At 70.7% G+C, this 92,537-nt stretch carries 99 protein-coding genes and 1 tRNA gene (1 of these 100 running past the window's edge); 59 read left to right on the forward strand and 41 right to left on the reverse strand.

Annotated elements, in window-relative coordinates; genetic code table 11:
* Window positions 1-828: the 3' portion of a VanW family protein gene (locus tag ACLJQM_RS35815; RefSeq protein WP_410634753.1), read on the forward strand. 1,200 nt of this gene lie to the left of the window's left edge; the window shows 828 of its 2,028 coding nt (coding positions 1,201-2,028); its start codon lies beyond the left edge, outside the window; the stop codon is at window positions 826-828.
* Window positions 829-832: 4 nt separating this feature from the next.
* Here ACLJQM_RS35815 and ACLJQM_RS35820 read toward each other — a convergent pair whose 3' ends face one another.
* Both ACLJQM_RS35820 and ACLJQM_RS35825 read right to left on the reverse strand, forming a co-directional pair.
* Window positions 833-1,540, reverse strand: coding sequence for a leucine-rich repeat domain-containing protein (locus tag ACLJQM_RS35820; protein WP_410634754.1), 708 nt, complete (start codon window positions 1,538-1,540; stop codon window positions 833-835).
* Window positions 1,537-2,376 (reverse strand): helix-turn-helix transcriptional regulator, encoded by an 840-nt coding sequence (locus ACLJQM_RS35825; protein ID WP_410634755.1) that lies wholly within the window; start codon window positions 2,374-2,376, stop codon window positions 1,537-1,539. Before ACLJQM_RS35825 ends, ACLJQM_RS35820 begins: the two co-directional genes overlap by 4 nt.
* Window positions 2,377-2,497: 121 nt before the next feature.
* On the opposite strand from ACLJQM_RS35825, the gene ACLJQM_RS35830 reads away from it, so the two are divergent.
* The gene (locus ACLJQM_RS35830; RefSeq protein WP_410634757.1) at window positions 2,498-3,877 is read left to right on the forward strand and encodes an MFS transporter; all 1,380 of its coding nucleotides are present in this window, start codon (window positions 2,498-2,500) and stop codon (window positions 3,875-3,877) included.
* Here the strand turns inward: ACLJQM_RS35830 and ACLJQM_RS35835 are convergent.
* The 5 genes from ACLJQM_RS35835 to mug form a co-directional block, all read right to left on the reverse strand.
* Window positions 3,867-4,160 carry a GlsB/YeaQ/YmgE family stress response membrane protein gene (locus ACLJQM_RS35835; RefSeq protein ID WP_410634758.1) on the reverse strand — a complete coding sequence of 98 codons (294 nt, stop codon included), beginning with the start codon at window positions 4,158-4,160 and terminating at the stop codon, window positions 3,867-3,869. The two genes, ACLJQM_RS35830 and ACLJQM_RS35835, sit on opposite strands and share 11 nt — an antisense overlap.
* Before the next feature lie 147 nt (window positions 4,161-4,307).
* On the reverse strand, window positions 4,308-4,583 hold the full coding sequence (locus ACLJQM_RS35840; protein WP_410634760.1) for a GlsB/YeaQ/YmgE family stress response membrane protein: 276 nt from the start codon (window positions 4,581-4,583) through the stop codon (window positions 4,308-4,310).
* Between the two features lie 134 nt (window positions 4,584-4,717).
* A complete protein-coding gene (locus ACLJQM_RS35845) occupies window positions 4,718-6,553 on the reverse strand; it encodes an acyl-CoA dehydrogenase (RefSeq protein ID WP_410634761.1) in 1,836 nt (611 codons plus the stop codon).
* A 158-nt stretch (window positions 6,554-6,711) separates the two neighbouring features.
* The gene (locus ACLJQM_RS35850) at window positions 6,712-7,497 is read right to left on the reverse strand and encodes a response regulator transcription factor (RefSeq protein WP_410634763.1); all 786 of its coding nucleotides are present in this window, start codon (window positions 7,495-7,497) and stop codon (window positions 6,712-6,714) included.
* A 264-nt stretch (window positions 7,498-7,761) separates the two neighbouring features.
* Window positions 7,762-8,322, reverse strand: coding sequence for a G/U mismatch-specific DNA glycosylase (gene mug / locus ACLJQM_RS35855; RefSeq protein ID WP_410634765.1), 561 nt, complete (start codon window positions 8,320-8,322; stop codon window positions 7,762-7,764).
* A 27-nt stretch (window positions 8,323-8,349) separates the two neighbouring features.
* Here mug and ACLJQM_RS35860 point away from each other — a divergent pair, with 27 nt between their 5' ends.
* The gene (locus ACLJQM_RS35860; protein ID WP_410634767.1) at window positions 8,350-8,994 is read left to right on the forward strand and encodes a class I SAM-dependent methyltransferase; all 645 of its coding nucleotides are present in this window, start codon (window positions 8,350-8,352) and stop codon (window positions 8,992-8,994) included.
* A gap of 183 nt (window positions 8,995-9,177) precedes the next feature.
* Here ACLJQM_RS35860 and ACLJQM_RS35865 read toward each other — a convergent pair whose 3' ends face one another.
* Window positions 9,178-9,822: a VanZ family protein gene (locus tag ACLJQM_RS35865; RefSeq protein WP_410634768.1), complete on the reverse strand. Its 645-nt coding sequence runs from the start codon at window positions 9,820-9,822 to the stop codon at window positions 9,178-9,180.
* 223 nt (window positions 9,823-10,045) lie between these two features.
* Between ACLJQM_RS35865 and ACLJQM_RS35870 the strand changes: the two genes are divergently transcribed.
* From ACLJQM_RS35870 to ACLJQM_RS35885, 4 genes are all read left to right on the forward strand, one after another.
* A complete protein-coding gene (locus ACLJQM_RS35870; RefSeq protein ID WP_410634770.1) occupies window positions 10,046-11,125 on the forward strand; it encodes a Gfo/Idh/MocA family protein in 1,080 nt (359 codons plus the stop codon).
* Between the two features lie 51 nt (window positions 11,126-11,176).
* Entirely contained in the window at window positions 11,177-11,956 is a 780-nt protein-coding gene (locus ACLJQM_RS35875) for an alpha/beta fold hydrolase (RefSeq protein ID WP_360777890.1), read from the forward strand.
* A gap of 116 nt (window positions 11,957-12,072) precedes the next feature.
* Window positions 12,073-13,764, forward strand: a complete 1,692-nt coding sequence (locus tag ACLJQM_RS35880; protein WP_410634772.1) for a bifunctional metallophosphatase/5'-nucleotidase — start codon at window positions 12,073-12,075, stop codon at window positions 13,762-13,764.
* Between the two features lie 37 nt (window positions 13,765-13,801).
* A complete protein-coding gene (locus ACLJQM_RS35885) occupies window positions 13,802-14,128 on the forward strand; it encodes an MmcQ/YjbR family DNA-binding protein (RefSeq protein ID WP_360777886.1) in 327 nt (108 codons plus the stop codon).
* Here the strand turns inward: ACLJQM_RS35885 and ACLJQM_RS35890 are convergent.
* The gene (locus ACLJQM_RS35890) at window positions 14,121-14,642 is read right to left on the reverse strand and encodes a GNAT family N-acetyltransferase (protein WP_410634774.1); all 522 of its coding nucleotides are present in this window, start codon (window positions 14,640-14,642) and stop codon (window positions 14,121-14,123) included. The genes ACLJQM_RS35885 and ACLJQM_RS35890 overlap by 8 nt on opposite strands.
* A gap of 95 nt (window positions 14,643-14,737) precedes the next feature.
* On the opposite strand from ACLJQM_RS35890, the gene ACLJQM_RS35895 reads away from it, so the two are divergent.
* The 3 genes from ACLJQM_RS35895 to ACLJQM_RS35905 all read left to right on the forward strand — a co-directional run bounded on the left by ACLJQM_RS35895 (window position 14,738) and on the right by ACLJQM_RS35905 (window position 17,061).
* The gene (locus tag ACLJQM_RS35895; protein ID WP_410634775.1) at window positions 14,738-15,388 is read left to right on the forward strand and encodes a hypothetical protein; all 651 of its coding nucleotides are present in this window, start codon (window positions 14,738-14,740) and stop codon (window positions 15,386-15,388) included.
* Between the two features lie 99 nt (window positions 15,389-15,487).
* Window positions 15,488-15,838, forward strand: a complete 351-nt coding sequence (locus tag ACLJQM_RS35900; RefSeq protein ID WP_360777881.1) for a YciI family protein — start codon at window positions 15,488-15,490, stop codon at window positions 15,836-15,838.
* Window positions 15,835-17,061: an RNA polymerase sigma factor gene (locus ACLJQM_RS35905; RefSeq protein WP_410634777.1), complete on the forward strand. Its 1,227-nt coding sequence runs from the start codon at window positions 15,835-15,837 to the stop codon at window positions 17,059-17,061. The genes ACLJQM_RS35900 and ACLJQM_RS35905 overlap by 4 nt, the downstream gene beginning before the upstream one ends.
* Here the strand turns inward: ACLJQM_RS35905 and ACLJQM_RS35910 are convergent.
* Window positions 17,053-17,123 (reverse strand) — tRNA-Gly (locus ACLJQM_RS35910). The two genes, ACLJQM_RS35905 and ACLJQM_RS35910, sit on opposite strands and share 9 nt — an antisense overlap.
* A gap of 109 nt (window positions 17,124-17,232) precedes the next feature.
* Here ACLJQM_RS35910 and ACLJQM_RS35915 point away from each other — a divergent pair.
* Both ACLJQM_RS35915 and dcd read left to right on the forward strand, forming a co-directional pair.
* Window positions 17,233-18,426: an oxygenase MpaB family protein gene (locus ACLJQM_RS35915; protein ID WP_410634778.1), complete on the forward strand. Its 1,194-nt coding sequence runs from the start codon at window positions 17,233-17,235 to the stop codon at window positions 18,424-18,426.
* A gap of 23 nt (window positions 18,427-18,449) precedes the next feature.
* Entirely contained in the window at window positions 18,450-19,031 is a 582-nt protein-coding gene (dcd, locus tag ACLJQM_RS35920; RefSeq protein WP_086865668.1) for a dCTP deaminase, read from the forward strand.
* Here the strand turns inward: dcd and ACLJQM_RS35925 are convergent.
* Window positions 19,028-20,221 carry an FAD-dependent oxidoreductase gene (locus ACLJQM_RS35925; RefSeq protein ID WP_410634780.1) on the reverse strand — a complete coding sequence of 398 codons (1,194 nt, stop codon included), beginning with the start codon at window positions 20,219-20,221 and terminating at the stop codon, window positions 19,028-19,030. The two genes, dcd and ACLJQM_RS35925, sit on opposite strands and share 4 nt — an antisense overlap.
* A 73-nt stretch (window positions 20,222-20,294) precedes the next feature.
* On the opposite strand from ACLJQM_RS35925, the gene ACLJQM_RS35930 reads away from it, so the two are divergent.
* From ACLJQM_RS35930 to ACLJQM_RS35940, 3 genes are all read left to right on the forward strand, one after another.
* Window positions 20,295-20,765, forward strand: coding sequence for a MarR family transcriptional regulator (locus ACLJQM_RS35930; RefSeq protein ID WP_410634782.1), 471 nt, complete (start codon window positions 20,295-20,297; stop codon window positions 20,763-20,765).
* Between the two features lie 69 nt (window positions 20,766-20,834).
* Window positions 20,835-25,265 carry a hypothetical protein gene (locus ACLJQM_RS35935; protein ID WP_410634783.1) on the forward strand — a complete coding sequence of 1,477 codons (4,431 nt, stop codon included), beginning with the start codon at window positions 20,835-20,837 and terminating at the stop codon, window positions 25,263-25,265.
* Between the two features lie 155 nt (window positions 25,266-25,420).
* Complete coding sequence (locus ACLJQM_RS35940) at window positions 25,421-26,113, forward strand: CAP domain-containing protein (RefSeq protein ID WP_410634784.1); 693 nt, start codon at window positions 25,421-25,423, stop codon at window positions 26,111-26,113.
* A gap of 1 nt (window position 26,114) precedes the next feature.
* Here the strand turns inward: ACLJQM_RS35940 and ACLJQM_RS35945 are convergent, their stop codons facing one another.
* Both ACLJQM_RS35945 and ACLJQM_RS35950 read right to left on the reverse strand, forming a co-directional pair.
* The gene (locus ACLJQM_RS35945) at window positions 26,115-27,122 is read right to left on the reverse strand and encodes a cation diffusion facilitator family transporter (protein WP_410634786.1); all 1,008 of its coding nucleotides are present in this window, start codon (window positions 27,120-27,122) and stop codon (window positions 26,115-26,117) included.
* 16 nt (window positions 27,123-27,138) lie between these two features.
* A complete protein-coding gene (locus tag ACLJQM_RS35950; protein WP_160697346.1) occupies window positions 27,139-27,585 on the reverse strand; it encodes a DUF742 domain-containing protein in 447 nt (148 codons plus the stop codon).
* A gap of 21 nt (window positions 27,586-27,606) precedes the next feature.
* Here ACLJQM_RS35950 and ACLJQM_RS35955 point away from each other — a divergent pair, with 21 nt between their 5' ends.
* Window positions 27,607-27,789 (forward strand): hypothetical protein, encoded by a 183-nt coding sequence (locus ACLJQM_RS35955; RefSeq protein ID WP_360777838.1) that lies wholly within the window; start codon window positions 27,607-27,609, stop codon window positions 27,787-27,789.
* 96 nt (window positions 27,790-27,885) lie between these two features.
* Here ACLJQM_RS35955 and ACLJQM_RS35960 read toward each other — a convergent pair whose 3' ends face one another.
* The gene (locus ACLJQM_RS35960) at window positions 27,886-30,099 is read right to left on the reverse strand and encodes a (Fe-S)-binding protein (protein WP_360777836.1); all 2,214 of its coding nucleotides are present in this window, start codon (window positions 30,097-30,099) and stop codon (window positions 27,886-27,888) included.
* A gap of 154 nt (window positions 30,100-30,253) precedes the next feature.
* On the opposite strand from ACLJQM_RS35960, the gene ACLJQM_RS35965 reads away from it, so the two are divergent.
* The 3 genes from ACLJQM_RS35965 to ACLJQM_RS35975 are packed head-to-tail and all read left to right on the forward strand — an operon-like array spanning window position 30,254 to window position 31,596.
* Window positions 30,254-30,583 (forward strand): DMT family transporter, encoded by a 330-nt coding sequence (locus tag ACLJQM_RS35965; RefSeq protein WP_247016633.1) that lies wholly within the window; start codon window positions 30,254-30,256, stop codon window positions 30,581-30,583.
* Window positions 30,580-31,140, forward strand: coding sequence for a TetR/AcrR family transcriptional regulator (locus tag ACLJQM_RS35970; protein WP_360777834.1), 561 nt, complete (start codon window positions 30,580-30,582; stop codon window positions 31,138-31,140). Before ACLJQM_RS35965 ends, ACLJQM_RS35970 begins: the two co-directional genes overlap by 4 nt.
* A gap of 21 nt (window positions 31,141-31,161) precedes the next feature.
* On the forward strand, window positions 31,162-31,596 hold the full coding sequence (locus ACLJQM_RS35975; RefSeq protein WP_247016637.1) for a GNAT family N-acetyltransferase: 435 nt from the start codon (window positions 31,162-31,164) through the stop codon (window positions 31,594-31,596).
* 48 nt (window positions 31,597-31,644) lie between these two features.
* On the opposite strand, the gene ACLJQM_RS35980 is transcribed toward ACLJQM_RS35975, so the two are convergent.
* Window positions 31,645-32,178, reverse strand: coding sequence for a YbhB/YbcL family Raf kinase inhibitor-like protein (locus ACLJQM_RS35980; RefSeq protein WP_247016639.1), 534 nt, complete (start codon window positions 32,176-32,178; stop codon window positions 31,645-31,647).
* Between the two features lie 173 nt (window positions 32,179-32,351).
* On the opposite strand from ACLJQM_RS35980, the gene ACLJQM_RS35985 reads away from it, so the two are divergent.
* From ACLJQM_RS35985 to ACLJQM_RS36015, 7 genes are all read left to right on the forward strand, one after another.
* Window positions 32,352-33,122, forward strand: a complete 771-nt coding sequence (locus ACLJQM_RS35985) for a DUF4097 family beta strand repeat-containing protein (RefSeq protein ID WP_360777831.1) — start codon at window positions 32,352-32,354, stop codon at window positions 33,120-33,122.
* Window positions 33,123-33,152: 30 nt separating this feature from the next.
* Window positions 33,153-33,386 (forward strand): hypothetical protein, encoded by a 234-nt coding sequence (locus ACLJQM_RS35990; RefSeq protein WP_360777829.1) that lies wholly within the window; start codon window positions 33,153-33,155, stop codon window positions 33,384-33,386.
* Window positions 33,387-33,453: 67 nt separating this feature from the next.
* Window positions 33,454-34,926, forward strand: coding sequence for an alpha/beta hydrolase (locus ACLJQM_RS35995; protein ID WP_410634787.1), 1,473 nt, complete (start codon window positions 33,454-33,456; stop codon window positions 34,924-34,926).
* A gap of 146 nt (window positions 34,927-35,072) precedes the next feature.
* Window positions 35,073-36,941, forward strand: a complete 1,869-nt coding sequence (gene dnaK, locus ACLJQM_RS36000) for a molecular chaperone DnaK (protein WP_247016647.1) — start codon at window positions 35,073-35,075, stop codon at window positions 36,939-36,941.
* Window positions 36,938-37,645: a nucleotide exchange factor GrpE gene (gene grpE, locus ACLJQM_RS36005; RefSeq protein ID WP_410634789.1), complete on the forward strand. Its 708-nt coding sequence runs from the start codon at window positions 36,938-36,940 to the stop codon at window positions 37,643-37,645. Before dnaK ends, grpE begins: the two co-directional genes overlap by 4 nt.
* Before the next feature lie 36 nt (window positions 37,646-37,681).
* Window positions 37,682-38,854, forward strand: coding sequence for a molecular chaperone DnaJ (gene dnaJ / locus ACLJQM_RS36010; RefSeq protein ID WP_410634790.1), 1,173 nt, complete (start codon window positions 37,682-37,684; stop codon window positions 38,852-38,854).
* Window positions 38,855-38,859: 5 nt separating this feature from the next.
* Window positions 38,860-39,285: a heat shock protein transcriptional repressor HspR gene (locus ACLJQM_RS36015; RefSeq protein WP_125308982.1), complete on the forward strand. Its 426-nt coding sequence runs from the start codon at window positions 38,860-38,862 to the stop codon at window positions 39,283-39,285.
* A gap of 50 nt (window positions 39,286-39,335) precedes the next feature.
* Here the strand turns inward: ACLJQM_RS36015 and ACLJQM_RS36020 are convergent, their stop codons facing one another.
* The 6 genes from ACLJQM_RS36020 to ACLJQM_RS36045 all read right to left on the reverse strand — a co-directional run bounded on the left by ACLJQM_RS36020 (window position 39,336) and on the right by ACLJQM_RS36045 (window position 45,965).
* Entirely contained in the window at window positions 39,336-40,907 is a 1,572-nt protein-coding gene (locus ACLJQM_RS36020; protein WP_410634791.1) for an ABC-F family ATP-binding cassette domain-containing protein, read from the reverse strand.
* Window positions 40,908-41,187: 280 nt separating this feature from the next.
* A complete protein-coding gene (locus ACLJQM_RS36025; protein WP_360777821.1) occupies window positions 41,188-41,727 on the reverse strand; it encodes a DUF305 domain-containing protein in 540 nt (179 codons plus the stop codon).
* Window positions 41,724-42,482, reverse strand: coding sequence for a lytic polysaccharide monooxygenase (locus ACLJQM_RS36030; protein ID WP_247016657.1), 759 nt, complete (start codon window positions 42,480-42,482; stop codon window positions 41,724-41,726). The genes ACLJQM_RS36025 and ACLJQM_RS36030 overlap by 4 nt, the downstream gene beginning before the upstream one ends.
* Before the next feature lie 145 nt (window positions 42,483-42,627).
* Window positions 42,628-43,344, reverse strand: a complete 717-nt coding sequence (locus ACLJQM_RS36035) for a dienelactone hydrolase family protein (protein ID WP_410634793.1) — start codon at window positions 43,342-43,344, stop codon at window positions 42,628-42,630.
* Window positions 43,345-43,363: 19 nt separating this feature from the next.
* Window positions 43,364-44,467, reverse strand: a complete 1,104-nt coding sequence (locus ACLJQM_RS36040) for a globin domain-containing protein (RefSeq protein ID WP_410634835.1) — start codon at window positions 44,465-44,467, stop codon at window positions 43,364-43,366.
* Between the two features lie 322 nt (window positions 44,468-44,789).
* Window positions 44,790-45,965, reverse strand: a complete 1,176-nt coding sequence (locus ACLJQM_RS36045; protein ID WP_247016663.1) for a globin domain-containing protein — start codon at window positions 45,963-45,965, stop codon at window positions 44,790-44,792.
* A gap of 245 nt (window positions 45,966-46,210) precedes the next feature.
* Here ACLJQM_RS36045 and ACLJQM_RS36050 point away from each other — a divergent pair, with 245 nt between their 5' ends.
* The 4 genes from ACLJQM_RS36050 (at window position 46,211) to ACLJQM_RS36065 (ending at window position 51,602) form a co-directional block, all read left to right on the forward strand.
* Complete coding sequence (locus tag ACLJQM_RS36050; protein ID WP_360777816.1) at window positions 46,211-46,696, forward strand: MarR family winged helix-turn-helix transcriptional regulator; 486 nt, start codon at window positions 46,211-46,213, stop codon at window positions 46,694-46,696.
* Between the two features lie 100 nt (window positions 46,697-46,796).
* Window positions 46,797-47,984 (forward strand): MFS transporter, encoded by a 1,188-nt coding sequence (locus ACLJQM_RS36055; protein ID WP_360777814.1) that lies wholly within the window; start codon window positions 46,797-46,799, stop codon window positions 47,982-47,984.
* Between the two features lie 96 nt (window positions 47,985-48,080).
* The gene (gene clpB, locus ACLJQM_RS36060) at window positions 48,081-50,675 is read left to right on the forward strand and encodes an ATP-dependent chaperone ClpB (RefSeq protein ID WP_247016668.1); all 2,595 of its coding nucleotides are present in this window, start codon (window positions 48,081-48,083) and stop codon (window positions 50,673-50,675) included.
* Between the two features lie 165 nt (window positions 50,676-50,840).
* Complete coding sequence (locus ACLJQM_RS36065; protein ID WP_360777812.1) at window positions 50,841-51,602, forward strand: hypothetical protein; 762 nt, start codon at window positions 50,841-50,843, stop codon at window positions 51,600-51,602.
* Here the strand turns inward: ACLJQM_RS36065 and ACLJQM_RS36070 are convergent.
* On the reverse strand, window positions 51,599-52,426 hold the full coding sequence (locus ACLJQM_RS36070; protein WP_410634795.1) for a hypothetical protein: 828 nt from the start codon (window positions 52,424-52,426) through the stop codon (window positions 51,599-51,601). The two genes, ACLJQM_RS36065 and ACLJQM_RS36070, sit on opposite strands and share 4 nt — an antisense overlap.
* Before the next feature lie 69 nt (window positions 52,427-52,495).
* On the opposite strand from ACLJQM_RS36070, the gene ACLJQM_RS36075 reads away from it, so the two are divergent.
* The 4 genes from ACLJQM_RS36075 to pyrE all read left to right on the forward strand — a co-directional run bounded on the left by ACLJQM_RS36075 (window position 52,496) and on the right by pyrE (window position 57,163).
* Window positions 52,496-53,254, forward strand: coding sequence for an SDR family NAD(P)-dependent oxidoreductase (locus ACLJQM_RS36075; protein WP_247016673.1), 759 nt, complete (start codon window positions 52,496-52,498; stop codon window positions 53,252-53,254).
* Between the two features lie 130 nt (window positions 53,255-53,384).
* Window positions 53,385-54,125, forward strand: coding sequence for an ABC transporter ATP-binding protein (locus ACLJQM_RS36080; protein ID WP_410634797.1), 741 nt, complete (start codon window positions 53,385-53,387; stop codon window positions 54,123-54,125).
* Window positions 54,125-56,572: an ABC transporter permease gene (locus tag ACLJQM_RS36085; protein WP_410634798.1), complete on the forward strand. Its 2,448-nt coding sequence runs from the start codon at window positions 54,125-54,127 to the stop codon at window positions 56,570-56,572. The genes ACLJQM_RS36080 and ACLJQM_RS36085 overlap by 1 nt, the downstream gene beginning before the upstream one ends.
* A 27-nt stretch (window positions 56,573-56,599) precedes the next feature.
* Complete coding sequence (gene pyrE / locus ACLJQM_RS36090) at window positions 56,600-57,163, forward strand: orotate phosphoribosyltransferase (protein WP_247016679.1); 564 nt, start codon at window positions 56,600-56,602, stop codon at window positions 57,161-57,163.
* A gap of 35 nt (window positions 57,164-57,198) precedes the next feature.
* Here pyrE and ACLJQM_RS36095 read toward each other — a convergent pair whose 3' ends face one another.
* Complete coding sequence (locus ACLJQM_RS36095) at window positions 57,199-57,384, reverse strand: CsbD family protein (protein WP_247016681.1); 186 nt, start codon at window positions 57,382-57,384, stop codon at window positions 57,199-57,201.
* A 161-nt stretch (window positions 57,385-57,545) separates the two neighbouring features.
* Between ACLJQM_RS36095 and ACLJQM_RS36100 the strand changes: the two genes are divergently transcribed.
* From ACLJQM_RS36100 to ACLJQM_RS36155, 12 genes are all read left to right on the forward strand, one after another.
* The gene (locus ACLJQM_RS36100; RefSeq protein ID WP_247016683.1) at window positions 57,546-58,100 is read left to right on the forward strand and encodes an RNA polymerase sigma factor; all 555 of its coding nucleotides are present in this window, start codon (window positions 57,546-57,548) and stop codon (window positions 58,098-58,100) included.
* Complete coding sequence (locus ACLJQM_RS36105) at window positions 58,091-58,678, forward strand: Asp23/Gls24 family envelope stress response protein (RefSeq protein WP_410634800.1); 588 nt, start codon at window positions 58,091-58,093, stop codon at window positions 58,676-58,678. The genes ACLJQM_RS36100 and ACLJQM_RS36105 overlap by 10 nt, the downstream gene beginning before the upstream one ends.
* Window positions 58,675-59,037, forward strand: coding sequence for an Asp23/Gls24 family envelope stress response protein (locus ACLJQM_RS36110; protein ID WP_410634801.1), 363 nt, complete (start codon window positions 58,675-58,677; stop codon window positions 59,035-59,037). Before ACLJQM_RS36105 ends, ACLJQM_RS36110 begins: the two co-directional genes overlap by 4 nt.
* Complete coding sequence (locus ACLJQM_RS36115; RefSeq protein ID WP_360777800.1) at window positions 59,034-59,354, forward strand: hypothetical protein; 321 nt, start codon at window positions 59,034-59,036, stop codon at window positions 59,352-59,354. Before ACLJQM_RS36110 ends, ACLJQM_RS36115 begins: the two co-directional genes overlap by 4 nt.
* 81 nt (window positions 59,355-59,435) lie before the next feature.
* A complete protein-coding gene (locus ACLJQM_RS36120) occupies window positions 59,436-59,885 on the forward strand; it encodes an Asp23/Gls24 family envelope stress response protein (protein ID WP_247016691.1) in 450 nt (149 codons plus the stop codon).
* A gap of 2 nt (window positions 59,886-59,887) precedes the next feature.
* On the forward strand, window positions 59,888-60,070 hold the full coding sequence (locus ACLJQM_RS36125; protein ID WP_086856482.1) for a hypothetical protein: 183 nt from the start codon (window positions 59,888-59,890) through the stop codon (window positions 60,068-60,070).
* A 15-nt stretch (window positions 60,071-60,085) separates the two neighbouring features.
* The gene (locus ACLJQM_RS36130) at window positions 60,086-60,373 is read left to right on the forward strand and encodes an Asp23/Gls24 family envelope stress response protein (protein ID WP_360777798.1); all 288 of its coding nucleotides are present in this window, start codon (window positions 60,086-60,088) and stop codon (window positions 60,371-60,373) included.
* A gap of 26 nt (window positions 60,374-60,399) precedes the next feature.
* Complete coding sequence (locus tag ACLJQM_RS36135; RefSeq protein ID WP_410634804.1) at window positions 60,400-60,894, forward strand: DUF6286 domain-containing protein; 495 nt, start codon at window positions 60,400-60,402, stop codon at window positions 60,892-60,894.
* A 37-nt stretch (window positions 60,895-60,931) separates the two neighbouring features.
* Entirely contained in the window at window positions 60,932-61,489 is a 558-nt protein-coding gene (gene amaP / locus ACLJQM_RS36140; RefSeq protein ID WP_410634805.1) for an alkaline shock response membrane anchor protein AmaP, read from the forward strand.
* Between the two features lie 21 nt (window positions 61,490-61,510).
* Window positions 61,511-61,663, forward strand: a complete 153-nt coding sequence (locus ACLJQM_RS36145; RefSeq protein ID WP_360777792.1) for a hypothetical protein — start codon at window positions 61,511-61,513, stop codon at window positions 61,661-61,663.
* A 111-nt stretch (window positions 61,664-61,774) separates the two neighbouring features.
* A complete protein-coding gene (locus tag ACLJQM_RS36150; RefSeq protein ID WP_247016699.1) occupies window positions 61,775-62,167 on the forward strand; it encodes a DUF2784 domain-containing protein in 393 nt (130 codons plus the stop codon).
* A gap of 14 nt (window positions 62,168-62,181) precedes the next feature.
* Window positions 62,182-62,838, forward strand: coding sequence for a TrmH family RNA methyltransferase (locus tag ACLJQM_RS36155; RefSeq protein ID WP_410634806.1), 657 nt, complete (start codon window positions 62,182-62,184; stop codon window positions 62,836-62,838).
* Here ACLJQM_RS36155 and ACLJQM_RS36160 read toward each other — a convergent pair whose 3' ends face one another.
* On the reverse strand, window positions 62,839-63,567 hold the full coding sequence (locus ACLJQM_RS36160; protein WP_410634807.1) for a cellulase family glycosylhydrolase: 729 nt from the start codon (window positions 63,565-63,567) through the stop codon (window positions 62,839-62,841).
* Window positions 63,568-63,802: 235 nt separating this feature from the next.
* Window positions 63,803-65,941: a molybdopterin-dependent oxidoreductase gene (locus ACLJQM_RS36165; protein ID WP_410634809.1), complete on the reverse strand. Its 2,139-nt coding sequence runs from the start codon at window positions 65,939-65,941 to the stop codon at window positions 63,803-63,805.
* A gap of 51 nt (window positions 65,942-65,992) precedes the next feature.
* Between ACLJQM_RS36165 and ACLJQM_RS36170 the strand changes: the two genes are divergently transcribed.
* Window positions 65,993-66,988, forward strand: a complete 996-nt coding sequence (locus ACLJQM_RS36170) for a glycoside hydrolase family 76 protein (RefSeq protein WP_410634810.1) — start codon at window positions 65,993-65,995, stop codon at window positions 66,986-66,988.
* Window positions 66,989-67,208: 220 nt separating this feature from the next.
* On the opposite strand, the gene ACLJQM_RS36175 is transcribed toward ACLJQM_RS36170, so the two are convergent.
* Window positions 67,209-68,075, reverse strand: a complete 867-nt coding sequence (locus ACLJQM_RS36175; protein WP_410634811.1) for a LacI family DNA-binding transcriptional regulator — start codon at window positions 68,073-68,075, stop codon at window positions 67,209-67,211.
* Between the two features lie 171 nt (window positions 68,076-68,246).
* The gene (locus tag ACLJQM_RS36180; protein WP_247016712.1) at window positions 68,247-69,284 is read right to left on the reverse strand and encodes a LacI family DNA-binding transcriptional regulator; all 1,038 of its coding nucleotides are present in this window, start codon (window positions 69,282-69,284) and stop codon (window positions 68,247-68,249) included.
* 108 nt (window positions 69,285-69,392) lie between these two features.
* Here ACLJQM_RS36180 and ACLJQM_RS36185 point away from each other — a divergent pair, with 108 nt between their 5' ends.
* The 7 genes from ACLJQM_RS36185 to ACLJQM_RS36215 all read left to right on the forward strand — a co-directional run bounded on the left by ACLJQM_RS36185 (window position 69,393) and on the right by ACLJQM_RS36215 (window position 75,016).
* A complete protein-coding gene (locus tag ACLJQM_RS36185; RefSeq protein WP_247016714.1) occupies window positions 69,393-70,409 on the forward strand; it encodes a substrate-binding domain-containing protein in 1,017 nt (338 codons plus the stop codon).
* A complete protein-coding gene (locus ACLJQM_RS36190; RefSeq protein WP_192782696.1) occupies window positions 70,406-71,401 on the forward strand; it encodes an ABC transporter permease in 996 nt (331 codons plus the stop codon). The genes ACLJQM_RS36185 and ACLJQM_RS36190 overlap by 4 nt, the downstream gene beginning before the upstream one ends.
* Window positions 71,398-72,207 (forward strand): ATP-binding cassette domain-containing protein, encoded by an 810-nt coding sequence (locus ACLJQM_RS36195; RefSeq protein ID WP_247016718.1) that lies wholly within the window; start codon window positions 71,398-71,400, stop codon window positions 72,205-72,207. The genes ACLJQM_RS36190 and ACLJQM_RS36195 overlap by 4 nt, the downstream gene beginning before the upstream one ends.
* 2 nt (window positions 72,208-72,209) lie before the next feature.
* Window positions 72,210-73,055, forward strand: a complete 846-nt coding sequence (locus ACLJQM_RS36200) for a PfkB family carbohydrate kinase (RefSeq protein ID WP_360778120.1) — start codon at window positions 72,210-72,212, stop codon at window positions 73,053-73,055.
* Entirely contained in the window at window positions 73,052-73,687 is a 636-nt protein-coding gene (locus tag ACLJQM_RS36205; protein WP_125308919.1) for a nucleoside/nucleotide kinase family protein, read from the forward strand. Before ACLJQM_RS36200 ends, ACLJQM_RS36205 begins: the two co-directional genes overlap by 4 nt.
* Window positions 73,684-74,427 (forward strand): SDR family oxidoreductase, encoded by a 744-nt coding sequence (locus ACLJQM_RS36210; RefSeq protein ID WP_410634813.1) that lies wholly within the window; start codon window positions 73,684-73,686, stop codon window positions 74,425-74,427. The genes ACLJQM_RS36205 and ACLJQM_RS36210 overlap by 4 nt, the downstream gene beginning before the upstream one ends.
* Window positions 74,428-74,602: 175 nt before the next feature.
* Window positions 74,603-75,016 carry a VOC family protein gene (locus ACLJQM_RS36215; RefSeq protein ID WP_247016722.1) on the forward strand — a complete coding sequence of 138 codons (414 nt, stop codon included), beginning with the start codon at window positions 74,603-74,605 and terminating at the stop codon, window positions 75,014-75,016.
* 168 nt (window positions 75,017-75,184) lie between these two features.
* On the opposite strand, the gene ACLJQM_RS36220 is transcribed toward ACLJQM_RS36215, so the two are convergent.
* The 4 genes from ACLJQM_RS36220 to ACLJQM_RS36235 all read right to left on the reverse strand — a co-directional run bounded on the left by ACLJQM_RS36220 (window position 75,185) and on the right by ACLJQM_RS36235 (window position 79,922).
* The gene (locus ACLJQM_RS36220; protein ID WP_360777771.1) at window positions 75,185-75,853 is read right to left on the reverse strand and encodes a DedA family protein; all 669 of its coding nucleotides are present in this window, start codon (window positions 75,851-75,853) and stop codon (window positions 75,185-75,187) included.
* A gap of 132 nt (window positions 75,854-75,985) precedes the next feature.
* Entirely contained in the window at window positions 75,986-76,807 is an 822-nt protein-coding gene (locus tag ACLJQM_RS36225; protein ID WP_247016726.1) for a YceI family protein, read from the reverse strand.
* On the reverse strand, window positions 76,804-79,395 hold the full coding sequence (locus ACLJQM_RS36230) for an MFS transporter (RefSeq protein ID WP_360777768.1): 2,592 nt from the start codon (window positions 79,393-79,395) through the stop codon (window positions 76,804-76,806). The genes ACLJQM_RS36225 and ACLJQM_RS36230 overlap by 4 nt, the downstream gene beginning before the upstream one ends.
* Window positions 79,392-79,922 carry a MarR family winged helix-turn-helix transcriptional regulator gene (locus ACLJQM_RS36235; RefSeq protein WP_247016730.1) on the reverse strand — a complete coding sequence of 177 codons (531 nt, stop codon included), beginning with the start codon at window positions 79,920-79,922 and terminating at the stop codon, window positions 79,392-79,394. Before ACLJQM_RS36235 ends, ACLJQM_RS36230 begins: the two co-directional genes overlap by 4 nt.
* Window positions 79,923-80,110: 188 nt before the next feature.
* Between ACLJQM_RS36235 and ACLJQM_RS36240 the strand changes: the two genes are divergently transcribed.
* The gene (locus ACLJQM_RS36240; protein ID WP_247016732.1) at window positions 80,111-80,536 is read left to right on the forward strand and encodes a PPOX class F420-dependent oxidoreductase; all 426 of its coding nucleotides are present in this window, start codon (window positions 80,111-80,113) and stop codon (window positions 80,534-80,536) included.
* Between the two features lie 71 nt (window positions 80,537-80,607).
* Window positions 80,608-81,999, forward strand: a complete 1,392-nt coding sequence (locus ACLJQM_RS36245; protein WP_410634815.1) for an FAD-binding oxidoreductase — start codon at window positions 80,608-80,610, stop codon at window positions 81,997-81,999.
* Window positions 82,000-82,047: 48 nt separating this feature from the next.
* On the opposite strand, the gene ACLJQM_RS36250 is transcribed toward ACLJQM_RS36245, so the two are convergent.
* The 4 genes from ACLJQM_RS36250 to ACLJQM_RS36265 all read right to left on the reverse strand — a co-directional run bounded on the left by ACLJQM_RS36250 (window position 82,048) and on the right by ACLJQM_RS36265 (window position 85,003).
* The gene (locus ACLJQM_RS36250; protein WP_247016736.1) at window positions 82,048-82,752 is read right to left on the reverse strand and encodes a DedA family protein; all 705 of its coding nucleotides are present in this window, start codon (window positions 82,750-82,752) and stop codon (window positions 82,048-82,050) included.
* 44 nt (window positions 82,753-82,796) lie between these two features.
* Window positions 82,797-83,159: a hypothetical protein gene (locus ACLJQM_RS36255; protein WP_360777761.1), complete on the reverse strand. Its 363-nt coding sequence runs from the start codon at window positions 83,157-83,159 to the stop codon at window positions 82,797-82,799.
* Window positions 83,160-83,187: 28 nt separating this feature from the next.
* Entirely contained in the window at window positions 83,188-84,339 is a 1,152-nt protein-coding gene (gene nagA, locus ACLJQM_RS36260; protein ID WP_247025447.1) for an N-acetylglucosamine-6-phosphate deacetylase, read from the reverse strand.
* A 91-nt stretch (window positions 84,340-84,430) separates the two neighbouring features.
* On the reverse strand, window positions 84,431-85,003 hold the full coding sequence (locus ACLJQM_RS36265) for a SigE family RNA polymerase sigma factor (RefSeq protein ID WP_247025448.1): 573 nt from the start codon (window positions 85,001-85,003) through the stop codon (window positions 84,431-84,433).
* Window positions 85,004-85,204: 201 nt separating this feature from the next.
* Here ACLJQM_RS36265 and ACLJQM_RS36270 point away from each other — a divergent pair, with 201 nt between their 5' ends.
* Window positions 85,205-85,489, forward strand: coding sequence for a YciI family protein (locus ACLJQM_RS36270; protein WP_247016740.1), 285 nt, complete (start codon window positions 85,205-85,207; stop codon window positions 85,487-85,489).
* Here the strand turns inward: ACLJQM_RS36270 and ACLJQM_RS36275 are convergent.
* The 6 genes from ACLJQM_RS36275 to ACLJQM_RS36300 all read right to left on the reverse strand — a co-directional run bounded on the left by ACLJQM_RS36275 (window position 85,484) and on the right by ACLJQM_RS36300 (window position 91,327).
* A complete protein-coding gene (locus tag ACLJQM_RS36275) occupies window positions 85,484-86,542 on the reverse strand; it encodes a PDR/VanB family oxidoreductase (protein ID WP_410634817.1) in 1,059 nt (352 codons plus the stop codon). The two genes, ACLJQM_RS36270 and ACLJQM_RS36275, sit on opposite strands and share 6 nt — an antisense overlap.
* A gap of 5 nt (window positions 86,543-86,547) precedes the next feature.
* Window positions 86,548-87,405, reverse strand: a complete 858-nt coding sequence (locus tag ACLJQM_RS36280; RefSeq protein WP_360777759.1) for a metal-dependent hydrolase — start codon at window positions 87,403-87,405, stop codon at window positions 86,548-86,550.
* Window positions 87,402-88,874 (reverse strand): flavin-containing monooxygenase, encoded by a 1,473-nt coding sequence (locus tag ACLJQM_RS36285; RefSeq protein ID WP_410634819.1) that lies wholly within the window; start codon window positions 88,872-88,874, stop codon window positions 87,402-87,404. The genes ACLJQM_RS36280 and ACLJQM_RS36285 overlap by 4 nt, the downstream gene beginning before the upstream one ends.
* An 81-nt stretch (window positions 88,875-88,955) precedes the next feature.
* On the reverse strand, window positions 88,956-89,429 hold the full coding sequence (locus tag ACLJQM_RS36290; protein ID WP_247016745.1) for a pyridoxamine 5'-phosphate oxidase family protein: 474 nt from the start codon (window positions 89,427-89,429) through the stop codon (window positions 88,956-88,958).
* Between the two features lie 2 nt (window positions 89,430-89,431).
* Window positions 89,432-90,343 carry an SDR family oxidoreductase gene (locus ACLJQM_RS36295; RefSeq protein WP_360778115.1) on the reverse strand — a complete coding sequence of 304 codons (912 nt, stop codon included), beginning with the start codon at window positions 90,341-90,343 and terminating at the stop codon, window positions 89,432-89,434.
* Window positions 90,344-90,424: 81 nt separating this feature from the next.
* Window positions 90,425-91,327: an aldo/keto reductase gene (locus tag ACLJQM_RS36300; RefSeq protein ID WP_410634821.1), complete on the reverse strand. Its 903-nt coding sequence runs from the start codon at window positions 91,325-91,327 to the stop codon at window positions 90,425-90,427.
* A gap of 62 nt (window positions 91,328-91,389) precedes the next feature.
* Here ACLJQM_RS36300 and ACLJQM_RS36305 point away from each other — a divergent pair, with 62 nt between their 5' ends.
* A complete protein-coding gene (locus ACLJQM_RS36305; protein ID WP_247016747.1) occupies window positions 91,390-92,214 on the forward strand; it encodes an LLM class F420-dependent oxidoreductase in 825 nt (274 codons plus the stop codon).
* A gap of 152 nt (window positions 92,215-92,366) precedes the next feature.
* The coding region (locus ACLJQM_RS36310; protein ID WP_410634836.1) for a class II fructose-bisphosphate aldolase at window positions 92,367-92,537 on the forward strand (171 nt) is incomplete at its 3' end.

The raw sequence follows: 92,537 nt of genomic DNA on the forward strand, positions 1-92,537 counted from the left end.
GCCGTCGAACCCTCCGAGGACGCCCGGAAGATCAACTGGGAGAAGACCTTCCTGCCGCTCATCGACGTGCTCAAGAAGACCGGCGGGCGGGACCTCCCGGTCGTCTACAGCGGGTCGAAGCCCGGCGTGACCACCGACGCCGCCAGTGCGCTCGGCATCAAGGAGGTCATCGGCGAGTTCACCACCGGCGGCCTCGCCGGTCCGGCCGCGACGAACAACCGGACGCTCGCCGATCGCGTCTCCGGCACCATCGTCAAGCCCGGTGAGACGTTCAGCCTCGGCGGCCGCTCCGGTCCGCGCACCGCGGACGCCGGCTACGTGCCCGCGCCGGTCAACGAGGACGGCACCGGCGCCACCGTCGTCGGCGGTGGTGTCTCGCAGCTGGCGTCCACTTTGTACAACGCGGGCTACCTCGCCGGCCTGACCGACGCCGGGCACCTCGAGCACGACCAGTACCTCGACCGCTACCCCGCCGGCCGCGACGCCAAGGCCGTCAACGCCGACGGCAGCGCCGTCGAGCTCAAGCTGACCAACGACGCGCCCACCGGCATCGCCATCCAGGCCGTCGTTTCCGGCGACTCGGTGACCGTCCGGATCTGGGGCACCCGGCACTACCGCGTCGAAGGCCAAACTGGCGCCCAGACGCCCGGCGCGCCGCCGCCCGTCCAGTTCGGCGCCGGCGGGACGGCGCCGTGCCAGCCGTCGATCGGCACGCCCGGCTTCAGCGTCACCGACACGCGCGTGCTCTACGACGCCGCCAGCGGAGCCGAAGTCCGCCGGACGTCGCACACGGCGACCTACGGTCCGCGCCCGACCATCCTCTGTTGAGTTGTCAGCGAAGGACCATGCACCCCGCCTCCTCGAGGTCGCGCAGCCAGGCCGGCTCCCGGAAGTGCTTGTTCCACCGCAGATCCAGCTTGTCCAATTTGGACAGCTGAGTCATCGACGCGGGCAACGTCGTCAGCGCGTTCTCCCGCAGGTCGAGCTGGCGCAGCTCGCCCAGCGAGCCGATCGACGACGGCAGCGACGTCAACCGGTTGCCCCGCAGGTGCAGCTCCCGCAACGCGCCGAGCGCGCCGATCGACTCCGGCAACGCCGTCAACTCGTTGCGGTAGAGCCGGAGTTCGCGCAGGGACGTGAACCCCGAGAGGTCGGCGGGCAGCGACGTGAGCCGGTTGTCCGTGCACCCCAGGTACCGCAAGCGGCCCAGGCGGCACCACGCCGCGGGGAACGCCGTGAGCCGGTTGTCGCTGACGTACAGGTATTCGGTGAGCCCGGCCAGCTCACCCAGTTCGTCCGGCAACGCGTCGAACCGGTTGTGCGCCAGATCGAGCGTGTGCACCGACTTCAACGCCGAAATCCCCGGTGGCAGCGAGGAAATCCGGTTCGCCGCCAGGTTGAGCACCGTCAGCCCGGTCTGCGACCACAGCGACGCGGGCACCTCCGTGAGCGCGTTCCGGTACAGGTCGAGCCGGGTCAACCCCGGCGGCAGCGAAGGCACCGACGTCAGCTCCTGGCCGCTCAGATCGAGTGCCGTCACGACGACCGCCTGGTCGACGGCAACAGCGCCCACGTCGCCGCGTCGTCCGGAGTGGACACCTGGATCCGCAGCCCCGGCGCCTCGGACACCGCCAGCTCGGTCAGCCGCAGGTTCAGCCGCCCGGCCCGCGGGTGGTCCATCCGCCGCAGCCGCGCCCGCGGCTCGGCCACCTCGTGGCGCGCCCACAGCTCGACGAACTCCGGGCTCAGCGCCGAAAGCCGGCGGATGTCCTCCTCCCAGGACGGATCGCCGACGTGCCTGCCGTACTCGGCGCGCATCCGCGCGACCATGTGCGGCACCTCCTCGTCGTAGTTCAGCAGGAACCGCCGCGCGTTGGGCTCGGTCACGCAGCACCACAGCAGGTTCTTGTGCAGGCACGGCATGCTGTGCCACTCCCAGAACATCTCCTCCTGCGCGGCGTTCGACTCCAGGACGTCGAACCGGCCGTTGACCACCGTGGCGGGCAACGGATCCAGCGCGCGCAGCACCTCGCGCACCGCCTCCGGCACCACCTCGGCCGGCGTCGGGAGCCGCGACGGGGTCAGCTCCGCCAGCCGGTACAGGTGCTCCCGCTCGGGGTGGTCCATCCGCAGGGTGCGCGCCACCGCGTCGAGCACCTGCGAGCTCGCGTTGATCGGCCGCCCCTGTTCGAGCCACGTGTACCAGGTGACGCCGACGCCGGCGAGCAGCGCCACCTCCTCGCGGCGCAACCCGCTGAGCCGGCGGCGCGGGCCGGGCGCGAGGCCGACCTCCGCCGGGCCGATCCGCGCCCGGCACGCCTTGAGGAACTGACCGAGTTCCTCTCGGCGGTTCGCGTGGACCTGGGTCTGGGTCATGCGGACATGGTGCCGGAGGGGTACGACAGTTTTGGCCGGCTCAGCCGCGAAGCAGGTACTCCCAGCACCAGCACCAGCAGGCTCTCTCCGGGGTCAGCCGCCGAAAAGCAGGCTCGGAGCCATGACTCTGACCACCCCTGCCCCGGCCGTGGACCGGGAAGCCCGGCCCGACCGGCGGCCGTGGTTCATGCTGGCCGTCCTGCTGCTCGGCCAGTTCATGGCGCTGCTCGACGTCACCGTCGTGAACGTCGCGATGACCGACATCCGCACCGACCTCGGCGCGTCCGGCGCCGCCCTGCAGCTCGTCGTTTCCGGCTACACCGTGGGCTACGCGATGCTGCTGATCACCGGCGCCCGGCTCGGCGAGCTGTTCGGCAGGCGCCGCCTCTTCGTCACCGGCACGATCGCCTTCACGGTTTGCTCCGCGCTCTGCGGCCTGGCGCCGGGCGAAGCGGTCCTCATCGTCGCGCGGATCGCGCAGGGCGCCGGCGCCGCGCTGATGATGCCGCAGGTCATCAGCCTCATCCAGGCGCGGTTCACCGGCGCCGACCGGGCCAAGGCGCTCAGCGCGTACACGGCGGTCATCTCGGTCGCCTTCGTGGCCGGTCAGGTGCTCGGCGGCGTCCTCGTCGGCGCGGACCTGTTCGGTGCGGGCTGGCGGCCGATCTTCCTGGTGAACGTCCCGATCGGCGTGGTCGTGGCCGTGTTCGCGGTCAAGCTGGTGCCCGGCGGCGGTGCGAAGACGGGACGGCGGCTCGACCTCGCCGGCCTCGCGATCGCCGTACCCGCCGTGGTGCTCGTCGTGCTGCCGCTGGTGCTCGGGCACGAAACCGGCTGGCCCGCCTGGACGTACGCCTCGATCGCCGCGGGTCTCCTGCTGGCCGTGCTGTTCGTGGTCGTGGAACGCCGGGTGCGCGACCCGCTCGTCGACCTCGCCGTGCTCAAGATCCGCGGCGTCGCGCCGGGTCTGGCCACGCTCGCGGCGGGCGTCGCCTCCTACGGCGGGTTCCTCTTCTGCGTATCGCTGCACCTGCAGTCGGGCCTCGGCAAGACGGCGATGGCCGCCGGCCTGGCGATGGCGCCCGGCGGGATCGTCTTCGGCCTCTGCGGGTTCTTCTGGAACCGGCTGCCCCAGCGCGTGCACGCCTGGCTGACCCCGTGCGGTTACGTGGGATCCGCCATCGCGTACGCGCTGCTCGCGGTGGGCCGGGACGGCGGGACGCTGTTCTTCGCGGCCCTGCTGCTGTTCGGCCTGTCGATGGGGCCCGCGTTCGGCTCCCTGATGGTGAACGCGCTGACGCACGTCCCGCTCGAGCGCGCGGCGGACGTCAGCGGCCTGCTGACCACCACGCTGCAGCTGGGCCAGGTCGTCGGCGTGGCGACGTTCGGCAGCGTGTTCCTGACGCTGGCGGCGACGTCGTCCGCGACCGCCCTCACCACGGCGATGACCTGCGCCGCCGTGCTGCTGCTCGGCGGCGCAGGCTTGGCGCTCAGGCGGTAGTGCGGCTGCCGCCCTTGACCTTGGCGTAGATCGCCGAAGCCGCGATGACGCCGACGACGGCGGCCACGATCTGGAAGATGTGCCGGATCCAGTCGATGCCGTTGGTGTCGCGCACGCCGAACACCCCGGCGAGCCAGTTGCCGATGAACGCGGCGACGATGCCGACGACGATCGTCAGCCAGATCGGGATCTTCTGGTCGCCCGGCGCGAACAAGCGGCCGAGCACGCCCAGGATCAGGCCCACGATGATCGTCGAGATGATGCCCCAAAGTCCGCCGAGCACAGGTTCCTCCTCGGGTAGCGCAATAAGCGCCACCGTCGCACCGATCCGGGCGGGTCGCCCGCGCAGACCCCCGATGGGGTGAGCGGAAAAAGATCCGGCCCGGCTCGCCCCCGACGGCGAACCGGGCCGGATCGGCCTGGGAAGGGGTTACCTGGTCACGCCACGGCGTCCGTAGAGGCCGGCGGCGATGCTCACCCCGATGGCGGCGAGGACGACCTGGGTCAGGATCTCCAACCAGTCGATGCCGTTGGTGTCGGCGTACCCGAGACCGCGCGCGATGGCGGTGCCGATGAAGGCGGCGATGATGCCGATCAGGATGGTCAGCCAGATCGGGATGCCCTGCTTGCCGGGCGCGACCAACCGGCCGAGAACACCGATGATCAGCCCGACGATGAGTGCGCTGACGATGCCGGCAACAGTCATCACTTGCTCCTCTCAAGGATCCGCGAACCCGGCCACTCGGGTCCGTCGGACTCGGTGAGCGGAATGCCCGCCCCGCCCGGCCCTGAAACGCGAACAGGGCTCCCCTCACGCGAGGAGAGCCCTATTCGTGACCATCAGAAGGCGGCTTCGTCCAGCTCCATCAGCGCGTTGTCGGCCGCCTCGACGATCGCGCGGCGCGCGGTCAGCTCGGGGAGCACCTGCTTCGCGAAGAACGACGCCACGGCGATCTTGCCCTCGTAGAACGGGACGTCCTTGGCGGACGCGCCCGCGTCGAGCTTGCCGATCGCGACCTCGGCGTGCTTCAGCAGCTGCCAGCCGATGAGCAGGTCGCCGACCGACATCAGCAGGCGGACCGTGTGCTGGCCGACCTTGTTGATGTTCTGCGGGTCTTCCTGCGACGACGTCAGGTAGCCGATCAGCGAGCCCAGCATGCCCTGGGTGTCCTCGAGGGCCTGCTTGAGCAGCCCGCGCTCGTTCTTGAGCCGGCCGTTACCCGCCTCGGACTCGATGAACTTGGTGATCTCGCCGGCGACGAAGGCCAGCGACTGGCCCTTGTCGCGGACGATCTTGCGGAAGAAGAAGTCCAGCGACTGGATCGCCGTGGTGCCCTCGTAGAGCGAGTCGATCTTGGCGTCGCGGATGTACTGCTCGATCGGGTAGTCCTGCAGGAAGCCGGACCCGCCCAGGGTCTGCAGCGACTGCACGAGCTGCTCGGTGGCGCGCTCGGAGCCGACGCCCTTGACGATCGGCAGCAGCAGGTCGTTCACGCCGTGCGCGACCTTCTGGTCACCCTCGCCGGTCCACAGCTGGTCCTGGAACGACGCCGTGTACAGGTACACCGCGCGCAGGCCCTCGGCGTACGCCTTCTGGAGCATCAGCGAGCGGCGGACGTCCGGGTGGTGCGTGATGGTGACGCGCGGCGCGGCCTTGTTCAGCATGTTCGGCAGGTCGGCGCCCTGGACGCGCTCCTTGGCGTACTCGAGCGCGTTGAGGTAACCGGTCGAGAGCGTCGCGATGGCCTTCGTGCCGACCATCATGCGGGCGTACTCGATGACCTGGAACATCTGCGCGATGCCGTCGTGGACCTCGCCGAGCAGCCAGCCCTTGGCCGGGGTGCCGTGCTGGCCGAAGGTCAGCTCGCAGGTCGTCGAGGCCTTGATGCCCATCTTGTGCTCGACTCCTGTGACGTAGGCGCCGTTGCGCTCGCCCAGCTCACCGGTCTTGGAGTCGAAGTGGAACTTCGGCACGAGGAACAGCGACAGGCCCTTGGTGCCCGGCTTGGTCTCGATGCCGGGACCCTCGGGGCGCGCCAGCACGAGGTGCATGATGTTTTCGCTCATGTCGTGCTCGGCGGAGGTGATGAACCGCTTCACGCCGTCGATGTGCCAGGAGCCGTCCTCCTGCTGGGTGGCCTTGGTGCGGCCCGCGCCGACGTCGGAGCCGGCGTCCGGCTCGGTCAGCACCATCGTCGCGCCCCAGGCGCGGTCGATCATCAGCTGCGCCCAGTGCTTCTGCTCTTCGGTGCCGTTCTTGTCGACGATCATCGCGAAGTTCGGGCCCGCCATGTACATGAACAGCGGGGCGTTCGCGCCGAGGATCAGCTCGGAGGCGGCCCACTGCACCGTCGGGGGCAGACCGAAGCCGCCGAGGTCGTTGGTCAGGCCGAGGCGCCACCACTCGCCCTCGATCAGCTGCTGGTAGCTCTTCTTGAACGACTCCGGGATCTTCACGCTGAAGGTCTTCGGGTCGTACACCGGCGGGTTGCGGTCCGCGTCGGCGAACGACTCGGCGAGCGGGCCGGTGGCGAGTTTGTTCAGCTCGGCCAGCACACCGCGCGCGGTCTCTTCGTCGGACTCGGCGAGCACGCCCTTGCCCAGGCGCTCCTGCACGCCGAGTACCTCGAAGAGGTTGAACTCCAGGTCTCGGACGTTGCTCTTGTAGTGGCCCATGTCGTCACTCCAATGTGTTCGGCTCCCCGGCCGGGCACATACTCGCCTTACTCGCCGGTAACTTCAGGATATTACCTGCGGGTAACTGGAGCAAGCAGATCCGCACTACCGAGTACCGGAAATCCCCACAAAAGTGGCGTTGTCCCTGGGGAACGGCGTCAGCGGTGCCCCGGGATCGCCGTTGTGTCGGCCGTCACCGGGACGTGGCCGTCCTCGGTCCGGGCGATGAGGATCCCGCCGCGGAAGGCGATGGTCACCGCGTGTGTCCGGTCCCGTGCGGACAGCTTGCGCAGGATGCTCTTCACGTGCGTCCGCACGGTCTCCACGGAGAGGAACAGCAGCTTCGCGATCGCCGAGTTCTCGAGACCTTCGGCGACCAGCTGGAGCACCTGGTATTCGCGCCTGGACAGCGGCATCGCGCCGCGCCCGGCCGCCGGGCTGTCGTGGGCGAGGTCGCCCTTCGGCACGGTCGCCCGCTTCGGCCGGGCGGTCAGCGCGGCCAGCGTCGGGTCGATGTACCGGCGTTCGGTGTGGGCCCTCCGGATCGCTTCGGCGAGCCGCCGTGAATCGATCGACCGGGGCACGATCGCATGCGCCCCCGCGGCGATCGCGGCCGCCAGGTACTGCTGGGTGCGATTCGCGTCACGGATGAGCGTGACGAGGATCAGCGCCGGGTCGCCGGCGTTGAGCAGCTTGGTCAGGTGGCAGTTCGGGTCGAGCGCCGAATCGAGCACGACGACGTCCGGTTTGACCTGTTCGCACAGTTGCAACGCGGCGTGGTGGCTGGCCGCCTGCCCGGCCCAGTGCAGCCCCTGGCTGCGGTGGACGAGGGCGGCGAGACCGTCCCGGTAGATCGGCACGGGATCGACGACCGCCACGCCGAGACTGCGCCCGCCGGGTCCGATCGGCCCCGTGGGCCTGCGGGTGGGCTCGATGCTGTGCATCGCGGGCCTCCGTCTCCTGCGCTGTCGCTCCTGGGACGCCTCCCGGCATCGTCCGGTCCCCCCTGCCGGGACCGGGCCAAAAGTGACTCCTCCTGCTTGGTACGAGTCGCGATTGCGCAGCTCATGACGCCAATTCCCCCTCATGGCCCAACCGGCAGGTCACAGCAAACTCTCGGTAGAAAACGGTGCGACCGAGCTCGTGCGGTGGTTCTCCGGAGGACCTGATGGGGGTGTCGTTGCTACTGAGGGTGGCCCGCACGTCGTTCAACGATTTCGACGATCCCGGGATGCGGTCCGCAGCCGCCCGAACTCCTCCCCGAGCCCGGTAGGCGTCCAGTGCGCGTTGAGCCCGCTCGGGTTGGGCAGCACCCATACGTGGGTATCGTCGATCCGGTGTTCCTGCGGTCCCACGCGAGCCTTCGGGAAGCCGAACGCGGTCCGGTAGGCGGTGATCCCGACGACGGCGAGCCACTCCGGCCGGTACTTCAGCACCTTGGCTGCGAGGAGCTCGCCGCCTTCGCGCAGCTCGTCGTTGGTGAGTTCATCGGCGCGGGCGGTGGTCCTCGCGACGACGTTGGTGATGCCGAGGCGGAGGTCGAGGAGCTGCTCCTGTTCGGCGGGTTTGTAGAGGCGCGGGGTGAAGCCTCCGGCGTGGAGGGCGGGCCAGAAGCGGTTGCCGGGGCGGGCGAAGTGCTGCTTGAGCACGCCGGAGTAGAGGCCGGGGTTGATGCCGCAGAAGAGGACGTCGAGGCCGGGGGCGATGACGTCGGGGATGGTGGTGTCCTGGGCGGCGGCGAGTTGGTCCTTGGTGGGTCGGGTGCTCACGTAGCCAGTTTCGGGCACGGTTGGGTTGTGGGGCTCACCGCGGACGGGTGTTCCGTCGATCTCTACCTGGTGCTGCCGCCTCAGGGCGAAGCGGAGATCGTGCACGCGGCGATCCCGCCCGGCGCCTCGATCCTCGAGCTGGGGAGCGGACCGGGCCGGGTCACGCACCCGCTGCTGGAACTCGGCCATCCCGTGGTCGCCGTGGACGACTCGCCGGCGATGCTCCGGCACGTCCGCACCAAGACGGTGTGCGCGCGGATCGGCGACCTGGACCTCGGGCGGTCGTTCGATGCGGTGGTGCTGGGCAGTCATTTGATCAACGCTCCGCGCGAGGCGGACAGGCGCGCGATGCTCGTCGCGGCCCGGCGGCACCTCGCTCCCGCCGGGCGGCTGATCGTCGAATGGCATCCGCCGGGGTGGTTCGACACCGTCGCGTCCGGTCAGGGCGGGGTGATCGGCGAGGTGACGGTCGAGTTGGCCGACGTGGTCCGCGATGGCGATGTTCTGTCGGCGACGGTCCGGTATTCGGCGCGGGGACAACGGTGGGAGCAAGAGTTCACCTGCTGCCGGTTTTCGCTCGACGCGGCCTTGACCTCGGCCGATCTCGTCTTCGATAGCTGGCTCACTGCTGACCGGACTTGGTTCGCCGCCCGGGCTCGCCACCGGGGGTAGCGGATCACGCACAGACCTGCGTACCCTGTGTGATCTCCCGCACAGCGTCGTACCGAGGAGGATTTCGTGCAGCTTCCGCTCATCCTCGGACTGGTCGCGCTCGTCCTGGCCGTGGCCGCGCTCGTCGTCGTCCTCGAGGATCGCCGAGCCGCCAAACGAGCCGCGCTCCAGCGGAAAGCCCGGTTAACGCGTCTGGGCGAGGTGGATCCGCTCGCGCCGAGCCGGCTGCACGCCGATCGTTGAACGCCTGCCGCGCAGCAGCGTGAGCAAGAGCGCTCCGAAGACCCAGCCGATGCCGGCGCCGAACGCGTTGTTCATGAGGTCGTCGACGTCGAAGATGCGGTAGACGTGCGGCGCGGTGCCGAAGTTCGCCGTGAGCTGCGTGATCTCGATGAGCAGTGACGCGGCGAAGCCGATCAGGGTCGTGCCGACCAGGCCGCGGCGCCACAGGATCCGGGCGAACACCCCCAGCGGGACGAACAGCAGCACGTTCAGGCACGCCTGCTGGAACGTCTGCGTCGCGAACCACAGCGACAGCGGCTCGCCGTGCTTGAGCAGTTCGGAGTGGATGTCGGTGAGCCACTGGAACGGGTGCAGCTGCACCGTCTGCGTCAGCCGGCGGGTGCCGGGGCCGGGCAGGGGGAGGAAGACGACCGCCAGGGTCATGCACGCGTAGAACAGCACCGCCGCGGTGGTGGCGATGCCGCGCGGGCGCAGGCCGCCGTACCGGGCGAGCTGGGTGAGCAGCTGCGGCACCAGGACGACGGTCCACAGCGCGAGAAAGCCGATGAAGCCGTACTGCAGGGCCGTGACCTGTGCGTTCGTCATGCCATCGACGTTATGGATCTTGGCCCGGCCCTCGCTTCGGTCGAAGAGCCGGACGGCCCGGACCGCCATCGGCCACTTGGCCGACCCCGCTACGGGCCGATCGGCCGGGTGCCGGACGTGGCCGAAGTCATTCAGGGATAACCGGATGCGTCTTGCGCCGACCCGGGAATGCCAACGACGCTTCGCACGTCGGAGTGTTGTGCGGGCAACGAAAGGAACGCTCATGGCACCGATCCGGGTCGGCATCGTCGGGCTCAGCGCGAACGGCGGCTGGGCCGCGACCGCGCACGTGCCCGCGCTGGCCGCGGTGGAGGGCTACGAGCTGCGCGCGCTCAGCGGGAGCAGCGCCGAGTCGGCGCGGGTGGCCGGGGAGAAGTACGGCGTGCCGCTGACCTTCGGCGACGCCGGGGAACTCGCCCGGCACCCGGAGGTCGACCTGGTCGTCGTCGCGGTGAAGGTGTCCGAGCACCGGGCGCTCATCGAGCCCGCGCTGGCCGCGGGCAAGCAGGTGCTGAGCGAGTGGCCGCTGGGCGTCGGCCTGGCCGAAACGCGGGCGCTCGCCGAAGCCGCGAAGACCGGGCAGACCGCCGTCGGCCTGCAGGGGCGGTCCGCGCCGGCGTTGCGCTACCTGCGTGACCTCATCAAGGACGGCTACGTCGGTCGCGTGCTCTCGACGTCGCTGATCGGCTCGGGTGGCAACTGGGGGCCGAGCGTCCGCGCCGGGCGGGACTACCAGCTGCACCCCGAGGGCGGCGCCACCATGCTGACCATCCCGTTCGCGCACACCGTCGACGCGCTCGACATGGTGCTCGGCGGGTTCACCGAGCTGTCGGCGACGATGGCGACCGTCCGGTCGCGGGTGCGCGACGAGGTCACCGGCGATTCGGTCCCGATGACCGCGCCGGACCAGATCGCCGTCTCCGGGGTGCTGGCCGGCGGTGCGGTCGCGTCGGTGCACCTGCGCGGCGGGTCGTCGCCCGCGACGGACTTCCACTGGGAGGTCAACGGCACCGAGGGCACGCTGGTCGTCGAGGCCGCCGACCCGCTGTTCTGGATCGCGAAGCTGACGCTGCGGGGCAGCCGGACCGGCACGCTGGAGAAGCTGACCGTGCCGGCGCGCTACGAGCTCCCGCAGCTGGCCGGGCGCAGCGCCGAGCCGTCGTACAACGTCGCGCACGCCTACGCGCGCCACCTCAAGGGCGACCTGCCGGACTTCGCGCACGCCGTGCGCGTGCACCGGGTGCTCGACGCCGTCCAGCGGTCGGCCGACACCGGGACGCGGGTTCACCCGGACGCAGAGTAACTGTTACCGGCGGTTGTAGCTTTTCCGCCGGGCTCAACTTACTCTCGGGTAATGGACGACGTTGTCTACGACCGCGAGGGCCGGGGCGAGCCGCTGGTCCTGATCCACGGCATCGGCCACCGCCGTCAGGCCTGGGCGCCGGTGGTCCCGCTGCTCACGCCGCACCGTGACGTCATCGCCGTCGACCTGCCCGGCTTCGGCGAATCGCCCGAGCCGTCCGGCGGTTACGGCGTCGAGCCCGCGCTGGTCATGTTCAAGGAGCTCTTCACCGAGCTGGGTCTCGACCGGCCGCACGTCGCCGGCAACTCGCTCGGCGGGTTGCTGTCGCTGGCGCTCGGCCAGGCCGGGCTCGTCCGCAGCGTCACGGCGTTGTCGCCGGCCGGGCTGTGGAACCGGCGTCAGAAGGTGTACGCGATCGCCACGCTCAAGGCGCACCGCGCGCTCGCCCAGCGCACCCCGCCGCACGTCGTGCGCCGCATCGCCGCGACGGCCGCCGGGCGCAAGGCGCTGACCGGGATGATCGTCGGGAAGCCGGCGCGGCTGACCCCGGACGCCGTCGTCGAGGACGCCCACGCGCTCGCGTCCGCGCCCGGCTTCGAGCCCACCGCCGCCGAGTCCCGCGGGGACTTCCGCTTCACCGGCCCGGTCACCGGCGTCCCGGTGACGATCGCGTGGGCCGCGCACGACCGGATCCTCGCCCGCCCCCGGGTCGCCGACCTGCGGAAGGTCGCTCCGAACGGGACGTTCCGGTTGCTGCCCGGCTGCGGGCACGTGCCGATGAACGACGACCCGGCGCTCGTCGCGAGGGTGCTGCTCGACGGAAGCCGTTAGGTGACATTCGCTTTACGTCCGTCTTTTGACCCTGGTAGCTGACTCCTCCGCGAGGCAGAATCCTCCGCCGTGCGCCCGTTCGGGGACCCTGGGCGCGAATCGGAGGAAGAACACTCATGAGGCTTTCAACCCGGCTCGCGGTGTTCGCCGCGGCCGCGCTGGCGACGACGGCGGTGACCACCGCACCCGCGTCCGCGGGCCAGCGCCCGGACCCCACCACCGACGTCCGGATCATCGGGTTCAACGACCTGCACGGCAACCTCGAGCCGCCGTCCGGCTCCAGCGGCCGGGTCGTGCAGTCGGACGGGACCACAGTGGACGCCGGTGGCGCCGCTTACCTGGCCACGCACGTGAAGCAGCTCCGCGCGCAGGTGCGCAACTCGTTCGTCGTGTCCGCCGGGGACAACATCGGCGCGTCGCCGGTGGTCTCGGCGCTGTTCCACGACGAGCCGACCGTCGACTTCCTGAACATGCTGGGCGTCGACGCGTCCGTCGTCGGCAACCACGAGTTCGACGAAGGCTACAAGGAACTGCAGCGCATGCAGTTCGGCGGCTGCCACCCGACCGATGGGTGCCAGTTCGAGAAGACCTTCAAGGGTGCGAAGTTCCCGTTCCTCGGGTCCAATGTGTACTTCACCAACGGCCTGCCCGCGCTGTTGCCGTTCACCGTCAAGTTCGAGGGCGGCGTGCCGGTCGGCGTCATCGGGGCCACGCTGAAGGACCTGCCGTCCGTCGTCACGCCGGAGGCGATCAAGGGCCTGAAGTTCGGCGACGAGGTCGAGGCGATCAACCGCACCTCGAACCTGCTCGACTTCTTCGGCGTCAAGGCCCAGGTCGTGCTCATGCACCAGGGTGACGGCACCGAGGTCGAGGGCCCGAACGACTGCAAGCTGCGCCCCGGCCCGGCCGCCGCGATCGCGGCCGCGGTGACGCCGAAGGTCGACGCGTTCTTCACCGGGCACAGCCACCAGCAGTACAACTGCGTGATCAACGACCCGGCGGGCCAGCCGCGGCCGGTCATCCAGGGCTCGTCCTTCGGCCGCCTGCTTTCGGTGGTGGACCTGAAGATCAGCACCAAGACCCGCGACGTCGTGCGGTCGCAGACCAAGGCGTTCAACGAGATCGTCACCCGCACGGTCACCCCGGACCCGGCCGTCGCGGCGCTGGTCGCCGACGCCAAGACGAAGTCGGGCCCGATCGCGAACAAGCAGGTCGGCACCATCACCGCGGACCTGCCGGCGGCGGGCAACGCGGCCGGTGAGTCCCCGCTCGGCGACGTCATCGCCGACGCGCAGCTCGCGGGCACGCAGTCGAACAACGCCGTCATCGCGATCACCAACCCGGGCGGCATCCGCGCCGACCTGACCTACAAGTCGTCCCCGAACAACGAGGGCGACGGCGTGGTGACCTACGGCGAGGCGTTCACCGTCCAGCCGTTCGCGAACATCATGCAGACGATCACGCTGACCGGCGCGAACCTGAAGAACGTGCTGGAACAGCAGTGGCAGGGCACGACCACGCGCATCCTGCAGATTTCGAGCTCGCTGCACTACAGCTACTCGGCGTCCGCGCCGCAGGGCTCGCGGGTTTCGAACATCACCGTGAACGGCACGCCGGTCGACCCGGCGGCGACGTTCCGCGTGTCGGTGAACAACTTCCTCGCCGCCGGCGGGGACGGGTTCGCCGAGTTCACCAAGGGCACGAACCTGGCCGGCGGACCGGTGGACCTGGACGCGCTGATCGCGTACCTGGGCGCCCACCCGAACCTGGCCCCGCCCGCGGCGGACCGGATCACCCAGCTGCCGTAGTCCGGTTCTTCCAAGACGCCGGGTCGACAATGGACCCATGACGACTTGGGAAGACGTCGTCCGCCTGGCCTCGGCACTGCCCGAGGTCGAGGCGGCGACCTGGTACCGCACGCCCGCGCTGAAGGTGGCGGGCAAGGGGTTCGCGCGGCTGCGCACCGAGGCCGAGGGCGGCCTGGTCGTGCTGTGCGGACTCGACGAGAAGGCCGCGTTGCTGGATTCCGGCGACGCGGCCTTCTTCACGACCCCGCACTACGACGGCTCCGGTTCGATCATCGTCGACCTCGAGCGGGTCGACGTCGATCAGCTGCGTGAGCTGCTCGAAGAAGCGTGGCGGCGGAAGGCACCGCGCCGGCTGCTCACTTGAGTTCGCCGCGCAGCATGCTCATCAGGATCATGTCGTGCCGGGTGCCGTCGGCGGCGACGAACGCTTCGCGGTGGCGGCCGTCTTCGCTGAAGCCGACCTTGCGGTAGACGTGGCGCGCGCGTTCGTTCTCCGCGACCACCCAGAGCGTGATCATGTGCAGCCGCATGTGGTTGAAGCCGTAGCGGCACATCAGGCGCAGCGCCTCGGTGCCGTAGCCGCCGTTGCGGTACTCGGCGTCACCGATGTAGATGTCCAGCTCGGCGTTGCCGACCTCGGGCACGGCGTCCCGGAGGTCGACGATGCCGATCAGCTTGCCGTCGGCCTCGATGCCGAGGACGACGAGTTCGTAGTTGTTGACCGGGCGTTCTTCGGCGTGCTTGCGGAGCTGCGCGAGCGACCGCGGGTAGCCGGTGTTCATCCACCGGCCGACCTCGGGGTCGCTGCCCCACGGGTGGATCCGGTCGGCGTCTTCCGGCTCGAGCGCGCGCAGCCGGACCAGGTCACCTTCGAGCATGTCGTTCATGGTGCCGGAACCGGCGGCGGGGTTCGCGCGATTTTCGGGTGACCCCGGATCTGCGCGCCGGGTACCCCGATGGTGGGATATGGCGCATGTCGACCGCATGGCCGTTGCGCCAGGACCCGGAAGCGCCGGTGATCATCGCACTGGCACTGGTCAACGACCCGGACGCGCTGGGGTTCGTCGTCCTGGACGACGAGGACGACTTCTTCATCAGCGACGGCACCGAGCTGTCGGATGACGTCGTCGTCAACCGCGAGAGCTTCGGCAAGATGTCGCTGCGCGAAGCCGTCGAACTGCTGCCGCAGCTGGGCGCGCTCGCGGAGGTGCCGATGGGCATGGCCGCCGACTGGGACCCCGAGCGCCGCACGTGGCTGCTGTCGTCGGTGACCGGTTCCGACGACGAGGACGAGGACATCCGGTTGCTGGCCGAGCGCCGCGCGGCCTGGAAGTTCGAAGGCTCGCCGGACGACGAAGCCCAGATCAGCAGCGGCCTGACCGAGATCCCGACCGGTCCGCAGCAGCCGGTGCGCGCGGTCCGCCAGGTCGTCCGCGAGCAGGACGGCACGTGGCTGTTCGTCGGCTTCGAGGTCCCGGAGGCGGAAGACTTCGAGGTCGAAGGCCTGGAGCTGGAGCACGTCGCGAACCTGTACCCGGACGTCCGGACGGTGCTGAAGGCCGCGCCCGGCCAAGTCTACGACCGCGCTACGCCGGACAGCGAGTGGGAGCTCGTCGAAGGCTGAGAAAAAGTCCGGCGCGGTTGTCCAGGCGACGTCCGCGCCGTTCGTCCTTACAGTGAGAGCCGGCGATCGGCGCCGGTCAGGACTCTGTGAGGAGCAGTCATGCCCCAGTACGCCGCGATCATCTACGCCTCCGACGTCGACCCGACCAAGCCCGAGGCCGCGGACATGATGAAGGACTACAACGAGTTCCACGAGGGCGCCCAAGCCGTCATCCGCGGCGGCGCGGCGCTGTACCCGACGGCCACCGCGACGACGGTCCGCGTCACCGGCGGCAAGGGCGGCGACATCGTCACGAGCGACGGCCCGTACGCGGAGACGAAGGAAGCCCTGACCGGCTTCTACCTGCTCGAATGCGCCGACCTCGACGAGGCCGTGAAGCGCGCGGCGCAGATCCCGGGCGCCTGGGACGGCGCCATCGAAGTCCGGCCGGTCGTCGACTTCGGCCAGTGACCGGCGCCGGGGACGCGGTCGCGCGGCTGGTCCGGGACGAGGGCACCCGGGTACTGGCCACGCTGGTCCGCGTCACCGGCAGCGTCGACCTGGCCGAAGACGCGGTGCAGGACGCCGTCGTGCGCGCCCTCGAGACGTGGCCGCGCGACGGCGTCCCGGCCAACCCCCGCGGCTGGCTCCTGGTGGCGGCCCGCCGCCGCGCGGTCGACGTCGTCCGCCGCGAAGCGAAGCGCCTCGGGAAGGAGGCGGACGCGATGCCCGCTTTCGACCCGTACCCCGATCCGCTCTCGGTCCGCGACGACCTGCTGCGGCTGGTGTTCACGTGCTGCCACCCGGCGTTGTCGCTGGACGCCCAGGTGGCGCTGGCGCTGCGGACCCTCGGCGGGCTGTCGACCGCGGAGGTGGCGCGCGGGCTGCTGGTCCCCGAAGCGACGATGGCGAAGCGCCTGACGCGCGCGAAGCAGAAGATCGCCACCGCCCGGATCCCGTACCGGGTGCCGTCGCCCGCGGAGTTGCCCCTGCGCCTTTCCGGCGTCGCGGCGACGGTGTACTTGATCTTCAACGAGGGCTACACGGGCCGCGTTTCACTGCTCGACGAAGCCGTCCGGCTGGCGCGCCTGCTGGCTTCGCTGATGCCGGACGAGCCGACGGCGCTGGGGTTGCTGGCCCTGGTGCTGCTGCAGGACGCCCGCCGCCCGGCCCGGTTTTCGTCGGGGACGCCGGTGCTGCTAGCCGACCAGGACCGTTCGACGTGGAACTTCGAGCTGATCAAGGAGGGCGTCGAGCTGGTGGGCACCGGCCTCCGCCGGACGCCGTCGGCGCCCAACCCGTACGTGGTCCAGGCAGCGATCGCGGCCTGCCACGACCTGTCCCGCTCGTACGCGGAGACGAACTGGACCGCGGTGATTTCCTGGTACGACGTCCTGTTGTCGATCCAGGACACCCCGGTGGTGAGGTTGAACCGCGCGGCGGCGGTGGCGGAACGGGACGGACCGTCGGTGGCGCTGGCTTTGGTGGACGGGTTGCCGGATTTGGCGGACTACCCGTGGTGGCACGCTTCGCGCGCGGAGTTGTTGCACCGCATGGGTTCGCCGTCGGCTGGTGCGGCTTTGGAGCGTGCGGTGGAAACGGGATTGCCGGAGGCGCACGCGGCTCAATTGCGAAGCCGGATAGAAAGCGAAAACCCCGGACAAAACGTCCGGGGTTTCGGTGAGAGCGGATGACGGGAATCGAACCCGCGTATTCAGCTTGGGAAGCTGATGTTCTACCATTGAACTACATCCGCAGTACGTCGCCAGCATACACGGCGGCGTGATCCCCTTGTCCAGACCCCTCCTCCTTGACGTCGGCGCCGCAAGTGACAACACTTGTTGTCGACCTCGGAGGTGAGCGGCGTGGAGGATCCCGAACTGTTCCGCCAGGGTGGGTTCCGGCTCGCGTCGCGGCTGTTCGTCGGTGGCGATATCCGCGGGGACGAGCGGCAGGTGGCGCGGCTGCGGGAGTTCGCGCAGGTGCAGGACCGGCTCGCGGACGACGTCGTCGCCTGGATGGCTCGGCAGCCGAAGGGGCAGGGGCGGCGGCTCTTCGAGGACGCGCTCCGCGACGGGGTCGAGGCGCCCGGGCCGCTGAAGGACTTCTTCGACCAGGTGAACGCCAAGCCGTACTGGGTCGATGACGAGCGGGTCGAGCGGGGGGCGCGGGCCATCACGCGGGCCGGGTTGCTGGGGCTCTTCCCGCTCGGGGACATGTCGCTGATGGGCGGTTACCTCGCCTCTCGCGCGACGAAAGCGCTGGTCGGGACCGGGGAAATCGAGTACCGGGCCACGCGGCGGCTCGTCGAGACCGCGGCCTGGTGGATCGACGTCACCACGCCCGGGGCGCTCAAGCACGGCGAGCCGGGGTACGCCGCCGCGCTGCGGATCCGCGTTGTGCACGCCCACGTGCGCGCCGCCATGAACGGGCGGGACGACTGGGACTACGCCGCCTGGGATCGGCCCGTCAACCAGGTGCAGACCGCCGGGACGCTGCTGCTCTTCTCGCTCGTCTACGTCTTCGGCACGCAGCTGCTCGGTCTTCGCTACTCCGCTCGCGAGCGCGGTGACATCCTGCACCTCTGGCGGTACATCGGGTGGCTCATGGGCGTCGACGACGAGCTGCTGCCGACCTCCGAAGAGGACGCCTGGCGCCTGTTGTGGCTGCTCGCCGCCACCGAGTTCATCCCGGACGACGACTCCAAGCGGCTCGCCAAGGCGCTCGTCGAGGCCAACGCCGCCGTCGGTGAGGGGCGCGGGGCCGTCGGGAAGGTCCTGTCGCACGTCTCCGTCGCCGTGCACTCCTCGATCAGCCGGCTCGTGCTGGGGAAGACGAACGCGGACTTCCTCGAGCTGCCGAACGATCCCGTCGCGCAGGCCGCGATCGTCGCCGTGGCCGGGGTCAACTTCGCCGCCGAGACCGTGCGGCGGTTCATCCCGGGTGCCACCGCGTTGCAGGAGCGGATCGGGCGCGCCGGGCGCCGCGGGTACGTTAAGCGGCTCGAGAAGATCTTCGCGCCCGATACGTCCTACGCGCAGCACATGCGGGTCGCCTGAACCCACCGGATAGGCTGCCGGGCGTGCTGCTCAGTGACCGTGACCTCCGCAAAGAGCTCGACGCCGGCCGGCTCGGCATCGACCCCTTCGACGCCGGCATGGTCCAGCCGTCGAGCATCGACGTCCGGCTCGACCGGTTCTTCCGCGTCTTCGACAACAGCAAGTACACCCACATCGACCCGCAGCTGCAGCAGGACGAGCTGACGTCGCTGGTGGAGAAGGAGGGCGACGAGCCCTTCGTGCTGCACCCGGGCGAGTTCGTCCTCGGCTCGACCTACGAGCTCGTCACGCTGGCCGACGACCTGGCCGGCCGCCTCGAGGGCAAGTCCTCGCTCGGCCGGCTCGGGCTGCTCACGCACTCGACCGCGGGGTTCATCGACCCCGGCTTCTCCGGGCACATCACGCTCGAGCTGTCGAACGTGGCGAACCTGCCGATCACGCTCTGGCCGGGCATGAAGATCGGCCAGCTCTGCATCTTCCGCCTGTCCAGCGCGGCCGAGCACCCGTACGGCTCCACCGAAGCCGGGTCCCGCTACCAGGGGCAGCGCGGCCCGACCCCGAGCCGGGCGTACAAGAACTTCCACCGCGTCGACACCTGGCGCTAAACCGCGATCTTCTCGGCCCAGTCGATGCGGTGGTCCCACATGAAGGCGTTGGGGTCCTCGTCGAACGGCTTCGAGAACGCCCGCTTGATGAAGAAGTCGCGCACCACGCGGCCGACCGGGCCGATCACCTTCTCGTCGCCGTTGCGCTTGCCGGCCGCGACGACCGCTTCGACGCGCTCGCGCCGCAGGCCCTCGTAGGTGGCGAGGGCCTGCGAGACGTCCGGCACGTCCCGGAGGCACTTGCCCAGCGTGACGGCGTCTTCGATGGCCATCGACGCGCCCTGGCCCGCCGCCGGTGAGGTCGCGTGCGCCGCGTCGCCGATGATCACCATGCGGCCGCGGTGCCAGACCGGGACCGACGGGAAGTCGTACGTCGGCCACGCCGGGTAGATCTCCCGCGTGGCGCGGATGATCCCGGTGGCCGGCGTCCGGTCGCGGGACACCAGGTGCAGGAGCTCGGCGCGCAGCTTCTCGCCGGCGAGCGCGGCCAGCTCGGAGGCGGTCGGCTCGGTCTTGCGGGCCGGGTTGGCGAACCACCAGACGCGGCCGTCCGGGCTGACGACGTGGCAGAAGAACACGCGCTTGCCGAACACCATGTTCAGCACCCCGGGCTCGTCCGGCAGGGACAGGCCTTCGGTGAACCCGCCGGTGTTGAGCAGCGGGACGTACCGCGGCGACGGCGCGTCCGGGTCGATGATCGTGCGGACCCGCGAGCGGAGGCCGTCGGCGCCGATCAGGAGGTCGCCGTCCGCGTGCGATCCGTCGGAGAAGTCGGCTCTGACGTGCGATTCCGCCTGGCTCGCGCCGATCAGCCGCTTGCCGTACTCGGCGTGGATGCCGCGCCGCGCGGCCTCGTCGCGCAGGGCGACGTAGAGCTCGGAACGCAGGACGGTCTGGCTCACCGTGCCGTCCGAAAGCGTGCCGCCGAGCGGGAATTCGGCGAGCCGGGTGCCGTCGCCGAGCCCGATCGACATCCGCGGCGAGTCGAAGCCGGTGCGCCGGACGACGTCCTTCAAGCCGAGCGGGAGCAGCGCGTCCAGGCCGTTCACCGCCAGGGTCAGGAACGCGCCGACGCCCTCCGCGCCCCGGTCGTACGCCTCGAACAGCAGCGGCTCGTGCCCGGCTTCGTGCAGCGCGATGGCCGTGATCGTGCCCGCGATGCCGCCCCCGATGATCAGTGCCCTTGTCATCTCGTTCGCCCCCTCGAATCTCTTAGAAACTAATTCGTTCTGTCGAACTAAAGAGTGCGCTAGGCTGACGGCCGTGTCAAGCGAGCGTGCGCACCTGGTCGAGAAAGTCCTGCTCAGGTCGCGGGAGCTGTCGACCGAGACGGTCATGTTCCACACGGCGATCTCCGAGACCCGTGGGCTGTCGGCGGTGGAGAGCAAGGTCCTCGACTACCTCGCGCGGTTCGGGCCGCAGACGCCGAAGGAGCTCGCGCGCCTGTCCGGGCTCGCGCCCGCGTCCGTGACGGCGATGGTCGACCGGCTGGAGCGCAAGGGCATCGTCGACCGCCGCCCGCACCCCGACGACCGCCGCCGGGTGCTGATCGCGCTGGACGAGCAGGCCATCGCGAGCGGCGTGCACCTGTGGGACCACCTGGTCAAGGGCATGTACGAGCTCTGCGACCGCTACACCGACGACGAACTTCGGACCGTCATCGGCTTCGTCGAGGCGGCGACGACCCTCACCCACGAGTCGACGACGAAGCTGACGGAATCCACGAAAGAGTGAGTTTGAAGGCGTAAACCCGGCGTCCGTGCCAGGCTCCCAAGGTCGTCTCGACCCCGGAGGTGGCGAGGAGTGCCGTTGCCCGAACGACCGCTTCGCCTGGTTGTGGTGCTGGCACTGGTCTTCCTGGCCGCGGCCGTCGTGCCGTCGGCGAGCGCGACCACCGCCCCGCCGTTCGCGGTGGGCTACGACGCCCTCGTGTACGGCGACTTCCTGTACGCGGGCAACGGCGTCCTGCGCTGCCCGGTCGCCGCCGACCACGCGCCGACGTCCGGCCCGGTCGCCACCCCCGCGGCGTGCGCGAACACCGCGGACCGCAAGGACACCCTGCCCAACGACGACTTCTTCCTGCAGTGGGCCGACGTCGACGCCGACCCGGGCACCTTCGACTCGGCCAGTGCGTCGGTGAGCATCCCGCCGGGCGCCAAGATCGCCTTCGCCCGCCTGAACTGGGCGGGCAGCACGACGTGCAAGAGCGCGGTGTCCCCGCCCGGTACGCCCGCGAAGCAGAACGTCCGCCTTTCCGTCGGCAGCGCGAAACCCGTCGACCTCGCGCCTTCGGGGTACGCCGAAGACGCGGGCCACTACTCGGCCCACGCCGACGTGACCGACCGGTTCGCGAGCGCCCCGACCGGGACCGCACTCGACCTGACGGTCGGGAACGTCTGGGCCGCCAAGGGTTTCGACTGCGTCGGCGGGTGGTCGGTGGCCCTCGTCTACGCCTACCCCGAGCGCAACGCGGACTACGCGCCGAACAAGCGCAAGGTCGTCGTCTACGACGGGCACGTCCAGCAGACCGCGGGCGCTCCGGCCACGGAGACGACGATCACCGGCTTCCGCGCCGCGGCCGCCGACGCCCACCTCGGCGTCACCGCCTACGACGGCGACTGGGGTGCCTCCGGCGACCAGTTCCTCGTCGACGGCACCCCGGCCGCCGAGCCCGCGACCGGCGGGACGTCCAACTTCTTCATCTCCAACGCCGACAACGCCGCCGTCCCGGCCGCGAAGAACAACTTCAGCGTGGACGCGAAGGCGTTCAACGTCGACCGCATCCCCGCCGGCGCGACCAGCACGAAGCTCGGCTTCGTCACCAGCGGCGACGCCTACCTCGCGCAGAACCTCGCGTTCTCGGTGCCGGTGCCCGAACTCCAGCTCGCCCTGCGCGCGACCCAGCCCAAGGCGCACGCCGGCGAGCCGGTGACGTTCGCCGTCGCCGTGACCAACCCGGGCAGCGTGCCGGCGACCGGCGTGCAGGTGGCCGACGAAGCCGTTCCCGCCTGCGCGAAGCCGCTCGGCACGCTCGCCCCGGGACAGACGGTCAGCTACGCCTGCACCGGAACCGCCCCGCCCGACGACTTCACCAACTCCGCCAAGGCGACCGGCACGAGCGCGCTCGGCGACGCCCTCGACGGCATCGCCGCCGCCCCCGTCGACGTCCTGCACCCGGCCCTCGGCCTCACGAAGACAGCCGACCGGCCCGCCTACCGCGCCGGCGACACCGCGACGTTCACGGTCAAGGCCGTGAACACCGGTGACACCGGGCTGAGCGGCCTCCAGGTCACCGACCCGAAGACGCCGTCGTGCGCGCAGCCGGCGGCGGGCGCGCCGCCGCTGGGCACGCTCGCGCCCGGCTCGCTCGCGCCCGGCGAGAGCCGCACGTGGCAGTGCACGGCGAAGGCCCCGATCGCCGACGGTGTCACCACCGCGACCGCCACGGCCACCGACGAGCTCGGCAAGCCGGTCACGGCCACCGCCGACGCACCCGCGCCGACGATCGCGCCCGCCGTCGAGCTCACCAAGACCGCGAACCCGCCGGTGATCCACGCCGGCGACGCCGTGACCTGGACGGTCACCGCGCACAACACCGGCGACAGCCCGCTGGCGCCGGTCACCGTCACCGACGACACGACGACGTCGTGCTCGCGCACCTTGGCCGGCCTGCCCGCAGGCGCGACGCAGACGTACACCTGCACGGCGAACCCGTCCCGCACGACGACGTCCCACGCGACCGCCACCGGCACCGACCTCAGTGGACAGCCGGTGACCGCCACCGCGTCGGCCACCGTCACGGTGATCACCCCCGCGCTGACGCTCACGAAGGACGCCACCCCGGCCGTCGCCCGCGCCGGTGACCCGGTGACCTTCTCGATCACCGTGGCCAACGCCGGTGATGCGCCGCTGACCGACGTCGCCGTCACCGACGACCGGACCCCGGCCTGCGCCAAGGCGATCGGCGCGCTGCCACCGCAGGGCGAGCAGACGTACACGTGCACCGCGCCCGCCCCGGCCGACGACTTCACCAACACGGCCACCGCGACCGGCAAGGACCAGCTCGGCGGCACGGTGAAGGTCACCGACGACGCCGTCGTCGACGTCATCCACCCCGCCGTCACGCTCACCGCGCGGGCCGCGCCCGCGCAGGTCCGCGAAGGCGACACCGTGACCTGGACGATCACCGCCACCAACACCGGCGACGTGCCGCTCACCGGCGTCGCGGTCGCGGACGACCAGGTCGCCGCCTGCGCGAAGCCGCTCGGCACGCTGCAGCCGAAGGCGACGCAGACGTACGCGTGCACGACCGTCGCGGGCACCACCGGCTTCACGAACAAGCCGGTGGTGACCGGCACCGATCCGACCGCCCGGCCGGTCACGGCCACCGCCGAAGCCGCGTTCACCGTGCAGCACCCCGCCGTCGCGATCACCGCCGACGTCACCGGTGGCCCGTTCCGCGAGGGCGACACCGTGCCGTTCCGGATCACCGTGCGCAACACCGGCGACGTGCCGCTGACCGGCCTCCACGTCACGGACGCGCAGGCCGCGCGGACCACCGGCTGCACCCATGCGATCGACGGCGCGCTCGAGCCCGGCGCCACCCGCGAGTTCGGCTGCACCGCCCCGGCTCCGGCCGACGACGGCACCCGCACCGTGCGGGTGAGCGCCACCCCACCGGCCGGCCCGGACGTCACCGCCGCCGCCGTCGCCGCCGTGGACGTGATCCACCCGGCCGTCGCCATCACGAGGTCCGCCGAGCCGACGCTGGTCCGCCACGGCGACACCGTGACGTCGACGATCACCCTCACGAACATCGGTGACAGCCCGCTGCGGGAAGTTTCGGTGGCCGACCAGCTCGCCCCGGACTGCACCAAGTCCTGGGAACGGCTGGAGCCACAGGCGAAGCAGACTTACAGCTGCACCGAGATCGCCGGCGACGCCGATTTCGCCGCCACCGCGAAGGTGACCGCCACCGACGCCACGAACCGTCCGGTGACCGCCACCGCCGGGGTCCCGGTCGAGGTCATCCACCCAGCGGTCACGATCACGAACGACGCGGCGCCCGCGCAGGTCCGGCAAGGCGACACCGTGACGTTCACCCTCGTCGTCGCGAACACCGGTGACGTGCCACTGGCCGACGTGTCCGTTGTGGACAGTCGCACTCCGGCGTGCGCTCACTCCATCGGCACCCTCCTCCCCGGCGCCACCCAGCGCCACTCCTGCAAGGTAGCCGCCGGCACCGACAATTTCGTGAGCTCCGCCACCGCGACCGGCACCGATCCGACGAACCGCCAGGTCAGCGCCACCGACGACGCGGCGTACACCGTGCTGCACCCCGGGCTCGCGCTCACCCAGGACATCCACGGCGGCCCCTTCCGCGCGGGCGACCCCGTGCCGTCGACGATCACCGTCACCAACACCGGCGACGGGCCGCTCACCGCCGTCAAGGTCGACGCGTCCTGCGCGAAGACATTCGACAAGCTGGAAGCCGGTGCCGCGCAGAAGTTCGACTGCACGACGACCGCCCCGGCCGACGACGCCGTCACCACCGCGACGGCCACCGCCAACGCCCCCGTCGGCCCGCCGGTGACCGCGGCGGACAGCGACGAGGTCGACGTCATCCACCCGGCCCTGAAGCTGACGAAGGACGCGAAGCCCGAGAAGGTGCGTGCCGGCGACGAGGTCACGTTCACCGTCGTCGTGCGCAACACCGGCGACGTCGCGCTGACCAGCGTGTCCGTTGTGGACGATCAGCCGTGCGCCAGGGAGTTCGACAGCCTCCCGGCCGGCGCGACGCAGACGTACACCTGCACCCGGAAAGCACCGGCCGACGATTTCACCGCCCCCGCGAACGTCACCGGAACAGATCCGACCGGTCGCTCCGTGCAATCGAGGGCCGAAGCGAAAGTCGACGTCGTCCACCCCGAAATCGCGGTGATGAAGGACGCGACGCCGTACGAAGTCCGGGAAGGCGACACCGTCACGTTTTCCGTCCTGGTCAAGAACACCGGTGACGTGCCGCTGACGGCCGTCACCGTCGTCGACGACCGCACGCCGTCGTGTGCGCACACCGCGCCGGAGCTGGCCGTGGACGCCGAAATCACCTACACCTGCACGGTGCTCGCGGGCAAGCAGGGCTTCACCGGAAAGGCGACCGCGACCGGGCAGGACCCGACCGGACGCCCGGTGTCGGCGTCCGGCGACGCGACCTTCGTCGTGCGCGGCGGCTGAATGGAGTAACGCGGCAGCGTCCGATTGCCGTGAAATTCCGACCCGTCGGCGACGAGTGCGCCTGAAGAAATGTGATCAGTGCGTTAGCAGGTTCTCGCCGTAATCGTCCCGTGATACGTTCCTGCGCCGTGTCCCCCCTTGGTGAACGTGCTCGCGTGGTGATGGTGTCACTCAGTGTGCTGCTCGGCGTTTTTTCCGCCGCGACCGGCACTTGGATGGCGACCGCGGAAGGAAACACCGCCGAGCTCGGCGCCGCGGCGCTGGTGCTGCCGAACGCGCCCGCCGGGTCCGGTGGCGGCAGCGGCACCGATCTCGCCGGCGGCCAGTCCCGGCCGAGCAAGCCCGCCGAGCCCACGTCCGCCGCTCCGGCGCCGGCGACGTCCAGCGCGGCGCCCACGCCGACCGAGACGTCCGCGCCCGCGCAGCCGACGACGTCGGAGGCCCCGCCGCCGACCACCAAGGCCGCGGCCAAAGTCGCGTCGACCGTCGCCGGCCAGGTCCTCGCGCTGGTCAACGACGAGCGCGCGAAGACGGGCTGCGACCCGCTGACCGAGGAATCACACCTGACCAAGGCCGCACAGGACTACAGCGACCAGATGTCGTCGGGCGACTTCTTCTCGCACACCAGCCCCGACGGCACGACGTTCGACCAGCGCATCAAGGTCGCCGGCTACGCGAAGCCGGGCGCGGAGAACATCGCGAAGGGGCAGACGTCCGCGGCGCAGGTCATGGACGCCTGGATGAACTCCGAGGGCCACCGCGCGAACATCCTGAACTGCAGCCTCAAGAAGCTCGGCGTCGGGTTCACCAAGGCGGGCAACTACTGGGTCCAGGACTTCGGGTACTGAGCTACTGGTTCGGGGCGTTCCACCGCTCCGCGATGTCGCCGTAGCGCGCCAGCACCGTCGCACGCAGGTCGGGATCGCTCCGCGGCACCGGCTCGATGAACACCTCGGTCACGTCGTTGAACGCCTCGATCAGCTCGCCCGCCAGCCGGACGCAGGTGCGTTCGAGGTCGCCGGCGCTCAGGGAGTCGTCGAAGTCGACGCGGGTGCAGACCAGGACCTGGTCGGTGCCCATCAGCATGGTCTGCAGGTCCACCACGGCCTCGATCTCCGGCGCGGCCGAGAGGTGGTCGCGGACGCCGCGGACGATCTCCGGGTTGGCCTGGCGGCCGATGAGCAGGCCGCGGTTCGTCCGCCCGAGCAGGTAGGCGACGAACGCGAGCAGCACGCCGATGACGATCGACGCGACGCCGTCCCAGACCTCCGACCCGGTGAGCTGGTGCAGCCCGATGCCGGCGAACGCGACCAGCAGGCCGATCAGCGCGGCGGAGTCCTCGAACAGGACGGTCTTCGGGGTCGGGTCGTCGATCAGGCGGAGGTACGCCCAGAACGACCGGTTTTCGGCCTTGGACTCCCGCACGGTCTGGCGCACCGCCTGCACCCACGACGTGCCTTCGAGCAGGAACGCCACCGCCAGCACGATGTAGCTGAGGATCGACGTGCTCTGCGCCTCGCCGTGGCCGAACAGCGTCGACACGCCCTCGTAGAGCGCGAACATCGAGCCCGAGGCGAAGATCGACACGGCCGCGAGCAGCGACCAGAAGTAGCGCTCCTTGCCGTAGCCAAAGGGGTGCACGCGGTCGGCCGGGCGGTCGGAACGTTTCAACGCGGTCAGCAGCAGGACCTCGGTGAACGTGTCAGCCACCGAGTGCGCTGCTTCGGAGAGCATCGCGCCCGAGCCGGTGATGATGCCGGCGATCAGCTTCATCACGGCGATCGCCAGGTTCACGCCGCCGGCGAGCAGGACGGTCAGGGTGCTTTCGCCGCCAGGGCTCGCGGATTCCTCACTCACCCGGTGAGCGTAATGCTCAGAGGCTGCGCAAGCCGTGCAGAACGCGCTCCATCAGCGCCACCGCCGGGCGGCCTTCGGCGTTGACCCGGTTGTCGTGGATCGTGACCAGGCCCTGCTCGGCCATGTCGTCCAGCAGCACGCGGACGACGCCGAGCGGCACGCTCAGCGTGGCCGCGACCTCGGCGACCGAACGCGGGCGGGAGCAGAGGGTGCGGACCGAGCGGAACTCGCCGGTCAGCCGGGCGCCGTTCCAGTGGGCGCCGGCCCGCGTCGAGACGAGCGCTTCGATCGCCAGGTGCCGGCGCGACTGCGTGCGGCCGCGGGTCAGGACGTACGGGCGCACGAGGGTCCGCTGGGCGGGCACGGGATCTTGAGCGCCGGCGCCGGGGAACCGGACGTCCATGTCGTCGATGTAGGTGCGGAGAGCGTGTCGCCCGGTCGTGGTGCTCCGGTCCTCGCTCATACCTGGCCGCCCCCTGTTTCCGTGATCGTCGAATGGAAGCCTTCGCTGGCAACGGCGGCGGCGAAGGAAACGTCAGGATACGCCCGCTGTCCAGGGTTCAGGCCTTCGTTTGTCTTCCACCTGATGGGCCATTTCGGTGATTTTCATGAACAACTTTCAAGAAAACGATTGCTGCGCCCGAAATCCCAGCTAGTGGACTTGTGACAACGCGTAGTGCGGTGGCTACTTCAATGCGAATAACGCAATGTAAAACGGCCCCGGCCAGGAACTTCCTGACCGGGGCCGTGAACGATTAGCGCGTCACTCTTCTGCGAGCGAAGGCGCTCCAGTCGGTAACGGCTTCGGCGCCGGTGTGCGCTTGACCGACTCCAGCAGCATCTGCGCGACGTCGACGATCTCGACCTTTTCGCTCGCGCTGCCGTCGCTCTGGCGGGCGGTCAGGCCGTCGTTCAGCATCACCTTGCAGAACGGGCAGCCGGTCGCGATCTTCGACGGCGCGGTGCCGAGCGCCTCGTCGACGCGCTCGACGTTGATCCGCTTGCCGATCTTCTCTTCCATCCACATCCGGGCGCCGCCCGCGCCGCAGCACATCGACTTGTCGCCGTGCCGCGGCATCTCGCGCAGCCGCGCGCCGGTCGCGCCGACGAGCTCGCGCGGCGCCTCGTACACCTTGTTGTGGCGGCCGAGGTAGCACGGGTCGTGGTAGGTGACGTCCTCGGCGACCGGCGCCACCGGCACCAGCTGCTTCTCGCGGACCAGGCGGTTCAGCAGCTGCGTGTGGTGCACAACGTCGAACTGGCCGCCCAGCTCCGGGTACTCGTTGGCGAGGGTGTTGAAGCAGTGCGCGCAGGTCACGACGACCTTGCGCGCCTTGCGCTCACGTCCCTCGAACACCGAGTTCAGGACCTCGACGTTCTGCTGCGCCAGCATCTGGAACAGGAACTCGTTGCCCGCGCGGCGGGCCGGGTCACCGGTGCAGGACTCCTCCGAGCCCAGCACCTTGTACTTGACGTCGGCCATGTGCAGCAGCTCGGCGACCGCCCGCGTCGTCTTCTTCGCGCGGTCCTCGAACGCGCCGGCGCAGCCGACCCAGAACAGGTACTCCGCGTCGCCCATGTCGCCGTCGAACACCGGCACCTCGAAGTCGAGGTCCTCGGTCCAGGCCAGCCGGTCCTTGGCGTTCTGGCCCCACGGGTTGCCCTTGTTCTCCAGGTTCTTGAACATGCCGTTCAGCTCGCTGGGGAACGACGACTCGATCATCACCTGGTAGCGGCGCATGTCGACGATGTGGTCGACGTGCTCGATGTCGACCGGGCACTGCTCGACGCAGGCACCGCAGCTGGTGCAGGACCACAGGACGTCCGGGTCGATGACGCCGCCGTCGTCGCCGATCAGGGCCTTCTGCGACTCGGCGATCGCGAGGACGTCGATCCCGGCGTACATGTTGTCACCGGACAAACCGACCTCGTCGCCCGCCATGTCGCGCTTGCCGCCGGCCATCAGGTACGGCGCCTTCGCGTAGGCGTGGTCACGCAGCTGGGTGATCAGCAGCTTCGGCGACAGCGGCTTGCCGGTGTTCCACGCGGGGCACTGCTCCTGGCAGCGGCCGCACTCGGTGCACGTCGAGAAGTCCAGCCAGCCCTTCCAGCTGAAGTCCTCGACCTTGCCGACGCCGAAGGTGTCCTCGTCCGGGTCGGCTTCCTCGAGGTCGAGGACCTTGCCGCCGCTCATCATCGGCTTGAGCGCGCCGAGGGCGACGCCGCCGTCGGCCTCGCGCTTGAAGTAGATGTTGAAGAACGCGCTGAAGCGGTGCCAGGCGATGCCCATGGTCATCGTCCGCGCGACCACGATCAGCCAGACCGTGGCGCTCATCAGCTTGACGAACGCGAACACCGTGACCAGGTTCGGGCTGGCCGGCAGCAGCTGGCCGATCGGGTTGGAGACGAAGGACGCCCACAGCGGTCCTTCGTGCGTGTTCAGCGCGGACTTCGCGGCGCGGACGCCGATGATGCCGATGCCCTCGATCAGGACGACGGCCTCGATGAAGTAGGCCCACTTGAAGTTGGAGCCCTGGAAGCGCGACTGGCGGTCGGCGCGGCGCGGGTGGTTGCGCTGGCGGATCGCCATCAGCACCAGGATGCCGACGATCGTCCCGACCCCGAGCAGCTCCATGAGCAGCTGGAACGGCGGGAAGTCGTCGAGGATCGGCCAGCCCCAGGTGGGCACGAAGACCTCGCCGTACGCCTCGAACAGCGCCAGTGAGCCGAGCAGGAAGCCCCACATCACGAGCCAGTGCGCCGGCCCGACGCTGCGCTTGCGGTTCATCCGCGTGTGCGCGGCGAACTCCTTGATCAGCGTCTTCATGCGGCCCGCGAAGGGGCCGTTGCGCGTCGAGTCGGGCTGCCCGAGACGGATGATGCGCACGAAGCGCGCGATCGTCGCGGCGAACATTCCCCAGGCGACGACGCCGAGCAGGACCGAGATCCCGCCGAGCGTCAGTTGCAGAGCGCCCATCGTTCGGGTGCCTTTCGTCCGGTTCAAAACTGTGGTGGTGCCGGGAGACTAACCTTCCTTACTGATGAGTAACCCGTTGAGTGGGCCTAAGTCCCACCGATGTGGTGTACGTCGCTCTTTGTTTTGGGACGATCGTTCAGGTAGTTTTCACACTATGGGTGCGTACCTCCTCCTCGCTTTGGCGATCGCCGCCGAGGTCTCCGCGACGGTCTCGCTGAAGCTCTCCGAGGGCTTCTCGAAGCTCGGGCCGTCGATCGTCGTGGTGATCGGGTACGCCATCGCGTTCGTCGCCCTGTCGTACGTCCTCAAGCTGGGGCTGCCGATCGGCGTCGCCTACGCGATCTGGGCCGCGGCGGGCGTCGCGCTGGTCGCGATCGTCGGCGTCGTGTTCCTCAAGGAGACCGTCAACGCGACCATGGTCGCCGGGCTGGCGCTGGTCATCGGCGGCGTGGTGCTGATCGAACTCGGGAGCGCATCGACGTGAAACTGCAAGTCGACGGCCGCAAGGCGCGGGGGGACAAACGGCGCGCGGAGATCATCGCGGCCACGCTGCGGATCATCGAGCGCGACGGCGTCGCGGGCGTGACCCACCGGACCGTCGCGGCCGAGGCCGGCGTGCCGACGACGTCCACGACCTACCACTTCACCTCGCTCGACGACCTGCTGATCGCGACCCTCATTTCGTGCGCCCGCGACATGGCGACCGAGGTCTACTGGATGATCGACCGGGCCCGGTCACGCGGCTCGCGGGGCGCCGAGGAGGTCGCGGGCCTGCTGGCCGAGGCACTGGGGCCGCGGCGCGGGCGCACGATGGCCGAGTACGAGCTGTACCTGCTGGCCGCGCGGAAGCCGGAGCTGCGCCCGGCCGCCCGGCGCTGGCTCGACGTGCTGACGTCGATGGTCCGCCACGACGACGAAGTGGCGTTCCGGGTGTTCCTCGCGGGCATCGACGGGCTGCTGATCCAGGGGCTCATCGACGACGAGCCGCCGTCCGCGGACGAGCTGCGTCCCGTCGTGGACTACCTGCTGAAACCGCGTTGACGCCGGTCTTAGTTTCGGATCATGCGGATCTTCGGTGAGTACGAGCTGGACGACGACCGGGCGCGGCTGGACCTCGACGTGGTGTGGAAGTTCCTCTCCACCGAGGCCTACTGGGGCCGCTGGCGCACGCGCGCGCAGGTCGAGGCCGCCGTCGCCGGCTCGTGGCGGATCGTCGCCGCCTACCGCGGCGGCGAGCAGGTCGGCTTCGCGCGCGCCTTCTCCGACGGCGTCGGGTCGGCGTACCTGGCCGACGTGTTCGTCGTCGACTCCGCGCGCGGCACCGGGCTCGGCAAGGAGCTCGTCCGGGAGATGATCGACAACGGGCCCGGCGCCGGCTTCCGCTGGATGCTGCACACCGCCGACGCGCACGGGCTGTACCGCCAGTTCGGCTTCGGCGAGCACACCAAGGGCCGTTACCTGGAACGCGAAGGCGTCAACCAGGAAGCCCTGCGCTGACGGCGTCCGGATCCGGCACCGGGCCGGCGCCGGATCCGGGTGCGGGAGTCAGCCCTTGTTCTCGTACACCGGCGTGAGCACCGCGCGGGCCAGCGTGTGGCCGAACATGTTGAAGCCCAAGAATGCCGGTGTCGCGTCCTCCGGCACTTCGAGTTTGTCGACGTCCAGCGCGTGCACGGCGAAGTAGTACCGGTGCGGGCCGTGCCCGGGCGGGGGCGCGGCGCCGAGGAACTGCTTGACCCCGCCGTCGCCCTTCAGCGTCACCGCGCCTTCGGGCAGGCCCGAACCGTCGCCCGCGCCGGAGGCCAGCTCCGTCACCGACGCCGGGACGTTGAACACGGCCCAGTGCCAGAAACCGCTGCCGGTGGGGGCGTCCGGGTCGTAGCAGGTGATCGCGAAGCTCTTCGTCTCGGCCGGGAAGCCCTCCCACGCCAGCTGCGGCGAACGGTCCTCGCCGCCGGCGCCGAAGATGCCGGACAAGTGGGGCGTGGCCAGGGTTTCACCGTCGGCGACGTCGGTGCTCGTGAGGGTGAACGACGGCACGTCGGGCAGGGATTCGTACGGGCCGGGTGCTTGCGGCATGGATCCTCCTGATCACGGAACTGGAGTCTTGCGCCAGGTTTGGCCCCCGGGACGGCCCCCGCGTGTCAGGGACGGATCTCAGGGTCATTCGGGGGGTTACCCCCATGTACTCGATCCCGCCCCGGCCATAACGTTCCTCACGCAGGGGAAACAACACTGAGGGGATCACGACCATGGCGCGCCCGCTCTTGGCTCTGGGTGGCATCGTCCTGATCGGCGTGGGGCTGGCGACCGCGTTCGGCTGGGGCTGGGGATCGGATTTCGAGAACAGCAGGACGCTCTCGGAGACGATCCGCAGCGTGAAGCTGGAAGGCGACTCGGGATCGGTGAAGATCCGCACCGGTTCGGGGCCGTCCACCGTGCACCAGTCGGTCAACTACCACTGGCGGGGCAAGCCGGGCGACACGTTCTACCGCGTCGACGGCGACCAGCTCGTGCTCACCGACTGCGGGAACAACTGCTCGGTCGACTTCGAGGTCGTCGTGCCGGAAGGCGTGCCGGTCAGCGGAAAGCTGGACTCCGGCGGGCTGGACGTCCGCGGGGTGGCCAGTGTGGACGTTCAGGCCGATTCGGGGCACGCCAAGGTCGAAGACGTACCGGGGCTGGTGAAGCTGCGGCTGGAAAGCGGCGGGATCGACCTGGAACACGTCGGTGAGGTCCAGGTGCACGCCAGTTCCGGCAGCATCGAGGGCAAGGGCGTGCGCGGCCCGGTCGACGTGACGTCCGAAAGCGGCAGCGTCGAGTTTTCGCTCGACCAGGCGAACAACGTGAAGGTGAAGGCCGACAGCGGGAGCGTCGACGTCACCGTGCCGGGCGGGCCGTACCGCGTCGTCGGCGACAGCGACAGCGGGCACCGCGACATCGACGTGCCGACCGACGGCTCCGCGCCGCACACGCTCGACCTCACGACCGACAGCGGCAGCGTCACGGTCCGCGCGGCCTGACTTTTTCCTTACTACGGGGGACTTTTTCCGATGGGCAAGATCGAACGGCGCGTGCTGGCTGCCGCGCTGCTGGGCGCGGTGGCGATGTTCGGGGTCGTCGGCTTCGCGCGTGGTGGATCCGCGGTGACTCCGGCGCAGGGGGTGCCGGTCACCGCGGATTCCCACTATCGAGTGACTTCCTGGGTGGGTACGCCCGCGGAAGTCGTTGTGCGGCAAGGAAACCCCGATTTCTTCTTCTCCTCCTGGACGACCCGCCGCTCCTGAACCGTCGGTGGTCGCTGTTAGGAATGGGGTGCGCCGAAGGACGGCGTGCAGGGGGAGGGATTCCAGCATGGATCTGCGCCGGTTCGCCGCGGTCGCCGCGGTGGTCGTGGTCATGGCGGCGGTGCCGTCCGTCGCCGAAGCTTCGGGCCTGTCTTGGCGGCCGTGCGCCACCCAGCAGGAGCCGGCGGCGGAGTGCGCGGCGGTCGACGTCCCGATCGACCGCGCGAGACCGGAGCTGGGGACGGCGCGGCTCGCGCTGGCCCGGCTGCCCGCGCTGGACCCGGCCCACCGGATCGGCTCGCTGCTGGTGAACCCGGGCGGGCCGGGCGGTTCCGGTGTCGGGTTCGTGCAGTTCGGCGGGCTCGCCTCGCCGGAGCTCGCCCGGCTGCGGCAGCGGTTCGACGTCGTGGGCTTCGACCCGCGCGGAGACTGGTTCAGCACACCGCGCATCACGTGCGGGCCGACGTTGTGGGAGCCGGCGCTCGACCGGTTCCCGGCGTCCCGGCCGGCGTTCGACGCGCTGGTGGCGCACAACCGCGAGGCGGGCGAAGACTGCCTGGCCCGCACCGGGCCGCTGCTCGCGAACGCGGACACGCAGAGCGCGGCCGAGGACATCGAGACGATCCGCGCCGCACTGGGCGAGTCGAAGATCTCGTGGCTGGGCCTGTCCTACGGCACCGAACTGGGCGCGGTCTACGCGTCGAAGCACCCCGGCCGGGTGCGCACGATGGTGCTCGACGGCGCCGTCGACCACGCCCGGCCGTTGCGCCAGGCGATCCTCGAGGAAGCCGCGGCGACCGAAGACGCGCTGGTCCGGTTCGCGGACTGGTGCCGCGGGTCGGCCGGCTGCGCCTTGCGGGGGAGTGACGTCCTCCGCTTCTACGACGACGTCGTGGCCCGCGCGGCGCGCGGCGCGGTGTGGGCGAGCGACCTGGGCCGCTCGGCGACGGCCGACGAGATCTCGGCCGGTGTCTACAACCACCTCTACCTCCGGGACGAATGGCCGGCGCTGGGCAAGGCGCTGGCCGCCGCCGGCGGGGAGTTCCCCGACGCCGAGGGGCTGACCGAGCGGAACCAGTTCCGCTCCCCGATCTACGGGGCGTACCGGGCGATCGGCTGCCACGACTTCCCGTCGCCGTTCACCGGCCCGGCGGACATGGGCGCGATGGCCGGCCTGCTGCGCGCGGTGGCGCCGCACAGCTGGCGGTACTCCGAATACTGGGACTTCACGAGCGGCTGCACCGGCTGGCCGGTCCCGGCGAAGAACCCGCCGCAGCCCCACCCGGTCCACGGCGCCCCGCCGATCCTGGTGGTCGGCGGCGCCCACGACCCGGCCACGCCGCTGTCCTGGGCCCGCGGCCTGGCGGCGAGCATCGACGGCTCGGCCCTGCTCACCCGCACCGACGACGGTCACACGGGCCTGTTCAACTCGGCCTGCGCCCGCGCGGTCGAGGTGGAGTACCTGGTGAGCGGGCTCACACCCGGTTTCCCCCGACTCTGCGGCCGGACCCGGGAACAAGAACCGGTACCGGCTCGTTAGGCTGGGTACGAAGGTTGAGCGCAGTCGACTCAAGTCCGGCTTGACGAGGCCCGCGAAGACCAGACTAAACTTGCCACGTACCCGCTCAAGGCGGGGACGAACGTGCAGGTCACGAACATAGCAGGCTTACACAGGAGGAAAGCACCATGGCGCGAGCGGTCGGCATCGACCTCGGCACGACCAACTCGGTCGTCGCCGTCCTTGAGGGCGGCGAGCCGACGGTCATCGCCAACTCTGAAGGTTCCCGGACCACCCCCTCGATCGTCGCCTTCGCCAAGAACGGCGAAGTGCTGACCGGTCAGCCGGCGAAGAACCAGGCCGTGACGAACGTCGACCGGACGATCCGGTCCGTGAAGCGGCACATCGGCACCGACTGGAAGACCGAGATCGACGGCAAGAACTACACGTCGCAGGAGATCAGCGCCCGGGTGCTGATGAAGCTCAAGCGCGACGCCGAGGCGTACCTGGGCGAGACCATCACCGACGCGGTGATCACCGTCCCGGCGTACTTCGAGGACGCGCAGCGGCAGGCCACCAAGGAAGCCGGGCAGATCGCCGGCCTGAACGTGCTCCGCATCGTCAACGAGCCGACCGCCGCCGCGCTGGCGTACGGCCTGGACAAGGGCGAGAAGGAACAGACCATCCTGGTCTTCGACCTCGGTGGTGGCACGTTCGACGTCTCGCTGCTGGAGATCGGCGAGGGCGTCGTCGAGGTCCGCGCGACCTCCGGTGACAACCACCTCGGTGGCGACGACTGGGACGAGCGCATCGTCAAGTGGCTGGTCGACAAGTTCAAGGCCACGAACGGCATCGACCTGACCAAGGACAAGATGGCGCTGCAGCGCATCCGCGAGGCGTCGGAGAAGGCGAAGATCGAGCTGTCCAGCTCGAACTCGGCCAGCATCAACCTGCCCTACATCACCGTGGACGCGGACAAGAACCCGCTGTTCCTCGACGAGACGCTGTCGCGCGCCGAGTTCCAGAAGATCACCTCGGACCTGCTCGAGCGCACCCGGAACCCGTTCAACAACGTCATCCGGGACGCGGGCATCGCCGTCGGCGACATCGACCACGTCGTGCTCGTCGGTGGTTCCACCCGCATGCCGGCCGTGTCCGAGCTGGTCAAGGAGCTGACCGGCGGCCGCGAGCCGAACAAGGGCGTGAACCCGGACGAGGTCGTCGCGGTCGGCGCGGCGCTGCAGGCCGGTGTGCTCAAGGGCGAGGTCAAGGACGTCCTGCTGCTGGACGTGACCCCGTTGTCGCTGGGCATCGAGACCAAGGGTGGCGTGTTCACCAAGCTCATCGAGCGCAACACGACGATCCCGACCAAGCGCTCGGAGATCTTCTCCACCGCGGACGACAACCAGCCGTCGGTGCAGATCCAGGTGTTCCAGGGTGAGCGCGAGATCGCCGCGCACAACAAGAAGCTCGGCATGTTCGAGCTGACCGGTCTCCCGCCCGCCCCGCGTGGCGTGCCGCAGATCGAGGTCACCTTCGACATCGACGCGAACGGCATCGTGCACGTCCTGGCCAAGGACCTCGGCACGAACAAGGAGCAGTCGATGACGATCACCGGTGGCTCCGCGCTGCCGAAGGACGACATCGAGCGCATGGTCAAGGACGCCGAGGCGCACGCCGAGGAAGACAAGACCCGCCGCGAAGAGGCCGAGACCCGCAACCAGGCCGAGACGCTGGTCTACCAGACCGAGAAGTTCCTCAAGGACAACGACGACAAGCTGCCCGAGGAACTCAAGGGCAAGGTCAAGTCCGCGATCGACGAGGCCAACGAAGCCCTGAAGGGCACGGACTCGACCAAGATCCGCGAGGCGATCGAGAAGCTGAACACCGCTTCGCAGGAGCTGGGCACCGCCCTGTACGCCAACGCGAACGCCGACGCGGCGGCCGGTGCGGCCGGTGCCTCTGGCGCGGCCGGGGACGCCGGTGCGGCCGGCGGCCAGGCCAAGGCCGATGACGTGGTGGACGCCGAGATCGTCGAAGAGGACGAGAAGAAGTGACCCACAGCTACGACGAATCCGAGAGCCAGGGCCGAGGCCCCGAGGAGCCGGTGGTCGTGCGGGATCGGCGTCGGGTGGACCCCCAGACCGGGCAGGTCCGCCCGCCCGGTCCGGCCCACGCCGCGCCGGAGCCGGACGAGGCGCCCGTGGAACACGCGGGTCCCTCGCTCGGCGAGTCCATTGTGGACGACTCGGTGTCGGTGGTCTCCGACGTGGAGAAGGAGCTGTCCGAGCGCACCGCCGACCTCCAGCGCCTGCAGGCGGAGTACGCCAACTACCGCAAGCGGGTCGAGCGCGACCGCGAGGCGGTCGTCCTCGGCGCGAAGGCGACCGTGGTGAACGACCTGCTGCCGCTGCTCGACGACCTCGAGCGGGCCGAGCAGCACGGTGACCTCACCGGCGCGTTCAAGGCGGTCGGCGACAAGCTGATCAGCGGCCTGCAGCGCGCGGGGCTCGAGTCGTTCGGCAACGAGGGCGAGCCCTTCGACCCGAGCGTGCACGAAGCCGTGCAGCACAACACCTCGCCGGAGGTGGCGGGCCCGACGGTCACCGTGGTCATGCGCCGCGGTTACCGCTTCGGGGACCGCGTACTGCGGGCGGCGCTGGTCGGCGTGACCGACCACGAGCCCGGCGCGGCCCCGGTGGACCCGCCCGTCGGTGGCGAGCTGCCACTCGGCGGCGGAGTCGATGAACAGCAGCAGTAAGACGTATCCGGTTCAAGTGGGAGGAGGAGACGCCCGATGAGTGCACGGGAATGGATCGGTAAGGACTTCTACCGTGAACTGGGCGTCTCTTCCGACGCCACCTCGGACGAGATCAAGAAGGCCTACCGGAAGCTGGCCAAGGAGAACCACCCGGACGCGAACGCCGGCAACGCCGACGCGGAGCAGAAGTTCAAGGCGGTCTCCGAGGCGTATGGCGTGCTCTCCGACGCGAGCAAGCGCAAGGAGTACGACGAAGCGCGACGGCTGTTCGGCAGCGGGGGCGGGTTCAACTTCCCCGGCGGTGGCGGCGGCACCGGCAGCTTCGACGTCGGGGACATCTTCGGCCAGGCCGGCGCCAACCAGCAGGGTGGCTTCGGCGGGCTCGGGGACATCCTCGGCGGGCTGTTCGGCCGCGGCCGCGGGCCGGCGGGCGCGACGGCGAACCGGCCGCAGCGCGGTGCCGACGTCGAGACGGACGTCCGGATCGACTTCACCGAGGCGGTCAAGGGCGCGACCCTGCCGCTGCGGCTGTCGAGCCCGGCGACCTGTTCGACGTGCAGCGGCAACGGTGCGAAGCCGGGCACGTCGCCGCGGACCTGCCCGACCTGTTCCGGTTCGGGGCTGGTCAGCCGCAGCCAGGGTGCCTTCGCGTTCTCGGAGCCGTGCCGCGACTGCCGCGGCCGCGGGACGATCATCGACGACCCGTGCCCCGAGTGCGGCGGCGAAGGCGTCAGCACGCGGACCCGCACGCTGACGGTCCGGATCCCGCCGGGCGTCGACGACGACCAACGGATCCGGCTGGCCGGTCAGGGCGAGCCGGGCCGGGGCGGCGCGCAGGCGGGCGACCTGTACGTCCGGGTGCACGTGGCTCCGCACAAGCTGTTCGGGCGCAAGGCGCTCGACCTGACGGTCACCGTGCCGGTCGACTTCACCGAACTGGCGCTCGGCACCACGATCACGGTGCCGACGCTCGAGGGCAAGGTCTCGCTCAAGGTGCCGCCGGGCACCGCGAGCGGCCGGGTGCTGCGCGTGCGCGGTAAGGGCATCGCCAAGCGCGACGGTGCGCAAGGTGACCTGCTCGTCACCCTCCAGGCGGCGATTCCCGCCAAACTGGACGACAAGGCGCGCGAAGCACTGCAGGCGTACGCCGAGTCGATGGCCGGGCACGACCCCCGGCCCGAGATCACTGAGCTGCTCGAAGGCAGGTGAGTGGGATGTTCGGCGGGATCCCGCAGGAAGGCGACGAAGAGACCCCGGTGTTCGTCATCTCGGTGGCGGCCCAGCTCGCCGGGATGCACGCGCAGACGCTGCGCACCTACGACCGGCAGGGCCTGGTGTCACCGGGCCGCACCTCCGGTGGCGGGCGGCGCTACTCGATGCGGGACATCGCGCTGCTGCGCGAGGTCCAGCGCCTGTCGCAGGAGGACGGCGTCAACCTGGCCGGCATCAAGCGCATCATCGAGCTGGAGAACCAGGTCGACGCGCTGCGGGCCCGGATCACCGAGCTGACCGAGGAACTGGCCGCGGCGTACGTGGCCGGCGAACAGGCCGCGGCGGCCGCGCACGCGTCCTACCGCCGGGACCTCGTGCCGCTCAACCAGCAGACCGCCATGGTGGTCTGGCGTCCCAAGCGCCGCTGAGCACGTGAACCGCGAAGGCCTCCCCGGGTGACCGGGGAGGCCTTCGTGCGTCAGAGCTCCAGCCGCGGCCAGGCCGCGAGGTCGGCCAGCATCCGGCGGTCGTGCGTCGCGACGATCACCGCGGCCGGGGTCTTCAGCAAGGCCTCGGTCAGCTCCTCGACGAGCACCGCCGACAGGTGGTTGGTCGGCTCGTCGAAGACGAGCACGTCCGGCCGTCCGGCCAGCCGCAGGGCGAGGTCGAGCCGGCGTTGCTGACCCTGCGACATCCGCCCGACCGGGGTGCGCAGCGCTTCGGCGTCGAGCAGTCCCATCGCCGAAAACGGGACGCCCGCTCGCTCGAACAGCGCGCGAGCGGTGAGCTCTTCAGGCCACGCCGGGACTTCCTGGCCGATCAGGGCCACTTTCGCGCGGGCCAGGTGCCGGACCGAACCCGTTGTCGGCGTGAGCTTTCCGGCGAGCGCGGACAGCAGCGTCGACTTGCCCGCACCGTTCTCGCCGGTGACCAGCAGCCGGTCGCCGCGGTCGAGTGACAGCGTCACCGGGCCGGTGAGCCGTCCGGCGACGCCGACGTCGTCCAGGCGGACGAGCGCCTGAGCGCCGGAGCCGAGATCCGGCCACCACAACGACAACGGTGGTTCGGGCACGGTGACGCGGTGCGCTTCGAGCGCGGCCCGTTCCCGGTTGAGGGCCTGGACGACGCCGGGCGCGCGGGTCTGCCGCTGGTGCCGTCCGGTGCCCTTGTCCGGGCGCCAGCCGGTGCTGAGCCGGTCGCGGGCCTGCGCCACCGCGGCGGTGAGCTGCCGATGGGCGTCCTGCTGCTCCTCGTGGTCCTGCACCCACCGCTCCCGGTCGCGGCGGCGCCCGTCCTGCCAGGCGTCGTAACCCCCGGCGTACCGGCGCGGACGGCCGTCCTGGCTGGGGTCGAGGTCGAGGAACTCGGTCGCGACGTCGGCCAGCAGCGCCCGGTCGTGGCTGACCAGCGCGACCCCGCCGTCGTGCCCGCGCAGGCGGGCGGTGAGGAACGCGAGGCCGGCGGCGTCGAGGTGGTTGCCGGGCTCGTCGAGCAGCAGGAAGTCGTACCGCGCGCCGAGCAGGCAGGCCAGCCGCACGCGGTAGCGCTGCCCCACCGAAAGCGTGCTCAGCGCCCGGCCGCGGTCGGCACAGGCGTCGAGCGCTTCGAGCGCGACGTCGACGCGGCGCTCGGCGTCCCACGCGTCGAGGCGCGTGGCCGCGTCGAGCGCGACGGCGTAGCGATCTTCGGCGCCTTCGGCCGACTTCGCGAGATCTTCGGTGGCGGTATCGAGGGCGCGCAGGGCGGCGTGGACGTCCCGCAACGCCGCGGTGGTCAGCGTCCCGACGGTCTCGCCGGACCGGAACGGCAACGCCTGCCGCGCGACTCCGACGGTGCCGGTCCGGTGCACGACCCCGTGATCGGGCGCGCGAAGGCCGGCGAGGACGTGCAGCAACGTGGTTTTGCCACGCCCGTTCTCGCCGACGACGGCCAGCCGCGACCGGGCGGAAACGGTGACGCTGACGTCGTGCAGCACCCGGCGCGAGCCGAGCGTGACGCCGACGCCTTCCGCGCGCAGGTGGACGGGCTGGGAGGAAAGAGGGGAAGACAAGGGTGGCTCCGCGGCTCAGGAGGGAGCCGGGCAGCACGGAAGCGGCCGCCCGGCAAGGACCGGAACGGCGGGCAGAAAAGGGGGTGCACCGCCGTCAGCGGCGGTTCCGCAACCTCATGAAGACGGGACAGGAGTACATGATCGCGAGGCTAACCCGCGCGGAGGGGGGCGGCCAAGCGAATAACCGACCGGACGGCGAGGGCCGGCCCGCGCGAGCGCGGGACCGACGCGCGGCAGCCGCGGGCAGCCCCTCCCGGGTGCCCGCGGCTTCGTGTCGCGGTCAAGCCTTGAAGTTCAGCAGTTGCTTCACCTCTGCCGTCCGCGACTCGATCACCCGGCGGGCCAGGTCGCGGGCCTCGGCGTTCACGCCGCCGGAAGTTCCGTTCTCCGACTGGGCCAGCTCCACCGCGCCTTGCTGCTGGCCCGTCAGCACGTCGAGGAACTTGCGGGTGAACTCCTGGTCCGGCGCCGACTTCAGCGCTCCCACCAGGTCCGGGGCCGTCATCTTCATGCCGCCGTGGCCCGCGTGGGCTTGGGGGTTCGCGTCCATCGTCTCGGGCTCGTTCCAGGCTCGGAGCCAGCTCTTCACCTGGTCGACCTCGGTCCGCTGCGTCACCTCGATCGCCGCCGCCAGTTCCTTCAGCGGGGCCGGAACCGCGCGGCCCGCGGCGAGGTGGGCGATCTCGATCCCCTGCTCGTTCTGGGGGATCAGCATCTGCAGGAACATCACGTCGGCCGCGTTGTGGGACGGGGCGGCCGGCGTCGCGCCGCTGCTGCATCCGGTCAGCAGCAGCGCGACGACGGCCAGGACCAGCCTCACTGGCGCTGCCAGAGGGCCGGGGTGTTCGGCGGCTCCCAGCCCGCGATCGCCGTGTGCGGCTGGAGGCAGCGGTAGCTCGCGCCGTTGTACGTCACGACGTCGCCCGCCTTGTACGCCGTGCCCGCCGACCAGGTGCCGGTCGACGGCGGGGTCGTCGTCGGGGGCGGGGTCGTGGTGGGCGGCGGGGTCGTGGTCGGGGGCGGCGTGGTGGTGGGCGGCGGAGTGGTGCCCCCGCCGCCGACCTGCAGGTCGACGCAGCTGTAGAACGCGTTGGCCGTGTCCGAGATGTTCCAGATGGCCAGCACCTTGATCCGGCCCGAGTACCCGGCCAGGTTCACCGTGTGCGACAGCGTCGGTGGCGGCTGCTGGTTGTTGCCGTTGAAGACCGCGACACGCGTGTTGCCGACGTAGTACTCGTAGTTCGTCGTCGAGTGGCGGGCGGTGAACACCCAGTTGAACGTCACCGTGCTGCCGACGGACTTCGCGGGCCACGCCTTCGATTCGTCGTTCAGCTGGGCGAACTGGGACAGCCCGCCGTTGCAGCTGCGCAGCCCCTTCGGGCCTTCGACGCTCTGCGGTTCGTAGACGATCTCGCCGCAGTTCGAGACCTTCCCGGCCGCGCAGTTGGCCTGCCGGCTGGGCGGGTCGGAGATGTACCCGTGGGCACTCGCGGTGGCCGCGGGGAGGACGACGACCAGCACCGGCGCCAGCAGGGCACCGGCCGCGGCCGCGAAGAGCTTTCGTTTCCAGGTCATTTCGGCTCCTCGAGGGGGAACAGCTCTGTTCCGGGGGGAGGACGAACGAGCACATCCGGGGAAGATGTGGTCTAGACCATAAGTCGATTCGGGCACAACGGTCAACGAACTACCGCCGTTCGACGATTTCGCTGCTCCGCTCGGCTCAGTGCGAAGGTCGGGACGGCTGCTGCAGGTGTTCGCCGAAGAAAGACGTCACTCGGCGCCAGGCGTCTTCCGACGCTTCGTGGTGGTAGGTGAACCCGACCACCTTGAGCAGCAGGTTCAGCGGCAGGGCGACGTCGATCTTGTTCGCGAACCCGTGGCTCGCGCCCGGGTACTCCTTGACGTCGTGCGGGATCTCGCGCTCGGTGAGCGCCGTCTCGAGCTTCGCCGCCGCGCCGCGCAGCGAGAAGTCCTTCTTGCCGAAGCTGGCGACGACCGGGCAGGCGTCGTCGAGCACCGACAGGTTCTTCGGCAGCTGCCCGTAGTACGGCGCCGACGCCTCGAACCCGCGGGCCGCCGCGACGAGGGCGAAGCCGCCGCCCATGCAGAAGCCGGCGATGCCGATCCGGCCCGTGCAGTCCGGGCGGGCGGCGAGCAGCGCGCGGGACGCCTCGATGTCGTCGAAGCTGCGCCCCCGGTTGGCGAACATGTCCGAAAACACCCGGCGCACGCAGCGGCGCATGCCCCCGCGCGAGTACAGGTCCGGGCTGAGCGCCAAGAAGCCCTCGGCGGCGAAGCGGTCGGTGATGTTCTTCGTGTCCTGGCTCAGCCCGAAAGCGTCGTGGATGAGCACCACGCCGGGGTGCGGCCCTTCGCCGGCGGGTTCCGCCAGGTAGCCGCCGATGGTGCCGTCCGAAACCGGAATCGTCATCTCCATATCGGCGACGATAGCGTGTTCAATCCAAGGTGAACGGGTCGTACGAAATCCGCTCCAGGTCGATCCCCTTGGCGAGCAGCTTCGCGATGGTGGATTGGATCATCGGCGGCGAGCCGGAAACGAGGACGTCGTGGTTCTTCCACGAACCCCGCTGCGTCACGGCGTGCGCGAGCGTGCCGCGGTCGCCGCCGGCCACCGCGCCTTCCTCGGTGACCGGCGTGACCGTCAGCCATTTGGACGTCGCGGCCAGCCGGCGCAAATCGTCCAATGCGTACAAATCTTCCGGTCTTCGGCCGCCGAAGAACAGGTGCACCGGCGGATTACGCTTCCAGCGCGCCAGGTCGTCGATGATCGCCATCAGCGGCGTGATGCCGGTGCCGCCGCCGATCAGCAGCAGACGCCGCTTGGTGGTGGTCGGCCGCACGTCGAGCGCGCCCATCGACGGCCCGAGGCGCCAGACGTCACCCGGCCGGGTGTGGTTGACGATGCTGCCGCTGACCCAGCCGCCGGGCACCGCGCGCACGTGGAACGTGAGCTGCCCGTCGCCGCGCGGCGCGTTCGCCGGGGACAGGTACCGCCAGAACCGGGGCCGCTGCGGCACTTCGACGCTGACGTACCCGCCGGCGCGGTACGGCAGCAGCCCCTCGGTGCGCACCTTCACCAGCGCGACGTCGCGGGCGAGTTTCCGGTGCTCCAGCACGGTCGCCGACCACGCCGCCGGCCCGGTCTCCGCCTGCGCCGCCTCGCGCATGGTCTTGGAGATGAGCCCGTACGCCGAGGTCCACGCCGATTCGACCTCGTGCGTCCACTTCTCCTTGAGGAACCGCTTGAGCGCCGCGATCAGCGCCACGCCGACGGCGTCGTAGTGGCGGGAGACGACGGCGAACTTGCGGTGGTCGCGGCCCAGCTGGCCGAGGAAGGTGACCAGCTCGTCGGGCCGGTCGACCATCTGCACGACGTACACGAGCGCGCGCAGCAGCCTGCTCCGCTGGGTCGACATGGTGACCGGGAACAGGTCACGGCAATCGGGGGCGATCACGAACAACGCGCCGTAGAAGTACTGCGCCAGTTCGTCGGCTCTCGGCTCGACGGCCGCAAAACTTTCACGAATCAATCGCGCCAGTTCGCGACCTTCCACGGCCGAAACAGGAAGTGTCTCGGGCAGCGTGGAGATCTTCACGGATTCAGCATTCATCGGGAACGGTAATCTCCAGTCGTGCACAGGTAAAAGCGCCGTCCATGCGGCGTCGCTGTCGCGGTGCCGCCCCCGAGGGTTCCCGACTGTAGGCGCATTCCCGTGCAGATGCGCGTGATTCCGCGTGGTCCCGCTCGATCGGAGCAATTTGGACACACCGGGTCAACCCGATCTGGCACTGCGTAAAAACGATCAGTTCACGGTGAAATGTTCACCGGACAGGAGTATTGCCTTTCCGGTGTTACGGGAATCAGTCGATCGTGAACGGATCGTATTGGATCTGGTCCAGTGCGCTGCCCGCCACGAGCATGCGCGAGACCGTCGCGCGGATCATCGCCGGCGAGCCGGACACGAGGATGTCGTGGCCGGGCCAGGCGCCGTAGCGCGTGACGGCCTCGGCCAGCGTGCCCTGCTCGAACCCGGGGACGTCGCCGCCGCGCTCCACCACCGGCGAGATGGTGAGCCACGGGTTGATGGCCGCGAGCGCGCGCAGCTCTTCGAGGTCGTAGAGGTCCTCACGGGACGGTCCGCCGTAGAAGAGGTGCGTCTTCGGGTTCTCGCCCCAGAGCGCGAGGTGGTCGAGGATCGAGCGCAGCGGCGCCACGCCGGTGCCGCCGGCGATCATCAGCACGCCTCGTGACGCTTCGCGGTCGACCGTCAGCCGGCCGAGTGGCGGGCCGAGCCGCCAGACGTCGCCGGGCTGGGTGTGGCTGACGATGGCGCGGGAGACCCAGCCGCCGTCGACCGCGCGGACGTGGAACTCGATGCCGCCGTCCTCGCGCGGCGCGTTCGCCGGCGAAAGGTAGCGCCACAGCCGCGGCCGCTGCGGCACTTCGACGCTCATGTACTGGCCGGGGTGGTAGGGCACCGGCTGCTCCGGCCGCAGCCGGACGAGGGCGAGGTCCCAGGTCAGCCGCCGGTGCTCGACCACGGTGGCGTGCCACGACGGCGGGTTCTGGTCGGCCGCGGCGGCGTCCTGCATGGCCCGCGCGGCGATCGTGAAGGCCTCGGCCCACGCGCGTTCGACCTCCGGCGTCCACTCCCGGCCGAGGTGGTTCTTGAGCGACGCGAGCAGGGCCGTCCCGACGGCTTCGTAGTGCCGCGGCACCACGCCGAACTTGCGGTGGTCGCGCCCGAGCTGGCGCAGGAACGGCGCCAGGTCGTCGGGCCGGTCCACCATCTGCACGATGTGCACCAGCGCGCGGACCAGCCGGCCGCGCTGGATCTCCATGTTGATCGGGAAGAAGTCGCGCGTGGTGGGGGCCAGGGTGAACAGCATCCCGTAGAAGAACTGGGAGATGTCCGCGATGTACGGCTCGGACTTCGCCCAGCTGTCCCGGATGAGCTTGACCATCGCGGCGACGGCGGCGGGGGCTTCACGCGGGGCCGAAGACCTGGGGAGCGGGCTGACCGAGTCGGCGGTCATGAGGGGGTGTTCACGGGTCGGGGACCGCCTCCTGGGTCCATCGCCACTGCAGCCACCTCGTCACTCGAACGCGCCGCGCGCGCGGCCCGTCCGCAGGGTAGCCGCCGGGCGGCCTTTTGCCCGCATTGTTGCTCCGACCGGGTGTATTTCCGCCGGTGGGAGCGTGGGCGACCTCACCGATCGGATGGTTGCCCTGAGCAAGCGTCCGGCAATAAACTTGTATTGCACAACTAAGGGAGGTTCCGATGGGCTTCGACGACACCGACGACGACGTCCGGGTCGAGCTCATGCGCGAGCTGAAGACGGCTTCCCAGCTCCAGCACGCCTGGATCATGCAGGCCTGGCAGAGCGAGCCGGGACTGCACCCGGCGGCCGCGATGCTGCTCTCCGACCTGGCGAAGAACGGCGAGGCCCGGCCGTCCGAGCTGGCGAAACGCCGTTTCGTCGACCTCTCCGTGGTGAGCAGGCAGATCGCCCAGCTCTCCGCCGCCGGGCTGGTCGACCGCCGTCCCGCGCCCGAGGACGGCCGCGCGTCGCTGGTCAGCGTGTCGGAAAAGGGGCGGGCCGAGCTCGTCCGCTGGCGCGCCAACTACCTCGAGTTCATGGAAAAGGCGCTCGGCGGCTGGGACGACGAGCGCGTCACCGAGCTCACCGAGCGGCTCGCGGGGATGAACGAGGACCTCCGCCGCGCGCTCGGCAGCGCGGCCTGCGGGGCCGGCTCGACCAGGTGACGCAGGGCCGCCGCGGGGACACCCGCAGTGGCCTTTTGCCAGCCGTACTGTCTCCGTTCGGGCCTGACTTCGCGGTGTTCGGCCGGGTTAACTTCGGTAGGTGACGCGTAGCCGGGTCGCACTGCTGTGCGCGTTGGGGATCGACAACTTCGGCTCTGGTCTGTTCCTCCCGTTGGCGCTGGTCTACGTGACTCAGGTGGTCGGGGTGCCGCTCGCCGTGGCGGGCACGGCCGTCACCCTCGGCACCGTCGGCGGCCTCGTCGTGCCGCCGCTCGCCGGCCGGCTCGTCGACCGCATCGGGCCGCGGACGGTGGTGGTCGGGGCCCAGCTGCTGCAGGCCGCCGGGACGGGCGCCTACCTCATCGCCGGCGGCCCGGGCCCGGTGGTGGTCGCGGCGGTGCTGCTCGCGACCGGCCAGCAGTTGTTCTACAGCTCCCTGTTCGTGCTCATCGCCGACGTCGCGGGCGACGTCCAGAAGGATCGGCCGTTCGCCGAGGTGGGGATGGTGCGGGCCGGCTGCTTCGGCCTCGGCGGGCTCACCGCGGGCGCGCTCCTGACGTGGGCCGGCACGTCCGGGTACCGCATCGCGCTGGCCTTGGACGCGCTGACGTTCTTCGCGGCGGCGTTGATCCTGGTCTTCTTCGTCCGGCTGGCGCGCCCGGTGAAGCGGCCCGCCGAGCAGTCGGTCCGGGTGCTCCGGAACCGGCCCTACCTCGCGCTGATCCTGTTCAGCGGCCTCTTCGGGCTTTCGCTCGACTTCTTCCTGATCGGCATGCCGGTGTTCGTGCTCGACCGGCTGCACGGCCCGGTCTGGCTGCCCGGCGCGATCCTCGCCCTGCTGACCGTGCTGACCAGCGTCGGCGGCACGATCGCGCTGCGGCTCACCGCGCGGCTGACGCGGCTCGCCGCGATGCGCGCGGGTTCGGCGTTGTTCGCCGCGTGGTGCCTGGTCAGCCTCGGCGTGCTGCTGGTCCCCGACGGCTGGCAGGTCGTCTACCTGCTGGCGTCGACGCTCGTGTTCGCCGCCGGCGACCTGGTCTTCGGGCCGCGGTCGGGGGCGCTGGCCGAGGCCGCGGCACCTCCGGTCGCCCGCGGGCGTTATCTCGCTGCGTACCAGTACGCGTTCGCCGTGGCGCAGGTGATCGCGCCGGTCGTGGTCGCGTTGTTTTCGGTGGCCGACTGGTTACCCTGGGTGCTGGTCGGGGCGTGCGCCGGGCTCGCCGTGGCCGGGCTCGGGACACTGGGATCACGGCTGCCGGCAGGTGCCGTGGCACCAGGTCAGAGTTGAGCGGAACAGACTCAAGTTTTCGTGCGTTAAGGGTAGTGACGGGCCTCGGTCAGGCCTGTCACCAGTACTTTCGAGTTATCGAGCATGAGGTGAGGGATGGACGCTTTCAACCCGACCACGAAGACCCAGCAGGCGATCTCGTCGGCGGCGCAGGCGGCCACGATGGCGGGCAACCCCCACGTGTCGGCCGCGCATCTGCTGGGCGCCCTGCTGGCGCAGGGTGAGGGGCTGACCGCACCGCTGCTGACCGCGGTCGGGGCCGACCCGGAGGTGGTGCACAAGGAGCTGGAGCCGCTCATCGCGGCGCTGCCGTCGGCGACCGGCGCGACCGTGTCGAGCCCGCAGTTCGACACCCACGCCGTCAAGTCGCTGACGCGCGCCCAGAAGCTCGCCACCGAACTGGGCGACGAGTACGTCTCGACCGAGCACCTGCTCGTCGGGCTCGCGACCGAGGGCGGCCAGGTCGCCGACCTGCTCAAGCGCCACGGTGCGACGCCGGACGCGCTGCAGGAGGCGTTCGTCAAGGTCCGCGGCTCCGCCCGGATCACCAGCGAGGACCCGGAGAGCACGTTCAAGGCGCTGGAGAAGTACGGCGTCGACCTCACCGAGCGGGCCCGGCGCGGCGAGCTGGACCCGGTCATCGGCCGCGACACCGAGATCCGCCGCGTCGTGCAGGTGCTGTCGCGGCGCACCAAGAACAACCCGGTCCTGATCGGCGAGCCGGGCGTCGGCAAGACGGCCATCGTCGAAGGGCTGGCCCAGCGCATCGTCGCCGGGGACGTGCCCGAATCGCTGCGCGGCAAGCGCGTCGTCGCCCTCGACCTGGGGTCGATGGTGGCCGGCGCGAAGTTCCGCGGCGAGTTCGAGGAGCGGCTGAAGGCCGTGCTCAAGGAGATCACCGACTCCGCGGGCGAGGTCGTCACGTTCATCGACGAGCTGCACACGATCGTCGGCGCCGGCGCGACCGGCGAGGGCGCGATGGACGCGGGCAACATGATCAAGCCGATGCTCGCCCGCGGCGAGCTGCGGATGGTCGGCGCGACCACGCTCGACGAGTACCGCCAGCACATCGAGAAGGACGCCGCCCTGGAGCGGCGCTTCCAGCAGGTGCTCGTCGGCGAGCCGTCGCCCGAGGACACCATCGCGATCCTTCGCGGGCTGAAGGAGCGCTACGAGGTGCACCACGGTGTCCGGATCACGGACGCCGCGCTGGTCGCCGCCTCGACGTTGTCCGACCGCTACATCACCGCGCGCTTCCTGCCGGACAAGGCGATCGACCTGGTCGACGAAGCCGCGTCCAAGCTGCGCATGGAGATCGACTCGCGGCCGGTGGAGATCGACGAGGTCGAGCGCTCCGTCCGGCGCCTGGAGATCGAGGAGATGGCGCTCGCCAAGGAGAGCGACGCCGCCTCGAAGGAACGGCTCAACGCGTTGCGCGCCGAGCTGGCCGAGAAGCGCGAGTCGCTGACGGCGCTGACCGCCCGCTGGCAGAACGAGAAGGGCTCCATCGAGCGCGTCCGCGAGCTCAAGGAGCAGCTCGAGCAGCTGCGCGGCGAGTCCGAACGCGCCGAGCGCGACGGCGACCTCGGCAAGGCCGCCGAGCTGCGCTACGGCCGGATCCCGGCGCTGGAGAAGGAGTTCGAAGCGGCCACCGAGGCGAACGAGGCCAGCCGGCAGAACGTCATGCTCAAGGAAGAGGTCGGCGCTGACGACGTCGCGGACGTCGTCAGCGCGTGGACCGGCATCCCGGCGGGACGGCTGCTGGAGGGCGAGACCGGCAAGCTGCTGCGGATGGAGGAGGAGCTCGGCCGGCGCGTCATCGGGCAGGCCGAGGCCGTGCAGGTCGTCTCGGACGCGGTGCGCCGCAGCCGGGCCGGCGTCGCCGACCCCGACCGCCCGACCGGTTCGTTCCTGTTCCTCGGCCCGACCGGCGTCGGCAAGACCGAGCTGGCCAAGGCACTGGCGGAGTTCCTGTTCGACGACGAGCGCGCGATGCAGCGCATCGACATGAGCGAGTACGCCGAGAAGCACTCGGTGGCGCGCCTGGTCGGTGCCCCGCCGGGCTACGTCGGGTACGACCAGGGCGGCCAGCTGACCGAGGCCGTCCGGCGCCGGCCGTACTCGGTGGTGCTGCTCGACGAGGTCGAGAAGGCCCACCCGGACGTCTTCGACGTGCTGCTGCAGGTCCTCGACGACGGGCGGCTGACCGACGGCCAGGGCCGGACGGTGGACTTTCGGAACACCATCCTGATCCTGACGTCCAACCTCGGCTCGCAGGCCATCGCCGACCCGAACCTCGACGAGCGGCAGCGGCGGGACGCGGTGCTCTCGGTGGTGCAGCGGCAGTTCAAGCCGGAGTTCCTCAACCGGCTCGACGACATCGTCGTGTTCCACTCGCTCGGCACCGAGCAGCTGACGTCCATTGTGGACATCCAGGTGGCGCGGCTGGCCGCGCGGCTGGCGCAGCGCCGGCTCCACCTCGACGTCACGGACGGCGCCCGCGAGTGGCTCGCCCTCAACGGCTTCGACCCGATCTACGGCGCCCGCCCGCTGCGGCGGCTGGTCCAGTCGGCGATCGGCGACAAGCTGGCGAAGGAGCTGCTGTCGGGAGAGATCCGCGACGGCGACACGGTGCGCGTCGACATCCCGGAGCTGGAAGCCGGTGACTCGCTGACCGTCGAGCGCGTCTGAACCTCGTGAGTGGTCAGGGCGGTTCCAACCGCCCTGACCACTCACGAGGACGGGCGTCCACTGTAGAGATTTGTCGACTCGGCGCGGGGATTTGATCCGAATGGGCCCGGCGACACGGGTACCGGCCATCAGCTCTTCGGCCTAGCAGGCGATACCCTGCACGTCGTGGGTATTCCGGCGTGGATCTGGTTCGTCATCGCGGCCGTCGCCCTGGTGGCCGGCCTCGGGCTGCTCGCGGCCGACCGGGCGAAGGAGGGCTCGCGCAACCGCGAGCGCATGCGCTGGGCTCAGTTGCGCGGCTGGCAGTTCGTCGAGGAGGACGAACGGCTGCCGCAGCAGTGGTCCAACGGCGCGATCGGCTACTTCGGCGCGGACGCCGCCGTCAACGTCGTCGCGGGGTCGACCTTCACCTCCGACGGCCGCCGGCCCGTGTTCATCTTCGACATCGAGTCCGAGGGGCAGATCCCGGCCGTCGTCGTCGCCGTGCGCTGCAACAAGAAGCACCGGATCCCGATCGAGATGTGGCTGTCCAGCGTGCCCTTCCAGCGCGCCGACATGCCCGAGATGCTCGGCCCGATCGGCTCACGCTACGCCTTCGCGGACGACGCCGACGGTGCCCGCGCGGTGATCACCCAGGAGCTCGTCGACGCCGCGGACCAGCTCGGCGGCGACGTCGGCGTGGCCTGGCTCGAGGCCGAGTGGGTGCTCGCGAGCGTCGTCCCGACCGCCGGGCCCTCGCGGCTCGAGCGGCTGTTGCGCGACCTCGGCGAGATCGCGGACATCGTCGACCCGTTCGACGAGGACTACGACGCGGGCCGCCACCAGGCGAGTGCGCCCATCCCGACCCCGGGCTCGACCCCGCCCGCCACCCCGGCCGCCGGGACGCCGGTCCAGCAGCCGCCCGCCGAGCCGACGCAGCAGGACTAGGGGTTCAGCGGGCGGTCGAACAGGCTGCCCGAGAACGACGGGGTGAGGGTGCCCCGCACGGTGGCCGCCCCGCCCTGGACGTGGACCACGCGGTCGACGCCGAGGTCGCCGCTGATCGAGCCGGCCGAAAGGTCGTGCGACACCTTCACCAGGCCGCCGGCCGGGCCGAGCTGACCGCCCACCTCGTGCTGCTGGCCGAGGTCGAGGTCGCCGGCGAACTGCCCGCTCGCGTGCTGCTCCGACGACGTGCCGACGGCGCCGAGCCGGCCGAGGTCGACGGCCTGCCCGGACGAGCGGCGCACGGCGAGCCCGCCGGTGAGGTCGCCGGCGAACCGCCCGGTGGGGCTCAGCCCGGTGTCGACCTGCTCGGCGTGCTCGCTCAGCACGTCGACGCCGTTGCCCAGCAGGACGCCGTGGTGCGCGCTGTCGCTCGTGCCGAGCCGCGCGGGCGCGGGCGAGCCGGCCAGGCGCTGCTCGTCGCCGGCGGTCACGACGGCCTGGCCGATCCCGACGTCCTGGCGGCCGGCCCGGCTCGCGAAGGCACCGGACGAACCGGCGCCCGCGGCCTCCCCGACGTCGGCGAGGAACCGGGCTTCGCCGACCCGCTTGCCGAAGACGTCGCGGCGGCCCGCGGTGAGGCCGTCGCCGTCGAGCTGCCCGGCGTGCTGGTGGTCGACGGGCAACGAGATGCCGTTCAGCGGCAGGGTGACGTCGGTGGGGCTCGCCAAGGCGGCGGCGGGGGCCGCGAAGAGCAGTGCGACGGGCGCCGCACCGGCGGCGACTTTGGGCAGGTAGCCGCTTTTCCGCTTGCTGTGCTTACCCATGCGCCGGACCATACTTCCCCGTCGGCTCGAACGCATGTCTGCCCGTGACCAGCGGGTATGTTCACCCACATGACCACCACCGCTCTCATAACCGGTGCCACGGCGGGCATTGGCGCGCAGTTCGCGCGCACGCTCGCCGCCGAGAAGTACGACCTGGTGCTCGTCGCCCGCGACACCGCGCGGCTGGAGGCGTACGCCGCTGAGCTGCGGGAAAAGCACGGGGTCGCCGTCGAAGTGCTCGCCGCCGATCTGTCCGAAGTGGACGGACGGGCCGCGGTCGAGGAGCGGCTCGCCGCCGGGCCGGTCGACCTGCTGGTGAACAACGCCGGGTTCGGCCTGAACGGCGACTTCTGGACCATCCCGCCGGACGCGCTGCAGCGCCAGCTCGACGTCAACGTCACCGCCGTGCTGCGGCTGACGCGGGCGGTGCTGCCCGGCATGATCGAGCGCGGCCGCGGGGAAATCATCCAGGTCAGCAGCGTCGCCGGGTTCTTCAGCGGCCGCGGTTCGACCTACACGGCCAGCAAGAACTGGGTCACGTCGTTCACCGAAGGCATCGCCGCGTCGCTGCCCAAGGGCGTCCGGATGATGGCGCTCTGCCCGGGCTTCACGGCGACGGAGTTCCACGAGCGGGCGGGGATCGGCAAACCCGGCCCGAAAATCGCCTGGCTGGGTGTCGAACAGGTGGTCGGCGAGGCGCTCGCGGACCTGCGCCGCGGCAAGGTGATCTCGGTGCCGAGCCTGCAGTACAAGGCCGTCGTCGCGATCGGCGGCCTGTTGCCCCGCGCGGTGCTGCGACGGATCAGCGGCGGTCGCGGCCGCACCTGAGACGTCACTTTCCCCAGGAAAGCTCCGACGGAGCTTTCCTGGGGAAAGTGACGCGGTAGGGCTGCCCCCACCTCGAAGACGCACGTTCGCACCAGGGTGGTCCGGGGGCTGCCTCACTAGCGTTTTTCCCATGACGACTGAGGCGGTTCGGCTCGAGGCCGTGCGCAAGGAGTACGGCGGTGTGGTCGCGCTGGACGGGGTCTCGATCTCCTTCCCGCGTGGCGGTTTCACGGCGGTGATGGGCCCGTCCGGTTCGGGCAAGAGCACGTTCCTGCACTGCGCGGCGGGCCTCGACCGGCCGACGTCGGGCCGCGTCGTGCTCGACGGCCAGGACCTCGACGGCAAGAGCGAGACCTTCCTGACGAAGCTGCGGCGCGACCGCGTCGGGTTCGTCTTCCAGGCGTTCAACCTGCTGCCGGCGCTGACCGTCGAGCAGAACGTCGTGCTGCCGCTGCAGCTGGCCGGGAAGCGCCCGGACAAGCGCCTGGTGGCGCGGATCCTCACGCACGTCGGCCTCGACGGGCGCCGCAAGCACCTGCCCGGCCAGCTCTCCGGCGGCCAGGCGCAGCGGGTCGCGATCGCGCGCGCCCTGGTCACCGACCCCGCCGTGCTGTTCGCCGACGAACCGACCGGCGCGCTCGACACCCGCACCGCCGCCGACGTGCTCGGCCTGCTGCGCGAGTCCGTCCGGTCGTCGGGCCAGACGGTGATCATGGTGACGCACGACCCCGTCGCCGCGTCCTACGCCGACGAGGTCGTGTTCCTGGCCGACGGCTCGATCGCCGGGCGGCTCGCACGCCCGACCGCGGAAGCCGTCGCCGAGCGGATGACCCACCTGGGTGCCTGGGACCGGCTGGCGGTGCGGGCCTGATGTTCTCCCTCGCGATGCGGACGCTGCGCCTGCGCAAGGGCGGCTTCCTGGCGACGTTCGTCGCCGTGTTCTTCGGCGCGCTGATCGTCTCGGCGTGCGGTGGCCTGATGGAGTCGGGCATCCGGTCCGAGACGCCGGTGCAGCGCCTGGCCGCGGCGCCGATCGTCGTCGGCGGGCAGCAGACGCTGAAGCTGCCCGAGGACGACCCGGCGACCCTCGACCCGGAGGACAAGCACAAGTTCGAGAACGCGACCCTGCCCGAGCGCGTCCGCCTCGACGCCTCCTTGGCCGGCCGCCTGCGCGCGGTCCCCGGCGTCACGGACGTCGTCGGCGAGCTCAGCTTCCCGGCGCAGATCGGCAGCGCGAGCGCGTTCGGGCACGCCTGGGATTCCGCCGTGCTGACGCCGTACGCGCTCAGCGGTCAGCCGCCGCGGCCCGGTGAAGTCGTCGTCGACGCCGGGCTCGGGCTCGCCGTCGGGGACACGCTGCCCGTCGCGGCGCACGGGGTCGTCGGCCAGTACCGCGTGTCCGGGATCGCCCAGGCACCGGAGACCATGCGCGACTCCGCGGTGTTCTTCTCGCCCTCGGACGCTTCGAGGCTCTCGGGACACCCCGGGACCTTCGACACCATCGGCGTCTTCGGCGGCGACGTCGCCGCGGTGACGGCGGTGGTCGGGGACGCGGGGGTCGTGGCGACCGGCGCCGATCGCGGTGCCCTGGAGTTCCCCGAGGTGAACAAGAGCGGCGAGGACCTGATCGTGCTGGCCGCCGTCTCGGGCGGGCTGTCGGCGATGGTCATGGTGTTCGTCGTCGCGGGCACGCTCACGCTCTCGACCCAGCAGCGCCAGCGCGAACTCGCGTTGCTGCGGGCGATCGGCACGACCCCACGCCAGCTGCGGCGGATGGTGCTCGGCGAGGCGCTCGTCGTCGGCCTGCTCGCGGTCGCCGCCGCGGTCGTGCTCGGCCCGGTGCTCGGGCAGTGGCTGTTCGACCAGCTCGCCGCCAACCACGTCGTCCCCGACGTGCTGCGGTTCGAGCAGGGCTGGCTGCCGGCGACGGTCGCCGCGGGCGCGTCGCTGCTGGCCGTCGTGGCCGCGTCCTTCGTGGCCGGACGGCGGGCGTCGAAGGTGCGCCCGACCGAGGCGCTCGCCGAAGCCGCCGTCGAACGCCGCTGGCTGACGCCGATCCGGCTGATCACCGCGCTCCTCTGCTTCGCCGGCGGGACGGCGCTGGCCATCGTCACGGTCGCCGTGATGACCGGTCCGGTCGCGGCCAGCACGGCGGGCCCGGCGGTGATGCTGTGGGCGTTCGGCCTCGCGGCGATCAGCCCCGGCGTGACGAAGCTGACAGCGTCGCTGCTGCGCTGGCCGGTGCAGGCGGTCACCGGCGTCACCGGCAGGATCGCGCTGCTCAACACCCGGGTCGGCGCGGTGCGCGCGGCGGGCGCGGTCACCCCGATCATGCTCGCGGTCGGCATCGCGACCGCCAACATCTACCTGCAGACCACCCAGGAAGCCGTCTCGAACCAGGCGTACACCGAGGATCTGCGCGCGGACGCGGTCGTCGGCGCGCCGGGCGGGCTCGACCCGGCGGTGCTGGGGCGGGTGCGCTCCACCCCGGGTGTCGCGGGCGCGTCGGAGTACGTGACGAGCGCGGTGTTCATCGAGAAGCCGTTCGAGTCGAACCAGGACGACGACGGCTGGCCCGCGCTCGGCGTCAGCGAGCTGACCGGGAACGCCGTCGAGGTGCCCGCGACGCTCGGCCGCCAGGTCGGCGACACGCTGTCGCTGCGCCTCGGCGACGGTGCCCGGGTGGACGTGCGGGTGGCCGCCGTCGTGAGCCAGCGCGCCGGGTTCGAGAAGCTCGTGCTGCCCGCCGGGCTGCTGGCGCCGCACACCACGCTCGGGCTCGCGCCCCAGCTGCTGGTCCGCGCCGCCGACGGCGTCGACACGGCGACGCTGACTTCACGCCTTCGCGAGGCGACGGCCGGGTTGCCGGTGTCCGTCGGGGACCGGGACGCGCTGATCGCGGCGCACGCGAAGGGCAACGAAGTCGGCGCCTGGGTCAACTACCTGCTCGTCGGGATGATCATCGCGTACACGGTGATTTCGGTGGTGAACACGCTGGTGATGGCCACGGCCAAGCGGCGCCGCGAGTTCGGGCTGCAGCGGCTGAGCGGGTTCACCCGCGGCCAGGTGCTGCGGATGGCGGGCGTCGAAGGCGGGCTGATCGCCACCATCGCCGTGCTGCTCGGCACGGCCACCGCGGCCGGCGCGATCGTGCCGTTCTGCCTCGTCGTGACCGGCTCGGTGCTGCCGGCCGGACCGCTCGCGGTCTACCTGGTGGTGCTCGCGATCGCCGTCGTGCTCGCGCTCGTCGCGATCCTCGTCCCGGCCTGGGCGGCGACGCGCGGGCGTGCGGTCGACGCCACATCGATCGGGGAGTGAGAACGGGCGTGTGTAAGACTCTCGGCCGTGGCGAACCCCGGGTTGGATCAAGCGGCGAAACTCGAACTGGCCAGGCTGGTCACCGATCTTTCCGTGGTGCACGGAAAAGTGACCCTGGCGTCCGGCAAGGAAGCCGACTACTACATCGATCTCCGGCGGGCGACGCTGCACCACGCGGCCGCGCCGCTGATCGGCAAGCTCCTGCGCCAGCTGACGGCGGACTGGGACTACGTGGCGGCCGGCGGCCTGACCCTCGGCGCCGACCCGGTCGCGCTGGCGATGCTGCACTCCGCGGCCACCGACGGCGTCGTGCTGGACGCGTTCGTGGTCCGGAAGTCCGTCAAGGAACACGGCATGCAGCGGCGCATCGAGGGCATGGAGGTCCGCGGCCAGCGCGTGCTGGCGGTCGAGGACACCTCCACGACCGGCGGTAGCGTGCTCGAAGCCGTCGCGGCCCTGCGTGAAGCGGGCGCGACCGTGATCGGCGTGGTGACGGTGGTCGACCGCGACACCGGCGCGCGCGAGGCCATCGAGAAGGAAGGCCTCGAGTACCGGTACATCCTCGGGCTCGACGACCTCGGCCTCGAGTGACCGACCGGGGCCGCCGCGGCGGCCCCGGTCCCGGCTCACTTCTTGAACAGGTCCTTGGCGGCGTCCTTCACGTTCTCGACGGCGCCCTTGAGCCCGGCCTTCGCCTGGTCGGCCTGGCCCTCGGCCTGCAGCTGCTCGTTCCCGGTGGCGTCACCGGCCGCTTCCTTGGCCTTGCCGCCCAGTTCCTCGGCCTTGTTGCCGATCTTGTCGCCCAACGACATCGGGCACCTCCTCCTGCGGTGGCACCCCGGCGGGGCGCCCTGTGCCGTGAAGACCACCGGGGCGCGTGATCGTCACGGATTCGCCCCGGTGACCCACGTCACCGACAATCAGTGCGTGACGTTTTCCGCTCGCCGGTGTCCTCCTCCCGAGAGGAGGTGCCGTGACGACCGCCGCCACACCGCTTGACGACGCGACCCTCGTCGGCCGCGCGCGAGATGGCGACGTGCGGGCGTACGAGCAGCTCGTGCTGCGCTACCAGGGCCCGATGTTCCGGCTCGCCGTGAAGATGCTCGCGCACCGCGGGGACGCCGAAGACGTCGTGCAGGAGGTCTTCCTCAACGCCTGGCGCAAGCTCGGCCAGCTCGGCGAGGACGCCGCGTTCGTCGGCTGGCTCTACCGGGCCACCACGAACCGCTGCCTCAACGCGATCCGCGCGCGCCGGCCCCAGGCCGACGTCGACCTGGACGCCGCCGAGTCGCCGCGGACCGATCTGCAGCCGGAGCGGGCCGCCCAGGTGAGCGGGCAGCTGGCGGCGTTGAACGCGGCACTGGCGGAGCTGACGCCCGAACAGAGAGCATGCTGGCTGCTGCGCGAAGTGCACGGCCGGTCCTACGAAGAGATCGGCGAAGTCGTCGGCGCGAACGCGACTGCGGTCCGCGGCCGGATCGCGCGGGCCAGGGCCCAGCTGGCGGAGGTGATGAAGCCATGGCGATGACGGACTACGAGCTGCCCTGCGAACGCGACGTGGAGCAGGTGTGGAACCGGCTCGACGCGGTCGGCGCCGGGCTGGCCGACGAACACGAACTGACCTGCCCGCACTGCCGGGTCGCGCGCGAGAGCCTGCTGGCCCTGCGCGAAGCCACCACGGAACTGGTGGCCGAGGACGACGTGCCGTCGCCGGACCTGTTCGGCCGGATCATGTCGGCCGTGCGGGCCGAGGTGCGGCGCGACCGGATGGTGCGGCTGCCGACCCCGGAACCCGGGTTCGTCGAGGTCAGCGAGCAGGCGGTGGCGGCGGTGCTGCGGTACGCGGCCGACACGGTCGACGGCGTCCGGGCGCGGCGCTGCCGCGTGCGCACCGGCGCCGACGGGGTGGTCGAAGTCGACCTCACCCTCGCGGTGAGTCTCCGGAACGCCACGGGCGGTGAAGCGTTGGCGAAGGTGCGGGAGCGGGTGACCGCGGCGGCCGCGGCCCGGGTGGGCCTGACGCTGGCGAAGCTCGACCTGCTCGTGGACGACATCTTCGAGGAAGACACCGTCGAGGAAGACACGGTCGGGGAGCCAGGGGAATGAGCGTTGACTACGTGGTCGCCGATCCGGTGATCGCGAGCGTGGCGGCACGGGCGGCGATCGCCACGCCGGGGGTGGTGCGTCTCGAGCCGGGCCTGCGCGGTCTGGTGACGGCGTGGACGCGCGCGGCGCGCCAGCGCTGGAAGGGGCTCGACCCGGCGCCGGCGGACGGCGTCCGGGTCCGCACCGCGGACGGCCGGGTGACGGTCCACGTCGACCTGGTCACCGCGGGGGCGGACCAGGCGGCGGCGGTCGGCCGTGCGGTCCAGCGCTCGGTGACCCGGTTCGTCGCCGAGCAGACCGGTTTGGTCGTCGACGAGGTGTCGGTGTCCATCATGGACATCGAGCCGGCGTCCCGGTGACCGCGGACGAAGCCGTCGAGAAGATCGTCGGCGCGCTGAAGGAGATCGACGGCCTCCGCCCGGCGACGCCGGTTTCCCCGGGGACGACGTGGTTGCCGGTCGACTGGGAAGGCATGGCCGTCGACCTTTCGGCCGACGTCGTCCAGATCCGCCTGATCGCGACCCGGCTGCCGATCCCCCCGCTGCTGGACCGCGCGGCGGAGCTCGTGCGCCCGGTGCTGGCGGGGACGGAATGGGAGGGAGCGCGTCTGCGGCTGGTCGTCACCGACCTCGACGGCGCCGCGTTCGCCGGAGACCCACGTCACACGAAAGGGTAAGTGACGATCTCCCCTCCGCTGGGTCCTTACCTACGAACCAGGCGAAAAGCCTTGAGGCAGAGGACATCCAGGGAGGACCCCATGACCGCGACGGCCGAGAAGAACACCGTGGCCACCACCGCCACCACCGAGAGCGCCCTCGTCACCAAGCAGGGCACCACCACCATCGCCGACACCGTCGTCCAGAAGATCGCCGGGCTCGCCGCCCGCGAGGTCACCGGCGTGTACGACCTCGGCGGCGGCGCGGCCCGCGCGCTGAGCGCCATCCGCGACCGCATCCCGGGCGCCTCCGCGAGTGTCGGCCAAGGCGTGACGGTCGAGGTCGGCGAAAAGCAGGCGGCGGTCGACCTGCAGCTCCTGGTCGAGTACGGCGTCGCGATCGCCGACCTCGCGCGGGCGGTGCGCCGCAACGTGATCACCGCGATCGAGCAGATGACCGGGCTCGAGGTCGTCGAGGTGAACATCAACGTCAACGACGTCCACCTGCCCGGTGACGACGACGAGCCGGTCGCCTCGGACCGGGTGCGCTGACGATGAACGCGACACTGCTCGGCCTGTTGTACGGACTGGCGCTGGGTTTCGCCGCCGCGTTCGGCGGCTTCGGCGCGTTCGTGGCGGTGTTCGTCCTCGGCGGGCTCGGCCTGCTGGCCGGGCGCTGGCTCGACGGCAAGCTCGACCTGTCCGCCCTCGTGGGCGCCGCGCGCGATCGGAGGTAGCTCGTGGAACGCGGAGTGACCACCGTGGCCCCGCGGGCGGTGCGGCGCATCGCCGCGCACGCCGCCCGCGAGGTGGACGGCGTCGGCGGCGACGTGACCGCCGAGGCCACTGTGGACGCAGAATCGACCACTTTGGACATCCGGCTGCCCCTGGCGTACCCGGCCCCGATCACGGCTACGGCCGAGGCGGTCCGGGCGCACCTGCTCGGCCGGACGGCGGAACTGACCGGCCTGACCACGAGGCGCGTGGACATCACGGCCGAGCCGGCCCGGCCCGAGCAGCCGAAGCGGCGGGTCCGGTGAGGCGCCCGCGGCGGAGCGTGCCGGCAGTGCTGACGGCGCTGGTCGTGCTCGCGGCGTGCGCGCTGGTCGTGACGGCGCTGGTGCAGCGCCTGCTCGGCGAGCGGCCGGTGCTGTCGTTCGAGGCGATCGCCGGCCGGGTGCACGAAACGACGTGGAACGAACTGCCCGTGCTCGTCGGGGGCGGGGCAGCGGTTCTGGTCGGGTTCGTGCTCCTGGCGGCGGCGGTCCTGCGGGGGCGCCCGGTGGTCCTGGCGCTCTCGCCGGCCGCCGGGGTGGAGGCGGGCACGACCCGCCACGGCCTGCGGACGTCGCTGCGCGCGACGGCCGCGGGCGTGGACGGGGTGGCGACGGCCGCGCTGAAGCTGGGGCGGCGGAAGGTGAGGGCGAAGGTGCGGACGAACCGGACGAACACGGAAGGCCTGGCCGCCGCGGTGGAGACAGCGGTCTCGCGGCGGTTGGAGCAGGTGGGCCTGGCGGAGCCGCCGAGGGTCCGGGTCCGGGTGCGAGGAGGAGCGCGATGAACCAGCCCACCCGCTCGGGAGTCCGGGGAGGCGAGCGATGAACCGGCCCGCGGCCCTCAACCGCACTCTGCTCGCCCTCATCGGGCTCGTCCTCCTCGCGGCCGGCGGGTTCGCCGTCGCCACGTACTTCGGGCGCCTTCACCTCCTCGACCCCGCCGCGCCCCTCGTGCCCGGCGCCGCACCGCCGCCCACCTGGGTGTTCTGGGTCGCGATCGCCGTTGCCGTGCTGCTCGGCCTCCTCTGCCTCCGGTGGCTGGCCGCGCAGGCGTTCCGGCGGCCGAAGAGCGTCGCGTGGCGGAGTGAAGCCGACACCGGCGCCCTCGTGCTCGACTCCGGTACCGCCGCCGGCCCCGTCGCCGCCGACGTCGAGGAGTACGACGGCGTCCGGGCCGCCTCCGCCTGGCTCTCCGGGCCCCGCGACGCTCCCGAGCTCGCCCTGGTCGTCACCACCGACCGGGACGCCGACGCCACCGCCATCCGGGAACGCATCACCGACCACGCCGTCCCGCGGCTCAAGCAGGCCCTCGAAGTCGAGGACCTGCCCGTGCGGCTGGAAATTCGGCTGACGGCGAAATCCGGAGCGCGGGCGCGCTGACCCGGGCGTACCGTCGGACGCATGGAGGAGGACGACCCGCCGCCGCAGCCGGACTGGACCAAGCCCGATCGGGAAAAGCCGAACCAGTACCCGCGCGAGGAGCCGACCAAGTACCCCGCGAAGCGCCCGCCGGAATTCCCACCGGGCGTAACGCCTCCGTCACCGCCCAGGTGAACGGGTTGCTCCGGTGGGTTAAACATCACACAGCGGGGCACTCTTCAGGGCGGCCGAACTCGATCAGCGGAGTAAAGTCGCTGGTAGGGGGTTCGGTGAAGGGGGCTGGTGATGGCGAAGTTCCTGGCCGACGTGACGGTCGCGGTCCACCTGCTGGCCTTGGTGCTGATCGGTTTCGGCGGCTTCGTCGCCTGGCGCTGGCCGAAGCTCATCTTCGTCCACCTGCTCGGCGTGACCTGGGGCGTCCTGGTGAACGTCGCGCCGGTGCCGTGCCCGTTCACCGCGCTCGAGAACTACTTCCGCCACCAGCAGGGCCTCGGTGACCTGCCCGGCGGGTTCAACGCGTACTACCTGTACGACACCGTCTTCCCGCGGGCCTGGCTGCCGGCGATCGGCATCGTCGCGGTCGCGGTGGTCGTCTACTCCTACGTCGGCGTCTACCACCGCTGGCGCGACCGCGAGCACGCCGGGGAAACCCACGCGCGCCCGGTCCACCTGGGCTGAGCGACAATCTCGGGGTGACCACTTCCCCCGACGCCGGACCCACCGAGTGGGTGAGCCGCGAAGAGGTCGGCGTCGGCCCGTGGTCCGGCGACTGGCCCACCGACGAGCGCTACGACCCGGAACTGCTGCGTGAAGGCGACCGCCGCAACGTCGTCGACGCCTACCGGTACTGGCGCCGCGAGGCGATCGTGTCCGATGTGGACCGGCGGCGGCACCCCTTCCACGTCGCCATCGAGAACTTCCAGCACGACCACAACATCGGCACCGTCGTCCGCACGGCCAACGCCTTCGCCGCGGCCGAGGTGCACATCGTCGGACGGCGGCGCTGGAACCGGCGCGGCGCCATGGTGACCGACCGCTACCAGCACCTCCGCCACCACGACGAGGTCACCGGGCTCGTGACGTACGCCGCCGAGCACGGCCTGGCCGTCGTCGCGGTGGACAACACGCCGGGGTCGCAGCCCGTCGAGACGGCCGACATCCCGCGCGAGTGCGTGCTGCTCTTCGGTCAGGAAGGCCCCGGGCTGTCCGAGCCGGCGCAGGAAGCCGCGTCACTGGTCGTGTCGATCGCCCAGTTCGGCACCACCCGGTCGATCAACGCGGGCGTCGCGGCCGGGATCGTCATGCACGCCTGGGTCCGCCGGCACGCCGACCTGAGCACGGCCTGGTAGTTACAGCCCCCAGCCCCAGCGCAGCTGCACGACGCCGGACGCGTTGTTCGTCGCGAGGCCACCGCCGCTCTGCCGGGTGATCGAATAGGTGTCGCCCGAGCGCAGGCCCGGCCAGTAGACGACGCCCAGCTGCCGCGCCCGCGCCAAGTCCGTGGTGGCGGCGAAGTACGCGGTGAAGGTGTTGCCGTCCTGGTGGCCCGCCGAGTAGTCGAGCCTGGTCGTCATCGGCGCGCCCGCCTCGTCGATCACGGTCCGGGACGAGTACGCGCCGAGCCGGTTGCTCAGGTTCGCCGTCCACGCCGAGCGCGTGGTGTCCGAGGCCCAGAAGCCGTAGAAGTGCAGCGACAGCAGCGTTCCGCTCAACGCGCTCGCCGCGCCGACCCCGGTGACGTTGTCGTTGTAGCCGGTGCCGCTGATCAGGACCCGGCCGCGGGGGACGGCCGAGTGCCGGGAAAGCCACGTCGAGCAGAGCGAAACCCAGGCGCTGAGGCTGTAGCCGAACGGCTCGTTCATCGGCTCGAAGTAGACGGCGCTGGTGCCGCCGTAGTCGGCGGTGACGCGGTCCCACATGGTGTTCCACGCGGTCACGTCGTCGACGAAACCGTCCTTGTTCGCTTCCCAGTAGCCGAAGACGACCTTCATGCCGTGCGCCAGCGCGGAATCGGCCGCTCCCTTGTAGCGCGCCCACCAGTCCGAGTTCACGCTCTGCGGGTTGATCGGCAGCCGCACGGTGTTCGCGCCGAGCTGCTGCTGGAAGCCGGTGAGGATGCCGTCCGCCTTTGTGCGGACGGTGTCGTAGCTGTCGCCGGCGGTGAGGCCGGTCGGGATGACCCAGCCGTCGACGTAGTTGTCGCGGCGTCCGCCCAGTTCACGCCGCGGAAGGCGTTCGTGGCAGCGGCCGCTTGGGGGACCGTGAGCAGGGCGGCGGCGAGGATCGCGATCATGACGGCGTGCAGACGACGGGTCATGCCGGCGCGACCTCCACCGGGATGCCGTTCAGCACCGACGTCCCGGACGGCACGTCGAGCAGCGTTTCGTCGGCGACCAGGTTGGAGTTGACGCCCGGATTCGCGCGCGCGACCCGCGTCCGCGCGCCCTCGACGTCGTGGCCCCAGCCGTGCGGGATGCTGATCACGCCCGGGCGGACCTCGTCGGTGATTTCGACCGGCACTTCGAGCTTGCCGGCGCGGGACGTCACCGCCGCGAGGCCGCCGTCGGTGAGGCCGAGGCGGGCCGCATCGGCGGGGTGGACCTGCACGGTGCAGCGGTTGCCGCCGCGGACCAGCGGTTCGAGGTTGTGCATCCACGAGTTGTTCGAGCTCAGGTGCCGCCGTCCGATCAGCACCAGGCCGTCGTCCAGTGGCTTCGCCAGCTCGGCGCGCAGGCGCGGGACGTCGGCGACGATCGGTTCCGGCGCCAGCTCGATCCGGCCGGACGCGGTGCACAGCACCTCCGGGATCCGCGGCTCCAGCGGTCCGAAGTCCATGCCGTGCGGCGCCGCTTCGAGGTCGGCCAGCGTGACGTCGTAGGGGCCGGCGCGCAGCATCAGGTCGACCAGCCGGGCGGGGCCGGTGCGGTCGTGGGTGACTTCGAGCTTGGCGCGGCGGGCGACGTCGGCGGCGACGAAGTCGTCGAGCGCGGCGACGTCCGCCTCGGGGCCCTGACCGGTGACGATGCCGGTGAGCCGCAGCATCGTCTCCCACTCCTGGGGCAGCGCCGAGGGCAGCGTCGCCGGCGTCCAGTTGGCGACGTTGCGCACCGACAGCTGGTAGAAGGCCAGGTCGAAGTGCGGGCGTTCGAGGGGGGACGGGCCGGGCAGGATGACGTCGGCCTGGCGTGACGTCTCGTTGAGGTAGACGTCGACGGAGATCATGAAGTCGAGGCTTTCGAGCGCGCTTGCGAGCCGCCCGGCGTTCGGCGTGCTCAGGCACGGGTTGCCGCTGACCGTGATCAGCGCGCGGACCTGGCCCTCGCCGGGGGTTTCGATCTCGTCGGCGAGCGTGGCGACCGGCAGTTCGCCGACGACCTCGGGGTACCCGCGCACGCGGCTGCGCCAGCGCCCGACGGCGAACGGCCGCCGGTTCCCGGTCGGCTGGCAGGCGGCCAGCGGGAACATCGCGCCGCCGGGCTCGTCGAGGTTGCCGGTGAGGACGTTGAGGACGTCGACCAGCCAGCTCGCGACGGTGCCGAAGGCCTGCGTCGTGGTGCCGATCCGGCCGTAGACCACGGCGTTCTCGGCGTCGGCCAGCTCTCGCGCGAGCCTGCGGATCTCGTCGGCGTCGATGCCGGTGCGCGGGGCGACGGCATCGGGGGTGAACGGCCGGGCCAGCTCGCGGACGTCGTCAAGGCCGTTGAGGTGTGCTTCGAGCTTTCGCGGCCGGACCCGGTTCTCCGCGAAGAGCACGTTGACCAGCGCGAACAGCAGCAACGCGTCGGTGCCGGGGCGGATCGCGTGGTGCTCGTCGGCGAACGCGGCGGTGCGCGTGCGCCGCGGATCGACGACGACGATCTTGCCGCCGCGCGCCCGGATCCCGCGCAGCCGCCCGCGGACGTCCGGCGCGGTCATCAGGCTGCCGTTCGAGACCAGCGGGTTGGCGCCGAGGATCAGCAGGTGCTTCGTGCGGTCGAGGTCGGGCACGGGGATGGCGAGCGGATCGCCGAACATGGTGCCGGCGGAGTAGTGCTTCGGCATCTGGTCGACCGACGTCGCGCTGTAGAAGTTCTTGGTGCCCAGCGCTTTGTAGAGCACGCGGCCGTAGAGCGTCAGCGCGATGTTGTGCACGCCGGGGTTGCCCGCGTACACGGCGACGGCGTCCCGGCCGTGCTCCTCGAGGATCGGCGGGAGCCGCCGGGCGATCTCGTCGTAGGCCTCCTGCCAGCTGACTTCGACGAATTCGCCGTCGCGCTTGAGCAGCGGCGCGGTCAGCCGGTCGGGGTCGTGGTGCAGCGCGCCGAGTGAGGCGCCCTTGGGACAGATGTAGCCCTTCGAGAAGACGTCCAGCTCGTCCCCCCGCACGCGGGTGACCTGCCGGTTCGCGTCGAGCGTGACATCGAGGCCGCAGGTGGCTTCGCACAGCGGGCAGGTGACGTGAGCGGTCGTCATGGCCACTCAACATACCGAGCGGTATGTGGAGTGGCAAGGCACGATTGCGACATGGACGTTTCGGCCGCCGAACGCGCGGTGACAGCGCGCCACCTGAGCCGGGTGTGGGGCCTGCCCGGCACGGCCCTCGGCCGCAGCGGCTGGCCACCCGCGTTCGGCCAGCGGCTGCACTGGCATTGGAACTACTGGTGGCAGGCCCACCTGCTGGACACCCTCGTCGACGCGCAGCTGCGGGCACCTGCGCCGGAGCGGCTGGCCCGGATCCGCGCGTTCGTCCGTTCGGTGCGGCTGCGCAACTTCGGCCGGTGGACCAACGACTACTACGACGACATCGCGTGGCTCGGCCTCGCACTGCAACGGGTGGCCCCGCTGGGCATCGAGGTGGGCCCGGCCCTGGCGGCGATCGACACGCAGCTGCTGTCGGGCTGGACAGCGGCGGCCGGCGGCGGGATCTGGTGGCGCCGCGGCGACGACTTCAAGAACGCCCCCGCGAACGGCCCAGCGGCGATCTTCCACGCGCGGTCGGGCAATCCTGCCCGTGCCGGCGCGATGCTCGACTGGCTTTCGTCCACTTTGGTCGATCCGGCCACGGGCTTGGTGTGGGACGGGATCCGGGCGGACACGGGTGAGCTGGTCAAGCACATCTTCACGTACTGCCAAGGGGTTTACCTCGGGGCTTGCCTGGAGCTGTCCTCAATGGACAATGCGGCGCGGACGGTCCGGGCGGTGGCCGAGCACTGCGCCCCCGGCGGCGTGATCCGCGGCCAGGGCGGCGGCGACGGCGGGTTGTTCGCGGCGATCCTGGCGCGGTACCTGGCGTTGGCGGCCCGGTCGTTGCCGGGCCCGGAGGCCGCGACGGCACGGTCGTTGGTGCTGACGTCGGCGGAGGCGTGCTGGTCGGGGGCTTACGACGCACCGGAGGGTCGGGTGTTCAGCGCGTACTGGGACCGCCCGACGCTATGGCCCCTGCCTGAGGACGCGCCCGAGCGCGACATGTCGGTCCAGGTGGGCGGCTGGATGCTGCTGGAGGCCGCGGCGACGCTCTGACCGGTTTAAACGCTGGAGGTCGACTCGCCGCCCGGGTATGCCGGCGTTCGACAAAGTCTTCTGTCTCCGGGGCTGGTCATCTTGGTGTGGCTCAGTTACCGGTACGACCGGCCCATCCTGGTCAAGATCGGCAGGGTCGTGGTCAAGGCGCCGAGGCGCAGCGACTCGGCGCTGGACACCTCGGCGGACTCGGATCGGCCGGCCGGACCGCGCCCGTGAATCAGCAGCCGCAGGAAGCGCCGTGCAGGAACCTCGGGGTCAGCCACACCGACTCCGGGGGCCGGTCCGGGTCCGCCATCCTCGACATCAGCAGCTGCACCGCGCGGCGGGCCATGTCCGACACCGGCTGCGCCAGCGTCGTCACCGCCGGGCTCACGCGGCGGGCCCAGTCCATGTCGCCGTACCCCACCACCGCCAGTTCCGAGCCGATGTGGATGCCGCGGCGGTGGGCCTCGTACTGGACGCCCACCAGCATCGACTCGTCCGCCACCACCAGTGCCGTCGGGGAGGGCCAGCCGTCCAGGAGCTTCGCTGTCGCGCGGGCCGCGCCGCCGGAGTTCGAAAAGCCGCTCTCCACCAGCTCGCGGTTGAAGCGCAGGCCCGACTGCTCCAGGCCCAGGCGGTAGCCGCGGACGCGTTCGCGGTTGACCTCCTGGCTCTCGTCGCCCGAGATCAAGCCGATCTTGCGGTGCCGCCGCTCGGTCAGGTGGCGGACCAGCGACGCCACCGCGTGCACGTTCTCCGTGCCCACCTGGTCGACGTCGTTGCGCGCGGCCACCCGGTCCAGCAGCACCGTCGGCACGCCCATCCGGACCAGCCCGTTGACCACCGCTTCGTCGCCGGCCGAGGGGACCAGCAGCACGCCGTCGACCAGGTCCGCGCGCAGGGCGCGGACCAGCGCGGCTTCTTCGCTGACCGAGTCGTCGGTGTCCGCCAGCACAACGTCGCAGCCCTCGTGGGCGGCGGCTGCCCTGATCGAGCGCAGCAGCTCACCTGAGTAGGGGTTCGCGTGCACACCCATCGCGACGCCGATCCGGTAGGTGACCGGGGGGTCCCACAACCGGAGGTCTGGCGAAAGTGCGGTCATACTCTGCCGTTTCGTCACCAATCCGCCGCAGCCACGGCGGAAACCGGCGCCTGGTGCAGCTCGGTCGCGGTCCGTATCCGCCTACTTCCGGTCGGATTGGTGACGGCCTCTCAGACACTCAGCCGAAAGGTATCCGCTGAACGCCCGCGAGATGACGTCAAAACTCCAGAATCACTGATGTGAGTGAACCGGTGGGCAGCCGCACGACTCACGGTGACGCAGAGTGGGTGCCAGCCGGACCGTCTCGGCCTTGCGGGCCGGGTCGTTGATGCGGGCCAGCAGCAGCCGGACCGCCTGGCGGCCGATCTCCTCGATGGGCTGCGCCATCGTCGTCAGCGGCGGGTCGACCAGGTCCGCCCACTCGACGTCGTCGTAGACCACCACCGGCAGGTCGCGCCCGATCCGCAGCCCGCGCTGCCGGGCCGCGTGCAGCACACCGACCATCATGCTGTCGTTCCCGACGACCAGCGCGGTCGGCGGCTCGGGCAGCGCCAGCAGCGTGCTCAACGCCAGCGCACCGCCCTCTCGCGACGAGTTTCCGCAGGCCACGAGCTCGGACGACCAGGTGAGCCCGGATCGCCCCAGCCCCAGCCGGTAGCCGAGCACCCGCTCCTCGCTCGTCGACAACCCGGGCGCGCCGCTGATCATCCCGATCCGCCGGTGCCCGAGCGTCGCCAGGTGCGCGGTCAGGGCCGACGTCGCCTGGATGTTCTCCGAACCCACCTGGTCGACGTCGGTGCGGGTGGCCAGCCGGTCCATGAGCACCGTCGGCACGTCCAGCGACACGAGCTCGCCGATCACCGGCCCGTCGCCGGGCGCCGGGGTGATCAGCAGGCCGTCGACGCGCCGGGAGCGCAGGGCTCGCACGGTGTCACGCTCCGTGTCCGCGGTGTCGTGCGTGTCGGCCAGCAGGACGGTGTACCCGTGCTCCGACGCCTCCCGCTCGATCGCCTGCATCAGCGTCGCGAAGTACGGGTTGGCGACCAGCGAGATCGCCATCCCGATCGACCGCGTGCCGCCGGTGACCAGGGAACGCGCGATCGCGTCGCCGGTGTAACCGGTGGTCTCGATCGCCCGCAGCACGGCCGCTTTGGTGTCCTCGGCGACCGCCCGCGTCCCGTTCACCACGTGGGAGACCGTGGTGATCGAAACGCCGGCGAGCTCGGCGATGTCGCGCTGAGTCGGCCGCGACGACCTCGGCTGGGGCATGCCAATCCTTTCCGGCAAGCGTTTGCGCAAACGCTTGCGTCCACGGAGCAGTCTGTCTACCTTCCCGTCCATCGGCAAGCCTCGAACCCAGACAAAGGGTGGGAACCCATGAGACAGCGAAGTCTCACCGCGGTGGCGCTGGCCGCCGTCCTCGCCGCGACGACCGGCTGCACGGTCGAACGGCACTGGGGCGGCAACACCAACACCGGCGGGAGCGGCAAGGCCAAGGTCGGCCTGGTCACCAAGACCGACACCAACCCGTACTTCGTGGAGCTGCGCAACGCCGCGAGAGCGACCGCGCAGGCCAACGGCGCCGACTTCAGCGCGCTCGCCGGCCAGTTCGACGGCGACAACGACGGTCAGGTCCGCGCCATCGAAAACCTCCGCCAGCAGGGCGCGAACACCATCCTCATCACGCCCAGCTCGTCCACCGGCGTGCTCAAGGCGATCAAGGACGCGCGCGACGCCGGTGTCCTGGTGATCGCCCTCGACACCGCCACCGAGCCGGCCGACGCCGTCGACGCCACCTTCGCCACCGACAACTTCGCCGCGGGCGAGGGGCAGGGCGCCTACGTCAAGGCCGCGCTCAACGGCGTCCCGGCCAAGCTGCTGATGGTCGACGGCACCGCGGGCAGCACGGTCGACACCCAGCGCCACGGCGGTTTCCTCAAGGGCATCGGGCTCACCGACTCCTCGCCGGAGATCAAGGGCCACACCGCGGCCAACGGCGACCAGAGCCTCGCCCAGCAGGGCATGGAGAACCTGCTCCAGCGCAGCACCGACATCAACGCCGTCTACTCCATGAACGAGCCGATGGGCCGCGGCGCGTACGCGGCGCTGAACGCCCGCGGGCTCACCGGCCAGATCGTGATGGGCTCGATCGACGGCGGCTGCGAAGGCGTCCAGAACGTCAAGAACGGCCAGTTCGCCGCCACCGTCATGCAGTTCCCGAAGAAGATGGCCGAGCAGGGTGTGCTCGCCGCCGTCGAATACGCCAAGACCGGCAAGAAGCCGTCCGGTTTCGTGAACACCGGGTCCGCCGTGATCACCGACAAGCCGATGCCGGGCGTGGAAAGCCACGATTCCGCGTGGGGCCTGCAGAACTGCTGGGGAGGCAAGAAGTGACCACGGCCACGGCAGTGTCCACAAAGGAACGTGAGTCCCTCGGCGAGTTCCTTCTCCGCGCCCCCGCGGTCGGCCCGGCCCTCGCGCTGATCGTCGCCATCGTGGTGTTTTCGCTGGCCACGGACACGTTCTTCGACCTCGACAACCTGTCAACGGTGGTCCAGCAGTCGCTGGTCGTCGGGACGCTCGCGCTGGGGCAGACGCTCGTCATCCTCATCTCGGGCATCGACCTGTCCAACGCGGCCTCGATGGTCGTCGCGACGCTGATCATGGCGAAGCTCGCCGCGGCCGGCACGAACGGCTTCGTCGCGCTGCTCGCCGGCGTCGTGCTGACCATCATCGTCGGCATCTTCATCGGCGGTCTCGCCACGCGGATCAAGCTGCCGGCGTTCATCATCACGCTCGGCACGTTCACCATGCTGACCGCGGTGTCGAAGCTGATCGCGGGCGGCCAGGCCGTGCCGGTGACCGACGGGCTGCTGCAGTGGCTCGGCACCAAGCGCTACCTCTTCGGCGGCATCCCGATCACCTACGGCATGACGCTGGCGCTGCTGATGTACCTCGGCGTCTGGTACGCGCTGACGAAAACCGCGTGGGGCAAGCACGTCTACGCGGTCGGCAACGCGCCGGAGTCCGCGCGGCTGTCCGGGATCAAGGTCAACCGCACGGTGCTCTCGGTGTACATCGTGGCCGGGCTGACCTTCGGCATCGCCGCCTGGCAGGCGCTCGGCCGCACGCCGAACGCCGACCCGAACCAGTTCCAGCTCGGCAACCTCGACTCGATCACCGCCGTCGTCCTCGGCGGGACGAGCCTCTTCGGCGGCCGCGGCTCGGTGCTCGGGACCCTGATGGGCGCGCTGGTCGTGGCGGTGCTGCGGTCGGGCCTCACGCAGATGAACGTCGACGGCAACTACCAGGACCTCGCCACCGGCGCCCTGCTCATCGCCGCCGTCGTGGTGGACCGGATCGCGAGGAGGCAGCAGCAGTCATGACCGAACCCATCCTGCGGGCCCGTGGCCTGGTGAAGCGCTACGGCCGGGTGACCGCCATCGACGGCGCCGACTTCGACCTGCTGCCCGGCGAGGTGCTCGCCGTGGTCGGCGACAACGGCGCCGGCAAGTCCTCGCTGATCAAATCCCTTTCCGGAGCGGTGATCCCGGACGCGGGCGAGATCCAGGTGGACGGCAAGACCGTCCACTTCAAGTCCCCTTTGGACGCTCGCCACTACGGGATCGAGACGGTGTACCAGGACCTCGCCGTCGCGCCCGCGCTCGACATCGCGTCGAACATGTTCCTGGGCCGGGAAAAGCGGCTCAAGGGACCGCTCGGGCTGTTCCGGAAGCTCGACACCGCGACCATGCGGTCGGAGGCGCAGCGGATCCTCGACGAGCTGGGCATCAACATCAAGTCGATCGCCCAGCCGGTCGAAACGCTGTCCGGTGGCCAGCGCCAAGGCGTCGCCGTGGCCCGCGCGGCCGCGTTCGGCACCAAGGCCGTGATCATGGACGAGCCCACCGCCGCGCTCGGCGTCGCCGAGTCGGGCAAGGTGCTCGACCTCATCGGCCGGATCCGCGACCGCGGCCTGCCGGTGGTGCTGATCAGCCACAACATGCCGCACGTGTTCGACATCGCCGACCGCATCCACGTGCACCGCCTCGGCAAGCGCGTCGCGGTCGTGTCGCCGAAGACGCACTCGATGAACCAGGTCGTCGGCCTGCTCACCGGTGCGTTGCGGCTCAACGAGAACGGTGAAGTCGAAGAAGCCGCCGCCGCGACGCACGTGGCCGGGTTGAAGTGAAGCTGCTGCTGGCGGGACTGTGCACCGTGGACGTTGTCCAGCGGGTCACCGAACTCCCGGCGCCGGGCGAGAAGGTGCAGTCGCTGTCGGTGGACGTCGCGGCCGGTGGGCCCGCGACGAACGCCGCGGTGGCGGCCGCCGCGCTCGGGGCCGAGGCGACCCTGCTGACCGTCCTCGGTGCACACCCGCTGGCGGCGCTCGCCCGCGCCGACCTCGAAGCGCACGGGGTCCGGCTGATCGACCTGGCGCCCGGCCTGCCCGACCCGCCGCCGGTCAGCGCCGTCGCCGTCCGCGACCGCGACGGCGAGCGCACAGTCGTCTCCCGCAACGCCAGGGACCGCACTTTCCTAGGGAAAGTTCCCAGTTTTGGGGCGAGTGGGGCTGATGTGGTGCTGGTGGACGGGCATTATCCGGAAGTTGCGCTGGCGGTCGCCGGAGCGGCCAAGGCAGCGGGGGTGCCGGTCGTGCTCGACGCCGGCAGCTGGAAGCCGGTGCTCGACGAACTGCTGCCGCTGGTCGACGTCGCCGCGTGCTCCGCGCACTTCAGCGCGCCGGAACCCGGCCTCCACCAGCGCGGCGTCCCCACCGTCATCACCACCGCCGGGCCCGGCCCGGTGCGGTGGTCCACAGCGGACGGCAGCTCGGGTGAGGTGCCTGTACCCGCCGTCGAAGCTCGGGACACACTAGGTGCGGGCGACGTCTGGCACGGCGCGCTCGCCGTGGCCGTGGCACGCGAACCGACGGTAGCGGACCGGATCCGCTTCGCGAACGAGGTGGCCGCCGAACGGGTGCGGCAGGTGGGACCGCGGTCGTGGCCGGCCGCGATCGCAGGAAGGAACAGGAAATGACGGCGTTCGACGACCTCTTGGCCCGGGCCGAGGGCCTGACCGTGCGCGGGCAGCGCAACGTGCTGGGCATCATCGGCGCGCCCGCGTCGGGCAAGACCACGCTCGCGTGGGCGCTGGCCAACGCGCTCGGCTCGCGCGCCGCCGTGGTCGGCATGGACGGCTTCCACCTCGCGCAGGTCGAGCTGCGCCGGCTGGAGCGCACCGAGCGCAAGGGCGCGCCGGACACGTTCGACGCGGCCGGCTACTACCACCTGATCCGCCGTCTCGCCGAGGGCCGCGAGACGGTGTACGCGCCGGAGTTCCGCCGCGAGATCGAGGAGCCGATCGCCGGCGCGGTGGCCGTGCCGCCCGAGGTCCAGCTGGTCATCACCGAGGGCAACTACCTGCTGCTGCCGGACGACCCGTGGAGCGCCATCCGGCCGCTGCTCACCGAGGCGTGGTTCCTCGCGCCGGACGAGCCCGAGCGGATCGAACGCCTGGTGTCGCGCCACCGCCGTTACGGCCGTTCGCTGGTCGAGGCCCGGCGCCGCGCGCTCGGCTCGGACCAGCGCAACGCCGACCTGATCTCGCAGACGCGGGACCGCGCCGACCTGGTGCTGGAGAACCTGCCGCTGGCGAACTTCGCGATTTGAGCGTCCTGATCGTCACCGGCGGCAGCCGGGGGATCGGTGCGGCCGTCTGCGCGCTGGCGGCCTCGCGCGGCCACGACGTCGTCGTGAACTACTCGGGTGATCCGGTGCCCGCGGAGGAGGTTGCCGCGGGGGTGCGGGCGGCGGGCCGCCAGGCGCTGTCGGTGCGCGCCGACGTCTCCGTGGAGGACGACGTCGTCGCGCTGTTCGACGCGGCCGCCGAACTGGGCCCGGTGACCGGGCTGGTCAACAACGCGGCGATCACCGGCAACACCCCCGGCCGGCTCGACTCCTACGAGGCCGACGTCGTCCGGCGCACCCTCGACGTCAACGTGACGGGGGTGTTCCTGTGCTGCCGCGAGGCGGTCCGCCGCATGTCGACCCGCTACGGCGGCGAAGGCGGCGCGATCGTCAACATCTCCTCGACGGCGGCGCGCACGGGCTCGGCCGGGGAGTGGGTGCACTACGCGGCATCGAAGGCCGCGGTGGACACGCTGACGTTCGGGCTGGCCCAGGAGGTCGGCGGCGAGGGCGTCCGGGTCAATTCCGTGCGTCCGGGCATGATCCGCACCGGCCTGCACGACGCGGCCGGCCTCCCGGACCGCCTCGACCGGCTGGCGCCGCAGATCCCGATGGGCCGCCCGGGCGAGCCGGCGGAGATCGCCGAAGCGGTGCTGTTCCTGCTGTCCCCGGCATCGACGTTCACGACGGGAGCGGTCCTGGAAGTCGGTGGCGGCCGGTGACCGGCTGAGTACTGTCCGGAAGACGTGAATGACCTTCGGTCACCGGCGTCCGCCTGCTGAGACGCCCGGAGACGGCGAGATCACGATCGGACGCGGACTTGGTCACCTCGGTTTCGGCAAGCGAACGCTGTGCAACTCTGGGAAGCCGCCACTCGAAAGGACGGCTTCGGAAGCCATGGCCAAACTCATGTCCGTGCACCACCTCGCGCTCACCGTGACCGACGTGGACCGCAGCGTGCCGTGGTACGCCCGCGTTCTCGACCTCGAGGAGGTCCTCCGGCGCGAAGAGCCGGACACGGGTCTGCGGAAGGTCGTGCTCCGGTCAGCCGGCGACGAGTTCTCCGTGGTGCTGGTGCAGCACGCGGACACCGGCAGACGCGGCTTCGACGAACACCGAGCGGGCCTCGACCACGTGGCGTTCCGGGTCAGCTCGACGGCGGAACTGGCCGAGTGGGAAACCCGGCTGGCGGAGTTCGGCGTTTCTTACCTGCCGATCGCACCGTCCCGCACGTTCGAGGGCTCGAAGGTGGTCGTGTTCCGCGATCCGGACGGCATCCAGCTCGAGATCTGGGCCGATCCCGAACTCTGAGCTCCGGCTTGCTCGCCGAGGTGCTCCCGGGGGACGCTTCGCGGCCGGGGTGCTTGCGGCTTGAGTGTTTCCCGCCCGGACGTCGTGAACGACTCGTTCAGCTCGCCGGACGTCATGAAAGGGTCGTTCATGACATCCGCAGGCGGGCCGATCCCGAACTCTGACGCCTCAGGCTCGGGCGTCGTCGCGTTCTTCGACCGGGCGGCGCATCTCCTGGCGGTAGCGCAGCACTCCCCAGCCCGTGCCGACCACGAAGAACGCGATGCTGATCCACAGCGCCGCCGTCTTCAGCCACGGCAGCGTGTCCAGCAGGCCCGCGCCGTAGTAGCCGAGCAGCACCAGCGTCGGCACCCACAGCAGGCCGCCCAGTGCGGTCGCCGCCATGAAGCGGCGGGGGTCCATCCGGGCGGCGCCCGCGATCAGCGGGGCCAGCGTGCGGATCCACGGGATCCAGCGGGCCGCCACGATCGCGAAAAAGCCGCGCTTGTCCAGGAACCGCTGCGCGCGGTCGAGGGCCTGGCGGTTGAGCACCTTGCCGTCGCGGCGCGCGATCAGCTTCGTGCCGCCGGTGCGGCCGATGTAGTAGCCGATCTGGTTCCCGAGCACCGCGACGATCAGCGCGGCCCCCGAGAGGAACCACGCGTTCGCGTCCGAACCGTGCTGGGCCAGCACCACGCCGGCCCCGAACAGCAGCGAATCGCCGGGCAGGAACAGCCCGATGATCAGCGCGCATTCGACCAGCACGAAGCTCAGCACGATCACCCAGACGAGCAGCGGACCGGCGGTGTCCAGCCAGCTCACGCCGACGCCCGCGGCCTCGATGCTCACGACGTTCACACCGGAAGCCTACGTGGCCGAGGTGAACACCCCGCGGCGAACGGTCGAATCCGGCTGTCCGGAATATTCAGTTCTACGAACGGTGAAGGCCCCCTCACCAGCGGTGAGAGGGCCTTCAACGAACCGGGGAACTCAGAACTGCGGCAGTGACTCGCCCTGGACCGCTTCGACGTCCAGCTCGATCTTCACCGTCGTGCCGACCGCCGCGACGCCCGCCCGGACCATCGCGCTGTAGTTGATCGCGAAGTCGTTCCGGTGCAGCGTCGTCTCCGCGTGGAACGCCGCGCGCACGCCGCCCCACGGGTCCGGGCCCCAGCCGCCGTAGGTCAGCTCGAGCTCGATCTCGCGGCGCTCGCCGTGCAGCGTCAGCTCGCCCACCAGCGTCCACGAGTCCACGCCGCGCTGGCGCAGCCCGGTGCTCGTGAACGTGATGACGGGGTGCACGTCGACGTCGAGGAAGTCCGGCGACCGCAGGTGGTCGTCGCGCATCTTGATGCCGGTTTCGATGCTCGCCGCCTTGATCTCGGCGTGCACCGACGAGCGCTCGGCCGGGCGGCCGATCTCGATCCGGCCGGACACGTCCGGGAACCGCGCCTTGATGCTCGCGATGCCCAGGTGCCGCGCGGTCGCCATGACCGACGAGTGCATCGGGTCGATCACCCACGGCCCGGCGGGCGGCAGGTCGATCGCCTCGGCGACCGGGGCCAGCACGACGTCGCCGAGCGAGCCGGAGCCGTCCGAGGCGACCTGCGCCGTCCGGGCGATCGGGGTGTACCCGGCCGCTGTGACGACGGCGGTGTACGCGCCCGCCGGGAGGGCGTCGGTGACGACCTCCCCGCGGACGTCGGCCGCCTGCCGGGCGACCTGCCGGCCGGCCGGGTCCGTGACGGTGAGCACCGCGTGCTCGACCGCCCAGCCCTCGGCCGTCCGGAAAGTCGCGCGCAGACCGGTCATGACCGGTCGACCAGCTCGTCGAGGGCCTGGTCGTAGCTCAGCCGGACGTCGTGGTCGGCTTCGCCGCCGGTGAGCTCCACCTGGCTGGTCGCCGGCGGGTAGCCGCTCGCGACCACGGTGTACGCGCCCGCGGGCAGGTCGCTGACCACGTACCGGCCTTCGCCGTCGGTCCGGGCCACGGCCGCCACGTTGCCTTCGGCGTCGAGCACGGTGATCCGCGCGTCCGGCACGATCCGGTCGCCCTCGGTCCGCGCGGTGCCGCCGAGCAGCACCGAGCTGGCGAGCTCGACGTCGTGGCGCAGCACGCCGCTGTCCGGCACGGTCAGCGTGAGCGCGACGGGCCGGTAGCCCGAGCCGCTGGCGACCAGGGTGTAGGCCCCGGCGCCGACCCCGACGAAGGCGTAGGTGCCGTCCGCGGTCGTGATGAACGCGCCGTTCACCTCGCCCCGGCCGTCGGTCAGCGTCACCGTCACGTTCGCCAGCGGGGCGCCGGTCGCGGCCGCCCGGACGGTGCCGGTCAGCTCGCCGGACCCGGTGAGCGTGACGTCGACCGTCGCCGGCCCGTTGCTGATCACGACGCTGGAGGCCTGCGGCTGGTGGCCGTGGGCCGACACGATGAGGACGTACGCGCCCGGACCCTGGCTGGGCACCGAGTAGCTGCCGTCCGCGGCACCGGTGGCCCGCGCGACCTGGCGGCCGCGCTGGTCGATCAGCGTCAGTGCGGCACCCGAGACGTGGCTGCCGTCCTGCCGCCGCACGTGCCCGATCACCGGCACGCCGCCCGTGCCGACGGGGACGTCGACCTCGGAGTCCGCGATCGAGCTGGTGATCGGCATCGGCAGCGCGCCCGACACGGCCTGGTAGTCACCGTGCCCGTTGGTGCTCAGCGCGTGCTTCCCGCCGCCGACCAGCGCCGGCTCGCGGTCGGCCGGCCGGACCGGCTCGACGATCTCGGTGGGCTCGTCGGCGAAGTCGTGCTCGTCCGCCTCGAGCAGCGCCTCGCCGCCCTCCATGGCCGCCGCGGCCGGGGCCGCGTTGGTCAGCGGGATCTCCTTCATGAACAGCAGCACGATCGTGGCCAGCAGGGCCACGCCACCGGCGATGTAGAAGACCGTGGTGATCGACTCGGTGAAGCCGACCAGGATCGGCGTCTTGATCGCGTCCGGCAGGGACTGGATCACGCTGGTGTTCTCGGACAGGTTGCCGATGTTCGCGCCCGCGCCTTCGGGCAGCTTGCCGCCGAACGCCTTCGTGATGTTCGGCATCAGGGTGTTGAACAGGACCGTCAGGAAGATCGCGACACCGGCGGTACCACCGATCTGGCGGAAGAACGTCGCCGACGCGGTCGAGACGCCCATGTCGCTGCGCGGGCCCGCGTTCTGCACCGCGATGATCAGCGTCTGCATGCACTGGCCGAGGCCGAGGCCGATGATGGCGGCCGCGACCAGCGGGTGCCACAGCGGCGAGTCGTACTTGACCTGCGCGAAGAAGAACGCGCCACCGGCGATCAGGATGGTGCCGACGATCGGGAAGATCTTGTAGCGCCCGGTCTTCCCGGTGAGCCGGCCCGAAACGATCGAGCTGGTCATGATGCCCGCCATCAGCGGCAGCATCAGCAGCCCGGACTCGGTCGGGGTGTAGCCCTGCACGACCTGCATGAACTGCGGGATCATCGTGATCGCGCCGAACATCGCGACACCGACGATGACGCCGCCGATGATCGCCACGGTGAACGTGGAGTTCTTGAACAGCCGCAACGGGATCAGCGCGGCGTCCTTCATGATCTTTTCGACCAGGATGAACGAGATCACCCCGACGCCGCCGACGACGTAGCAGAGGATCGCCTTGCCGTCGCCCCAGCCCCACTTCTGGCCCTGTTCGGCGACGATCAGGAACGGCACGACCGCGACGACCAGCGTCAGCGCGCCCCACCAGTCGATCTTGTGCTCGTGGCGCTGGTGCGGCACGTTCAGGACCTTGGCCACGACGAACAGCGCGATGATGCCGATCGGGACGTTGATCAGGAAGACCCAGCGCCAGCCGTGCAGGCCGGCCAGGCTGTCGATGCCGGCGAAGAAACCGCCGAGCACCGGGCCGAGCACGGTCGACAGGCCGAACACGGCCAGGATGTAACCCTGGTACTTCGCCCGCTCACGCGGCGGCACGATGTCGCCGAGGATGGTCATGGCCAGCGACATCAGACCGCCGGCGCCGAGACCCTGCACCGCGCGGAACGCGGCCAGTTCGTACATCGACGTCGAGAAGGTCGACGCGGCGGAACCGGCGACGAAGATGCCGATCGCGGCCAGGTAGAACGGCTTGCGGCCGTAGATGTCGGAGAGCTTGCCGTAGATCGGCGTGACGATCGTCGAGGTGATCAGGTACGCCGTGGTGGCCCACGCCTGCAGGTCGAAGCCGTGCAGGTCGTTGGCGATCTTGACGATCGACGTACCGACGATCGTCTGGTCGAGCGCGGCGAGGAACATGCCGCACATCAGGCCGCTCAGGATGGTGACGATCTGGCGGTGGCTCAGCCGGGGTGGTTGACCCACCTCGGGCTGCGCGACTGCTTCGGTGGTGGAACTCATGCGTTGGCCCCCTTGGCCGGAGCACCGGCGGACGCGTGCGCGTCGGCCAGTTGTGGAGAGTGGTTCTCGATACCTGTGTTGAGTCGGCCGAACAGCTTGTTCAGGGTCTGGACCTCCCCGTCGGTCCAGTCCCCGAGCACTTCGGCCAGCCATCGGTTGCGCTGCTTGCGGTTCTCTTCGAACACCCGCATGCCCTCGGAGGTCGGCGCGAGCAGGCACGCCCGGCCGTCCTCGGGGTCGGCCTGGCGTTCCACCAGGCCGTGCTGGACGAGGGAGCTCGACTGCCTGCTGATCGTGGAGATCTCGGAGTGGAGCGACTCCGCGAGCCGGCTGGTGCGCTGCGGGCCCTCGTGGATGAGTGTGAAGAGGATCGCGTACGCCGCTCGCTCGATGCCGTCCGGGCCCTGCTTCGAAACCTGCGACTTCGCCTTGTTGATCAGGCGGACCAGGCGCACGAGCTCGTGGCCGAGCTGGTCGGCGAGGTCGAGTTCGGCGTTGGGCCGGGTGGCGGAGCTGTTCGGTGCCATGCGGGATCCTTCAACGGCGTTGGTTGGCGGCTGCAACTAGTTGCCTCAGGCAAGGATGTGCCTTCACCACCGGTTATGCAAGCGGACGCGCGTTCGATGTGTCCGAACACACTTTAGTTGCCGTATGCAAGCAGATTTCCTCCGGGCTGCTCTCGGAACAACTGCGGTCTCCGGCGGTTGCAGGAGGTATGACCGACGACACAGCCTTGAAGGACTTCCTCGCCGCCCACCGCCACGGCGTCCTGGCTACCATCCGCCGCGACGGGCGGCCGCAGCTGTCCACCATCACGCACCTGTACGACCGGGAATCGGCCACGATCATCGCGTCGATCACCGAGACCAGGGCGAAGACGAAGAACATGCGCCGGGATCCGCGGGTGACGTACCACGTCGGCAGCGAGGACGGCTGGAGCTACGTGGTCGCGGAGGGGAGCGCTTCGCTGACGGCGCCGGCGGCCGCGCCCGACGACGCGACGGTCGAGGCGCTCGTCGACTACTACCGCCGCGCGGCGGGCGAGCACCCGGACTGGGACGAGTACCGGGCGGCGATGGTCACCGACCAGCGGGTGCTGCTCACGATCCACGTCGACAAGCTGCTCGGCCTGGTGCGGTGACGGCTGCTCCGCGCGGCTGGTTTTGAAATTTTGGTTCCGCAGTGCGGACTCTGCGGGCTTACCATGAGGACATGAGCAACGAAGCCCTGGTCACCAAGCTCCGCGACCTGCTCGGCAAGAGCGCCGTGCTCACCGACTCCGACGTCACGGCGTCGTACGCGCGCGACATGATGCCGCTGGCGCCCTCCGGCAAGCCCTTGGCGGTGGTGCTGCCGGCGAACACCGAGCAGGTGCAGGCGGTGGTCAAGGCGTGCGCCGAGGCCGGGGTGCCGATCGTGCCGCGCGGCGCCGGCAGCGGCCTCTCCGGCGCCGCGAACGCGATCGACGGCTGCGTGACGCTTTCGCTGACCAAGCTGAACGAGATCGTCGAGATCGACCCGGGCAACCGGCTCGCGGTCGTCCAGCCGGGCGTCGTCAACCTGGACTTCCGCACCGCCGTCGAGAAGCACGGGCTGTTCTACCCGCCGGACCCGTCCAGCTACGACTGGTGCACGATCGGCGGCAACCTGTCGACGAACGCGGGCGGGCTCTGCTGCGTGAAGTACGGCGTGACCACCGACTCGGTGCTCGGCCTCGAGGTCGTCCTGGCCGACGGGTCGCTGCTGAAGACGGGCCGCCGGACGGTCAAGGGCGTGGCCGGTTACGACCTGGCCCGCCTGTTCGTCGGCAGCGAGGGGACGCTCGGCGTCATCACGCAGGCGACGGTCCAGCTCAAGCCGCTGCCCCAGGCACCGGCCACGCTGGTCGCGGGCTTCAGCACGACCGAGGCGGCCGGCGAAGCGGTGGCGCGGGTCGTGCGCGAAGGGCTCGTGCCGTCGTTGCTGGAGATCATGGACGCGTCGTCGATCAAGGCGTCCGAGACGTACCTGAAGACGGACCTCGGCGCGGGCTCGGACTGCCAGGCGCTGCTGCTGGGCCAGTCCGACGCCGGCGGCGAGGTCGCCCGCCGGGAGCTGGCGGCGCTGGAGCAGATCTGCGTCGATTGCGGCGCCGACCTGGCGTACACGACCGAAGACCTCGAAGAGGGCCGGATGCTGCTGCAGGCCCGCCGGGTGGTGCTCACCGCGCTGGAGACGTACGGCATGTGGCTGACCGACGACGTCTGCGTGCCGCGGACGCGCATCGCCGAACTGATCCGCGGCTGCGAGAAGATCAGCTCCGAGGTCGGCCTGCGGATCGCGGTGGTCGGGCACGCCGGCGACGGCAACATGCACCCGACGATCGTCTACCAGCCCGACGACCCGGACGAGTTCGCGCGGGCCCAGCGCGCGTTCGACGAGATCCTCGAGGTGGGCCTGTCCCTCGGCGGCACGGTGACCGGCGAGCACGGCGTCGGCAAGATCAAGCGCGAGTGGCTGGCCCGGGAGATCGGCCCGGTGGGGCTGCGGGTGCACCGGCAGATCAAGCGGGCGCTGGACCCGGAGAACCTGTTCAACCCGGGGTCGATGTTCTCGATGACCTGACGAAAAGGGCCCCACCGCCGACCGGTGGGGCCCAGATCTCGAAAGCTGTCAGTCCTTGATCCGCGGGATCCGCTGCGTGACGTCCGGGTCGGCCGACTGCAGGGCCGCCTTCTTCTCGCGGCGGGACTTCAGGATCTCCAGGCCGATCGGGACCACCGACACCAGCACGATCAGCACGAAGATCGCGTCCACGTTGTCGCGGATGAAGCCGATGTTGCCCAGCAGCGAGCCGAGGACCGTGATGCCGGCCGCCCAGAGGATGCCGCCGATGACCGTGTACGTGAAGTAGCGCTTCGGGTCCATGCGGCCGATGCCCGCGATCCACGTGATGAACGTCCGCACGAACGGCACGAACCGGGCCAGCACGACCGCCTTCGGGCCGTGCTTCTCCAGGAATTCGTGCGTCTTGTCGACGTACTCCCGCTTGAAGAACTTCGAATCCGGCCGGTTGAACAGCTTGGGCCCGGCGAAGTAGCCGATGTAGTAGCCGACCACGTTGCCGAGCAGGGCCGCGACCGTCACCAGGACGCAGACCAGCCACAACGGCGCGTCGAGGGTGCCGTTCGCGATGAACAGGCCGGCCGTGAACAGCAGGGAGTCACCGGGCAGCACCGGGAAGATGCTGCTCTCGATGAAGATGATCAGGCACAGCACCGCGATGACCGGCGTCGTCAGGCCGCTCAGCAGGTGCTGCGGGTCCAGCCATGACGGCAGCAGCGACATCGTGTTGACCGTGCTCTGGGCGAGAATCACCTGGAAAACGGTACAGGGTCACCCTGAGTCGTTACTGAGACCCGTCAGACCAGCGTCAGCAGGCCCACGACGGATCCCGCCGCGAGGCCCAGCAGCACCGCCAGCAGCAAGATCCAGTACGCGGGCAGCTGCGCCGACGAACGCGGCGGCGGAGGCGGCGCCGGTGCGTACGCCGTGGGTGCTTCGGACGCCGCGTCCAGCGCCGCGCGCTCGCGCTCCAGCGAGTCCGCGCTGGCGCCCGAGAGCAGGCCGTACGCCGAGGGCAGCTCGTTGATCGCGCTGGTCGGGACGGCGTCGGTGCCCGGCTCCGGCTCGCGGGCGGGCGCCGGTGACGCCGAAGGGGCGAAGACGGCTTGCGCGCGAAGGGCGTCCGCCAGCAGTTGCTCGGGGTCCTTCGGCTCGCTCATCTCCGCCCGTCTCCTCGTGCTGAAAACCCTAAGTGCTCAAGGTAGCCGTACCCACTTCGGCGACCCATTCACCCCGGCGCAGCACCTTCGACGGCCGCAGGCCCTCGTCGAGGACCACGATGTCGGCCTCGTAGCCGGTGCACAGCATGCCGGTGCGGTCCGCGATGCCGAGCAGCTCCGCGGGCCGCTGCGAAGTCGCGTGCACCGCGTCGAGGATGCCGAGTTTCGCACCCCCGACCAGATTGCGGAAGGCGGTGTCCATCGTCAGGGTGCTGCCGGCCAGCGAGCCGTTGTCCGCGAGCGTCGCGACGCCGTCGTGGACGTCGACCTCGAGGCGGCCCAGCGTGTAGCGGCCGTCGGCGGCGTCGGTCGCCGACATCGCGTCGGTGATGAGGACCGTGCGGTTGCGGCCCGCGTGCTTCGCGGCCAGCCGCACCACCGTCGGGTGCAGGTGGACGAGGTCGCAGATGAGCTCGATCGTGATGCGCTCGTCATCGAGCAGGGCCCCGACCGGGCCGGGTTCGCGGTGGTGGAGCGGGCGCATCCCGTTGAACAGGTGCGTCGCCACCGAAGCGCCCGCGTCGATGGCGGGCAGCAGCTGCTCCTCGACGCCGTCGGTGTGGCCGATGGCGGCGATGACGCCGGACTCGGCCAGCTGCCGGACGGCCTTCACGCCGCCGTGCAGCTCGGGGGCGATGGTGACCATCCGGATCGCGCCCTGGCCAGCGCGCAGGAGCTTCTCGACCGTGCCGGTGTCCGGCTCGAGGAGTGTCTCCGGGTCGTGGGCCCCGCAGCGGGCCTTCGAGATGAAGGGCCCCTCCAGGTGGATGCCCGCGACCTCGCCGTCCTGCACGATCTCACGCAGCGCGGCCACCTGCTCACGCAGGATGTCGACCGGATCGGAGACCAGGCTGGCCAGCATGGTCGTGGTGCCGTGACGGCGGTGCGCTCGCACCGCCGTCAGGAGTTCCTCGGGATCGAGGGAGGTGAACGAAGCACCTCCCCCGCCGTGGCAGTGGGTGTCGATGAACCCGGGGACGACGAGCGCCCCTCCGACGTCCACGTGCTCGCCGGACGGCGGGGTCCCGGAACCCACGCCGGCGATCCGCCCGTCGGAGACGGCTACCCAGCCGTCGTCGAGTACACGGTCCGGGGCGGCGACCCGGCCGCCCATGATCACGAAATCTCCGGCGCCTCTCACGCACCCCAGCATATATTGGTCTGGACCAAGCATGGTGATACGACTCAGTGATCGGAATGGTCCACCCGGGTCACTGTGGGGCTTGCATGGCCTTCTGGAGCGCCTCGAGCGCCCGGCTGGCGGTCGATTTAACGGTACCCTTGGAGATGCCCGCCGCCTCAGAGATTTCGGCTTCACTCAGCCCTCCGTAGTAACGGAGCACCAGAACTTCGCGCTGGCGGGGCGGCAGTTTGGACAATGCGGACACGACGGCCTGGTGCTCGCTGGAGAGCATCGCGAGGCTCTCGGCGGACCGGGCGTTGACGGCGTGCGGCGGCACGTACTCGCGGGCGGTCTTGCGGCGGCGCAGCACGCTGCGCGACCCGTTGACCACGGCGGTGCGCAGGTAGCCGACGGCGGCCGCGGCGTCCCGGAGCCGTCCCCAGTTGCGGTGCAGGCCGGTGAAGGCCTCCTGGACCACGTCTTCCGCCGTCGCGGGTTCGTCCACCAGCAGAATCGCCAGCCGGACCAGCCGCATCCGGTGCTGCCGGTAGAGGTCTTCGAGGGTCAGCGGCGCAGCTGCCTGCGCCGGGGCCGGCCCGTCCATGACCCGCAGCTGGCCGAGGGTTGCCTCGACACTGCGTTCCGCATTGCCCTCGAGCATGAACCCCTGCCTGTCTCCGACCCCGGTTTGCACGGTGTGTCGCGTCAGCAGGTTCACGGTATTCACAGCGCTCACACAGGTACTGACGCACGCCCAGCCTATCGGGTTGGCCTCCTGTCGCCACAGATCGGATGCTGGGACGCGATCAGGGCCCGGGTAGCGTCGGTCCTGTCCCGCCCCTGCCCAGCCCCGGAGATCCACATGGCCTGGTACCTCGTCGAAATCACCTACGTCCAGGAGAAGCTCCAGGAGGTGCGGCCGCGGCACCGCGAGTTCCTGAGCGAGCTGGCCGCGCAGGGCCGCGTCGCGGTCGCCGGCCCGCTCGGCGACGGCACCGGCGGCCTCACGCTCTACCAGGCCGACGACGAAGCCCACCTGCAGGAGACGCTCGACAAGGACCCGTACGCGCTGGAAGGCGTCGTCGCCGAGCGGACCGTCCGCGAGTTCAAGCCGGTGATCGGCGCCTGGCTGCCCCAGGGGTCATAGGTCGAGCACCGCGGGGCGGCGGTCGACGCAGATCCGCATCGACCCGCCGTCGGCCGTCGGCACCGCGCAGGTCCCGCAGAAGCCCTGGCGGCACGAATACGGCGTCGCCGGCCGCGTCTCGAGGAGGACGTCGAGCGCGGTCCGGTCGCCCGGGACGTCGAGGACCTGCCCCGACCGGCGCAGCGTCAGCCGGAACGGCTCCCCGGCGACGATCGGCGGCGGCGCGAACCGCTCGAAGTGCACGGCGGCGCTGGTCAGCGCCAGATCGAGGCGGACGCCGGCGATCATCGGCACCGGGCCGCAGCAGTACACCGCCGCTTTCTCGGGGATGCCTTCGAGCAGTTCGGCGCCCGAGGCCGGGACGCCGTACTCGGTGTCCGGCCGGATCCGGACGCGGTCGTCGGCCGGCAACTCGGCCAGGAACGGCATCGACTCGCGGCTGCGGCCGGTGTAGACCAGCCGCCAGTCCGCGCCGGCCGCACTCGCCGCGTGGACCATCGGCAGGATCGGCGTGATCCCGATGCCGCCCGCGATGAAGAGGAACGGACCCGCGCCGACGAACGGGAACGCCGTCCGCGGGCCGCGCACGGTCACCCGCGCACCGGGCCGCAGGGCGTGGACCTCGCCGGACGCGACGCCGATCTTCCGCACGGCGATGCGGTAATGATCCTTTTCGGACGGATCGCCGCACAGGGAGTACTGCCGGACGAGGCCCGACGGCAGCACGAGGTCCAGGTGCGCCCCCGGCCGCCAGCCCGGCAACGGCGTGCCGTTCGAGAGCCGCAGGCTGACGACGTCTTCGGCTTCGGGTCGAACCGCTTCGACCACGAGCGAAAGGTCCCGGTCGACCGCGCGCACCGGCGGCCGCCGTCTCCCGCTGAACCCCGACATCCGCCGGTAGGCACCCACGACGCCGACCAAAGTGGACAGCAGCAGGTCGGTCCGGCCACTCCCGTCCAGCCGCCCCGGCCACCCGAGCCCCGCACTTTCACGTGAAAGTGCGGGGCCCAGGTGGGCACTTTCACGTGAAAGTGCGGGATTCGAGGGGGGCACCTCGGTCACCCCGCGGCCCGGGCGGCCGGTGAACTCGCCAGGTACGCCACGGCCTGCTCGGTACTGCCGGTCTCCGTCGGGTGGTAGCTCTTCCGGAAGTACGGCCGGATCTCGCGCAGCAGCTGACCTCCGCTCGGCAGCAGTCCCCGCTTCGCCGCCCGCCGGTAGGCCCGCAGGGACGCGCGGCCGGGGCGGGTCGGGTCGTTGCGCATCAGGTACCGCGTGCCGCGCGTGAAGACCCACGCCAGCACCGGCGTCACCGCCGCCATGCTGCGGACCCGGCGCGTGTACCGGCCGTCGAGGTGCATGAACAGGTCGAACGCGACCGACCGGTGCTCGACCTCCTCGGCGCCGTGCCAGCGCAGCAGGTCGAGCATGACCGGGTCGGCGCCGGCGGCCTCCAGGGGCGCGTCGAGCACCCACTGGCCGAGGAACGCGGTGTAGTGCTCGATCGCCGCGACGATCCCCAGCCGCTCGACCAGCCACTCTTCGGCGGCCTTGCCGGTCAGGTCGCGGTCGCCGAGCAGCTTCCGGAACAGCCACTCCATCTGGGCGATGAACGGCCGCACCCGCACGCCCGCGCTTTCGAGGTGCGCCGCCGCGCCGTCGTGGGCCTCGGCGTGCACCGCCTCCTGGCCGATGAAGCCGAGGACGTCCGCCTTGAGCCGCTCGTCGCGGATCAGCGGGACGGCCTGCTTGAAGACCTCGACGAACCAGCGCTCGCCTTCGGGCAGCGCCAGGTGCAGGACGTTGATGGTGTGCGTGGCCTGCGGTTCGCCGGGGATCCAGTGCATCGGCAGCGCCGCCCAGTCGAACTCGACGTCCCGGGCGTGCAGCACGAGCTGCTCCTCCGGCGAGGTCACGACGCGCGGCCGGACAGCTCGTAGTCGGCCGGGTCGACCTTGCGCGTCTCCAGCCAGTAGCGCCAGGTGAAGCCGGGCCAGATCGTCCGGTTGACGCCCTTGGCGTCGAGGTACCAGCTCTTGCAGCCGCCCTGGGTCCAGACGCCCTTGACCAGCTTGTCCTGGATCTCCCGCTGGAACTTCTCCTGCACACCCGGCCGGACGTCGAGCGCGGCCGCGTCACGGGAGTCGGCGAGCTTGATGGCGTCGACGACGTACTTCGACTGCGACTCGATCATGAACACGACCGAGTTGTGGCCCAGCGCGGTGTTCGGGCCGAGCAGGAAGAACAGGTTCGGGAAGCCGGACACGGTGATGCCCTTGTGCGTCCGCATCCCCTCGGCCGCCCACTCCTTGGCGAGGTCGCGGCCGTCGACGCCGGTGATGTCGAGGTACTCCAGCGCGTCGGTCACCTTGAACCCGGTGCCGTAGATGATCGCGTCGACCTCGTGCTCGACCCCGGCGGAGTCGACGATCGAGTGCGCCTTGACCTCCTTGACGCCCGAGGTGTTGACGTCGACGTTCGGCCGCGCGAGCGCCGGGTAGTAGTCGTTGGAGATCAGGACGCGCTTGCAGCCCATCGTGTAGTCGGGCGTGACCTTCTTGCGCAGCGCGGAGTCCTTGATGCCCTTCGCGATGTTGCGCTTCGCGATCAGCTCGCCGGCCTTCATGATCGCCGGGTGGCCGTTGAAGCCGATGGCCCGCGCTTCGAGCAGCCAGTAGAGCGCGTTGCGGTAGAGGCGCTGGGTGCCCGGGACGCGCTTGAACAGCGTCTGCGCCCACGACGGCATCGCGTGGTCGGGCTTCGGCATGATCCACGGCGGCGTGCGCTGGAAGAGCGTCAGCTCGGCGACGTCCGGGGCGATCTTCGGGACGAACTGGACCGCGCTGGCGCCGGTGCCGACCACGGCGACCTTCTTGCCGCGCAGGTCGTACTCGTGGTTCCACTGCGCGGAGTGCCAGGTCTGGCCCTTGAACTCCCCGATCCCGGGCAGTTCGGGGACCTGCGGGATGTGCAGGCCGCCGACGCCGGAGACGAGGAACTGCGCGACGAACTCGCGGCCGTCCTTGGTGGTCGCCGTCCAGCGGCGCTCCCGCTCGTCCCAGTGGGCGCCGGTGAGCTCCACGCCGAACCGGATCTTCTCGCGCAGCCGGTACTTGTCGGCGACGCCCTTGAGGTACTCGAAGATTTCCGGCTGCGGCGAGAACGACCGCGACCAGTCCGGGTTCTGCTCGTACGAGAACGAGTACATGTGCGACTGCACGTCGCACGCGCACCCGGGGTAGGAGTTGTCGCGCCAGGTGCCACCCACCTCGCCGGCCTTCTCCAGGATCACGTAGTCCCGGATGCCGGCCTTTTCGAGCTGGATCGCCTGGCCGAGCCCGGAAAACCCGGTGCCCACGATCACGACCTTGAACCGCTCGGTCATCTGTCGGCCTCCGCTGCTTCGAGGAAACTGCGGAGATGACGTTACCTCAAGTAACAGTTACTTGGAAGTACTGGCTACTGATCAGTACGTCCCGCCGAGCTTGCCGTGGTTCCAGCTGGCGACCTTGGTCGGCCGGAAGATCAACCCGACGCGCTTGGGGGCCTGACCTGCGATGAAGGCCCTCAGCTCGTCCGGTACGGGGTCGCCCGGCTTGGCGCCCGCGTACCGCTGCATGAGCTCGATCCCCATCCGGGTGACCTCGGCGGTGTCCTCGACGATCTCGACGTCGGCCTCGAACGAAACGCCGCGGAGCTTCTCGTAGCTGTCGCCGTCCTCGACGAGCACGGTCGCTTGCGCGAGCCGCCGGAAGTTCTTGGCCTTCTGCGAGGTGCCGTACGTCCAGGTCGCGACGCCGTCACCGTGCGGGAAGTACCAGAGCGGCGCGAGGTGCGGCCGCCCGTTCGGGCCGACGCTGGCGACGTTGATGACCTGCTGCCCGGCGAGGTACTCGCGCACCTCGTCCTCGGTCATCCGGATCTGGTCGCGACGGGACATGGTCACCCCTTGGTGGCGGCTCGTCCACCGTGGCCGGTGACCGCCGACTCGAACGCGCCGCGCGCCTCGATGTCGGCCAGCGCGGCCTTGTCCGCCGAAGGTACCCGGCTGCGGGACCCGATTTCGACGATCGGCGGCAGGAACGCGCGAAGCAGCTTGAGCCCGCCGACCCAGCGCGGCACGTGGATCGTCCGGGCGCGCTTGAGGATGCCCGCTTCGAGGTCGTCCAGCGCGGTTTCGAGCGGGTAGGTCTTGCCGATCAGGCCCGGCATCGACGCGCGGAGCTTGCCGAACACCGGGTGCGCGTCGGCGCTCTCGACCAGGTCGGTGCGGATCCACGTCGGGTGCGCGACGCCGACCTTGACGCCCAGGTGGGCGACCTCGGCGCGGAGGCTGTTCGAGAACGCTTCGACGCCGGCCTTCGCGGCGGAGTAGTTGGCCATGCCCGGCGCGTGCGTGATCGCGGCGAGGCTGGAGATGGCCAGCAGGTAGCCCTTGCGCTCGATGACGTGCGGGAGCGTGACGCGGAACGTCCGCCAGACGCCGAGCAGGTCGACCTCGATCACCTTCTCGAACGCGGCCTTGTCGACCGAGCGGACGAAGCCCGCGGTCGCGATGCCGGCGTTGGCGATGACGATGTCGATCCCGCCGAAGTGCTCGACGACGCCCGCGGTCGCCTTTTCGAGGGCGTCCCAGCTGGTGACGTCGGCTTCCCACGCGTGCGCGTTCGGGCCGATCCGGTCGGCGACCTTCTTCTGCTCTTCGGCTTCGAGGCCGACGAGGGCCACCTTCGCGCCGCGGGCGGCGAGCCGTTCGGCCAGCCCGGCGCCGATGCCGCGGGCGGCGCCGGTGATCAGCACGACCTTCCCGTCGACCTTCTTGGTGCCGCTCAGCAGCGAAAACGGGTTGGCCACGGTGCCCTCCTTGATGTCACTTGAGGGCACCGTACCTCAACTTACCCGCAGTAAGCTACCCAAGAGTAGGCGTCACTTTCCCTATGAAAGTGACGCCAGCTCGTCGGGGGACAGCGTCAAGGTGACGGACGCGATCAGGTCGGTGAGCTGCTCCGGGGTCCGGGCGCTGGCGATCGGCGCGGCCACCGTCGGCTGCTGCCGCAGCCAGGCGAGCGCGACCGAGGCGACCGCGACGTCGTGCGCCTTCGCGACCTCGTCGAGCTTCGCCAGCACGCGCTCGCCGCGTTCGTCCAAATAGGACTCCGCACGGGCGGCGCGCGGGCTGTCGGTCACGGCGCCCTTCGTCCGGTACTTGCCGGTGAGGAAGCCCTTCGCCAGCGAGAAGTACGGCAGCGTGGCGAGGCCTTCGCGGGCGACGAGCGGGGCCAGGTCGCGCTCGTAGTCCCGTTCGAGGAGGTTGTAGTGCGGCTGCAGCACGGCGTACCGCGCGAGCCCGTTTCGGTCCGAAATGGACAGTGCTTCGGCGAGCCGCTCGGCGGTGTAGTTCGACGCGCCGAGGTAGCGCACCTTGCCCGCGCGGACCAGCGCGTCGAACGCCTCCAGGGTCTCCTCGAGCGGGGTGTCGGGGTCGTCGCGGTGGGCGTAGTAGAGGTCGATGTGGTCGGTCTGGAGGCGGCGCAGCGAGTCCTCGGCCGCGGCCTGGATGTTCTTCGCGGACAGGCCGGGGCGGCCCTCCCACATGCCGACCTTGGTCGCGACGACGACGTCGTCCCGGTGGCCGCGCGCGGCCAGCCAGTTGCCGAAGATCTCCTCGGAGCCACCGCCTCCGCCGTAGAGGTCGGCGGAGTCCACGAAGTTGCCGCCCGCGGCGGTGTAGGCGTCGAGCACGGCGAAGGACTGCGGCTCGTCGGCCGTCCAGCCGAAGACGTTGCCGCCGAGGTTGAGCCCGTACACGTCGAGGTCGGTGTTTCCCAGCTTGGTCATGCCTTCGACGGTAGTTCGCCGATCCGGGAGGAAAATCGCCGTCCCACGCGTTGGAGTGTTCCATGGCTATCGAACTGGGCAAGCTCGGGATCTGGCGGTACCACGCAAACGTCGACGCGAAGTTCGCGGCGGAAGCGGAGAAGCTCGGCTACGGGGCGATCTGGCTGGGCGGCTCGCCCGGCGTCGCCGACCTCGCGTCGGTGGACGACCTGCTCGCGGCGACGGACTCGCTGGTCATCGCGACCGGCATCGTGAACATCTGGCAGGACGAACCGGCGGCGATCGCCCGCGTGTACGAGCGCATCGCGGGCAAGTACCCGGACCGCTTCCTGCTCGGCGTCGGCGCGGGCCACCGCGAAGCGACGAAGGAGTACAAGAAGCCGTACGCGGCGCTGGTCGACTACCTGGACGGCCTGGACGCGGCGGGCGTGCCGGTGGCCGGGCGCGCGCTGGCGGCGCTGGGGCCGAAGGTGGTGGAGTTGTCGGGCGCGCGCACCGCGGGCGCGCACCCGTACCTGACGACGCCGGAGCACACCCGCTCGACGCGCGAGATCCTCGGCGCGGGCCCGCTGCTGGCGCCGGAGCACAAGGTCGTCTTGTCGACCGACCCGACCGAGGCGCGGGCGATCGGCCGGCAGACGGTGAAGTACTACCTGGGGCTGTCGAACTACGTCGCCAACCTGCGCAAACTCGGCTTCACGGACGCCGATCTGGAGGGTGAGGGCAGCGACTCCCTGGTCGACGCGCTGGCGCTGCACGGCGACGCCGCGACGATCGCGCGCGGCCTGTCGGCCCACCTCGAGGCGGGGGCGGACCAGGTCGTGGTCCAGGTCCTGAACGAGGACCCGTGGCCGGGCTACCGCGCGCTGGCCGCCGAGCTGCTGTGATCCCCGTCCGGCCGCCGGGGCGCCCGGCGGCCGGGCAGACCCTTCTGAACCGATCCCACGTGCGGAAAAGTTTCTGCGCGGGGACCGGTGTGCGGCGGCGGTACACCTCGTACGATGCGGTCGGGACCCATCCCTGCCAAGGAGGAATACCGATGCCCATCGCGACCCCCGAGGTCTACGCGGAGATGCTGGACCGGGCGAAGGCGAACGAGTTCGCCTACCCCGCCATCAACGTGACCTCGTCCGAGACCGTGAACGCCGCCATCCGCGGGTTCGCCGAGGCGGAGAGCGACGGCATCATCCAGTTCTCCACCGGCGGCGCC

It is taken from the genome of Amycolatopsis sp. cmx-4-83, from assembly GCF_046548815.1.
GTDB classification, from domain to species: domain Bacteria; phylum Actinomycetota; class Actinomycetes; order Mycobacteriales; family Pseudonocardiaceae; genus Amycolatopsis; species Amycolatopsis pretoriensis_A.

Coding starts and splice junctions, on each gene's coding strand:
- ACLJQM_RS36300 (WP_410634821.1), bottom strand. CDS start 91,327: ATGACCAAGCTGGGAAACACCGACCTCGACGTGTACGGGCTCAACCTC.
- ACLJQM_RS36265 (WP_247025448.1), bottom strand. CDS start 85,003: ATGCTCGAGGGCAATGCGGAACGCAGTGTCGAGGCAACCCTCGGCCAG.
- ACLJQM_RS35895 (WP_410634775.1), top strand. CDS start 14,738: ATGTCGACCGCATGGCCGTTGCGCCAGGACCCGGAAGCGCCGGTGATC.
- ACLJQM_RS36270 (WP_247016740.1), top strand. CDS start 85,205: ATGGCCTGGTACCTCGTCGAAATCACCTACGTCCAGGAGAAGCTCCAG.
- ACLJQM_RS35870 (WP_410634770.1), top strand. CDS start 10,046: ATGGCACCGATCCGGGTCGGCATCGTCGGGCTCAGCGCGAACGGCGGC.
- ACLJQM_RS36035 (WP_410634793.1), bottom strand. CDS start 43,344: ATGGAGATGACGATTCCGGTTTCGGACGGCACCATCGGCGGCTACCTG.
- ACLJQM_RS35875 (WP_360777890.1), top strand. CDS start 11,177: ATGGACGACGTTGTCTACGACCGCGAGGGCCGGGGCGAGCCGCTGGTC.
- ACLJQM_RS36050 (WP_360777816.1), top strand. CDS start 46,211: ATGGGCTTCGACGACACCGACGACGACGTCCGGGTCGAGCTCATGCGC.
- ACLJQM_RS35975 (WP_247016637.1), top strand. CDS start 31,162: ATGCGGATCTTCGGTGAGTACGAGCTGGACGACGACCGGGCGCGGCTG.
- ACLJQM_RS36225 (WP_247016726.1), bottom strand. CDS start 76,807: ATGACCGGTCTGCGCGCGACTTTCCGGACGGCCGAGGGCTGGGCGGTC.
- ACLJQM_RS35865 (WP_410634768.1), bottom strand. CDS start 9,822: ATGACGAACGCACAGGTCACGGCCCTGCAGTACGGCTTCATCGGCTTT.
- ACLJQM_RS36205 (WP_125308919.1), top strand. CDS start 73,052: ATGACGGCGTTCGACGACCTCTTGGCCCGGGCCGAGGGCCTGACCGTG.
- ACLJQM_RS35840 (WP_410634760.1), bottom strand. CDS start 4,583: ATGACTGTTGCCGGCATCGTCAGCGCACTCATCGTCGGGCTGATCATC.
- ACLJQM_RS36290 (WP_247016745.1), bottom strand. CDS start 89,429: ATGTCCCGTCGCGACCAGATCCGGATGACCGAGGACGAGGTGCGCGAG.
- ACLJQM_RS35885 (WP_360777886.1), top strand. CDS start 13,802: ATGACGACTTGGGAAGACGTCGTCCGCCTGGCCTCGGCACTGCCCGAG.
- ACLJQM_RS36245 (WP_410634815.1), top strand. CDS start 80,608: ATGAGCAACGAAGCCCTGGTCACCAAGCTCCGCGACCTGCTCGGCAAG.
- ACLJQM_RS36145 (WP_360777792.1), top strand. CDS start 61,511: ATGGAGGAGGACGACCCGCCGCCGCAGCCGGACTGGACCAAGCCCGAT.
- ACLJQM_RS36045 (WP_247016663.1), bottom strand. CDS start 45,965: ATGACCGCCGACTCGGTCAGCCCGCTCCCCAGGTCTTCGGCCCCGCGT.
- ACLJQM_RS36255 (WP_360777761.1), bottom strand. CDS start 83,159: ATGAGCGAGCCGAAGGACCCCGAGCAACTGCTGGCGGACGCCCTTCGC.
- ACLJQM_RS35995 (WP_410634787.1), top strand. CDS start 33,454: ATGGATCTGCGCCGGTTCGCCGCGGTCGCCGCGGTGGTCGTGGTCATG.
- ACLJQM_RS36120 (WP_247016691.1), top strand. CDS start 59,436: ATGACCGCGACGGCCGAGAAGAACACCGTGGCCACCACCGCCACCACC.
- clpB (WP_247016668.1), top strand. CDS start 48,081: ATGGACGCTTTCAACCCGACCACGAAGACCCAGCAGGCGATCTCGTCG.
- ACLJQM_RS36030 (WP_247016657.1), bottom strand. CDS start 42,482: ATGACCTGGAAACGAAAGCTCTTCGCGGCCGCGGCCGGTGCCCTGCTG.
- ACLJQM_RS35845 (WP_410634761.1), bottom strand. CDS start 6,553: ATGGGCCACTACAAGAGCAACGTCCGAGACCTGGAGTTCAACCTCTTC.
- dnaK (WP_247016647.1), top strand. CDS start 35,073: ATGGCGCGAGCGGTCGGCATCGACCTCGGCACGACCAACTCGGTCGTC.
- ACLJQM_RS36170 (WP_410634810.1), top strand. CDS start 65,993: ATGGACGTTTCGGCCGCCGAACGCGCGGTGACAGCGCGCCACCTGAGC.
- ACLJQM_RS36105 (WP_410634800.1), top strand. CDS start 58,091: ATGGCGATGACGGACTACGAGCTGCCCTGCGAACGCGACGTGGAGCAG.
- ACLJQM_RS36070 (WP_410634795.1), bottom strand. CDS start 52,426: ATGGGTAAGCACAGCAAGCGGAAAAGCGGCTACCTGCCCAAAGTCGCC.
- ACLJQM_RS35960 (WP_360777836.1), bottom strand. CDS start 30,099: ATGGGCGCTCTGCAACTGACGCTCGGCGGGATCTCGGTCCTGCTCGGC.
- ACLJQM_RS36095 (WP_247016681.1), bottom strand. CDS start 57,384: ATGTCGTTGGGCGACAAGATCGGCAACAAGGCCGAGGAACTGGGCGGC.
- ACLJQM_RS36110 (WP_410634801.1), top strand. CDS start 58,675: ATGAGCGTTGACTACGTGGTCGCCGATCCGGTGATCGCGAGCGTGGCG.
- ACLJQM_RS36125 (WP_086856482.1), top strand. CDS start 59,888: ATGAACGCGACACTGCTCGGCCTGTTGTACGGACTGGCGCTGGGTTTC.
- ACLJQM_RS36285 (WP_410634819.1), bottom strand. CDS start 88,874: ATGACCGAGCGGTTCAAGGTCGTGATCGTGGGCACCGGGTTTTCCGGG.
- ACLJQM_RS36165 (WP_410634809.1), bottom strand. CDS start 65,941: ATGACGACCGCTCACGTCACCTGCCCGCTGTGCGAAGCCACCTGCGGC.
- ACLJQM_RS36185 (WP_247016714.1), top strand. CDS start 69,393: ATGAGACAGCGAAGTCTCACCGCGGTGGCGCTGGCCGCCGTCCTCGCC.
- ACLJQM_RS35880 (WP_410634772.1), top strand. CDS start 12,073: ATGAGGCTTTCAACCCGGCTCGCGGTGTTCGCCGCGGCCGCGCTGGCG.
- ACLJQM_RS36215 (WP_247016722.1), top strand. CDS start 74,603: ATGGCCAAACTCATGTCCGTGCACCACCTCGCGCTCACCGTGACCGAC.
- ACLJQM_RS36180 (WP_247016712.1), bottom strand. CDS start 69,284: ATGCCCCAGCCGAGGTCGTCGCGGCCGACTCAGCGCGACATCGCCGAG.
- ACLJQM_RS35990 (WP_360777829.1), top strand. CDS start 33,153: ATGGGCAAGATCGAACGGCGCGTGCTGGCTGCCGCGCTGCTGGGCGCG.
- ACLJQM_RS35980 (WP_247016639.1), bottom strand. CDS start 32,178: ATGCCGCAAGCACCCGGCCCGTACGAATCCCTGCCCGACGTGCCGTCG.
- ACLJQM_RS35830 (WP_410634757.1), top strand. CDS start 2,498: ATGACTCTGACCACCCCTGCCCCGGCCGTGGACCGGGAAGCCCGGCCC.
- ACLJQM_RS35965 (WP_247016633.1), top strand. CDS start 30,254: ATGGGTGCGTACCTCCTCCTCGCTTTGGCGATCGCCGCCGAGGTCTCC.
- ACLJQM_RS36230 (WP_360777768.1), bottom strand. CDS start 79,395: ATGAGTTCCACCACCGAAGCAGTCGCGCAGCCCGAGGTGGGTCAACCA.
- ACLJQM_RS36085 (WP_410634798.1), top strand. CDS start 54,125: ATGTTCTCCCTCGCGATGCGGACGCTGCGCCTGCGCAAGGGCGGCTTC.
- ACLJQM_RS36015 (WP_125308982.1), top strand. CDS start 38,860: ATGTTCGGCGGGATCCCGCAGGAAGGCGACGAAGAGACCCCGGTGTTC.
- ACLJQM_RS36080 (WP_410634797.1), top strand. CDS start 53,385: ATGACGACTGAGGCGGTTCGGCTCGAGGCCGTGCGCAAGGAGTACGGC.
- ACLJQM_RS36235 (WP_247016730.1), bottom strand. CDS start 79,922: ATGGCACCGAACAGCTCCGCCACCCGGCCCAACGCCGAACTCGACCTC.
- ACLJQM_RS35890 (WP_410634774.1), bottom strand. CDS start 14,642: ATGCTCGAAGGTGACCTGGTCCGGCTGCGCGCGCTCGAGCCGGAAGAC.
- ACLJQM_RS36075 (WP_247016673.1), top strand. CDS start 52,496: ATGACCACCACCGCTCTCATAACCGGTGCCACGGCGGGCATTGGCGCG.
- ACLJQM_RS36305 (WP_247016747.1), top strand. CDS start 91,390: ATGGCTATCGAACTGGGCAAGCTCGGGATCTGGCGGTACCACGCAAAC.
- amaP (WP_410634805.1), top strand. CDS start 60,932: ATGAACCGGCCCGCGGCCCTCAACCGCACTCTGCTCGCCCTCATCGGG.
- dnaJ (WP_410634790.1), top strand. CDS start 37,682: ATGAGTGCACGGGAATGGATCGGTAAGGACTTCTACCGTGAACTGGGC.
- ACLJQM_RS36150 (WP_247016699.1), top strand. CDS start 61,775: ATGGCGAAGTTCCTGGCCGACGTGACGGTCGCGGTCCACCTGCTGGCC.
- ACLJQM_RS36195 (WP_247016718.1), top strand. CDS start 71,398: ATGACCGAACCCATCCTGCGGGCCCGTGGCCTGGTGAAGCGCTACGGC.
- ACLJQM_RS35900 (WP_360777881.1), top strand. CDS start 15,488: ATGCCCCAGTACGCCGCGATCATCTACGCCTCCGACGTCGACCCGACC.
- ACLJQM_RS35825 (WP_410634755.1), bottom strand. CDS start 2,376: ATGACCCAGACCCAGGTCCACGCGAACCGCCGAGAGGAACTCGGTCAG.
- ACLJQM_RS36240 (WP_247016732.1), top strand. CDS start 80,111: ATGACCGACGACACAGCCTTGAAGGACTTCCTCGCCGCCCACCGCCAC.
- ACLJQM_RS36175 (WP_410634811.1), bottom strand. CDS start 68,075: ATGACCGCACTTTCGCCAGACCTCCGGTTGTGGGACCCCCCGGTCACC.
- ACLJQM_RS35925 (WP_410634780.1), bottom strand. CDS start 20,221: ATGACAAGGGCACTGATCATCGGGGGCGGCATCGCGGGCACGATCACG.
- ACLJQM_RS35950 (WP_160697346.1), bottom strand. CDS start 27,585: ATGAGCGAGGACCGGAGCACCACGACCGGGCGACACGCTCTCCGCACC.
- ACLJQM_RS35985 (WP_360777831.1), top strand. CDS start 32,352: ATGGCGCGCCCGCTCTTGGCTCTGGGTGGCATCGTCCTGATCGGCGTG.
- ACLJQM_RS35850 (WP_410634763.1), bottom strand. CDS start 7,497: ATGCACAGCATCGAGCCCACCCGCAGGCCCACGGGGCCGATCGGACCC.